This window comes from Viridibacillus sp. FSL H8-0110, from assembly GCF_038003565.1.
Lineage (GTDB): Bacteria > Bacillota > Bacilli > Bacillales_A > Planococcaceae > Viridibacillus > Viridibacillus arenosi.
Map to the genome: position 1 here is coordinate 4,267,686 of NZ_JBBOPJ010000001.1, position 115,343 is coordinate 4,383,028.

The following is a 115,343-nucleotide window of genomic DNA, read 5'->3' on the forward strand; positions in this document are numbered from 1 at the left end:
GTTTTTTTCTTTCATGAAAGAAACGACTCGTCTCAACATATGTTTGGATTGTATGAGAGATGTTCGAAAGACGCTCATCAGGTTTCGCTTCTTACAACCCATGGAATTGACTTTCCGTTTGAACCTTGTTTCCCTCATGTCAACATGACCATCCGGAATTGCCTTGGATAAGATCCTTCCATACCCGTTTGCACAGATGCTTCCACGAAACCCATTATACCCTTTCAGAACTATGATTGCATCAAGGACAAAGGGTATCCCGTATACCGATACATCTAATTCATCAGTGCATAGACCGGGCACAATATGCTTTTGCAGCTCTCGAAAATACATTTCCGTTGCTACCGCATACTCCCCGCGGAGGCAGTTATCTGCACCCGGGATTCGGGTATTAGTTGCGGCTGCCCTGTAATAGAGCATCTACGTCAGCAAAAACATCTGAGATATCTTGCTGTCCGTTGATATTTGTTAACACGTTTTTATCTTGATAAAAATCAAGTAAAGGTTGTGTTTGTTTGATATTCACTTCCAGGCGATTAGAAACCGTTTCTGGATTATCGTCAGCTCTTTGATAAAGTTCTCCTCCGTCTTTATCACAAATGCCTTCCTCTTTAGAAGGATTAAACACTAAGTGATAAGCAGAGCCACATACTTTACAGATACGACGACCTGTTAAACGTTTAATCAACTCTTCTTGTTCTACTTGAATATTTACTACATATTCTATTTTCTTACCAAGATCAGATAAAATATTATCTAACGCATCAGCTTGTTCAATAGTACGTGGAAAACCATCTAGTAGGAAGCCTTGATCACAATCAGGTTGGCTTAAGCGCTCGCGAACGATACCAATCGTTACTTCATCTGGTACAAGTGCACCTTTATCAATAAACGATTTCGCTAAAAGACCTAATTCCGTACCACCTTTAATAGCTGCACGGAACATATCGCCTGTAGAAATATGAGGGATTGCGTACTTCTCAACAATTTTATCTGCTTGAGTGCCTTTACCAGCACCAGGCAAACCCATCAAAACGATATTCATACGGAGAGAGCCCCCTCAAGTTATTGTGAAGGTTCAAGGAACGAAAATCGTCCCTAGAAACCAACATTATTTCATGAAACCTTTGTAGTGGCGTTTCACAAGTTGTGATTCTAATTGTTTCATCGTTTCCAGTGCAACACCGACAACGATTAGTAGACTAGTACCGCCAATTTGTGCCGATGATGGAAGCTTCGCAACATTAATGAAAATGATTGGAAGAATCGCAACAAGCGACAAGAAGATCGCACCTACAAACGTTAAGCGATATAAAACAGTTGTTAGATAATCTTGAGTGCTTTTACCTGGGCGAATACCCGGAATATAGGCACCTTGCTTTTTCAAATTATCTGCAACTTTTTCAGGATTCACTTGAACGAACGCATAGAAATATGCAAACGCAACAATTAACGCTACATAAATGATCATCCCAACTGGTTGAGAATAATCGAACGTTCTTTCAATGAACTGAGTTGCTTTATTATCTCCAAAGAAAGTTGCAATTGTTCTTGGCGTTACGATAAACGCAACAGCAAAGATTACTGGGATAACCCCAGCCGCATTTACTTTCAATGGTAAATGAGATTGTTGTGCACCTCTTTGAGCACCAGCACGTTTTGCATATTGAATAGGAATTTTACGCAACGCTTGTTGAACGTAAATGACACCTACAACAATCGCAAGAGCGGCCAATACAATAAGAGCCATCACGATTATACGGATGAATAATTGCTCTCCCGCATTCTCGAATTGTGAAGCATAAATTTGATTCACAGTGTTTGGCAATGCAGCTACGATACCTGCGAAGATGATAATGGAAATACCATTCCCAACACCTTTTTCAGTAATTTGCTCACCTAACCAAAGTAAAAATGCAGTACCAGCAGTTAACACAATCGCAATTGTTAAGTACGTCATAACACCCTCATCTTTAATCAATGAACCGCCGTACATACGGTTAAAACCGTAAGACATTGCGATTGATTGAATAAATGCAAGGATAATTGCGAAGTAACGTGTAAATTGAGCGATTTTACGTCGACCAACTTCACCTTGTTTTGACCACTCGGTGAACTTTTGGACAACATCCATTTGCAATAGCTGAACTATAATTGAAGCCGTAATGTATGGCATTATACCCATAGCAAAAATCGAGAAGTTTGACAAAGCTCCCCCACCAAATGTATTTAAAAAACCAACTAAACTATATTGATCAGTGGCTTTTAATACATTAGCGTCGACGTTTGGTACCGGTATAAACGTTCCAAGACGGAATACGACCAACATCAAAAGAGTGAAAATGATTTTATTTCTAATATCTCTCACGCGCATAAAGTTAGAGATTGTTTGAAACATTAAATCACCTCGATTTGTCCGCCAGCATTCTCAATTGCTTCTTTAGCAGAACCTGAGAATTTATGAGCTTTAACAGTAAGCTTTTTCTCAAGAGTTCCATTACCTAGAACTTTGATTCCAGCTTTCTCGTTGCTCACAACACCAGTTTCAATTAATAAAGCTGGTGTTACTTCTGTGCCGTCTTCAAAACGATTTAAAGCGTCAAGGTTTACGATAGCGTATTCTTTACGATTAATGTTCGTAAATCCACGTTTAGGTAAACGACGGAACAATGGGTTTTGACCGCCTTCAAATCCTGGACGAACGCCGCCGCCAGAACGAGCTTTTTGACCTTTATGCCCTCTACCAGAAGTTTTACCGTTACCAGAACCGATACCACGACCTACGCGGTTACGTTCTTTACGTGAACCTAAAGCTGGTTCTAACTCATGAAGTTTCATTTGGGTGGCACCTCCTTGTTATTGATTTTTGAATTAAATCTCTGTAACAGTAACTAAATGTGCTACTTTTGTGATCGCACCGCGAACAGCCACATTATCTGGATGTTCAACAGTATGATTTACTTTACGTAAGCCAAGCGCTTCGATTGTTTTACGTTGAGCAGGTTTAGTACCGATTAAACTTTTAGTAAGGGTAATTTGTAGTTTAGTTGACATATTATTTCCCCCCTTAACCTAATAGTTCTTCTACTGATTTACCGCGAAGTTTTGCAACTTCTTCAGCATGTTTAAGTTCAGATAAACCTCTAACAGTAGCGCGAACCATGTTAATTGGCGTATTTGAACCAAGTGATTTTGAAAGAATATCAGTGATACCAGCAAGCTCTAATACAGCACGAACTGGTCCACCAGCGATAACTCCTGTACCAGGAGCAGCAGGTTTAATCATGATGTTACCTGCACCGAAGCGACCCATGATTAAGTGTGGTGTTGTACCACCAACACGTGGAACTTCGATCAAGTTTTTCTTCGCATCTTCTACTGCTTTGCGAATTGCATCAGGTACTTCCTGAGCTTTACCTGTACCGAAACCAACATGGCCATTACGGTCTCCAACCACTACTAGTGCAGTGAAGCGGAAACGACGTCCACCTTTAACAACTTTAGCAACGCGGTTGATCGTAACAACGCGTTCTTCAAGTTCTAGTTTGTTTGCGTCAATGCGACTCATGAAATGTGTACCTCCTTCTTATTAAAATTCTAAACCATTTGCACGTGCAGCTTCAGCTAAAGCTTTAACACGTCCATGATATAAGTAACCACCACGGTCAAATACAACAGCTTTGATGTTTTTTTCCGCAGCGCCTTTAGCGATAGTTTCACCGATTTTTGTAGCAGCTTCTAAGTTACCAGCAGTTCCTTCAAACTCTTTATCCATAGTTGAAGCACTTACTAGTGTTAGGCCTTTAGAATCATCGATAATTTGTGCGTAAATGTGTTTGTTTGAACGGAATACGTTTAAACGTGGACATTCAGCAGTACCAGTAATTTTAGAACGCACGCGCGCATGACGTTTTTTACGAACTTGATTCTTATCTTGTTTCGTAATCACAGAGGTCACTCCTTTCTAATGCTTTAAGCAGCATTATTTACCTGTTTTACCTTCTTTACGACGAACGAATTCGCCTTCATAACGGATCCCTTTACCTTTATAAGGCTCTGGTGGACGCACTTGACGAATGTTAGAAGCAAGTGCTCCAACACGTTCTTTGCTAATCCCTTTAACGATAACTTTAGTGTTTGAAGGAACTTCTACAGTTACTCCCTCTTCAGGTGTGAACTCAACAGGATGTGAGTAACCTACGTTCAATACAAGTTTAGTTCCTTGTAATTGAGCACGGTAACCTACACCAACTAATTCAAGTGCACGTTCAAATCCTTCAGAAACACCAGTAATCATGTTTGCTAAAAGAGCACGAGTTGTACCATGGTTAGTACGGTGGTCTTTTGACTCAGAAGGACGAGATACTGTAATCACGTTACCTTCTTGTTCAATTTTCATATCTTTGTTAAAAGAGCGAACAAGTTCACCTTTTGGTCCTTTAACAGTTACTGTGTTGTCAGCAGCGACAGTTACAGTTACAGTAGCAGGTACCTCGATTGGTTTTTTACCTACGCGAGACATTTATGTTGCACCTCCATTCTTTTGTTGCTAATTACCAAACGTAAGCTAAGATTTCTCCGCCAACTTGTTTAGCGCGAGCTTCTTTATCAGTTAATAAACCGTTTGAAGTTGAAACTAAAGCGATTCCTAGTCCGTTCAACACTTTAGGTACTTCGTTAGTTTTCGCATAAACGCGTAAACCTGGTTTAGAAATACGTTTTAATCCTGTAATAACACGTTCGTTTTCTTGGCCATATTTTAAGAAGATACGGATGATACCTTGTTTGTCATCTTCTACATACTCAACGTCACGTACAAAACCTTCACGCTTAAGAATTTCAGCGATCTCTTTTTTGATATTAGAAGCCGGAACCTCTAATTTCTCGTGACGGACCATGTTAGCATTACGAATGCGTGTAAGCATATCTGCAATCGGATCTGTCATTGTCATTACATTTACCTCCTTCCCAAATTAGGGGATTACCAGCTGGCTTTTTTCACGCCAGGAATTTGTCCCTTATATGCAAGTTCTCGGAAACAAATACGGCAAAGTTTAAATTTGCGGTATACAGAGTGTGGACGCCCACAGCGTTCACAACGAGTGTATTCTTGCACTTTAAACTTTTGCGTGCGTTGTTGTTTAACGATCATTGATTTTTTAGCCACGTTTTCGCCCTCCTTGTTTTATTACTTTTGGAACGGCATACCGAATTGAGTTAGTAACTCGCGAGCTTCTTCATCAGAGTTCGCAGTAGTTACGATAACGATATCCATACCGCGTACTTTAGAAACTTTATCGTAGTCGATTTCTGGGAAGATTAATTGCTCTTTAATACCAAGAGTATAGTTACCGCGACCGTCAAATGCTTTTTTAGAAACACCACGGAAGTCACGTACACGTGGAAGAGAAACAGCGATTAGTTTATCCAAGAAGTCATACATACGCTCACCGCGTAATGTAACTTTCGCACCGATTGGCATTCCTTCACGAAGACGGAAACCTGCGATAGATTTTTTAGCTTTAGTAATAACAGGTTTTTGACCTGTAATTAATGCTAATTCTTCAACAGCTGAGTCAAGAACTTTAGAGTTTTGAACTGCGTCACCAACACCCATGTTAATAACGATTTTGTCAACTTTAGGAACTTGCATAACTGATGTATATTCAAACTTGCTCATAAGAGCAGGTGAAACCTCGTTTACAAATTTTTCTTTTAGGCGGCTCATGTGTTTGTACCTCCCTTCTCTATAACTTATTTATCGATTACTGCACCTGATTTTTTTGCTACACGAACTTTTTTGCCATCTTCGATTTTATAACCTACGCGAGTCGGCTCGCCAGATTTTGGATCGATTAGCATTACGTTCGAAACGTGAATTGCTGCCTCTTGGCTGACAATTCCACCTTGTGGGTTAACTTGGTTAGGTTTCACGTGTTTTTTGACGATGTTTACACCTTCAACTAGTACACGATCATTTTTAGGGAAAGCAGCAAGAATTACACCTGTTTTGCCTTTTTCTTTACCTGAAATAACCTTTACCTTGTCGCCTTTTTTAACATGCATTCTGTCGCACCTCCTTGATTGGCACTTTCATGAAAATTAAAGAACTTCCGGAGCTAAAGATACGATTTTCATGAAGCTGTTGTCACGTAATTCACGTGCTACAGGTCCGAAAATACGAGTTCCGCGTGGTGATTTGTCATCTTTGATGATTACACATGCGTTCTCATCGAATTTGATGTAAGTACCGTCTTTACGACGAACGCCGCTTTTCGTACGAACGATTACAGCTTTAACTACTTCACCCTTCTTGACAACGCCACCTGGTGTTGCTTTCTTGACAGTACATACGATTACATCACCGATGTTCGCAGTTTTACGTCCAGAACCACCAAGTACTTTGATAGTTAATACTTCTTTCGCACCTGAGTTGTCAGCAACTTTTAAACGGGTTTCTTGTTGGATCACTTAGGTTACCTCCCTTCGGACGTTGTTAGTTCCGAAATTTAATTAGATAATAACCGCTTTTTCTACTACTTCAACCAAACGGAAACGTTTAGTAGCTGATAGCGGACGAGTTTCCATAATGCGGACGATATCTCCAACTTTTGCTTCGTTGTTTTCATCATGCGCCTTGAATTTCTTAGAGTATTTTACACGTTTGCCATAAAGCTTATGCTTTTTGTGAGTTTCAATTAAAACTGAGATAGTTTTATCCATTTTATCTGAAACTACGCGGCCAGTGTAAACTTTGCGTTGGTTACGCTCAGTCATGCTGCAAACCTCCTTTATCAGTTATTTGCACTGATTTCTCTTTCACGAATCACAGTTTTCATACGCGCAATTGCTTTGCGTACTTCGCGGATGCGAGCTGTGTTTTCTAATTGACCAGTCGCCAATTGGAAGCGAAGGTTAAAAAGCTCTTCTTTCAGTGATTTTACTTTAGTTTCGATTTCTGCTGTTGTAAGTTCACGGATTTCATTAGCTTTCATTAGATTCACCACCAATTTCTTCACGTTTAACGATCTTACATTTCACAGGAAGCTTATGAGATGCTAAACGAAGTGCTTCACGAGAGATTTCCTCAGAAACGCCTCCGATTTCGAACATAATTTTTCCTGGTTTAACTACTGCTACCCATCCTTCAGGAGCACCTTTACCTGAACCCATACGCACTTCTAGAGGCTTTTTCGTATATGGTTTATGTGGGAAGATTTTAATCCAAACTTTACCGCCACGTTTCATGTAACGAGTCATCGCGATACGTGCAGCTTCGATTTGACGGTTAGTGATCCAGCTAGCTTCAGTTGCTTGTAAACCGAATTCGCCGAATGCAATTTCTTTACCGCCTTTCGCTTCTCCACGCATTTTTCCGCGGTGTACACGACGGTATTTTACGCGTTTTGGCAATAACATATTATTTGCCTCCTTCCTCAGAGTTCTTCTTCACTGGAAGGACTTCACCGCGGTAGATCCATACTTTAACACCTAATTTACCATAAGTAGTGTCAGCTTCTGCATGAGCATAATCAATGTCAGCACGAAGAGTATGAAGCGGAACAGTTCCTTCACTATAATGTTCAGCACGCGCAATATCAGCGCCGCCTAGACGACCAGATACTTGAGTTTTAATCCCTTTAGCGCCTGCACGCATTGTGCGTTGAATAGTTTGTTTTTGTGCACGACGGAATGATACACGGTTTTCTAATTGGCGAGCAATGTTTTCTGCAACCAATTTAGCGTCAAGATCCGCACGTTTGATTTCAACAATATTGATGTGAACGCGTTTACCAGTGATTTTGCCAAGGTTTTTACGAAGTGATTCCACTTCAGTACCGCCCTTACCAATAACCATACCTGGTTTCGCAGTGTGAATTGTAATATTAACACGGTTTGCAGCGCGTTCGATTTCTACTTTAGAAACTGAAGCTTCTTTTAAGCTTGTTTCAATGTATTTACGTACTTTAATGTCTTCATGAAGTAAAGTAGCGTACTCTTTTTCAGCGTACCATCTAGATTCCCAATCACGAATGACACCAACACGTAATCCTATTGGATGTACTTTTTGACCCACGTATTATCCCTCCTTCTTCTCAGATACCACTAGAGTAATGTGGCTTGTACGTTTGTTAATTGCGCTTGCACGTCCTTGTGCGCGTGGACGGAAACGTTTTAACGTTGGACCTTCATCAACGAATACTTCTGAAATAACTAGGTTATTTACATCTAAATCATAGTTATGTTCAGCATTTGCAACTGCAGATTTTAGTACTTTTTCAACTACAGGAGACGCTGCTCTTGGAGTGTGACGTAAAATTGCAACCGCTTCGCCAATTTGCTTGCCTCGGATTAAATCAACCACTAAGCGGACTTTACGAGGAGCAATGCGAACTGTGCGAGCAATAGCTTTAGCTTCTTGCATCAGGATTTACCTCCCCTCATATTAGCGTACTGATGTTTTCTTATCATCTGCACCATGACCTTTATATGTGCGTGTTGGTGCGAACTCACCTAGTTTATGACCTACCATATCTTCAGTCACGTATACAGGAACATGTTTACGTCCATCATATACAGCGATAGTTAGTCCGATAAAGTTCGGGAAGATAGTAGAACGGCGAGACCAAGTCTTGATAACTTGTTTTTTCTCAGAAGCCTCTTGTGCTTCCACTTTTTTCATTAAGTGGTCATCTACAAAAGGTCCTTTTTTCAAGCTGCGACCCATATTGGAGCCTCCCTCCGTGATCCCACTACGGTTCTTTCAACGAACCGCAGTCTAATCACTTTATTTTTTACGACGACGAATGATAAGTTTGTCGGATTTGTTTTTCTTGTTACGAGTTTTATAACCAAGAGCTGGTTTACCCCATGGTGTCATTGGTGATTTACGTCCGATTGGAGAACGTCCTTCACCACCACCGTGTGGGTGATCGTTCGGGTTCATTACAGATCCACGTACAGTTGGGCGTTTGCCTAACCAACGAGTACGACCTGCTTTACCGATGTTGATTAATTCGTGTTGTTCGTTACCAACTTGACCGATTGTAGCACGGCAAGTAGCAAGAATCATGCGAACTTCGCCAGATTGAAGACGAACTATTACGTATTTACCCTCTTTACCAAGGATTTGAGCTGATGTACCAGCAGAACGTACTAATTGTCCACCTTTACCAGGTTTCATTTCGATGTTATGGATTGTAGTACCCATTGGAATATTTTCAAGTGGTAACGCGTTACCTACTTTAATATCAACATCTGCACCTGAAATAATTGTCATTCCTACAACTAGACCTTTAGGTGCTAGGATGTAGCGTTTTTCACCATCTGCATAATTAATTAATGCGATGTTTGCAGAACGGTTTGGATCATATTCGATAGTAGCAACGCGTCCTGGAATGCCATCTTTCAAACGTTTGAAATCGATGACACGATATTGGCGTTTATGGCCACCACCATTATGACGAACAGTGATTTTACCTTGGTTATTACGACCAGCTTTGCGTTTAGTCGGCTCTAACAATGATTTCTCAGGCTTGTTAGTTGTGATTTCAGCAAAGTCAGATGACGTCATGTTACGACGACCATTTGAGGTAGGCTTATACTTTTTAATCGCCATTTGAGTTCCCTCCTTCTTTATTGTTCAATTATGAACGAAAATTACATTTCGAATAATTCGATTTCGTTGCCAGCAACTAATTTAACGATTGCTTTACGGCGTTTGTTTGTATAACCACCGAATTTACCTACGCGTTTGTATTTACCTTTGTAGTTCATGATGTTTACTTTCTCAACTTTAACACCAAAGATAGATTCAACAGCGTCTTTAACTTCAGTTTTGTTGGCACGAGTGTCAACTTCAAATGTATATTTGTTTTCTGCCATTAGTTCTGAAGAACGCTCAGTAATGACAGGACGTTTTAAAATATCACGTGCTTCCATTAACCAAGCACCTCCTCAACTTTTTCTACAGCAGCTTTAGTGAAAACTACTTTTTCGTGACCTAAAAGATCAAGAACGTTAATACCAGCAGCTGGTACAACAGTAACGCCTTGGATGTTACGAGCAGATAATGCTACGTTTTCATCTAAATTAGCAGTTACGAATAATGCTTTAGATTCGATTGAAAGATCTTTAAGAACTTTTACGAAATCTTTAGTTTTTGGTGCGTCTAGTTTAAGAGCATCTAATACTAAGAAATTAGTTTCTAATACTTTAGCAGATAGAGCTGATTTAAGAGCTAAACGACGTACTTTTTTCGGTAGTTTGTAGCTATAGCTACGAGGTACTGGACCGAATACTACACCACCACCACGCCATTGTGGAGAGCGAATAGAACCTTGACGAGCACGGCCTGTTCCTTTTTGCTTCCATGGTTTACGACCACCACCAGCAACTTCAGAACGGTTTTTTACTTTATGGTTACCTTGACGTAATGAAGCGCGTTGAGCGATTACTGCGTCGAATAACACGTTTTGGTTTGGTTCAATTCCGAAGATTGCATCGTTTAATTCGATTTCACCAACAGAAGAACCCGTTTGACTAAGCAAAGATACTTTTGTCATTCCTGTTTCCTCCTTTCTTCGGTAAGTTAGTTAGCTTTAATAGCAGCTTTTACTGTTACTAATGCTTTACGAGAACCAGGAACATTACCTTTAATAAGTAGTAAGTTGCGTTCAACGTCAACTTTTACGATTTCTAAGTTTTGGATTGTAACAACTCCGCCACCCATTTGACCAGGTAATTTCTTTTGTTTGAATACGCGGTTCGGAGCAACTGGACCCATTGAACCAGGACGACGGTGGTAACGAGAACCGTGGGACATAGGACCACGAGATTGTCCGTGGCGTTTAATAACACCTTGGAAACCTTTACCCTTAGTAACACCTGTTACATCTACTACATCGCCTTCTGCGAAAATTTCAACTTTGACTTCTTGACCAACCTCGTACTCAGCTAAGTTTACATCGCGGATTTCGCGGATGAAGCGCTTAGGAGCAGTGCTTGCTTTAGCTACGTGTCCTTTTTCAGGTTTGTTAGAAAGCTTTTCACGCTTATCTTCGAAACCGATTTGGATCGCTTCGTAACCATCTGTATCAACTGATTTCTTTTGAAGAACTACGTTTGGAGTAGCTTCAACTACAGTTACAGGAATTAAATCACCGTTCTCAGCAAAAACTTGCGTCATACCGATTTTTCTACCTAAGATTCCTTTGGTCATTTGTCACACCTCCTGTGATTATTGTTTTTCTATTTTCATTTTTACCATTAAAGTTTGATTTCAATATCAACGCCAGATGGTAAATCAAGTTTCATTAACGCGTCAACAGTTTGTGGTGTTGGGTTAACGATATCGATCAGACGTTTATGAGTACGCATCTCGAATTGCTCACGAGAATCTTTGTACTTATGCACGGCACGCAGAATTGTGTACACCGATTTTTCAGTTGGAAGTGGAATCGGACCTGATACACTTGCACCTGAACGTTTAGCAGTTTCCACAATTTTCTCAGCAGATTGATCAAGAATTCTATGATCATATGCTTTCAAACGGATACGGATCTTTTGTTTTGCCATTATTTTCCCTCCTTTTCGCCTATTTCCTAGACATTCTCCACGGAAATTTCTCCGTCACACGCGCCATGGCAATGCGGCCGGGTGTGTCGGCAACCTCCCGCTTCATCGCAGTCGAAGACCAACATTTGATATTATACACATAAAAAAAAGAATAAGCAAGTCTTTTTGCTAAACTCTTTTCAATGTCACGTTTATTCTATGTTATCCTCATCTTTTGCTCTTCAGCAGATTCCAAGTATATAAAAAATACAGCTATATTGCAAATTATATGTAATAAAAAAGGATGCAATTCAATTCGAATTGCATCCTTACTATTATAAGAAAAATACACAAGCAATCCAGCCAAAGATGATGAGTGGAATATTTACGAAGATAAATGTTGGTACACATGTATCCCAAATATGATTGTGCTGACCGTCAACATTTAGACCCGCAGTTGGTCCGAGTGTCGTATCTGATGCAGGCGATCCAGCATCTCCTAAAGCACCTGCTGTTCCAATCAAACACATAATCGCTAATGGACTTAATCCTAGTTCAACAGATAACGGTACAAATAACGTCGCTATAATTGGAATTGTTGCAAAAGATGAACCTATCCCCATCGTCACGATTAAACCAATAATTAGCATTACCAATACCGCTAAGCTAGTATTACCTTCTAAAATACTTAATGAACTGTTAATAAGGCTATCTATATCTCCTGTTGCATTTATAACAGATGCAAAGCCGTTTGCTGCAATCATAACAAATCCGATAAATGACATCATGCGCATTCCATCTGTTAAAACTTCATCCGCTTCTCTCCATTTTAAAGCTCCAGTAACGTACATAATGGTAATACCTGCAAATGCACCAACAATCATAGAATCAGTTGTAATCTGTGTATAGAGAGCTGCAATTAATGCAATGATAGTTGAAATAATCACTCTTTTGCTAACCTTTAGTTCTAAAGGAGATGTTTCAACACCCGCTTCTTCGTAGCGTCGAGGTTTACGATAGAAGAATAATGCAACAACTAAACCAATAAGCATACCTAACACCGGAATAGCCATTGCAATAGGAACATCACTTACGGATACTTCCATGCCAGCCTTCGTTACTTGAGTCGCTATAATCTCTTGGAAAATAGAACCGAATCCTGAAGGTACAAAACTATATGTGCCCACTAAACCAACTGCAATAATTGTTGAGATAATTCGGCGATCTACTTCAAGCATATTTAGGATTTTCAAAATTGGCGGAATTAATAACGGAATAAATGCTATATGAATCGGAATTAAGTTTTGAGAGAATACGGCCATTGCAAAAATTAAAAAGAAGATTAAAGCCTTCACTAATCCTTGTTTATTGCTTGCACCGTTTTTATTTAAAAGTTTCAGAATCGAAGCAATCATTAACTCTGGAATTCCTGTTTTTGAAATGGCGATTGCAAAACCACCTAATAATCCGTAACTCAAAGCTATTGTTGCCCCTGCACCTAACCCTTCTGTAAATGTTTCTACAGTTTTAGAAATTCCCATACCACTTGTTAGGCCACCTGCAAACGCACCTAATACAAGTGAAAGAACAACATTTATACGTAATAAGCTTAATATCAACATGACAGCTATCGCTATAATTACTGCATTCATAATTCACACTTCACTTTCATACTCTAGTTCTCTAGTTCGATAAAGTAATTATAAGTAGATTAATTATTAATGTCAATAAAAAAATCCCACATAAAGTAATACTCTACATGGGATTTTTTCTGTAATTATAAACTTTCATTTACAACTTTGCGGTAATACGTAACAGACAACAATGCAAATACCGAATAAAGTAACGCGTAAATACTCATTGTCAGAATTAATGGTGTTGTTAACTCTGTACCAAATAGCATCCAGCCTGATTTAACCGCAAAATAACTGTGTAGTAACCCAATTAGAAGTGGTACACCGAAGTTAAAAGCTTGCTTCATATAAATTCCCTTCATAATCTCTGACTTCGTAAAGCCGATTTTACGAAGAACTGTATAAGACTCTCTTTCATCTTCTGCATCGGACATTTGCTTGAAGTATAAAACACTGCCCGTTGCCAGTAAGAATGCGAGACCGAGGAATGCTGTAATGAAAATGACATTACCCCATAATTCTAATGCATCAGTTTTATTACCTTCCTGAGTCCATGCAAAAAATTGTTTTTCTTTCCCCTTTGTATCCTTTGTAGTGAATTTCCCACCATTGGTTGTCTTTATATATATTCCTTGAACCTTCTCCAAATCTTTTTCTTCAAATGAGTAACCTTCTTGCTCATACCAAATGGAGTTCTTCTGAATTTCGGAATCTGTTGATAACTTATCGAAATATTGGTCTGTTACAACAATAGCTGCACTACCATATGAAAGTTGACTTGTAATAATACCCGCCTTTTCAAGTCCGATCATTTTTAGTTTTGATTTGCCTTCTGTTGTATGCACAGTCATAGACTTACCAACTTCTAGAGGCATTAATTCTGCAAGCATACCGCTATATCCTACTAGATAAGCTTCACCCTCTTTTAAACTAGCTTTAGGGTAGACTTTCTTCATATCGCTTAACTTTGTCACTATGGAATCAAGTCGTATATTTTCTTTAATATCACTAGATATAGGTTTCTTCATCAAGCTTGAAATATCAATATCTACATTCAACAAGGAAAACTCATATTTTTTATAGATTATATTTTCATTGCTTAGGTGTTCTTCAAACATTTTATTTTGTTCATTTAAAGTTATGACATCAAATGGAACATATTGCTTAGCACTTGCACCTGCTGAGTAATACGCAATATAAGACAAGGACATAATAGCTAAAGCAACAGCAGTCATTACTGTAATAAGCGTTAAAGACTTCGCATTCCCTTTCATACGATGCATAATAGGCGTTAATGCCAATACGTCAGTTAATGATAAGTGCCCTTTCTTTCCTTTACGAATAATATTCATAATTAAAGATACTGAAAAACGGAAAACGAAGAAAGTCCCTGTAATAGTGGAAGCCAATATTATAATCATCTTTATTACTAACTGATTAATAGTGGCGGAATCAAAATCAAATAAATGTGCTGATTTATAATATCCAAAGGTAATTAATACTAAGCCTACTAGACCTAATAACATTTGAAACAATCCAAAACGTTTCACACGCGTATCACCCTTTTTACTTGCAGAAAACAAATCAAGTAAAGTTGAACGACGAATCACGAAAATAGTTTGAATGGTTATTACTATTAATAAAATTAAGAAAACAACAAGTGTTTGAAAAAGTGCCTGTGAAGAAAATGCAATTTCCACAAGTGCCTCTTTAGTAATTAGCTTTAATAGAATCATTGCAAATACCCGTGATGTTAAAAAACCAATACTTACGCCTATAGCCGTTGCACCAGACCATAACAGCATATTTTCAATTGATAATAGACGGACAACTACTCCCTTAGACATACCAATCAATTGATATAAACCAATTTCCTTACTTCTACGTTTCATAAATAAATGATTTGCGTAAATTACAAAAAACGTCACAATGAAAACTAACATAACCGAGGCAGCTTTAAACCCTGCTGTACCTGTTGGACTTTCCTTTGTCATTTCTAAAATACTTGGGTTAAATTGCAAAGTCACAAATGAAAAGTACAATGTCACACTAAAGATCAGCGCAAAAAAGTATAAATAATAGTGTGTAATATTCTTTTTCATACTTCTGAGTACAAGTTGACTAATCGTCATAACCGTCACCGCCTAAGACACCTTGCGTATTCATAATTTCTTGGAAGAACATTTTACGATTTTTTTCACCTTTATATAGCTCTGTATAGAGTTGGCCGTCTTTCAAGAACAATACTCGACTACAAAAACTTGCTGCCACTGGATCATGGGTAACCATCATAATTGTCACCCTTTGCTTTTCATTAATAGTAGCTAAGTTTTCTAGAAGAGCTGTAGCTGATTTTGAATCTAGTGCACCTGTTGGCTCATCCCCAAAAACGATGGACGGATTAGAAATGAGGGCACGTGCCGCAGATGTCCTTTGTTTTTGCCCACCCGATATTTCATTCGGATATTTATTAGCCAATTCACGTATATCTAATAAATCTGTTAATGTATTGAAGCGACTCTCAGCTTCAGATTTCGATACTTTACTAATAGATAGAGGTAGTAATATATTCTCTTTCACAGTTAATGTATCTAATAAGTTATAGTCTTGAAAGATAAAACCTAATTGTTCCCTGCGAAACTTCGATAGTTCTTTCTCTTTCATCTTCCTTAAATCATTACCGTCAATTTCTATGACACCTTCCGTCGCATTATCGATCGAACATAGAACATTTAACAAAGTCGTCTTTCCAGAACCTGATGGACCCATGATACCAACAAATTCTCCTTCATTAACCTCTATATCAATACCCTTCAAGACTTCTTGAGCAGTTAATTTACGTCCATATACTTTTTTAACTTTACGTGCTTTTAAAATAGCCATTACATTTCCTCCCTCTCGCTTATATGACCATTCTATAGAATTTTAAAAAAAGAATCGTTTGATTAACATGACAAACAAAAAGAGTAGGTGACATTTTCGTCATCTACTCATGATTTTAACGAACTCATTTTTCAAAGGAAAACGTAAGGAAAAGACTGTCCCGACGTTCTCTTCAGATTGTACAAATATTTGGATACCTAATTTTGATGCTGCATTTTTGGCCAAATATAACCCCATTCCAGTTGATGCAGTCTGATGTCGACCAATTTCACCGGTGAAAGACTTATTAAAAATGCGTGGCAAGTCAGCTTGGCTAATCCCTATACCTGAGTCTTTAATATATAGATATACATGACCGTCTAAATCCTTTGATGCGTATATCTGTATATCTGAATTATCATTACTATATTTCACTGCATTAGAAAGTAATTGACGTATAATAAAGGATGTCCATTTTTGATCAGTCAGTACTTCAGCATCAAGATTTTGAATATCAAAGCCAATACCTTTCTCAATACACCAAGTTTGCAAATTCTTAATCTCTCTCAGTATTGTTTGCCTAATCGATATTATCTCTATCCTGTTGTCATTCTCAATTGAAGAAAGTCTAATATGATGTAATTCTTGATCGAGTAGCAAATGAATTCTTAACCATTCAATTTCAAGACGTTTCTTTAAATTATTTTCTTCTAATGAGTCAATCAAAAGCTTCATCGCAGTTAAAGGTGTCTTCACTTCATGAATCCAGCCTAATGCTCTATCCTTATCTTCTGAAAACTCAACATGTACATTGTTTATTTGTTCTTGTCTTATTACTTCTACATTTTCAATCACATCGAAAAATACTGTTTCAAAACTCGATAATTTTTCTGAACGAGCAGGAAGAACACTTTCTATATCTAAATCATTTCCCAGGAAATGTTTCAGTCTACGAATTGATTTGGTCTCTTTTAAATATCGCCACATTAAAAACACTATAAATAAGACTGTATTAGTTAAATTAAGATAAACTGCTGATACACTAGATAATCCCACATCTAAAAAAAGCACTAAATTTAACCACAGCTGAATGACTATAAAAAAAAGAATCCACGACCTTCTTTCCTTAAGAAATATTAAAAACACTACAAATCAGACCTCCTTGGTAATAGCCATATAGCCCAGTCCTTTTTTTGTAAGAATAACATCTTCCAATCCAATTTCTTCAAGCTTTAAGCGCAAACGATTCACATTAACTGATAACGTATTGTCATTAACAAACCGTTCATCATCCCATAGCTTTCTCATTAATTCATCACGAGATACAATTTGATTTAAATGTTCAATTAAAATTCTTAAAATAAACAATTCATTTTTAGTTAATTCAACTAAACGTTCTTGTTGAAAAATGGTACCTCTTGAATAATCAATGGTAGCTCCATTCCATATTATCGTATGTAGTCTTTCTTGTTTATAATCGTACGTCCTCCTTACAAGGGCTTGTACTTTAGCTAACAGTACATCCATATTAAATGGTTTTTGTATAAAATCATCTGCGCCCATTTGCATAGCCATAACTTGGTCCATAGGATGGTCTCGTGAAGATAAAAAGATAATCGGCACTTTTGAAATATGGCGAATTTCACGACACCAGTGGAAACCATCAAATGCAGGCAACTGAATATCAATAACAACTAGTTGCGGAGTTGTATCATGAAAGCTTTCCATCACTTTTTGGAAATCCCCCGGTTTTGTAACTTCCATAGACCACTGACTGAATCTTTCTCGAATTATATCAAAAATAGCCTGATCATCTTCAATAATAAAAACTTTTATCATACATTCACCCTCTCCTACTATATTGTACAAGAAATAGCTCAAATAAAAAAAGTTTTCTCCAATAAAAGGGAAAACTTTAATAAATTTATAAACAAAAAAACCATCTCGTCGTCACGAGATGGTTTTAAAAAAAGTAATAGAAATTACTTAGTGATTGAAGCTACAACGCCAGCGCCTACAGTACGTCCACCCTCACGGATAGAGAACTTAGTACCTTCTTCAAGAGCGATAGGAGAGATTAAAGAAACAGTCATTTCGATGTTATCTCCAGGCATAACCATTTCTACGCCTTCAGGAAGATTACAAACACCAGTTACGTCAGTTGTACGGAAGTAGAACTGAGGACGGTAGTTTGAGAAGAATGGAGTATGACGTCCACCCTCTTCTTTAGAAAGAACATAAACTTCAGCTTTGAAGTCTGTGTGTGGAGTGATTGAACCTGGTTTAGCAAGTACTTGTCCACGTTGGATATCTTCACGAGCTACACCACGAAGAAGAGCACCAATGTTGTCTCCAGCTTCAGCGTAGTCTAATAATTTACGGAACATTTCAACACCTGTTACAGTTGTTTGTTTAGCTTCTTCAGCAATACCAACGATGTCTACTACGTCGCCGACTTTAACTTGACCACGTTCAACACGGCCAGTTGCAACTGTACCACGACCAGTGATAGAGAATACATCCTCTACTGGCATCATGAATGGTTTGTCAGTTTGACGTTCTGGAGTTGGGATATAAGAATCAACAGCATCCATTAATTCAACGATTTTTTCTTCCCATTCTGCTTCGCCTTCAAGAGCTTTAAGAGCAGAACCTTTAATTACAGGAAGATCATCGCCTGGGAAATCATATTCAGATAATAGGTCACGAACTTCCATTTCTACTAATTCAAGTAGTTCTTCGTCGTCAACCATATCACATTTGTTCATGAATACTACTAGGTATGGAACACCTACTTGACGAGATAAAAGGATGTGTTCACGAGTTTGTGGCATTGGACCATCAGCAGCAGATACTACTAAGATACCGCCATCCATTTGAGCAGCACCAGTGATCATGTTTTTAACATAATCGGCGTGTCCTGGGCAGTCTACGTGAGCGTAGTGACGAGTATCAGTTTCGTATTCTACGTGAGAAGTATTGATTGTGATACCACGTTCTTTTTCTTCTGGAGCGTTGTCGATATCAGCGTATGACTTAGCTTCTCCACCCATTTTTTTAGAAAGAACTGTAGCGATTGCAGCAGTTAAAGTTGTTTTACCATGGTCAACGTGTCCGATTGTACCAATGTTAGCATGCGTTTTAGAACGGTCAAATTTTTCTTTAGCCATTAGAAAATGCCTCCTCAATAATGTTTATAATTTTAGTTTTATAGTCATATATTTCAGAGAATAGGGCCCTATCCTCTTCCATATATAGCATACAAGTTATTTATACTTTAATTAGAGTGAAAATTCAACTTAGAAATTATTCACCTTTATTTTTTTTGATGATTTCGGCAGCAATTGATTTTGGCACTTCTTCATAATGATCAAATGTCATAGAGAATACACCGCGACCTTGTGTACCAGAACGTAAAGTTGTAGCATATCCGAACATTTCAGATAGTGGAACCATTGCACGAACTACTTGAGAGTTACCGCGAGCATCCATACCCTCAACGCGTCCGCGACGAGCAGTAATGTTACCCATGATATCACCAAGATATTCTTCTGGAATTACAACTTCAACTTTCATCATTGGTTCTAAGATAACAGCGTTACATTGTTTCGCAGCTTCTTTAAGAGCCATAGATGCAGCAATTTTGAACGCCATCTCATTCGAGTCAACGTCATGGTAAGAACCGAATACTAATTTCGCTTTAATGTCGATTAGTGGGTATCCAGCAACTACACCGCGGTCAAGAGAGTCACGAAGACCCTGTTCTACTGCAGGAATGTATTCACGAGGTACTACACCACCAACGATAGCGTTTTCGAATTCAAAGCCTTTACCTTCTTCATTTGGAGAGAACTCAATCGTAACATCTCCGTATTGTCCACGACCACCAGATTGGCGAGTGAATTTACCTTGAACTTTTGCAGAGCCACGGAATGTTTCACGGTAAGATACCATTGGAGCACCTACGTTAGCTTCTACTTTGAATTCACGGCGCATACGGTCAACTAAGATATCAAGGTGAAGCTCACCCATACCAGAGATGATTGTTTGACCAGTTTCAGTGTCAGTGTGAGCACGGAAAGTTGGATCTTCTTCTTGTAGTTTTTGTAAAGCTTGACCCATTTTATCTTGGTCTGCTTTAGATTTTGGTTCTACAGAAAGTGAGATTACTGGCTCAGGGAATTCCATTGATTCAAGAATAACTAGGTTTTTCTCGTCACATAGAGTATCACCAGTAGTAGTATCTTTAAGACCTACTGCTGCTGCGATGTCCCCAGCATACACTTTAGAGATTTCTTCACGAGAGTTAGCGTGCATTTGTAGGATACGACCTACGCGTTCACGTTTACCTTTAGAAGAGTTTTGTACGTATGAACCTGAATCTAATGTTCCAGAGTACACACGGAAGAAAGTTAATTTACCTACGAATGGGTCAGTCATAACTTTGAATGCAAGAGCTGAGAATGGCTCTTCATCAGAAGGATGACGTTCTAATTCCACGTCACCATCAATATCTGTACCTTTGATTGCTGGTACATCTAATGGAGATGGTAAGTAATCGATAACTGCATTTAACATAGGGCGTACGCCTTTGTGTTTGAATGCTGTACCACAGATTACTGGGTAAAATTCTACTGCGATCGTAGCACGACGGATAGCCGCTTTAAGTTCAGCAACAGTAATTTCTTCGCCTTCTAAATATTTTTCCATGATTTCTTCATCAACACTTGCAACAGCATCGATTAATTTCTCACGGTATTCTTCAGCTAGTTCGCGGTGTTCTTCAGGAATTTCTCCTTCAGTTACTGCTGTACCTTTTTCGTCGCCGTAGAAAGTAGCTTTCATTTCAACTAAGTCGATGATAGCAGAGAACTGATCTTCAGCGCCGATTGGTAATTGAACAGGGTGAGCGTTTGCTTGTAAACGCTCATGAAGAGTTCCTACAGAATATAAGAAATCCGCTCCTGTTTTATCCATTTTGTTAATGAATACAATACGTGGAACACCATATGTTGTAGCTTGACGCCAAACAGTTTCAGTTTGAGGCTCAACACCAGATTGAGCATCAAGTACTGTTACAGCACCGTCAAGTACGCGTAATGAACGTTCTACTTCTACAGTGAAGTCTACGTGTCCAGGAGTATCGATGATATTTACACGGTGGCCTTCCCATTGGGCTGTTGTTGCTGCAGAAGTGATTGTAATACCACGTTCTTGCTCTTGCTCCATCCAGTCCATTTGAGAAGCACCTTCATGAGTTTCACCGATTTTGTGAATCTTACCAGTGTAATAAAGGATACGCTCAGTTGTTGTTGTTTTACCAGCATCAATGTGAGCCATGATCCCAATATTACGAGTATTCTCAAGTGAGAATTCGCGTTTCATAGGAAATTTCTCCTTCCATATTGGGGTTAAGCCGATTTTATATTACCAACGGTAGTGAGCAAATGCTTTATTTGCTTCTGCCATTTTGTGCATATCTTCACGTTTTTTAACTGACGCACCAGTGTTGTTAGAAGCATCTAAAATTTCGTTAGCTAGACGTTCTTCCATAGTTTTTTCGCCACGAAGACGAGAGTAGTTTACTAGGTAACGAAGACCAAGAGTTGTACGACGTTCTGGACGTACTTCTACTGGTACTTGATAGTTAGTACCACCTACACGGCGAGCACGAACTTCAAGAACTGGCATTACGTTGTTTAATGCAGCTTCAAATACTTCAATTGGATTGTTACCAGAACGTTCTTTAACTAATTCGAACGCACCGTATAAAATCTTTTGAGAAGTACCTCTTTTACCATCTACCATCATTTTATTAATTAAACGAGTTACTAGTTTTGAATTATAAATTGGATCTGGTAACACGTCACGTTTGGAAACAGGACCTTTACGAGGCATGTGTTTTCCTCCTTTCGATTAGAGCTTGAATTTTATTTATTTTTTTTCTTTTGGTCTTTTAGCACCATATAGAGAACGAGATTGCATACGGCCAGATACTGCAGCAGTATCAAGCGCACCACGAACGATGTGATAACGTACACCTGGTAAATCTTTTACACGACCTCCACGAATAAGTACAACACTGTGTTCTTGTAAGTTGTGGCCTTCACCAGGAATATAAGCGTTAACCTCAATTTGGTTTGTTAAACGTACACGAGCGTATTTACGTAACGCTGAGTTAGGTTTTTTAGGTGTCATTGTACCAACACGTGTACAAACACCGCGTTTTTGTGGTGAGTTAACATCAGTTAGAGCTTTTTGGAAGCTGTTATAACTTTTGTTTAACGCAGGTGAGTTTGATTTCTTACTTTTGGATTGGCGAGGCTTACGTACTAATTGGTTAATTGTAGGCATCGGTTTTTCCTCCCTTCATATCTTCAGTTTAAATCCACACATCCAGGTGGTTCATTTTTAGGTAAAAAACAAAGTCTTTGTGTATCATACACAAAAACCATCATTCAGTAATTGCAACAACTGCAGCACCTACTTGAATTCCGCAGGCTCTACCAAGTTCTTTTTTCGAGTCTACAAATACAATGGGAATACCATTTTTTTGTGCTAATTGCACCGCATGCGTGGTAATTCGATCATCTGCATTTAGAGCAACGAAAATTTCAGTAACATGACCAGTATATATTGCTTTTACTGCTTGCTTAGTACCGATGATTGTTTTTTTAGCCTTTTTGACTTTTTCATAAGACATTTGCATATCCTCCGAAATGATAGACAATCAACTATCAACCTAAAATATATTATCATTCAAAGTATTTATTGTCAATTAAAATCATAAAAATTCCGAGAAGAAGCGAAAAACGCTTCTTCCCGGATCATTTTATTAATCAGCAAACGCTGGTTCAGCATCTTCAATTTCGCTGTCCTCAATTTTGATTTGGCGATAACGTTGCATACCTGTACCAGCAGGAACAAGTTTACCTAGGATTACATTTTCTTTCAGTCCTAGAAGTTCATCACGCTTACCTTTAATAGCTGCATCCGTTAACACACGAGTTGTTTCTTGGAATGATGCTGCAGATAAGAATGATTCAGTTTCAAGAGAAGCTTTAGTGATACCAAGGATAAGAGGACGACATGTTGCTGGAAGTTTCCCATTTAACAACGCCTCTGCATTGGCTTCAGAGAATTGGTGAATATCAAGTAACGAGCCTGGAAGAACATCTGTTTCACCAGCTTCAATTACACGCACTTTACGAAGCATTTGGCGAACCATTACTTCGATATGTTTGTCTCCAATTTCTACACCTTGCATACGATATACTTTTTGAACTTCTTTCAATAAGTATTCTTGAACTGTTGCTACATCAGTTACTTTAATCAATTCTTTTGGATCGATAGAACCTTCAGTAAGCGTTTGTCCGTGGTGAACTTGATCGTTAACTTGTACTATAATACGACCATTGTACGGAGCCAAATATTTACGAGTTTCTACTGTACCTTGAATTGTAATTTCTTTTTGACCTTCACGAATTTCGTCAATGTCAACTACAGTACCTGCGATTTCCGTAATAACCGCTTGACCTTTAGGGTTACGCGCTTCGAAAATCTCTTGGATACGTGGAAGACCTTGTGTAATATCGCTACTTGCTACCCCACCTGTATGGAAAGTACGCATTGTTAACTGTGTACCTGGCTCACCGATAGATTGAGCTGCGATAATACCAACTGCTTCGCCGACTTCAACTTTATCACCAGTCGCTAAGTTCATGCCGTAACATTTTTTACATACACCATGTTTAGTGTTACATGTAAATGCTGAGCGGATTGTTACTTCTTCAATTCCTGCTTCAATTACTTTACGAGCTAGTTCTGGTGTTACTAATGCATTTCTTTCAACCATAACTTCATTTGTTTCTGGATGACGAATTGTTTTCTTAACATAACGGCCAAGAATACGTTCTTCAAGAGCTTCGATTACTTCTGTACCCTCTTTTAATGAACCTATTGTTAAACCACGGTCAGTACCACAGTCATCTTCGCGTACAATAACATCTTGTGCTACGTCAACTAGACGACGAGTAAGGTAACCTGAATCGGCCGTTTTAAGTGCTGTATCGGTAAGACCTTTACGAGCACCATGTGTAGAGATGAAGTATTCCAATACTGTTAAACCTTCACGGAATGAAGACTTGATTGGAAGTTCGATAATACGACCAGCTGGATTGGCCATCAGACCACGCATACCAGCAAGTTGAGTAAAGTTAGATGCATTACCACGGGCACCAGAGTCACTCATCATGAAGATAGGGTTAAAGCTATCTAATGACTTCATAAGTTTCTCTTGGATTACGTCTTTCGCTGCACTCCAATAAGAGATTACACGATCGTAACGTTCTTCTTCTGTAATTAAACCACGACGGAACTGTTTCAATACTTTATCAACTTTTTCTTGAGCTTCTTCAAGAATCTCTTGTTTGTCTGGTAATACTAGGATATCTGAGATCCCGATTGTAATACCAGCTCTAGTTGCATATTTGAATCCAAGATCTTTAAGACGGTCAAGCATTTTAGAAGTTTCAGTAATGTGGAAGTTAGCAAATACTTCAGCAATAACTTTACCTAAATAGCTCTTCGTAAATGGTTTAACTGGATCAACTTCTGATAAATATTTTTTAACATCAGTATTTGTAGGAACAAAATATTTAGCTGGTGTTTCAACTTGCAAGTTAGTAATCGTTGGTTCATTAATGTACGGGAATGATTCCGGTAAAATTTCATTAAATATTACCTTACCAACTGAAGTTAATAACAACTTGCTATTTTGTTCTTCCGTAAATGTTTGATTATTCAATGATGAAGCTTTAATAGCGATACGTGTATGCAAGTGGACTTCATGGTTTTCATAAGCAACCATTAATTCTTCAGGACCATAGAATACAGCGCCTTCGCCTCGAGCCCCTTTACGTTCAAGAGTTAGATAGTAGTTACCTAGTACCATATCTTGAGATGGTGTAACAACTGGCTTACCATCTTTAGGGTTCAAGATATTTTGAGCTGCAAGCATTAATAAACGTGCTTCCGCTTGTGCTTCTGCTGATAGAGGAACATGGACCGCCATTTGGTCACCATCAAAGTCAGCGTTATATGCTGTACATACTAATGGGTGCAGACGGATTGCTTTCCCTTCAACTAAAGTCGGTTCGAAAGCTTGAATACCAAGTCTGTGAAGAGTCGGTGCACGGTTAAGTAATACTGGGTGTTCACGGATGATGTCTTCTAAAACATCCCATACTTCGTAGTGCATACGTTCAATTTTACGTTTTGCCGATTTAATATTGTGCGCAAGACCGCGCTCAACAAGTTCTTTCATAACGAAAGGTTTAAACAATTCGATTGCCATTTCTTTCGGTAAACCGCATTGATACATTTTCAAGCTAGGTCCTACAACGATTACAGAACGACCTGAATAGTCAACACGTTTACCAAGTAAGTTTTGACGGAAACGACCTTGTTTACCTTTTAACATATGAGAAAGAGATTTTAATGGACGGTTACCTGGACCAGTTACTGGACGGCCACGACGACCATTATCGATTAAAGCATCTACCGCTTCTTGAAGCATACGTTTTTCGTTTTGAACGATAATACCAGGTGCTCCAAGATCAAGAAGACGTTTTAAACGGTTGTTACGGTTAATAACTCGACGATATAAGTCATTCAAGTCACTTGTTGCAAAACGGCCACCATCTAATTGCACCATTGGACGAAGCTCTGGTGGAATAACAGGTAGTACGTCTAAAATCATCCAATCTGGACGGTTACCAGAATGACGGAATGACTCAACAACTTCTAAACGTTTAATTGCACGAGTACGGCGTTGACCTTGTGCAGTTTTAAGTTCTTCTTTTAAAGATTCTGTTTCTTTATCAAGATCGATTTCTTGTAAAAGACGTTTAATTGCTTCAGCGCCCATTGCAGCTTGGAATGTATTGCCGTATTTTTCACGATACGCGCGATATTCTTTTTCTGAAAGCAATTGTTTTTTCTCAAGTGCAGTATCGCCAGGCTCTACTACAACATAAGAAGCGAAGTAGATTACTTCTTCTAATGCACGTGGAGACATATCTAAAATAAGCCCCATACGGCTTGGAATTCCTTTGAAATACCAAATGTGTGAGACTGGAGCAGCTAATTCAATATGACCCATGCGCTCACGACGTACTTTTGCACGTGTTACTTCAACTCCACAACGATCACAAACTACACCTTTATAGCGTACACGTTTGTACTTACCGCAGTGACATTCCCAGTCCTTTGTAGGTCCGAAAATTCGTTCACAGAACAAACCATCTTTTTCTGGTTTGAGTGTACGATAGTTAATAGTTTCTGGTTTTTTTACTTCTCCATAAGACCATGAGCGGATTTTATCAGGTGAAGCTAAACCAATTTTCATATACTCAAAATTATTAACGTCTATCAAGGAGCCTACCTCCCTTTAGTATGAAGTCTTTTCGACTTTATTCTTAGCTCGACGATTGATTTAATGATAATTGGAAAGCTGGACAAGCCCTAATGGACCTGCCCGCCATTCAATTATTTGTTATTTACAATTATTCAACAGATCCTACTGGTGCTTCTTCATCAGCGCTCGGTAAGATATTAAGCGCGTCTGCTGGTTGAAGGTCTTCATCTTCATCCATGTCACGAAGCTCAATTTCTTCGTCGTCAATTGTTAGCATTTTCACATCTAAACCTAAACTTTGAAGTTCTTTAATTAATACTTTAAATGATTCAGGTACGCCTGGTTCTGGAACACTTTCACCTTTAACAATTGCTTCGTATGTTTTCACACGACCTACAACGTCATCGGATTTAACTGTCAAGATTTCTTGAAGAGTATAAGCAGCGCCATAAGCCTCAAGAGCCCAAACTTCCATCTCACCGAAACGTTGTCCACCGAATTGAGCTTTACCACCCAATGGTTGTTGCGTTACTAATGAGTATGGTCCTGTTGAACGTGCGTGAAGTTTATCATCAACCATGTGAGCAAGTTTGATCATGTACATGACACCAACAGAAACTCGGTTATCAAAAGGTTCACCTGAACGTCCATCATAAAGAATTGTTTTACCATCGCGGTTCATACCCGCTTCTTCCATTGTTTCCCAAACATCTTCTTCATTGGCACCATCAAATACTGGTGTTGCCATGTGAACGCCTAAGTAGCGAGCTGCCATACCTAAATGTAGCTCTAATACTTGACCGATGTTCATACGTGATGGTACACCAAGTGGGTTTAACATGATATCAATTGGTGTGCCGTCTGGAAGGAATGGCATATCTTCTTCTGGAAGAATACGAGAAATTACACCCTTGTTACCGTGACGTCCGGCCATTTTATCCCCTACGCGAATTTTACGTTTTTGAACGATATATGCGCGTACAAGTTGGTTAACGCCTGGAGGTAATTCGTCGCCATCTTCACGATTGAAGACTTTAACATCAAGAACAATACCGCCTGCACCATGAGGAACACGTAGTGATGTATCACGTACTTCACGTGCTTTTTCACCGAAGATTGCATGTAATAAGCGTTCTTCAGCTGTCAATTCAGTTACACCTTTAGGAGTTACTTTACCTACAAGGATATCTCCGTCATGAACTTCAGCACCAATACGGATAATTCCACGTTCGTCAAGATTGCGTAATGCTTCTTCACCAACATTCGGAATATCACGAGTGATTTCTTCAGGTCCTAATTTAGTATCACGAGCTTCTGATTCATATTCTTCAATATGAACAGATGTATATACGTCATCTTTAACAAGACGTTCACTCATGATTACAGCATCTTCATAGTTATAACCGTTCCAAGTCATGAAGCCAACTACTACGTTACGGCCAAGTGCTAGCTCGCCACATTCCATTGAAGGACCATCAGCAAGAATATCACGTGGATTTACGCGGTCGCCAACTTTAACAATTGGACGTTGGTTATAACTTGTACCTTGGTTAGAACGAATGAATTTCTGTAATTTATATTTAGTTAAGTCGCCTTTTACTTCTTTACCGTCGATTTCTTCAATACGACGGATGTGAATAGAGCGAGCTTCAACATGTTCAACAATACCTGGGTATTTTGCAACTACTGCAGCACCAGAATCACGTGCATCTACGTGTTCCATACCAGTACCAACGAATGGCGCTTCTGGATTTAATAATGGAACAGCTTGACGTTGCATGTTCGCTCCCATTAGAGCACGGTTAGAGTCATCGTTTTCTAAGAAAGGAATACATGCTGTCGCAGCAGAAACAACTTGTTTTGGTGATACGTCCATGTAGTCAACGTTTTCACGTTTGAATATAGTGTTATCCCCACGGAAACGACCTACAACTTCTTCTTTAGCAAATGAACCATCTGGATTTAAGATTGAATTCGCTTGTGCTACTACGTAGTTGTCTTCTTCGTCTGCAGTTAAATAATCGATATGGCCAGTAACTCGGCTTGTTTCAGGATCAACGCGACGGTAAGGTGTTTCGATGAAGCCAAATTTATTCACTTTCGCGAAACTTGAAAGTGAGTTTATTAAACCAATGTTCGGACCCTCAGGAGTCTCAATTGGACACATACGACCATAGTGCGAGTAGTGAACGTCACGTACTTCGAAACCAGCACGTTCACGAGTTAAACCACCAGGTCCTAAAGCTGATAGACGACGTTTGTGCGTTAATTCAGCTAACGGGTTTGTTTGGTCCATGAATTGAGATAATTGGGAACTACCAAAGAATTCCTTGATAGAAGCAATTACTGGACGAATATTGATTAATTGTTGTGGAACAATAGATTGTGTATCGTTAATCGACATACGTTCACGTACAACACGTTCCATACGAGATAAACCGATACGGAATTGATTTTGTAATAATTCACCTACAGAACGTAAGCGACGATTACCTAAATGATCTATATCATCTGTGTTACCAACACCATATAGTAAGTTGAAGAAGTAAGATACAGATGCAATTACGTCAGCAGGAGTGATATGTTTCACTTCTTCTTCTACGTACGCATTACTGATTACTTTAATTTCTTTTTGCGCTTCGTCATTAGGTGCATAGATTTTAATTTCTTGAATTAAAACGTCGCCCTCTAAAACGCCTGCAACTTTAGACATCGTTTGGAAACCAATGCCCTTTTCTAAATGTGGAATTAAGCGATCTAGTACACGACGATCGATTAAAGTTCCAGCTTCAACTAAAATTTCCCCTGTTTCAGGATCAACTAGTGTTTCTGCCACTGTTTGATTGAATAAGCGATTTTTAATATCAAGCTTTTTGTTCATTTTATAACGACCAACATTAGCTAAATCATAGCGTTTTGGGTCAAAGAAACGTGAGTACAAGAGATTTTTAGCGCTTTCTACTGTAGGTGGTTCACCTGGGCGTAGACGTTCATAAATTTCTAACAACGCTTTCTCAGTACTTTCAGTGTTATCTTTTTCTAATGTATTACGTAAATATTCATTATCACCGATAAGCTCGATGATTTCTTGGTCTGAAGCAAAACCTAATGCACGTAAAAGTACTGTTACAGGTAATTTACGTGTACGGTCGATACGAACATAGACAACATCTTTTGCGTCTGTTTCGTACTCTAACCATGCTCCACGGTTAGGAATAACTGTTGCGCCGAAGCCTTTTTTACCGTTTTTATCTGTTTTATCGTGATAGTATACACTTGGTGATCTAACTAATTGTGAAACGATAACGCGTTCTGCGCCGTTGATAACGAAAGTGCCAGTTTCAGTCATTAGTGGGAAATCACCCATAAATACTTCCTGTTCTTTCACTTCGTCTGTTTCTTTGTTGTGCAAACGTACTTTTACACGTAATGGTGCAGCGTAAGTAACATCGCGTTCTTTACATTCATCGACATCATATTTCGGTTCTCCGAGACTGTAGTCGACGAATTCAAGTGAAAGATTCCCTGTAAAGTCTTCAATCGGTGAAATATCGCGGAACATTTCACGTAAACCTTCTTCAAGAAACCACTCGTTAGATGCGGTTTGAATCTCAATTAGATTCGGAAGTTCCAGCACCTCATTAATACGCGCAAAGCTTCTACGCTGGCGGTGTTGTCCGTACTGAACTAGTTGACCTGTCAACTCATTCACCCCTCAATAAAGCGATAATAGGTCTTTGCGAAATCATACAAATGGTGTATGATATCGAAAGACAAAAAGAAAACGAGTTCGTTAAAGAGCTCATTTTCGATTAACCAAACATAACTTTGAAAAGTCTAACCATATTGATATAGTTTTTATACAAAAGGACAGACGTATTCAAATTAATATTTTTGCATTTTATTATAATATCACAGCTAATTTGTCAAGTCAATCTATAAACTTTAACAGATTATTTTTTCGCCTTGATAATCCAATAGCCTTTTTTCTTCTCTACCACTGTTACTTCAGTAAATTTTTCTTCCAAGTGCGCTATTGTCGATGGTGCACCTTGCTTCTTCTGAATAACTATCCACAACTCACCGTTATCCACAAGTTTTTCAAAAGCTTGATCATAAAAACGGAAAATTGTATCTTTTCCCGCGCGAATCGGAGGATTTGTCATTACGACAGCGACTTGTTCTTCTTGAACAGCGGAAAGTCCATCGCTCTCAAAAACCTGCACATTTTGTACCCCGTTTACCTCAGCGTTTTTCTCCGCTAATGAAACCGCACGTTCGTTAACATCCATCATATGAATGACCCGTTCAGGATAACTTTTTGCAATAGACAAGCCGATCGGACCGTAGCCACAGCCCACATCCAAAATACACCCTTCAACATTAGGCATTTCAAAACTATCAATTAACACACGGGAGCCAAAATCTACTTCGCTTTTACTAAAAACCCCTGCATCTGTTTCAAATATAAAAGAAAATCCCCTAAGAGTGAATTTCCATTTACTCGGATTACTTCCGACTTGAGGTTTTTTCGAATAATAATGTTCTGACAAGAAAATGCCCTCCATCACGTAAAATGAAGAAAAAGCTCGTCATAATTGACGAGCTTTTTTCAAATAGAAAGTAGAAATTATTTAACTTCTACGCTAGCGCCAACTTCTTCAAGTTTAGCTTTGATTTCTTCAGCGTCAGCTGCAGAAACGCCTTCTTTAATAGCTTTAGGAGCGTTATCTACTACTTCTTTAGCTTCTTTTAAGCCAAGACCAGTGATTTCACGTACCACTTTGATTACTTTAATTTTTGATTCGCCTGCAGAAGCAAGAACTACATCAAATTCAGTTTTTTCTTCTACTGCACCAGCAGCAGCACCAGCAGCAGCTACAGGAGCAGCAGCAGTAACACCGAATTCGTCTTCGATTGCTTTTACTAAATCGTTTAATTCAAGAACTGTCATAGCTTTGATAGCTTCTAAGATTTGTTCATTGTTCATTATAATTTCCTCCTATACGGAATATTAGTTTTGTTTGGCATATTATGCCGAGAAGATTAAGCTACGCTTAAAATTAAGCGCCTTGCTCTTCTTTTTGTTCTGCAACAGCTTTTGTTGCAAGAGCGAAATTGCGTACTGGTGCTTGAAGCACAGATAATAGCATAGAAAGTAGACCTTCGCGTGATGGAAGTTCTGCCAATGCTTTAACATCTTCAGCAGATGCAAATGTACCTTCGATAAGACCAGCTTTGATTTCAAGTTGTTCGTTAGCTTTTGCAAAGTCGTTAATGATTTTAGCAGGAGCAATTACATCTTCAGTTGAGAATGCGATTGCGTTTGGACCTGTAAGGAATTCATTAAGTTCTTCTTGTTCAACTTCTACAGTAGCACGGCGTACTAAAGTATTTTTGTATACTTTAAATTCAACACCAGCTTCGCGTAATTGTTTACGTAGTTCTGTTACTTGAGCAACAGAAAGGCCACGATAGTCAACAACCACTACGGATGCAGCGCTTTTGAACTTGTCAGCAATTTCTTGAACGACAGCTTGTTTAGCTTCAACTGCTTTGTTCATCTTGACACCTCCTATAAGAATGGGTCATTTATACCAACAAAAGAAAAGCCTCCTGTCTATGTAGACAAAGAGGCGGAAAGTCATCATCTTAAATAAGAGTCTGAGTTCCTTTGTCCTCGGTAGGATAATTAAGCAATTACTTGCCCCTACGGTCTACGGTACAAATGGATGATTCACAACGTTGTACATCATACCAAAATATGATGTCATTTGTCAATCAAAAATTATTTCGCAGCAACTGAAGTAGAAGCATCAACTTTGATTGATGGTCCCATTGTAGTTGTTACGTGTACTGATTTCATGTAAGTACCTTTAGCTGCAGCAGGTTTAGCTTTAATAATTACATCAACAAGAGTTGATAAGTTTTCAGCTAATTTATCAGCTTCGAATGAAGCTTTACCGATTGGAGCGTGAACGATACCAGCTTTGTCAGCACGGTATTCAACTTTACCAGCTTTGATTTCAGCGATTGCTTTAGCAACGTCGAAAGTAACTGTTCCAGTTTTAGGGTTTGGCATTAAGCCTTTTGGTCCTAATACGCGACCTAATTTACCAACTTCACCCATCATATCAGGAGTTGCAACGATTACATCGAAGTCAAACCATCCTTGTTGGATTTTAGCGATATATTCAGCATCACCAGCAAAGTCTGCACCAGCTGCTTCAGCTTCTTTAAGTTTTTCGCCTTTAGCGAAAACTAATACGCGTTGAGTTTTACCAGTTCCGTTTGGAAGTACTACTGCTCCACGGATTTGTTGGTCATTTTTACGTGTATCGATATTTAAGTTAAATGCTACTTCAACAGTTGCGTCAAAGTTAACAGTGCTTGTTTTTTTAGCCAATTCAACTGCTTCTTGTACAGAATACACTTGAGTACGGTCTACTAATTTAACTGCATCTTGCAGTTTTTTACCTTTTTTAGCCATTATAAATTTCCTCCTTGATTGTGGTTGTAGCGGAATAAACCTCCCACGAATAAAGGCTGCGAGTTTCAAATATCACTATTAGAAACATTCGCAACCCTCAAAAACAATACTTCTATCAAGTAATGGGATTAGTCTTCGATAACAATACCCATGCTACGTGCAGTACCTTCAACCATTAACATAGCTGCTTCAACTGTTGCAGCGTTAAGGTCTGGCATTTTAGTTTCAGCAATTTCGCGAACTTTATCGCGTTTCACTGTAGCTACTTTTTTACGGTTAGGTTCACCTGATCCTGATTGGATACCAGCTGCTACTTTAAGTAAAACTGCTGCCGGCGGAGTTTTTGTAATGAAAGTGAATGAACGATCTTCAAATACAGAAATCTCTACTGGAATGATTAAACCTGCTTGGTCCGCAGTACGAGCGTTGAATTCTTTACAGAACCCCATGATGTTAACACCTGCTTGACCTAATGCAGGACCTACCGGTGGCGCTGGGTTTGCTTTACCAGCTGGGATTTGAAGTTTTACAACTTTAATAACTTTTTTAGCCACGAGACACACCTCCTTAAGTCCGTGATGTGGTAATTGGGTTGCCCCTCCCACTCAATATCTGTCTGTCGGCTTATTCCGATAACATTAAAAATAAAAATGCCAGTCCATAATAAATTGACAGTCTGACCTTAGAAATAATATCACTTTTAACATTCTAAGGCAAGTATAATTGTCAATTATACTTTTAACACTTGATCGTAGTCTAATTCCATTTTAGTTTCACGACCGAACATATCAATAGTTACTTTGACTTTTCCTTTATCAGCAACAATCTCTTCGACCTTACCTTGGAAATGTGCAAACGGTCCTTCTAACACTTCAACTAAATCGCCAATAGAGAAATCGATTTCAAGTGATTTTTCTTGCATACCCATTTGTTTAAGGATGAATTCAACTTCTTCAGGTAATAATGGTGTAGGTTTTACTCCACCGCCTGATGAACCAATAAACCCAGTAACACCTGGTGTATTACGAACTACGTACCATGCATCGTCTGTCATGATTAATTCCACTAGTACATAACCAGGGAATGTCTTACGCATATATTCTTTTTTGCGGCCATCTTTAACTTCCGTCTCTTGTTGTTCAGGAATGATAACTCGGAAAATTTTATCTTGCATACCCATTGTTTCAACACGTTTTTCTAGGTTTGCTTTAACTTTATTTTCATAACCAGAGTAAGTATGAACTACATACCAATTTTTTTCCATAATAGATAGGACTACTCGTCCTTCCCTCCTTCGCTAAAGGCAAATGAAAAAACCCGTTACAGATCATTCACGGGCCATTTCAAAAATATTAACATTAATTCAATCATAAATCCAAATACATGCGGAATAATTTAGAAATACCTAAGTCTACTAACATGAAAAATGCAGCCATGAAAAGTAAAGTTGAAATAACAACAATTGTGTATTTCGTAAGTTCTTTACGCTTAGGCCAGCTTGTTTTTTGCATTTCCGACATAACACCGCGGAAAAAGTTACTAATCTTACCCATCTAACTAACCCCCGAATAAAATCATATATACAAAGCGAATCGTATTATCTAGTTTGTTTATGTAATGTATGTTCATTACAGTGAGAACAATATTTTTTCAGTTCCATCCTTGCAGTTGCACTGTCTTTAGATGCAGGAAGTGAATAGTTTCTTGAACCACACTTTTCACAGCTAAGCACGACTTTTTTTGCCATTTTATCACCTTTTCGGCATTTGTCCTTATAAAGACTAACACCTATCACAAATACTGTCAACTTGCCTACAGCTAGCATTCTTGCAATCATTCAATATCTAAATGCCGTTCTAATTTCCGTTTTACGCGTTGTAGGGCATTGTCAATCGACTTCACATGCCTGTTCAATTCAGCAGAAATTTCGTGATAAGATTGTCCATCTAAATAGAGTGCCAACACCTGACGTTCGAGATCACTTAATATTTCGCCAATTTTTTCTTCCATGTAGCTAAATTCTTCACGATGAATGATAAGCTCCTCTGGATCGTCGACAACTGAACCCGTTAACACGTCCATTAATGTGCGCTGGGATTCTTCATCAAAAATTGGTTTGTCCAATGAGATGTATGAATTAAGTGGAATATGCTTTTGTCTAGTTGCAGTTTTTATTGCAGTGATGATTTGACGTGTAATACAAAGTTCCGCAAATGCTTTGAAAGAAGATAACTTATCTCCTCTAAAATCGCGAATAGCCTTATAAAGTCCAATCATACCTTCTTGCACAATATCCTCTTTATCAGCACCAATGAGAAAATACGACTTCACTTTCATACGAACGAATGATTTATACTTCGTAATGAGGAAGTCTAACGCTTCACTATCACCACTATGGACCATTCCCACTAGCTCTTCGTCGGTATATTGCTCATATTGTTGTTGCTGCTTCAAGTGTAAATGATCGCTAATAATCAATAGTATCACTCCAATTGCGCTAGCATTGTTAAAAACAGTATAACGGAATTGGAAAATATGAGTCAATCATTCATTTTATTTCCTCTTCGCCATAACTCAAACTTTGCAGCAATATCATCTCTTAATTGTATCTTAGAGCTGGGCTTTTGCACTTGAATATCTCTTACGGTTTGCGTGATTTTAGATTGCGTAGATTGCATTTCAATTTCTAATTCTCTAGCAGATTTTCTTAATGCCCCATGCCCGAAAATGACATTTTGTTCTGTCATATCAGATGTCGCTACATAAATACGAACCCTTTTACTAATTAAAGAAGCAGTGAGCTTTTCAATTCTTTCATCCGCAGTTTCTTTAGCCCTTGTATAAATAACTTCTACGTCATGCTGCACGTTTTTTGTTTCAATTCCCGGCACGAGATACGCGTCAAAGATAACAATGACGCGCCAGCCAGAATACGCCTTATACTCTGCCATCATTTCTACCAGTCGGTCTCTCGCATCTATTAGCCTTTGCTCTTTTAATTTTCTGAGTTCTTCCCAAGCACCAATAATGTTATAACCATCAACCAACAGTATATTCATGGCATTCACCTTAAACTTCTTGGCGTTTACGCAATACTTCGTACATCAATAAAGCAGCCGCTACAGATGCATTTAGCGATGTTACATGACCAACCATTGGTAAATTATACAGGAAATCACATTTTTCCGTTAGTAAACGACTCATACCTTTTCCTTCACTGCCGATAATGACAGCTAGTGGCAAAGTCGCATCCATTTTACGATAGTCGGCTGAGCCTTTTGCGTCTGTTCCCGCGATCCAGACACCGCGTTTTTTCAACTCATCTACTGTTTGCGAAAGGTTATTGACACGTACAGTTGGAATATGTTCTATCGCACCTGTAGATGCTTTCGCTACAACAGCAGTCAAACCTACTGCTCGACGTCTTGGAATGATAATGCCATGTGCTCCCACAGCATCCGCAGTTCTCATAATAGAACCTAAATTATGTGGGTCTTCTAATTCGTCAAGAATAAGGAAAAATGGATCTTCACCACGGCTTTCTGCCAATTTAAATAAGTCATCTAATTCAGCATATTTATAAGCAGCAACAGATGCCACTATCCCTTGGTGATTAGCATCTGTTAACTGATCTAATTTTTTCTTCGGTACGAATTGCACGATAATTCCTTGTTCTTTAGCTAATGCAAGAAGTTCTGTCAAGCTACCGTGCTGAACACCTTCTGCAATCCAAATTTTATTCATCTCTCTTGCTGCACGAAGTGCCTCTAATACCGGGTTCTTCCCGGCAATCATCTCATTTGACTGTTCTTCCGTCATTCTTTGATACTCCTTTTGATTCTTCAATGATATCAATTGTATATTGAATTATTTCATTTACCCGATCCATTTGACCTGTTAAATATAAGCTGCCAATTACAGCTTCATACGCAGAACTATAACGATATGTTTGGACATCGGTATTCTTTGGTACCGAACCAGATTTTGCATTTCGACCGCGTTTTAGGACTGCCATTTCTTCTTCTGAAAAAAACTCTTCATCCATCATTCGATGAATGACACTTGACTGAGCCTTTGCAGATACATAATGCGTTGCCTCTTTATGAAGAATATTCGGTTTGACGCGTCCAGAGCGTAATAGATGCTCACGTACCGCGATTTCCAGTACAGCATCTCCCATATACGCCAGCGCCAATGCATTTAACTGTTTTACATCTTGGTTACGAAGCTCACCCACTGCCATTAACCTCGTTTCCATCTAATGCCTTGGCGTGTATCCTCTAAAATAATATTCATCTCTTTTAGTTGATCACGAATTTCGTCAGCACGTTTAAAGTTACGATCCTTACGCGCTTGTATACGTTCTTCAATAAGCGCATCGATCTCTTCATCAAGTAGTTCTTCTGCTACGTCTAATTCAATTCCGAGCACATCAGCTAACGTACGTAAAGTATCAGCAAATTTCGTCAATACTTCTTCATTCGTATTTTGTTCAAGTAAATATTTATTGGCAGTTGCTGATAACTCAAATAGCGCCGCAATTGCATTCGCAGTGTTAAAGTCATCATCCATAGCAATTTCAAACTGTTCTTTTACTTCAGCAATATTTGCTAACCACTCGTCTTTTTCTTCTCCTAAATTAGCTGTTGCAGTTAGTCGATGTTGCAAGTTGTTGTAAGAAGTACGGATACGCTCTAATCCTGCAGCTGCAGCTTCTACTAAATCTTGCGCAAAGTTAATTGGGTTGCGATAGTGTACTGATAGTATAAAGAACCTTAAAACTTGAGGGTCAATTTGCTTGCGAATATCATTTACAAGAATGAAGTTGCCAAGGGACTTAGACATTTTTTCGTTGTCAATATTAATATAGCCATTATGCATCCAGTAACGCGCAAATTGCTTACCTGTATATGCCTCAGATTGAGCTATTTCGTTTTCATGGTGTGGGAATGTTAAATCTTGCCCACCTGCGTGGATGTCAATAGTATCACCAAAATGCTCATGTACCATTACAGAACATTCAATATGCCAGCCAGGTCTACCTTGGCCCCATGGACTTTCCCAGAAGATTTCACCTGGTTTAGCGGCTTTCCAAAGAGCAAAGTCCAAAGCATCTTCTTTTTTGTCACCAGTTTCGATGCGGGCACCAACTTTCAAATCATCTACAGACTGATGAGAAAGTTTTCCATAGCCTTCAAATTTACGCGGACGATAATAAACATCCCCTTGAGATTCGTAAGCATAACCTTTTTCAATTAAAACAGCGATAAATTCAATAATTTGATCCATATGCTCCGTAACACGTGGATGTGAATCTGCTTTTTGGCAACCTAATGCTGTAATATCCTCAAAATAAGCTTGAATAAAGCGATTTGTTAAATCTGATACATCTTCACCAAGTTCATTTGCCGCTTTAATAATTTTATCGTCTACATCAGTGAAATTTGATACATACGTAACTTCAAAACCTTTATAAGTTAAGTAACGGCGCACTGTATCATATACAATTACAGGACGAGAATTCCCGATATGAATGTAGTTATAAACAGTAGGACCACATACATACATTTTCACTTTTCCTTCTTCAAGTGGTACGAAATCCTCTTTTTGTCGAGTTAATGAGTTAAAAATTTGAACACCCATTGTAATTTACATCTCCTTTTTGCTTAGTCCAATCTGTTGTTGGAGTTCTTCTATTTTCCGTTCTAACGTAGAACAACGATCTTCTACTGGATCTGGAATATTTTGATGATCTAGTTTTTGTTTCTTCTCTACTTTGATACCGTCTTGAATGACAATTTTCCCTGGAATGCCAACTACTGTAGCATTGGGTGGTACAGCTTTTAACACAACAGAACCTGCACCAATTTTGCTATTTGCACCAATCGTTATTGAACCAAGCACCTTTGCACCCGTTGCAACAAGTACATTATCTTCTAGTGTTGGGTGACGTTTCCCTTTCTCTTTTCCTGTACCACCAAGTGTAACCCCTTGATATAAGGTAACGTCATTGCCAATCTCACATGTCTCTCCAATAACAACACCCATTCCATGGTCAATAAAGAAACGGCGACCGATTTTGGCACCTGGATGAATTTCAATCCCAGTGAAAAATCTACTTACCTGAGAGATAAAACGTGCCATAAAGTAAAATTTCCTCTTGTAAAAAGCATGTGCGATGCGGTGTCCCCAAACCGCATGCAAACCAGAATAAGTTAGCACAACTTCCAAGGTGCTTCGTGCAGCAGGATCATTTTCAAAAATCGTCGCAACATCTTCCCTTATAGTTTTGAACATATATTCAAAGCTCCCCTCTTTTTTCAAAATAAAAACGCCTCTGCCCTATAGGACAGAGACGCTGGATATGCGCGGTTCCACTCTGGTTGGAAGCATCTAAAGAAATACTTCCCGCTTAAAGTCTATAACGGTGACTTACCGACTAAGCCTACTTAAAGTTCAGCTTAGTGCTCAGAGGTGCATTTCTGTATTACATTGGCTCAGACCACTTTCAGCCGGTGATGGTCCTCTCTAAAGAGCTTGCTCTACATACTTCTCCTCTTCAACGCTTTTTTATCGATAGTAGCTCCATTTTACAATGAAGCTGGAAAAAAGCAAACTAAATTACTTGATAAATTGTTCGACACGTTTAATGACAGTTTCTTTACCTAGTAATGCTATTGAGTTTGGAAGTTCTGGACCATGCATTTCACCTGTTGTAGCCACACGGATTGGCATGAATAGGTTTTTACCTTTGTGACCAGTTTCCTTTTGCACTGCTTTAATCGCTGCTTTAATAGCCGTTGGTTCGAATTCTTCTAAAGCCTCTAATTGTACTTTGAATGAAGCCATTACTTCTGGAACTTGTTCACCGGCTAATATTTCTCTTTCTTCTTCATTGTATGCAAGTTCCTCCGTAAAGAACAATTGAGATAACTCAACAATTTCAGCACCGAAGCTCATTTGTTCATGATAGAGGCCGATCAAATCAGATGCCCAAGCATGTTGTTCTTCAGTTAACTCAGCTGGTAATAGACCTGCTTTTTGTAAATGAGGTAATGCCAGTTCTACTACTTTTTCTTGAGATAATTTTTTAATATATTGGTTGTTCATCCACGTTAATTTTTGTTTATCAAACATAGATGGAGATTTTGAAAGACGTTTTTCATCAAATAGGCGGATGAAGTCTTCTTTAGAGAAGATTTCTTCTTCGCCTTCTGGTGACCAGCCTAATAAACCGAAGAAATTAAACATCGCTTCTGGTAAATAACCAAGATCGCGATATTGCGAAACAAATTGGATAATAGATTCATCACGTTTTGATAATTTTTTGTGATTTTCATTAACAATTAAAGTCATATGACCGTAACTTGGAGCTTCCCAACCAAACGCATTAAAAATCATTAATTGTTTCGGTGTATTTGATAAATGCTCTTCACCGCGGAATACATGAGTCATTTCCATGAAGTGATCATCTAATACAACTGCATAGTTATATGTTGGAATTCCATTTGCTTTGACTAGTACCCAATCACCAACATCTTTAGATTCGAACGATACCTCACCTCGAACTAAATCATCGAATTTGTATGTAACTCCCTCAGGAACGCGCATACGGATTGTGAACGCTTCACCAGCAGCTTCTTTTGCTGCAACTTCTTCAGCAGATAAATGACGGCATTTCCCATTGTACATTGGAGCAGCTACACCATTTGACTTTTGTACTTCACGATCAGCTTCTAATTCTTCTGATGTACAGAAGCATTTATAAGCCATACCTTTTTCAATTAATTGATGAGCATGGTCACGATAGATGTCTAAACGCTCCATTTGGCGATACGGCGCATAAGGTCCACCGATATCAACTGATTCATCATACTCCAAACCTAACCATTTTAAGTTATCTAATTGAGAAGCTTCGCCACCCTCGATATTACGCTCGATATCTGTATCTTCAATACGAACGATAAAATCTCCGTTATGGTGTCTTGCGTATAAGTAGTTAAATAAAGCTGTACGTGCGCCACCAATGTGTAAATGTCCTGTTGGGCTTGGTGCATAACGAACACGAACTTTTTTAGTCATGATATAATCCTCCTAGTTTTCCTGCAAAAATTCACTTCGTTCATTTTACCACTGCAAGTTTAAAATTTAAAGGAAGTCATTTTTTATTAGTAAAATGGTTGCCATTGAAGCAATTCCTTCTTCGCGACCTGTGAATCCTAATTTTTCAGTAGTTGTTGCTTTGACATTTACTTGATCCGGTTCTGCATTTAAGAGTTCCGCAATTCGATTACGCATAGGTTCAATATATGGTGCCATTTTAGGTCGTTGTGCCATGATTGTGCAATCTACATTACCAAGTACATATCCTTTACTTTCAACGATTTCCCAAATATATTCTAATAACTTTGCTGAGTCAGCATCTTTAAATGCAGGATCTGTGTCTGGGAAATGACGACCGATATCCCCTTCTCCGATTGCCCCCAAAGCAGCGTCCGTTATTGTGTGTAATAAAACATCAGCATCCGAATGACCTACTAAACCTTTTTCATGAGGAATTGTAATACCTCCGATAATTAATGGTCGACCTTCTTCAAATGCGTGTACATCAAACCCTTGTCCTACTCGAAACATAGTTATCCTCCTATACGTTGGCTTAAAATCGCCTCTCCAAATATTAAATCTTCTTTTGTTGTTATTTTAACGTTATCGTAGCTACTTTCAACGATATGTACAACCTGACCTAAACGTTCGACTAACATAGCCTCATCGGTTCCTAAAAATTGATCCTTCTCAGCCGCATTTTCTGCTTCTTGTAAAATTGTAAACTGAAATGCTTGAGGTGTTTGAATCATCCATAAGTTAGAACGATCTACCGTCTCAACTATGACACCATTTTCAACTTTTTTCATCGTATCCTTTGTACGCACACCAGCAATTACCGCACCCTTCTCTTCTGCAGCCTCTACTAGCTTGTGAATAACCGGAATTGTGATAAACGGTCTAGCAGCATCATGAACGAGTACAATTTCACCATCTTCTACTTTTTTAACACAAGAATACACGCTATCTTGGCGTTCTGCTCCGCCATCCGGTAATGCTTTAACTTTTTTAATATTATATTTCACAAGGAGCGATTGGATATATTCTCGTTCTTCAGGTTTTACCGCTAACCAAATTCCCTTACATGCAGAGTCTTGTTCAAAGACCTCCAGTGTGTGGATTAATATTGGCTTTTCACGTAGTTCTAAGAACAATTTGTTATGTCCCGCACCCATACGCTTACCGCTACCGGCTGCAGGCAAAATAACGTCATATTGCTTCAAAATTTTCACGTCCTACTCATGGAAAAGGACAAGGCAAATTGCCCTGTCTCTTTTTGTTTTCTATTATGCTACTTTACCGCCACTTTTTGGTTTTGCAAAAATCATACGACCAGCAGAAGTTTGTAAAACACTTGTCACTACGACTACAATTGCTTGCCCAATATAGGATTTCCCTTCCTCAACGACAATCATTGTACCATCATCTAAATAAGCCACACCCTGATTGTGTTCCTTACCATCCTTGATAACAACTACATGCATTTCTTCACCTGGAATAACTACAGGTTTTACAGCATTGGCTAAGTCATTAATATTCAGAACAGCCACATTATGGAGGTCACATACTTTATTTAAATTAAAGTCGTTAGTTAAAATCTGACCACTCATTTTTTTAGCTAAACGAACTAATTTTAAATCCACTTCTTGAATATCATCAAAATCAACTTCTGTAATCAAAATATCCGTTGCCCGTTCATCCTGTAAAGTTCTTAAAATATCAAGACCTCGACGACCGCGGGTACGTTTAAGTGTATCTGAAGAATCTGCAATATGTTGTAATTCTGTTAACACAAACTGCGGAACGACTAATGTACCTTCTATAAAACCAGTTCTCGAAATATCAGCAATACGCCCATCAATAATAACACTCGTATCTAGTAGTTTATAAGCAGTTGCTGGTGTTTCTGAAGCAACTTCATCAGAACTTTTCTTTTTAGCTAAATTATTTGCTCTTGCTGCGGAAAACACATGAAGTAATTCATCACGTTTTTTAAAACCTACCTGAAACCCTAAATACCCAAGAACAATAGATAACAATATCGGTAAAACTGTCGTAATGACCGGAAGTTGTATACTATCAATCGAAAACCCAACAAAATACGCCACAATTAATCCTACAATCAAACCTAATGTGCCAAATAACAAATCACCAACTGGAGCTTTCAATAACTTGTCTTCCATCCAACGAATAAAACGGACACATGAATCGGAAAATAAAAATGAAAATCCAAATAAAATGAATGCGCCAATTGTAACTGACACATATGGATTATTTAGCCATGGGTTTGAGGATAAATGAATGAATTCGTATAATGGCGGTAAAAATAATAAACCCAACGTACCTCCGATAAATAAGAAAGCAACTTGAATAACTATTTTCAACAAAATGAACACCTCCTTTATAGTTTTAATTATACATAGTTTCCCTTTTATTTGCTCGGCAAACCCCTTGGACAATTCAAATCATTTTAATTGCTTGTTTTTTCTACTTTTCATTTTCAATCATCTAGAAAAAACAACTTTTTACACAAAAAACTTAATTTATAAATTAAACAAAATATGCTCTTTACAACAGAAATCCCTCTTGTTAATGACCATCCTTTAGTCAAATGTGACATCGTTATGTCACATTTCTTGAAATCGGTTACAATCTTCATATTCGAGAAAATTCACAACGCAAAACAGGAGGATTGTTATGAATCAAACAAAAAATATTAAAATAACAACTGCAGACCCATCAGGCATCGGACTTTTTGGACTAGCCATCGTTACACTTGTAGCCTCATCTCAAAAATTAGGGTGGACTGAAGGTGTGGGTCTAGTCATTCCCTGGGCAATATTCTTAGGCGGTATCGCACAATTTTATGCCTCTATACTAGATTCTAAACATAATAATACATTCGGTACTACTGCTTTCGGAGCTTATGGACTTTTTTGGATGGCAGTGGCTACTTCTTGGTTTGTTCAATCTGGAACTTTTGGATTAACGTTACAAGAAAGTGCTGATGTACATCAATTAGGGTTCGTATACATAGGGTACCTTGTTTTTACAATATTCATGACCATTGGTGCATTAGAAACAAATAAAGTACTATTTTTCATTTTCTTCTTAATCAATTTTTTATTTGTTGGCTTATCACTAAGTTCTCTTGGCATCATGGAACACGGCATGCACCTTCTAGCAGCTTATTCTGAGTTTGGCATTGCAATCCTATCTTTATACGGTGCTGGTGCAAATGTTTTGAACAAACATTTTGGTTTCGAATTTTTACCTTTAGGTAAACCTTTCGGAATTATTACTAAACCAGTAGAAAAAGAAAAAACCGCTCACTTACAAACAAATAACCAAACATTTTAGAAAAAGCGACAACCTTTTGGTTGTCGCTTTCATTTCACTACATCATAAATCGCGGAAGCAAAGTTTCAGCGCCTCGTTTACCGTCTCTACCCCAACTACTTCAATACCCGCTGGATAATCCCAACCCCCTATGTTAGAAGCAGGAACAATAGCTCGTTTAAAGCCTAGCTTTGCAGCTTCTTGAACACGCTGCTCCACACGTGATACACGACGCACTTCACCTGTTAAACCTACTTCACCAATAATACAATCTCCTGCACTCACAGCACGGTCCTGATAGCTTGAAACAATACTTGTTAAGACTGCTAAATCGATTGCCGGTTCATCTAATTTTACGCCACCTGCTACTTTAATATATGCATCTTGAGCTTGTAACAACATACCCATACGTTTTTCAAGTACTGCCATCAACAAGGATACACGATTCTGATCAATGCCTGTAGCCATACGTTTCGGATAGTTGAAGCTTGAAGGTGTCACTAAAGCTTGGATCTCAACCAGTATTGGGCGTGTCCCTTCCATAGAGGCAACGACACTAGAACCCGCAGCCCCTTGCGAACGTTCTTGCAAGAACAATTCAGAAGGATTTAATACTTCTTTTAAACCACCCTGTAGCATTTCAAAGATGGCAATTTCATTCGTTGATCCAAAACGGTTTTTTTGGCTACGTAATATTCTATACGTATGATGACGCTCTCCTTCAAAATAAAGAACCGTATCTACCATATGTTCTAAAATACGTGGACCTGCTATTTGCCCTTCTTTCGTTACATGTCCAACAAGAAAAATAGCAATATTTTTTGTCTTAGCAATTCGCATTAACTCAGCAGTACATTCACGCACTTGTGATACACTACCTGGTGCAGAAGTTACTTCTGGATGATGTACGGTTTGAATGGAGTCAACAATGACAAACTTTGGTTGAACTTCCTCTATTGTTTGATTTAAAAACTCCAAATTCGTTTCAGAGTAAATATATAACTCAGCTGACTTCACACCTAGTCGCTCTGCACGTAATTTTGTTTGGCGAATAGATTCCTCACCTGAAATATAGAGTACCCTATGACCTTTATTAGAAAGCAACGCCGAAACTTGCAAAAGTAGTGTGGATTTACCGATTCCAGGGTCGCCACCAATTAACACTAAAGAACCTGGCACTACTCCTCCACCAAGTACACGATTTAACTCATTTAGTTCCGTTTCAACTCTAGGTGCATCTTCTGTCTCAATCGAAATAATTGGCATAGCCTTTTGAGAAGTACTTGATGAGTGCTGGAACGCTCCTCTAGGTCCTTTAGAAATGACTTCTACTTCTTCCACCATCTTATTCCATTCACCGCACCCAGGACATCTTCCCATCCATTTTGGTGATTCATAGCCACAAGAATTACATAAAAATTTCGTTTTCTTTTTAACCATATTTCCTCCCACTAATACTTCTATTGTTCTCTCTATTATAAAACAAGGCACTCCAAACATGTTGTTCGGAATGCCCTGCTTTTTCAGACCTTTGATGAACTAAGTAGCTAACTACACAATTTCATCGTTAGAATGAATTATTTTGTTACAAACTCTTTAATATTTACAACAAACTCATCGTTTTCAACATCGAAAATGACACGCTGACCTGTTAGCACTGTTCCTTTTAAAATCTCTTCAGATAAACGGTCTTCCACATGTTTTTGTATTGCTCGACGTAAAGGACGAGCACCATACTGTGGATCATAGCCTTCTTTAGCGATTTTATCTAAAGCTGCGTCAGTTAACTCTAGTTCGATATTTTGTTCTTGCAAACGTTTTGTCAATTGTTTTGCCATTAGTGCAACGATTTTCGTTAATTCTTCTTTTTGCAATGCATGGAAGACAATCATCTCATCAATACGATTTAAGAACTCAGGGCGGAATGCTTTTTTCAATTCTGACATTGTAACACTCTTATTATCTTTGTGTATGTCTTTTGCATTAGCTGAGCTAAAACCGAGTGATTTTCTATATTGAAGTTCTGAAGCACCTACGTTTGATGTCATGATAACAACTGTATTTCTAAAGTCTACTACGCGTCCCTTAGAATCTGTTAAACGACCATCTTCTAATACTTGTAATAGAATATTGAAAACATCTGGATGTGCCTTTTCAATTTCATCAAGTAAAATAACTGAATATGGTTTACGACGGACTTTTTCTGTCAACTGACCGCCCTCTTCAAATCCTACATATCCTGGAGGTGAGCCAACAAGTCTCGAAGTCGAATGTTTTTCCATGTACTCAGACATATCAACTCGGATCATAGAATCTTCATCACCAAACATTACTTCTGCTAATGCACGAGCAAGTTCTGTTTTACCAACACCAGTTGGTCCAAGGAAAATAAATGAACCGATTGGACGCTTCGGATCTTTTAACCCTGCACGTGCACGGCGGATTGCTCTAGAGATGGCTTCAACTGCCTCAGTTTGACCAACAAGGCGTTTGTGCAACTCTTCTTCAAGGTTTAGCAATTTAGCAGATTCCTCTTGTGCTAACTTCGATACCGGTATCCCCGTCCACACAGAAACTACTTCGGCCACGTCATTAACAGTTACTTTGGATTCTTCTTTACCTTGCTTTTCTTTCCACGTTTTCTTTGTAGATTCTAATTCTTCTTTTAATTTTTGTTCAGTATCGCGAAGCGAAGCCGCTTTTTCAAATTCCTGACTTTGAACAGATGCGTTTTTCTCTGATCGAATCGCTTCTAGTCTTTGCTCAAGTTCTTTTAAGTTTGGAGGAGTTGTATAAGAACGCAACCTTACTTTTGATCCCGCTTCATCAATTAAATCAATAGCCTTATCTGGTAAGAAACGATCCGAAATATAACGATCGGACATTTTCGCAGCCGCATCAATGGCTTCATCCGTAATTTTCACACGATGATGCGCTTCGTAGCGATCACGTAAACCTTTAATAATTAGTATGGCTTCTTCAACAGTTGGTTCATCGACTTGAATTGGTTGGAAACGGCGCTCCAATGCTGCATCCTTTTCAATGTATTTACGATATTCATCCAATGTTGTAGCACCGATACATTGTAATTCCCCACGCGCTAGAGATGGCTTCAAGATATTCGATGCATCAATAGCACCTTCTGCTCCACCTGCGCCAATTAATGTGTGTAGTTCATCAATAAAGAGAATAACATTACCTGCTTGGCGAATTTCATCCATCACTTTTTTCAAGCGATCTTCAAATTCACCACGGTATTTTGTACCCGCCACGACTGTTCCCATATCAAGTGTCATAACACGTTTATCTCGTAAAATTTCAGGTACTTCATTGTTTACGATTTGTTGAGCTAAGCCTTCTGCAATTGCCGTTTTACCGACACCTGGTTCCCCGATTAAAACTGGGTTGTTTTTAGTACGGCGTGATAGCACCTCAATAACTCGTGTAATTTCCTTACTACGGCCAATCACTGGATCTAAGCTGCCATCTCTTGCAACTTGAGTCAAATCACGTGCCAAGCTATCTAAAGTTGGTGTACTTGCAGCTTGTGTAGCACTATTTGCATTTTGTGCATGATCATGACTACCTAACAGCTGTAACACTTGTTGGCGCGCTTTATTTAAACTAACTCCTGCGTTGTTTAAAACACGAGCTGCTACGCCTTCTCCTTCACGAATAAGGGCTAATAATAAGTGCTCTGTACCAATATAAGAGTGACCTAGTTTACGTGATTCATCGACAGATAGTTCGATTACTTTCTTTGCACGAGGTGTGTAATGCACGATTGGACCAACGTCTTTTGTACCTACACCAACTAGCTCCTCAATACCTTCTTCTATCATTTCAGAGCTAATATCAATTGCTTCAAGCGCTTTAGCTGCTATACCGCCACCTTCACGAATTAAGCCAAGTAAAATGTGCTCTGTACCGATTGATTCATGTTTCATACGAATAGCTTCTTCTTGTGCCAATTGAAGCACCTTTTGTGCGCGTTGAGTAAATCGATTAAACATCATAAGAATCCTCTCCCTCTTCGTCAGATTGACCTTTTTTTAATTCTCTATTGCATTGCAATCGTTCTCGCAACAAACTTGCTCGGTACACATCTCGTTCGTTTGGTTGAAGTGTAGTACCTGCATGTTGTTGTAAAAAGCCAGGCTGCATATAAAGCATACATTCGTTCAAAACAGCAATAGGTATATTCTGGATTATACCCAAATATATACCCAATCGAACGTTAGATAAACAATTTGCTGCTTCTTCGCTCGTTAAAATTCTGGCATATAGTAAAGTTCCCAATGAACGATTGAGACGATCCGCTAAAGCGATTGATGCATGTTCTATTAATGCAGTACGTGCTTCTGTCTCTTTTTGAATAATTTGTTCAGTTACACTTTGTAAGTCTAATAAAATATCCTTTTCTGATTTACCAAGTGTGATCTGATTGGAGATTTGATAATAATTGCCTACCGATTCCGTCCCCTCACCATACATTCCTCTCACAACCATACCAAGTCGTGGCATCGTACTTATGAGAGAACCAATTTGGTTTGTCATAGTTAATGCAGGTAGATGCATCATAATAGACGCCCTCAAACCCGTTCCTGTATTTGTAGGGCAACTTGTTAAATAACCAAATGTATCATCAAAAGCATACGGTAAATGATGCTCTAATAGACGATCAATTTGATCTGCGCTTTTATAAGCTTTTTCTAGTTGTAGACCTGGCTGTAAACATTGTATACGAATATGATCCTCTTCATTAATCATTACGCTAATCGATTCATCTTTTGACAGCAAAACCGATCCAACTCTCTCTTTATCTGCAAGCTGAGGACTGATTAAATGTTTTTCTACTAATACTTTACGCTGTAATGCAGGCATGTCATGCAATGAAAAATAAGAAAACTGAAAATGTTGTTCTTCCTCATCATCTGCATCAATCAATACATTCGAAACAGCTTTATCAATTTGCATTGCCTCTTCATCAGAAAAAGCTCTTGGAAAACGGAAATCTGTTAAGTTACGAGCTAACCTGATGCGAGTACTCATGACGATATCACCATATTGTCCTTCTTCTTGCATCCAATTGGTCGTTGGATTGTGTAAAAAGTGCTCAATGTTCATCTTGAGACTCACCCCCTACTTGTAACTTTTTTTCAAGAGTACGGACATTATCCCGCATTGCCGCTGCATCTTCAAACCGCTCTTCCTCTATGGCCACTTTCATGTCCAACCGAATTGCCTCGATTTGTCTTTTTAATTGGTATAGCTCATTAATAGATCCTGGCACTTTTCCAATGTGTTCCACTGCTCCATTATGCAAACGTTTTAATACCTGAGGTAACTGCTCTTTAAAAGTTTCATAACAACCAGGGCAATTAAATTTTCCCTCGTTCAAAAATTGATGGTATGTCATGCCGCATTCAGGACAATTCTCCTGTTCCTGCATTTTCTGCTCATTTACATTTGGTGCTGCAACTGACCAACTCGGTGTACCAAACCAATTTGAAAAAAGTTTATGCATTGAAATTGGATCGGCATTAAAATCGAGGTTCAAATGGAAAGAATCAAGTTGTTTATTGCACACTTCACAGAAATGCCTTGTCGTTTTTTTGCCATTCTTCATTTGTGTCACCGTGATAGTGGCCGGTCTTTGTTTACAGTTTTCACAAATCATACCCTCGCACCTCTTTTACAATTGCTTGTCATATTTTATAGTCAGTAGCATTGCTTGTAGGATACGCGCGCGAAGCTCATCACGTACCGGTAAATTTATTCGTAACACAGAACGATCAAGAGCTGCTAACATCATTTTAGCTTCTCTTTTCGTAATTACACCTTCGTCAATTAAACGGAAAATTAAATCATTCGTCATAGTTTGTGAAGCACCTTCGTTCACTTGCTCAATCACTTGGTCAATTAAATCCGCCTTTGAACTAGCTTTAACACGTAAAATTCTTATATATCCTCCACCGCCACGTTTACTTTCAACTAAATAGCCACGCTCGGCGGTAAATCGAGTATTTATCACATAATTAATTTGGGAGGGTACGCATTGAAATTTATCAGCAATTTCACTCCGTTTAATCTCAATATGTCCCTCTCCACCTAATTCGATAACCTCTTTCAAATAACCTTCTATTATGTCAGAGATATTACGCATTTCAAATTCCACCTCGCTTGCATCACTGACTTTGACTATCTTTGACTATATTTGATTACATTATACACAGCCTAATAAAAAACACGCAATTGAAATGCTCATTGAAATGTGTAAGGTACCTGTTTAGCCTCGAGAAGCACCCATACCTTCAAATCGAAAATGTCTTTTCAGTTTTCGTTCAAGAAAGTGGCAGTTACCTCGGAGCCATGTCGAGGCTGGTGAGCAGAAGAAGTACTAAAAACACTCATTTTAAGGAAGATCGTAAATCTTAGTCGTCCCATCGTAACAGTTGCTCGAAAAACATCCTACTTTCTCAAGATACCCGTTTCACTTATCTAATATTCGGTCAAAACAAAAACCGCGACAGCAATTGCCATCGCGGTTTTTCAAATCAATACCATTTCCCAACAATCGGGTAATTCCACTCTGTATCATTAAGAGCCTTTACAATACCTATTACTGGAATGACAACGCCCATAATCAAAAAGACTACTAAGAACGGAAGTCCAATTAATAAAAAACTAAATATCCCTGATACAATGACTAATACCCACATAACAAATTGGAACAATAGCGCTTGAATGGACAAACGCTTAATCTGTTTATCTTCAATAAAAATATAGAATAGGATTGGCACTAAACACGGCGCAAAAAATGCACTTGCGTGAAGAATCACTTTTAACCCTTTAGATTCCACTTAGAGCAACTCACTTTCATAAATTAATATGTTTCTTATTCTATTTATACGATTAAAAAATCCATTAGTTTCATATCCTCATAAAAAAAAGGAACATTCTTTATTTCGATTCGTCCTCTGAAGTAACAAAAGTAAGAGAGGAGTTTTTCCTTTGAAAAAAGCATTATTATTCATCGGTAGCATCGCATTATGCTTAATCATTTTCATTGTAATGCCTTATTGTTTATTGAAAAATTCATTTTCAAATGATTGCGAATCTAAAACTTCCTCATGCTCTAAAACCATTGAGCATAAAATAAAAATCATCAATTCAATAAGTGAGTCAGATGTTCTGTATCAAGATCAGAATACTATCGAAGACTCAACCGATAAAAGTCATCGAGATCAATTTTTATCAAGCCTTTTCCTAAGTGATAAATAAATACCATAAAATATATAAGAGGGCAGCTATGCATAAGCGCCCTCTTTTTTATTTCTATTTATCTTATGTTTCATTCAGCATCTTCCCGTGACAATACGATACCGTTTATGAGAGGATAGTTATACACTAGTTGAAATGAGGACGATCTATGATTCGGACCCTTGGCATTACTAATAATCAAGAACTAAAAATTAATTTTCCGCTAGAAGAATTACGAAATAATCCTTTTGAATGGTATTGGGTTGATTTTGATGAACCTACTGTGGAAGAAGAACTACTGCTAGACACATTCTTTCACTTTCACCCACTAGCTATTGAAGACTGTTTAATGCGATTACAACGACCAAAACTCGATTATTATGACGACTACCAATTTTTGGTTGCGCATAAGTTAAACGAAGAAACCTTTGAAGCCGAAGAGGTCAATATGTTCGTTTCCGAAAAATTTATTGTGACTTTTCATAAATCGCCAGTTCCTGAATTTGATATCGTCCGTTCACGTATACATGATCAACCACAGTATTGGGAAAGTGGCGCTATTTTCGTCGCTTATCAAGCAATAGATAAAATCGTAGATAGCTATTTCCCAATGGTCTACAACATTGAAGATCATTTAAATACAATTGAGGACGAGCTAAATTATCAAAGCAACACAAAATCTATGCGCTATGTATTTGATTTACGTAGTGATTTACTTCATATTCGACGTACCATTTTACCTATGCGCGACCTTTTATATCGTATTTTAAACTCCGAACGCTTTACATTGATCAAATCCGAACGTGCTTACTTTGTCGATATTCATGACCATTTGATAAAGCTAACAGAAATGGTTGAATCAAACCGTGAGCTTACTGCTGATATGCGAGATAGTCATATGTCTATGAATGCCAGTCGCATGAACGGCATTATGATGATCTTGACCATTATCTCATCTATTTTCATTCCACTAACCTTTATAGCTGGTGTATACGGTATGAACTTTGAAAATATGCCCGAATTACATTGGCATTACAGCTACTTTATCGTTCTAGCTATTATGCTTATTATTGCCATATCTATGTTAGTTTGGTTTAAATACAAAGGTTGGTTCGACTTATTCAAACCATAAAAAAACGCAGGCTCTCCACAATTTAAGGAGAGTCTGCGTTTTACTTTAGTTCATCGTCTTTAGCATCTTTTAAACCAAATAATACAAAAGAAATGGCACCCGAAAATAATGCTGCACCTAAGGCAATCATTATACGTGAGTTCAAAGGAACGTCTGTATAATCCTTATTCAATAACATCAACGCCGATACCACTACAACTGCCATTATTGGTAAAGCAAATTTCATCCCTCGCTTACGATCCATTGACCAATACATCCTTTTCATCAAGACATTTCTTTTATTGTAGCATGGACAACCTACAAGAACACGGTGAAATAATATGTGACATCGTTTGTTCACTTCTCTGTGTCAGTTTTAAAGGTGCTTTTTTATAAGTAGATCCATCAAATACTCGGCGCATTACTTTATACCTCTAATATTAACTTCAAAATTCCTTATTTATTAATTAAATATTACTAAATTCTCAATAAAAAGAAATCTATATTATGTCTATAGATACGTTAAAAATGGTAGAATAGAATCATCATAAACTAAACTTCGCTTATAGTAGAATGGAGAAATTGACGTGTCAATTTGGACAATGAGAAGAACAAGAAAAGAAAAAGAACCCTATTTTCAAACAGAGAACTATATGAATCGAGTTACTTTAAACGTAACTAGACATCATGATATACAAAAACAATTTCAATTATTAGATCTAACTAAGCAAGATTTAGCTATTTTAAAACAACTACAACCATTGACTCAGGAACTCATCAACGAAATGGTTGAGAAATTTTATGAAGCTATTAGCCAATCTGATACTTTAGTGGGTATTATTCAAAAGCATTCTAAAATCAACAAATTAAAAGTAACATTAACACGTCACCTATCTGAAATGTTTGAATGTAATATTAATGATGATTACATTGAACAACGCAAGATTATCGCACAAGTACACGTTCGCATAGGCCTACAATCGAAGTGGTATATTAATTCATTCCAATCTTTAACTACCTCTTTCATTCATTTTGTTAATAGTCTAGATCTAAGTGCAAAGGAGTCGACTTTAGCAATTAGTGCATTTTCAAAGTTAATAAATCTCGAACAACAGCTAGTTATTGAGGCTTATGAAAATGAACAAGATCGTATTAGGGATAATTCAGATGAAAAGCAACAAAAAGTTGTCATCTCAGTTCAAAGTACGGCACAAGAGCTTAGTGCTATTAGCCAAGAAACAACTGCTTCTCTACAATCTTTAGCTAGCCAATCAGATGACATTGCTCAATCAACTCAACAAGGCTTAATGTTCGTAACTTCTACTCAAGAAAAATCTGATAGTGGCAGAGAGCTATTAGACGCACAAACAAAATTGATGAACAAAATGTCTTCAAGCGTCACTTTATTAGATGAGACTATGAATAGACTACGTATTTCTTCTAATGAAATCACACAAATTGTTCGTCTAGTAACAGACATTGCAGATCAAACTAATTTGCTTGCATTAAATGCGTCGATTGAAGCAGCTCGCGCGGGCGAACATGGTAAAGGCTTCGCTGTCGTAGCTGATGAAGTACGTAAATTAGCTGAGGAAACGAAGAGTGCTGTTCGAAATGTATCACTTCTTATTAAAGACACTGAAAATAACATTGAGAATATGTCCAGTTCAGTTAAGGATGTCGATGTTCAAATCTCTAAAGGTGTTGAAATGCAAAGTACCCTTTCTCAATCATTTAACATAATTGCAGAGGCGGTTGCAGGTATAAAAGAAAAAAATGAAAATACTACTAAAGACATTACTAGTATTTCTCATTTACTTGAAGATTTGAGCCAAGGAGCTGCTCAAGTATCTGCATCATCTGACCATCTAATTGAAATTACAAGCCAATTAAATTAATAAAAACAGGCTGTTCGCTATGAGTTTCATAGTGAACAGCCTGTTTTATACTATTGATAAAATCTCTTTATTCCATAAAAACCACCAAATATAAAGAGAACTCCAACTAATATGATTGCTATAATGCACATCATTTCTGACATCATTTATCCGCCCTAACTACACTCTATTACGCTGTAATATCTCGTTTAGTGAAAACAATATAACTAATCACCATGAAAATAATTACATAAACAGATAACACGGCTAACGCTAATGCCATTGTTGTACCTTCAACTATCACATAACCATTTACAAATTGTGTTAAATCCGTATATGTGAAGAATAAATATTTTACTATTTCATATTTGCTTAAGAAAACAACAATAGTACTTCCCATAAACCATAGGAACATTGAAATCCCAATTGCTAATGCATTTGAACGGAAAACAGATCCAATCATAAATGCAAATGTTGCAGTTACGAATATATTAACTGATGAAATTAAATATAAATACAATGAGCGTAGCCAAATTGACTGTTCTACCACTTCACTGCCATTCCATTTCAAGTAACTTTCACCACTTGTATCAAATAACATAAAACCAATTATGGTGGAAGTAATCCACGTGACTGCTGCCATTACTATTCCAAATAATAATACTGTCGCGAACTTAGAAGTGAGTATTTTCCAACGTTTTACTGGTCTCGTTAATAGCATTTTAATTGTGCCTTCTGAAAATTCAATTGCCACAATTCCGGCTGCAATAACGACAACAAACATTGTAACTAGCGACAACATACCACTAGAGTTTAACACAAAACTTTCCGTACTCATGTCACTTTCAGGTGCAATATCATTTTTCAAGCGATACTCTGAAATACTTTTTTGCTCGATTAGATCTTCTTTTTCATCTTTAGATAGACCATCTTCTTTTAGCATTTTGTCATTTTCAGCAACAATAGCCTTTTCCTGTTCTTTCCAACTCAACTTTGGTGCATCTTTTCCTTCAGCATTTTCTATTGTCACTGTTCCACCTGTTGAATCCTCCGTAGAGCCATACTTAGAGGATATCCACTTATTTAACCCAGCCATACCAATTACTATTACTATGAGCATGATTAACATAATCCAAGTGGCTTTTTTACGCCATAACTTCATCCACTCATTTTGAATTAGTTTCAGCAATTTGGCCACCTCCTGTCATTTCTAAGAATTGATCTTCTAACGTTTTATGATAAGGATTTATTGCATAAATATTAATGTCACTTGCAACAAGCGACTGCACTATTGCTGGAATTTGTGTTTTCTCTGCCTGTACAAGCCATCCCTTTTCATGCTGTTCAAAAGCAATACCCGCATCAGCAAAGACTGTCGTAATATTAGCATTTTGTTCTGTTTCAATATAATAGTGTGACTGCTCATCATCTTTCATTTCACGCATATCAATTAACTTACCATTTTGGATAACTGCAATTCTGTCACACATTAATTCTATTTCAGAGAGTAAGTGGCTTGATACGAAAACAGCGACGCCTTCCTCCTCCGCAATTTTACGTAAGTAGTTACGGAATTCTCGAATACCTGCTGGATCCAAGCCATTCGTAGGTTCATCTAATATTAAAAACTTCGGTTTATTTAGCAAAGCCTGTGCTAAACCTAAACGTTGACGCATCCCTAACGAGTACGTCGATACCTTTTCACGAATACGATTTTCTAAACCTACTTGGCGAATAACTTCGTTAATTCTCTCTTTTGTTACGTTTTTATTCATACGAGCGAAATGTTCCAAGTTTTTATAGCCCGATAAGTATTTATACATCTCAGGGTTTTCTACGATTACACCTACTTTGCTAATCGCTTCCTCAAAATGATTTTGGACCGACTGCCCATCGATGAAAACCTCACCGCTCGTCGGCTTCATAAGCCCTACCATCATACGGATTGTTGTCGTTTTCCCAGCACCATTTGGTCCTAAAAAGCCCGTAATTTGACCGGGATACAAAGCTAAATTTAAATCATGGATAATCTTCTTACCTTTAATTGTTTTTGATAAATTCTTGAGTTCAACAATTGGTTTATTGTCCAACTTTGTCACCTTCCTTCAATAAATTTTTCAACCATGTAATCGTATCTTGGTTGTATATTTCACGGATGTTTTCAATTTCTTCCTGACCTACAATCCTTCCTTTTTGAAGAACGATAATACTATCCAACAAAGGCTCAACTTCCCTAATTTCATGAGTCGAAAGAAAAATTGTTTGTGTTTCTGAATCTGTAAATTGAATTAGCCCTTTAATCAAATTCTCTCGTACAAGTGGGTCAAAACCCGAGAATGGTTCATCCATTAAATAATAAGATGCATCTCGCCCTAGTGTAGCTGCCATCTTCACACGCCCACGACTACCCTTTGACATATTCTTTAATTTTACATCTAATGAAATATTCAAAAATTGCGCCACAATACAAGCTTTGTCATAATGGAAGTCTACAAATTGCGTGTCGTAATATCGAAAAAGTTCTTCTCCCGTAAAGTATGGATAAAATAAATCCAAGTCAGGTAAGTAAGCGATGTGCTCAGCACTTCCTCGATTTGACCTTCTACCATCTAGCTGTACTCTTCCACTCGTAGGATGTAATAAACCAGCAATGATTTTTAGCAGTGTAGATTTACCACTACCATTTTCTCCAGCTAACCCAATAATTTTTCCTTTTGGAATGGTAAAAGAAACATCGGATAATACAGTTTTTTTGCCATATTTTTTTGAGACTTTATCAACTGTAATTATACTTACTCACCTCGTTCCTTTGATTGCAGTACCTCTATCATTTCTCTTTGAGTAAAGCCTAATGACTCCATGTTATGAATAAAGCTTTCAACTAATCCTAGCTTCATCTCTTCGCGTAATTCAGCTAGTCGCTCACGGTTTTCCGTCACGAATGTACCTTGACCACGCTTCGTTTCCGTAATATCCATTTGCTCCAACTCCTTGTATACACGCTGCATTGTATTCGCATTAACCCCGGCTTCAACAGCATACTCCCTAACTGATGGAAGGCGATCTCCCGATTTTAAGCTTCCACGAATAATATCACCGCATATACGATCTACAAGCTGTTGATAAATTGGTTTATCCTTCAAAAAATCTACACTCATCGTTGTTCAACTCCTCGGTCGAACCACTTTAACGCTATAACGTAGAAGAGAATTGTTACGATGGCATAAAATAGAATAGAACCTAAATAAAGATTCTGAATTTCTAGTGTGCCTGGGATATCAGTAATCTTTGGTACCACTTTCTCAACTACAGTCGATTTGATTTCAAACGTATAAAGCCACTTTTCCATCCATGCTAGCTCTAACATTTTTGACCAAAGTAAAGTGGCTACAATTCCAACGACCACGGTAATAAACCCAGTAAATTTCCCTGTGTAATGTCTCATTTTCATATGGAAAATCCATAACAATAACACGACAACAAACATAAACAACGAGTTTGAAACGAGTAGAAGTAGAAGATGGATCCCAAGTAAAATTAACTCTCCTAATTCAGCTATATGGCTAGCTACTAGCAAAGTAATACCCAATACACCCAACACGGTAAACACAACAATTTCAAAAAGGATACTAAAAGCAATTTTAGAGCTTATAATTTGCCCCGTCGTAGCAGGTGTATGTAACCAGACGTCTATTCTTTTAGCATCTTGATTTAAACTGATACAGAATTGGATCAATACGATAAAACTCTGTAAGAGCACCCATAAACCTGTCAACACAAGTGCGATTCCTACATACATCCCATCCCAGTCGAACATCTTCATAAGTCCTACCGGTATCAGAAAAATTGTTACCACAGTGGCCAATATAACTCCCCATATCCAAGAACGATATAATAACCATTCTCTTTGAAAAAGGCCTTTCCATTTTTCCATAAGTATCCCTCACATGTTCCAGTGTACTAGTAACATAGTACACCTAAAAAAAGGGAAAAAGCAAGTAATATTGTATTTTAATTACTAAACACCTGGTCAAAATGTTATTCATTTAAACGTTTCATCCCATGCTATTACTAAGTTTACTTCACCCTAAAATAGCATCTATTTTTTTCTGAATTTGCGTTTCTTTCTCCTCTGTCATTTCAAAACGCTTCCAAAGTTCATCACAAGTAGCAATCACTTGATTCAATGTTTGTTCTACGTGCCTTTGTGATGATTTAATACGCGAATGCAAAGACCATTCAGAGAAGATATCATCGAACACATAGTCTGCAAATGTTATAAATGAACCTCTATCGACTTGTAAATTTCCAGCTTGGATTTCCTTCACATCTAATAATTCTGTTTGAAAATTTTGAAGTGCGACCTGCGCTTTATGTATAGCATTTTCGGTATCATCTAATTCACCATGTTTTAAAGCAGTCGCAATAAAACCACCTCCTAAAAACGTATCCCATGTAGAATAGCCTTCAGCATTATCTAATCGTTTTAAAGCAAACTGCAGTGATCTCTTTGCTACGTCCCCAGCTTTCATTGCTTCTTTAATTTCCCGGCGTAAAGTCGTTAGTAGCGTTCTTTCTTCATACAAGTCTCCCAATAGACGACACTCTGGTAAATTATTTTTGAAAATAAAATCTTCCTTTTCCTTAATAATTGCAGACCATCTGTCTTCAATATTTTGCCATCTAGGGTTATAAAGTTCTGTTTGTATCTCTGCTAAATCAGCTTGTAAAGTCTCTTTCATCTTCTCAGCCTCACGCCACTTCGCTTCGGCTGATGCCATTTCCGACAATTCCTTTAATCGAATTTCATCCTGCTTGCCTGTCCAAGTTCTAAACATATTTAAAAACGAAAATCGATCTAGTTTATCGACATCCTTTGTTTCTTTCTGTAACTTTCTATAATATCTTTCTGAACGTCTTCCTATCTCTTCAAGTTGTTCTTGAAGCGCAATTTGACGACGCAAAACTTTATCTCTTTTATCCATTTCAAGCTTTAATTCTGCTTGTCGACCGTCTATTTGTTGCAACATTTATTCAACTCCCCATAATTGCCTTTTATTAACATACGAAAAAGTAATGAAATGGTTTCAGTTATTTTGATAAACTAATAGAATAATCGTGAGAGGGTGATCTTTTTGGTTACTTTATATATAACAAGACATGGACAAACAGAGTGGAATGTAGCAAAGAGGATGCAAGGTTGGTCTGACTCCCCTTTAACAGAAAAAGGACATCAAGATGCGGAGAAATTAGCTCAAAAATTAAAGAATACTCCTTTCTCAGCCGCCTATATTAGTCCAAGCGGGCGCACTGTACAAACAGCAGAAATTCTTTTAAAGGAACGCGAAGTGACAACCATTTTAGACGATGATTTAAGAGAGATTAATGCGGGAGAATGGCAAGGAATGACTTTAAGTAATATTGAATCCTCATTTCCCACCCAGTATGTGGCATATTATGAGCAGCCCGATCAGTTCAAACCCACATCCGGGGAAAGTTTCCACGATGTTGAAAAGCGGGTTCTTTCAGTTTTAAATCGTATAATTGAAGCAGACCTAGAAGGAAACGTCTTAATCGTTACACATAGCGTTGTAAAAAAATTACTTATAAACTATTTTAAAGGGAATTCATTAAACTCTCTTTGGGATCCCCCTTTTATACACGGTACGAGCTTAACCGTTGTAGAAATAGATAGTGATGGACAAGCCACTTTTAAAATGATTGGTGACACTTCACATTTCGAATAAAAAAAACCGTCCTTCTATACATGACATGATTTCATGCATGAAGGACGGCTTTTTATCAGTGTGGCATTAATCGTTTTGCTTTACGATGCTCGCGGCGTGCAGGTCCCGAATCGAATAGTCGTTTTTCCGCTTCTGTTTCAGGGAACACACCTGGCACAGGAGTAGGTTTGCCATTTTCATCAACTGCAACCATTGTTACAAAAGATTCCGTAGTTAATTTTTGTTCTCCTGTTAATAAATCTCGGGAAATTACACGTACATAAACTTCCATAGAAGATCGACCAGTAGAAGTCACTATACTTTCTAGTTCTAAAACATCACCTACATGGGCTGGTGATACGAAATCAACTGAATCAATAGAAGCTGTAACAACAGCACTTTTTGCATGTTTCATTGATGTAATTGCAGCAATTTCGTCAATATAAGCTAAAACTTTTCCTCCAAAAATAGAATTCATATGATTTGTATCCGGAGGCAGGACTAATTTCGATTGTATAGTACGGGACTCTTTCATTGGAATTGCTTCTGTCATTTTCTAAACACGCTCCTAGATCATTTTGTTTTCTCACGCTAATGTTATTTTAAAGTTAATGCGTTTGTTTTTCTACAATTCAGATTAAAATAATATCTAAAATCATTAATGACCGTTTACTAACTTAAAATTCCCTAAGGAAAACCTTCTTAGTAAACTAATGCTGCTAACAATTATAGATTTCATTTTATAGCTTCTCCAGATTGAGTCATTCGTATTCTACAAGGAATCATTAAGTTATTTTAAAGACCATTGTTTACTGTAATAAATTTCAATTCTGTCATACCTTCAACTGCAAATTTAACTCCTTCACGACCATAACCACTCATTTTCACGCCACCATATGGCATATTATCTGTACGGAATGTGGGAATATCATTAATAATTACAGATCCTGCTTCTATTTCATCGACTGCACGCATAGCATCGTCTAGCTTATTTGTGAAAATACCTGCATTCAAACCAAGGTCAGATGCGTTTAATAACTCAATAGCTTTGTCGAATGTTTCATATGGAACAATCGACACAATAGGTGCAAATACTTCTTGACAAACTACTTTCATATCTGTTTCGACATTCGTTATGACGGTCGGTGTCAACGTACGTTCAGTGAATGTTCCGCCAGTTGCAACAATTGCCCCTTGAGCTTTTGCTTCTTCAATCCACTCTGTAATTCTTGTTACTTCTTTCGGATTAATCATTGCGCTGACATCCGTCAATTTATCAAACGGATCACCTACTTTTAACTTTTCTGTTTCTGCCACGAACGCTTTTGTAAATTCATCGTAAATCGATTCATGAACAAAAATGCGTTGTAATGAAATACAAACTTGTCCTGCAAAACCGAATGCCCCATTCACACAGCGTCCTACAATTTTTTCAATATGTGCACTTGGCTCTATAATTAACCCTGCATTTGAACCAAGTTCAAGTGTGATTTTACGTAAGCCAACCTGTTCTTTGATTTTCAACCCGACAGCTCCACTTCCAGTAAACGTTACTTTTTTCACCGCTGAATTTGTAACCAGCTCCTCACTAAGCTCACTGCCGCTACCCGTGACAATTTGAAGCACACCATCTGGCAAACCCGCTTCTTTAAAAATTTCTGCCATCACAATACTGCTTAACGGCGTTTGCGTTGCTGGCTTTAGGACAACCGTATTTCCTACAGCAAGAGCTGGTCCTAATTTGTGTGCTACCAAATTAAATGGAAAGTTAAATGGTGTAATAGCAGAAACCACACCAAGGGGTACGCGCTTCGTCCAACCGATTCGATTCATTACCCCTGGTGCTGCATCCATCGGTACTGTTACACCATGTAATTGTTTTGCTTCCTCTGCTGCAAATTGATACGTAGCAATAGTACGATCCAACTCACCTAAGCTAGCTGTAATTGGTTTTCCTGCCTCTAACGTCAAAATTTCTGCTAATTCCTCACGACGTCTACGCATAATTTCAACCACACGATATAAAATTTCTGCTCGTTCATATGCCGTTGTTTTTTTATAAGATTGAAAAGCATTATGCGCTCCTTCAATAGCTTGTTTCACATCTGCTGGTGTTGCCTTTGCTACTTTAGCAATCACTTCACCACTATAAGGAGATTGTAGTTCATAGCTTTCTAATACCTCTTGCCATTTACCATCTATCCAAAGTTTCGTTTCTTCCATTTTAAGTCCTCCTATATGTAGATCACTACTCCTTCCATATTATCACTATTTTTTTGAACCAATGCAGGTGGGCGTTTAATTACCACCATTGCTATTTGCTGCAGTAGATGCACTGACAATTACAGCAGTTGAAATCATTGCAGCCTGCTGGGCCTGTAAAATAGATTCTATGGATGTGAGTACTGTCATTGTCGTTCCAGTTTGTGTTTCAATTAATTGTTTTGTTTCAAGCTGAACCGCAATAGGTAAAATCATCTCTTTATAACCCCATTTAAAGAGATTCATCTGTTCAAGGTCATAATAGACATCAACAATTTGCTGCAAGAGTTCATCTTTTGCACAGATAGCCCCCAACAAACCGATTACCATATAATGCGTTCTCTTTACTTTAATACCCGCTTTTTTAAAATAATCACGTACATACAATACATTTTCTACAAGTTGCCGGTTATAACTAGCATTTGTAATGGTCATAATTTGCGAAGTCCATTGTAGTTCATCACTACTATAAAAATGATTACCCTTTAAATCTTTAAAATAATCATTCATTGTTGTAGCGCGCTCTTGTATATCCCCTTCTTGTTTACTTAGCAGCACAGCAAATGGAATATCTTCATGTGATGTAAGAAACGGATGATGCTTCCGAATTGCATCATAAAGCTCTTTTCCCCTCACCCCTTGTTCATCTTCTGATATAACATCACCATTGATAAAAAGCGCTGCTAAATAAGAATACATGGACCGCTTAAATCCTACTTGCTTCAGGATTTCTTCACGTGCTATTAATTGCCCAACTGCTGTACCTGGCATCTCATCTGTGCTATCTAAGAAAGCAACCATACTATGATGAATATGGGATCTTAGAGGTGATAATAATTTTGTCTGTGCTTTAATTTCATCTGATATCTCTATAAATCGTTTTGCATCAAAAGTACGCCCAGTTATAACATAATAGCTAGCTATAGAGATTAAAAAGCGTTTATCTACACCCCAGCTCACTGCATTTTTCAATTTTCCATATGTATCTTGTATATCCCGCTTCACTTGCACCATTTCCATATTATCCATCTCCTTTTTTAAATTATACGTATTAGTTAATGGCTGGTTTCATTTTGTTATAATGTAAATAATTTACGAATGAGGTGAGTAGCATGACAGAATTTGATATCATACAAGAAACGAAAATCTTTCAATCAAAAGACACATTAAAAGTACAACTCCAAGAACTTGGCATAGGTGCGGGTGATTCTATAATTGTTCACTCTTCCCTTAGCAAAATGGGATGGATTGCAGGTGCTGAACAGGCCGTAATTGAGGCTTTAATGGCGATCATAACTGATAAAGGTACAATCGTTATGCCTTCCCAATCTGCTACCAATTCTGAACCATCATATTGGGCCCTACCACCTGCACCAGAGCCTTGGCATCAAGCAATTCGTGATTCAATCCCAGCTTATGATCCGCATTTATCTTCCTTGCGTGGTATGGGGAAAATAGCAGAATGCTTTCTAAGACACCCCTCAACGGTTCGTAGCATGCATCCATCACATTCCTTTATGGCATGGGGATTAAATGCAAAAGAATGGATGAGTTCGCATCCAATTGAAAGCTCATTTGGACTTGAATCACCTCTTGGTAAAATGCTTCAACACGATATGAAGGTATTATTAATTGGTGTTGATTATGATTCTTGTACAGCACTTCATTTATCAGAGTACCTTGCAAATGTACAAAATACATCTCCTCAAGGGGCAGCTATGTTAATCGAGGGTAAGCGCCAATGGGTTACCTTTAATATGCTAAATGTAGATTCAGACCGCTTCCTTGAGATTGGTAACTCATTTGAAAAGGCGCATTCTGAACATGTACATTATGGGACGTTAGGGCAAGCCATCACTAAAGTTATTGCAATGAAACCACTTATCGAATACGGTACAATCTGGCTAAATGATCATACAAAAAACTCTTGAAGAATAAGGAACACAAAAGGGTCTCTAGCTACTTAATGCTAGAGACCCTTTTCTTTTATAAAAGCTTTTTCACTTCTATATATTCTTCGTCAGTAAACGCACGCGAACGTGTTAAAAAACGTTTACCTTCAACACCTTCAAGGGAAAACATGCCTCCACGCCCATTCACAACATCAATAATAAGCTGAGTATGCTTCCAATAATCATATTGGCTTTCGTGCATATAGAAAGGAACTTCTCCTATTGAACCAAGAAGTACATCGACATCCCCTAGGATTAAATCCCCTTCTGCATAGCACATCGGTGAAGAACCATCACAACATCCACCTGATTGGTGGAACATGATAGGTCCATGTTTACTTTTAAGCAAGTCGATTAACGCTAACGCCTCATCTGTTGCAATAACACGTACTACCATGCTCTGAACACACCTTTCTTAGAAGAACCCTTGTGCGCCTTCAGCGTAACTTACTAGTAAGTTTTTAGTTTGTTGGTAATGATCTAGCATCATTTTGTGATTTTCGCGGCCAATACCAGATAACTTATAACCACCAAATGCAGCATGTGCTGGGTATTGGTGATATGTGTTTGTCCAAACACGACCTGCTTGGATTTCACGACCCATGCGGTAAGCTGTATTCATATCACGGGACCAAACACCTGCACCTAATCCGTATAGAGTATCATTTGCAAGTTCAAGCGCCTCTGCTTTGTCTTTGAAAGTTGTCACTGAAAGCACAGGTCCAAAAATTTCTTCTTGGAAAATGCGCATTTTGTTATTTCCTTTGAAGACAGTTGGTTTCACGTAATAACCAGTTGCAAGTTCACCATCAAGTTCGTTTTGTCCGCCACCGACTAAGCACTCTGCACCTTCTTGTTTACCAATATCAATGTATGAAAGGATTTTCTCAAGTTGTTCTTGAGAAGCTTGAGCACCCATCATGACATCGGTATCAAGAGGATTACCAATCTTAATCTCAGCAACGCGTTTTAATGCTTTTTCTATGAATCTATCATAAATAGATTCTTGGATTAAAGCACGTGAAGGACATGTACATACTTCACCTTGGTTTAGGGCAAACATAACAAAACCTTCAACCGCTTTATCTAAAAATGCATCATCTTGATCCATTACATCTTCAAAGAAGATATTTGGTGATTTACCACCAAGCTCAAGAGTTACAGGAATTAAATTTTGAGTTGCATATTGCATGATTAAACGACCAGTCGTTGTTTCACCAGTAAAAGCAATTTTACCAATTCTTGTACTTGTAGCAAGTGGTTTACCTGCTTCTAGACCAAATCCATTAACAACGTTTAATACGCCTGCTGGTAATAGATCTTGGATTAACTCTAATAATACAAGGATTGATGTTGGTGTTTGCTCAGCTGGTTTTAAAACGATACAGTTTCCTGCCGCTAATGCTGGAGCCATTTTCCAAACACCCATTAGTATAGGGAAATTCCAAGGGATAATTTGTCCAACAACACCGATTGGCTCATGGAAATGATATGCTACAGTATCATTATCAATTTGACTAATTGAACCTTCTTGAGCTCGGATAGCACCAGCGAAATATCTGAAGTGATCAATCGCCAATGGTAAATCAGCATTTAACGTTTCACGTACTGCCTTACCATTATCCCAACTCTCAGCTACAGCTAAAAGTTCGAGGTTTTCTTCTATGCGATCAGCGATTTTATTTAAGATACGCGCACGTTCAGTAACAGAAGTAGTCCCCCAACTATCTTTTGCTGCATGTGCTGCGTCTAATGCAAGTTCAATATCTTCAGCAGTTGAGCGTGCTACTTTTGTAAACACTTGCCCTGTTACTGGTGATACGTTTTCAAAATATTGACCATTAACTGGTGCTACCCATTCGCCTCCAATAAAGTTTTCATATTGCCCTTTAAAGTTGACTAAAGCACCTTCAGTATTAGGATTAGCATAAATCATTATTTATCTCCCCTTTTGCAATAATTTAAAACCGCCCACATAGAATACGCTTACATTTACATTTATTAAATATATAATCTATTATTCAAGTGGTTGTCTACAATTACTATATTCCCTTATTTTAGAATAAATTACAACTTAAAGAGCTCAATTTTTCTGAAAAGAATTTATGCTATCATGTATAATTATATTACTCAAAAAAAGGTGGAAGATTATGCGTATAAATAAGTATTTAAGCGAAGCAGGAATAGTTTCAAGACGCGGAGCTGACAAATGGATAGCAGATGGTAAAGTAACGATTAATGGTGAACCAGCAACTTTAGGAAGCCAAGTAGAAGACGGAGATAAAGTGTGTGTAGACGGTAAACCAGTCGGAAAACAAAATCAATTTGTCTACATTAAATTAAACAAACCAGTTGGTATAACAAGTACAACAGAAAAACATATTAAAGGTAATATCGTAGACTTCGTTAACCACCCACTACGAATTTTCCATATAGGTCGCTTAGATAAAGATTCAGAAGGACTTATATTATTAACAAATGATGGCGATATTGTAAATGAGATATTACGTTCTGAAAACAAACATGAAAAAGAATATATTGTTAAAGTGGATCAACCTATCACTACTCACTTCTTAAAAAGAATGGCTGAAGGCGTAGATATTTTAGATACTACTACGTTACCTTGTAAAGTTGAAAAATTATCTAGTAACACTTTTAAAATCATTTTAACGCAAGGTTTAAACCGCCAAATCCGTAGAATGTGTTCATCTTTAGGCTATGCCGTAACAAGCTTACAGCGCATCCGTATTATGAATATTGAACTCGATGGCCTACGTGTCGGTGAATGGCGTGACCTAACTGATAAAGAAAGCTCAAAGTTATTTAGTTTACTGAATTATAAACCTAAAAATTAATTTAATGGAAATGATAGATATGTGGGAGGGCTAGACAATGATTTCAATCAAGAGTACAGAAAATTTGACTGGTGCCTGCATTAGTGGCGACTTTTGGGACTTCGAAGAGCTTGTCCATGCACTGCACCACATCACGACTCTTGATGATCTACAATCCTCCTATGAAGGCGTTTGCATTAGGATTTTAGGTGTCTGCTACGATATAAGGCTTGCTGCTCAAGGTAAGCATAATATCGATTTCGTTAAAAATGGTATGCAAAAAGACATTATAAAGTCACAGAATGTCATTGTTCCTGAACAAAATGTATATCTATCCGTTGAAGTATTGTGGCCAGAATTACTTTTCACAACAATCGTTCTAAATGAATTATTCCGATTACAGCAAGAACATAACAATTGTCATGAGTGGAATCTACATATGGCTACAGTTCGGAAATTCCAAGCCAATGTAATCGACTGTCTGAAGGATTCAATGAACCCCAGTGATTTCAAGCTTTTCATTAATATGCTTCAAGTCCATCAAACATCTATAGCAGAATATGCTGTTCAATATATAGATCTCTTAAACCTGAAGTTCATTGAGATGACGCCAGAAGAAAGGCAATCAAATTTATTAACGTTTGCTTATAAAATTGCATTTGAAGACACTGAATACCTCGCATTAAAAAAACAATTACTAGAAACATCCAGGATTACCAAAATCCCCATTCATAAAATGAAGCTACCCTTAAAATACCCTAAAGAAATTAAATGGTAATTTAACGTATGGAAGGCGCAAATTGCACAGACAGAAATGTACTATTGTAATGATTCATTTTCCAGTCCCCAACAATCAAAGCGCTGGGCACTTAGCTTGTTTAGGAAGTACGTAAGGCTACTAAATTCAATAGTAGCCTTATTCATTAGCTTATTTTATTCAACGCTTTTGAGATGGAATAGAAATAATCATCAAGTGCTTTCAACTCCTCATCACACAAATCATCCATTCTATAGGATAAATATAATTTTTTTAGATTTTTTAACACTCTTAAAAAATCTAGTGCTAAAACTTTTGGAGTTGTTTTAGCTAAAGTATTTTCACCCTTTAAGGGATGAACAGTAATATTTACATCATGATTGTTGATTTTAAAAGCTAACTTATTATCACAAGTCTTCCCGAAATCAGAATAGCTGGATTGCTTCTGTTGTAATAATAAATTTAGGATTCCTTCGCACATACTTTCTATTAACATAAAATGGTGCATTGTTTCGAATTCACACTTACCATTATCACCATAAGCAAACGTGAGAATAGCATTAAATTCAAATAGATTCGACCAGTGCACTTCTCCATCATGGATATCTATAAATGAGTCGTCATTATCCAATATGGTTATCTTAATCATTAGTATTCACTCCAGACTTAATAGCTATTTATCACATTATGGTTTATAGATTTTGCTAACGTATAGACCTGCAATAAGACCCTATAAATTTTATATTTTTACATTACATAAAAACACCTTCGATTAGTTGTACGTATTGTTTACATACTGGTTCCGAAGGTGTTTCTATTTTTTTATAAATTAAAGTTGAGACATATTTTTTACAACCCACCTAGATATGCGGCTTTAACTTGCTCAGTTTCCTTCAGTTCTTTTGCTGTTCCGGATAACACTACTCGCCCAGTCTCAATAACATAAGCTCGGTCAGCAACAGATAATGCCATATGTGCATTTTGTTCCACAAGTAGTATTGTAGTGCCTTCTTTATTTATTTCCTTTACAATACTAAAAATCGTTTTTACCATAAGAGGCGCAAGCCCCATAGATGGCTCATCAAGCAATAATAACTTTGGTTTTGCCATAATTGCACGACCCATTGCGAGCATTTGTTGCTCACCGCCAGATAAAGTACCTGACTGTTGTTTACGACGTTCTAGCAAACGAGGGAATAGCTCAAAAACCCGTTGTAAATCCTTTGCTATGCCTCCTTTATCTTTACGTAAATAGGCACCTAACTCCAGGTTTTCCTCAACTGTCATATTTGCAAATACACGACGTCCCTCAGGAACATGTGAAATACCTGATTTAACAATAGACTGTGCTTGCTTCCCTGCAATAGAAGAACCTAAATACTCAATTGTTCCCTGCTTAGGTTTTAACAATCCTGATAATGTTTTTAATAGCGTACTTTTACCCGCGCCATTTGCACCGATTAATGTTACGATTTCACCTTCATTTACCTCCAAGGAGACGCCTTTTAATGCTTGAATATTGCCATAATATACATTGATGTCATTTACTTTAAGCATATTATTCTGTAACCTCCTCACCAAGGTAAGCTTCAATAACCTTTGGATTGTTGCGAATTTCTTCGGGAATACCATCCGCGATTAATTGACCATGATCCAATACATAAATTCGTTCGCAAATGCCCATTACCAATCCCATATCATGCTCAATTAATAAGATAGTTAAATCGAATCTCTTTCGAATTAATGCAATTAACTCCATCAAGTCTTTTGTTTCTTGTGGATTCATACCTGCTGCAGGTTCATCAAGAAGCAGTAGTTTTGGACCTGCAGCTAGTGCACGTGCAATTTCAAGTCGACGCTGCATTCCATACGGTAAGTTTTTTGCTAATTCGTCTTTGTATTTATCTAGACCAAATATTTTCAAGAATTCAATCGATATCTCTTCCATTTTGGCTTCTCCAGAAAAAAAGCTAGGCAAACGAAATACTGAACTGAATATGGAGTGCTTTGCTAACGAATGATTTGCTACTTTAACATTATCTAATACAGATAATTCTTTAAATAGACGGATGTTTTGGAATGTACGACTGACACCACTTTTTGTTACTTGGTGCGGTGACATATTATTTGTTCGCTTGCCATCAAATAAAATTTCACCTTCAGTAGGTTTATAAACACCCGTTAGCATATTGAAGCTCGTGGTTTTACCGGCACCATTAGGACCAATTAAACCGATTAATTCGCCTTGAAATAGCTCTAGATTCAAACCTTGCACGGCCTTTAATCCACCGAATTGAATGCCGACATTTTCTACTTTTAGAAGAAGGTTATTGGTCATCTATATTACCTCCTTTAGAACGCTTCCCGAATCTAAAATAGTCTGTTATTTCTTTTGTCCCCATCAAACCTGATGGACGATAAAGCATTACGATAATTAATACTAAACTATAAATAATCATACGCGTTTCTGGGAATTCCGTTAGATACATTGAGACAACTGTCAAAAGTATCGCTGCAATAATTGCACCTGACATACTCCCTAAACCACCTAATACAACGTAAATCAAAATATCAAAAGATTTTAAAAAGCCGAATTGCGAAGGTTGAATGATATAGAAGTTATGTGAGAACAAACCACCTGCAAGGCCCGCAAAGAATGAACCTAACGCAAAGGCAACAACTTTATAATAGGTTGTGTTAATCCCCATAGCATCTGCTGCAATCTCATCTTCACGAACAGCTATACAAGCTCGGCCATGCCTAGATTTTGTAAAGTTCGCAATAATAATGACTGTAATAAAAACACCAAAGAATGCATAAGTCCATGTAGTCATTTGTGTAATCTGCATACCTGCTGCGCCACCAACATAATCCGTGTTTAAGAAAATAATTCGGATAATTTCGGCAAAACCGAGAGTCGCAATTGCTAAATAATCACCTTTTAAGCGTAAAGATGGAATACCTACAATTAATCCTGCAAGTGCCGCTACAACTGCACCAATAAATAGTGCAACTGGGAATGGTAGCCCTAAATTCATCGTACAAATCGCTGAAATGTAAGCACCTACCGCTAAGAATCCTGCATGACCAATCGAGAATTGTCCCGTAATCCCAATGACAAGATGTAAACTTACAGCCAAAGTGATATTGATGGCAATCGTAATTAATAAATTTGAGTAATACATATCCAGTTGTTCGCTAGTAATCATGAATTGAACAATCGCGTAAACGACAAGAGCAATAATTGTATATAGCCAAAATACTTTAGACTTTTTCATAAGTACCACTCACCTACACTTTCTCACGGGTGTTTTTACCAAAGATACCCGACGGTCTAAAGATTAGAATTAAAATTAAGATTACAAATGCCGCAGCATCCCGCCATAAAGAGAAACCAAGAGCACTAACAATTGACTCTACAACTCCTAGTACCATACCACCGGCCATTGCACCAGGGATAATACCAATTCCACCAAGCACTGCAGCTACGAAAGCTTTAACTCCTGGAATAACCCCCATTAATGGGTCAATTTTTGTATAATATACACCGAAAATTACACCTGCGGCTCCAGCTAATGCTGAGCCAATAGCAAAGGTAGCAGAAATTGTATTATCCACATTGATACCCATTAATCGGGCTGCCTCTACATCATGTGATACTGCACGCATCGCCTTGCCAATTTTCGTTTTATGTACAATAAATTGTAGTATGATCATTAAACTTAATGAGACTGACAAAATCATAATTGACTGAGCACTAATTTGAGCTCCCAAAAAATTGAATGTACTTTTTGATAAGACATCTGGATACGCTTCTGGTTGAGCTCCGCGGAAATAAATTACACTGTATTCGATTAACAATGACACACCGATTGCTGTGATTAATGCCGCTATTCTCGTAGCATTACGAAGTCTTTTATATGCAATCCGCTCAATGAGTACTCCAAAAATCGCACACACTACCATCGCTAAAAGCAACGCCGGGAAAAAACCTAAACCCCATCCTGATATTGCATAAAACCCGATAAATGCACCGATCATGAATACATCACCGTGCGCAAAGTTAATTAGCTTGATAATACCGTAAACCATCGTATAACCTAATGCGATTAATGCATAAATACTACCGAGTGAAATACCATTTACTAGTTGTTGCACCCATTCCATTAAAATCTCACTCCTTTTAAACCCGCATCGGGCAATTTAAAACGCGAAAAGGGAGGTCTGTGCCTCCCCTTTCGGTTAGAAAATCATTAAGGATTAACTTTAGAGTTGAACACTTGTTTACCGTCTTTAAATTCAAGAACTGTTGCTGTTTTCACTGGATGATGATTTTCATCAACTGAGAATGTACCCGTTACTAATGGCAAATCTTTTGTTGCCGCTAACTCTTTTTGAACTGCTTCACCATCTGTTGATCCTGCACGTTCAATTGCATCTTTTAACCAATAAACTGTGTCATAACCAAGAGCGTTAAATGCATCTGGTGCTTTATCTTTATTTGCATCTTTAAATGCTGATACGAACTTTTGAATCTTTTCATCTGGATCTTCAGAAGAATAATGGTTTGTAAAGAATGTGTTGTTTAATGCATCTTTACCAGCTAATTCAACCATTTTTGGTGAATCCCAACCGTCTCCACCCATAAGAGGTACATCAATACCTGCTTCACGAGCTTGTTTCACAATTAAGCCAACCTCTTCATAGTAACCAGGGATATAAATGAATTCTGGTTTCTTTGATTTTAAACGCGTTAATATAGATTTGAAATCTGTATCTTTAGCTATATACGCTTCTTCAGCTACTACTTTACCGCCATTAGCTTCAACTGTTTCTTTAAATGATTTAGCTAAGCCCTTTGCATAATCACTAGAGCTATCAGCATAAATTGCTACGTTCTTAAGCTTTAAATCTTTTGTTGCATAATTTGCCGCAATTTGCCCTTGGAAGGGATCAATGAAACAAGTACGGAATGCATAATCATTGACAGAGCCATCCTCGTTTACTGTAACAGTTGTAGATGTAGCAGATGGTCCAATGATTGGCATTTTGTTTTTCTCTGCAATTTGTACAGCCGCTACTGTATTACCTGATGTTGCGGAACCAATTTGTGCTACTACCTTTTCTTGAGTTGCTAATTTAATCGCTGCTGATGTTGCTTCAGCTGCATCTGATTTGTTATCAATTTTAACGGTCTTAATTTGTTTACCATCAATACCGCCTGCTTTATTAATCTCATCAATTGCTAATTCAGCCCCTGCTGCAACACCTGAACCGTAAGATGCTACGCCACCTGATAGCTCTAAGTTCATACCAATTTTAATAACGTCACTGTCTTTACCACCTCCGCTACCTCCACTAGTTGCACCATCTTTTTCACCACAACCTGCTAAAACACCTATGATTAATGAAGAAGCTAGGAATACTGAAGCAAATCTTTTAAGTTTGTTTTTTGATATCATATGAATCCCCCTTTAAGTATAATACTATATTTTTAGATATTTCTGATAATTATAAACAATTAGGTTACTATAAGCAATACAGTAAAATAATTTTTAATGGATTATCAGTTTTTTACAGGTTTCAAAGTACATTCAATATATTAAAACATTCTTACAATTCCGTCTATATTATTTTTCAGTTTATTTAAAATATTCTTATATATTATGTTGATATTATTATTTTATACTATTTATATACTATTATCCTTTTCAAATAGTATATTTATGTCATTTTATACTCATAAAGAAACCTCGAGAAATATAATATCCCTCGAGGTTTCTTTATTAAAATTAGTTATTTTCTTTTTTCGATAATTTCCCTGGCCAAAATGCGAAGCGACCAGAAACAGTTGTTAATGCTGGTACTAATAATGGACGAACAATAAAAGTATCTAACAAAATACCAATTGCAGTCACAACACCAAATTGTACAAGTACCTGAATTGGCAATGTTGCCAATACAGCAAATGTTCCAGCTAAAATTAGCCCTGCGGATGTAATGACACTACTTGTATGAACAACACCGTCAGCCACTGCATCCTTATGGCTTTGAGTCCGTCGTTTCTTCCATATCTCTGACACCATGAAAATATTATAATCTTCACCTAATGCTACTAAAAATACGAACGAATACAGTGGGATGGATCCCTGTATTGCATCTGCTCCAAAACCATAATGCAACACTAGCCATCCTGCACCCAATGCACCTAAAAATGAAAGAACAACAGTACCTAATAGATAAACAGTTGCTGTAATTGAGCGCAAATACACTAATAATAGTAATGCTATGATAGCAATCATTGTTGGCATAATAACTGATTCATCTCGGGCAATCGTCGTTTTTGTATCATATTGAGTGGCAGTTTCTCCACCAATCCAAAAACTATTTGTGGCATTCTCTATATCAGCTTCTTTTAATAACGAATTAACTTCCTTCTTCAAATCAGGAATATGCTCTAATGATTCAGCGGAATATGGATTATCAGAAAGTGTTAACTCATACAACTGAATATCTTTATTATTACTGCCTTGACGTACATCATTTACGCCGTCTATATAATCTAATTTAGCAAGATTTTTTTGTAAATTTACATCTTTACCTTTTGTATCAACAATTATCTTCACAGGAGCGAGTTCTCCAGGAGAAAAGTTGTCTGAAATAAGCTTAAATCCTTCTCTTGATTCCATCTCTTCGGGGAATGAAGAAAGAATATCGAAAGTAAATTGTACTCGTGGCACGAAAGCTGCTAAGCCTCCAAGTAAAATTACAGTTGCCGTAATAACAAGCCAGGGCCTATGTGTTACTAAATGACCCACTTTGCGGCTAAATTTATGCTGTAGCTTCGGTTCTTTATAAGGTTTATTTTTTTTCTTAGCTCTAGCTTTTTCCATATCCACTGTACGTGGCACAAACGGATAAAATGCTATACGTCCAAATAAGACTAGCAATGCGGGTAATAAGGTTAGCGCTGCAATTCCCATAACTAATATTGCAAAACTAAATGGTACTGCGAATCTTTGGAAAGAACCATAATGTGCGAGTCCAAGCGTTCCTAGACCAATAACAACTGTCAAAGCACTCATAGCAATGGCGCCACCTGAATCTCTAATAGCAAGTTTCATCGCTTTGTACTTATCTTCTTCATCTAGTAATATTTCACGATATTTTGATATTAAAAATAAACAATAATCGGTTCCTGCCCCGAAGAGTAGAACAGTCATAATTGATACTGCCTGGGCATCCTTACTAATCCATCCTTGCTCAGCAAAAAAACCTAATGAAGGACTAATAATCCCGTAAGCAAATCCAACGATAATAAGTGGAATGATTGCTAGTAGCGGTGATCTGTATAACAAAATAAGTAGAACTAAAACAAGTAATACTGTGGCAATCATTAGTTTAATATCTGCTGAAGAGAACAAACTAACTGCATCTATTTGAATTCCAACTGGTCCTGATAGACGTAGCTGTAATTCATCGCTACTTAATTTTGCAGTGAACGGGTCTTTCCCTAATTCTTCTTTTACAAGTTTTTTAAATTCATCTGTGCTTTTTTCAAGGTCATCTGTAATAGCATCTTTATCAAAGAAAATAGGCGTTACAATTGTTGTACCATTTTCAGATGCACTTGCAGCTAAAGCTTGAGGTGGTAAATTCCCTAATGGTGGTAATACTGTTTGTTGCTCTAATGGGTTATCAGCTAATTTCTTATATACATTTTGAATAGCTGTATAATCATCTTTCGATAATTTCCCACCTCTATGCCATACAACTAATAATGGATTACCCGAGTCATCGGAAAACTCCTGATCGATTAACTTAGCAGCTTGTTGAGACATTGCATCAGCTGGGACATTTTCAGCTGAATCATTATCAATGCTGTTTACTTGTGGCCACATGAATGATAAAACTGTTACGAGCAATACCCACGTTATAAGTGCAATCCAACGTGACTTCTTTCCTCCAACTAATTCACCCCATGCTTCTAATGGATGTTTTTTCACGCTTTACCACCTTCCTAATACATTTGTTTTTATTATATATACTGGTTAGTTAATTTTTCAAGTGGTTTCACTTAATATGATATAATATATATAAAATAACCAAGTAGGAGGAGTTCAAGTGAGGCAGAAATCACGTAGCCTTGGGAGACCTCGTCAAAATCAAACGACAAAACCAACAAAAATGATTATTTTAGATACAGCAACAAAATTATTTATTCAACACGGCTATAAGATTGTTTCCATGGATGATGTCGCCAAAGAATGTAATATTACAAAAGCGACTGTTTATTATTATTACTCTACGAAAGCAGAGTTATTTACAGATGCTATGGTGCATATGATGCAGCGAATCGCTTTAAGAATTTCGCAAATTTTAGCAACAGATGCGCCTTTAAAAGCAAGATTATATCAGCTTGTTAAAATTCAGCTATCAGCAACAATTGATGTGGATATGGGAAGCTTTATGCGAGACGCCAAAACGCATTTATCTGATCAACAGCTACAAATGATGAAAGAATCTGAAGAGCAAATGTATGAAGCAGTGGAAAATGTATTAATAGAAGCTATGAACAAAGGTGAAATTCCAAAGTTCGACCCTAAATTCGCCACACATTCATTCATGTCTTTATTAAACGTAGGTAATTATCGAGATGCACAATCCCAATCCATATTCTCTTCCATTGATGAAGCGACAAAACAAATTGTTGATTTTTATCTTAGAGGTTTAGGTGTTCAATAAAAACGCCTAAATCTTTTTGTTTTTGAACAATATTAAATAAAGACTTGCTAATACTATACCAAATAAAAGGTGACCCACTATCCACACAACTAATGCCTCAACCGAGGTAATGGCTGGTGTTCTATTAGAAAGTACCGTCATTGGGAAATACACTAAGGCGATGAATATTGATACTAAAATCACTACAATTAATTGATGTCTTTTTATATATTTTTTAATGTAAATTATGTATACCATAACAATCGATAACCCAATGGATATAAGTAGATGCAATAGAAATTCCACAGTTTCCGGATAGTGATAATTTCCAAAGATGGGCATAAAATCAACATTTAACAACAATGTGTACACTCGTATATTGTAAGTGACTTCAACATATTTAAAGAGGTATCCTAGGAAAAGACCTGCGATAGTACCTGCAATAATACTTTTTATAACGAAATCCTTTTTTCTCACTACCATCACCCTTCCCTAAATATTTACTGGACTATAAATGGAGGTATTACTATGAAAAAAATAATCGTTTGGTTCAGAAAAGATTTAAGAATCCACGATCATGGTGCACTTTTTGAAGCTGCTCAACAAGGATATATAATACCTGTTTTTATTTGGCCTTCTGAGCAAGAATTCGAATATACTGATAGTATTGCTGCAAAATGGTCACTTCATCAATCATTAATATCCCTGAAACAAGATTTAGCAACAAAAGGAATACCTCTTATTATACGTAAAGGAAATATCCAAAAAGAGTTATTGCAGCTTATAAAAGAAACATCTGCTGATGCGGTTTTTTATAATAGATGTTACGAACCTTTCATGGTGCAATCCTTATTTGAGATTGAAATACAACTTTCTAAGTCTAAAATTGAAGTACAATCATTTCCAGGTAATCTTCTCAATCAGCAATGCACCATTTTAAATAAAAGCCATGAACCATATAAAGTATTCACTTCTTACTGGAAGAGAACTATGCAAGAACATGTACCCACTCCTTATGCCATTCCAAAGATGACTTCTACTTTAGAAACATTACCTGAATCATTAGAAATACATGAATTACAATTATTATCACCTAACAGCATAGAACCTAGGCTAGATCTACATTGGAAAATTGGGGAACAAGCAGCGATTAGTCATTGGACAGAGTTTCTAGAATATGGACTTAATGAATATGAACGCTATAAAGATTTCCCTAGCACACAGGCTACATCACTGTTATCCCCTTATTTAGTTTGGGGGAATATTAGTGTGAAATCGATTTGGCATTCTATTCAATCTCACGAAATACAAGATCCATCTACTGAAATGTTTTTAAGACAACTGGTTTGGCGTGATTTTGCATATGACCAGCTAATCCACTTCCCTACTATGCCAATAAAGCCATTGAGAGAAGCATTTAACACTTTTTCATGGGAAGGTACATCAAGTGATTTCAACAAATGGAAGCTAGGACAAACTGGTTATCCACTAGTGGATGCTGGTATGAGAGAATTGCAAGCTACAGGCTATATGCATAATCGAGTACGAATGGTAGTTGCTTCATTCTTGGTTAAACATTTACTAGTTCCCTGGACAGAGGGATCTAAATGGTTCGCGCAAAAGCTAATCGATTTTGATGTCGCCAATAATGCTATGGGCTGGCAATGGACAACTGGCTGTGGCATTGACTCAGCTCCCTATTTCCGTATCTTTAACCCAGTCGCGCAAGGCCAACGTTTTGATCCAAATGGCGATTACATTCGTCAATGGATACCCGAATTGAAGCATTTGTCCAAAAAATTCATTCATAAACCGTGGGAAGCCTCACAAGAAATACTAGCATTAGCACAAGTAGAATTAGGTAATGACTATCCTTACCCTATTGTTGAACATGATTTCGCAAGAAAACGTGCGTTACAAGCTTATAATCTCATAAAAAAAGCTTAGTTCCCATGAGAGAACTAAGCTTTTTATTATAACTCTTCTTTTGCTACATTTTTCAACAATTTATTTTGGATGGCCAAATATTGATCGACCTCTTCCTCACTTAATACGCTGAAAAGTTCCAATGCTAAATCATGTCCCTTTGACTGGGCATCAATTAACACCTTACTTCCCATTTCTGTAATAGCTAATAAAACATGACGACGGTCATTAGCATTATATTGACGTTCTGCAAAGCCATTTTTTACTAACTTTGTTGCAATATTCGTCATAGCACCTGGCGTATAGCCGAGCTTATCTGCTAAAACAGTCTGCTTTTGTGGTCCGTTTATCTTTAACTCACTCAGAGCTAATATAGGTGATATGCCTATATTATGTGGAAACATTTGTGAAAATCGAATGATATTAGCATTGTTTACTAATTCAACTGCATGTATAAGTTTAAAAATATTCGTGTCTCTCAATTTGTCCTCCCCTGATTGCAGAAAAACTTATCTAAGCATTATTGATCCACCGTCAGCCATAATTGTTTGACCAGTAATATATTGAGAATCCTCAGAAGCTAAGAATACTGCTACGCGACCGATATCATTTTCAACATCACCAAAACGTCCCAAAGGAATTTTGTTTTTAACTGCTTCATAATATTCTGGTTGTGCTTTTGCCCAAGCTTCTACACCTTGTGAATTTGCAAGCGGTCCAATTATGTTAACGTTGATACCGAAACGGCCCCATTCGTTAGCAGCTACACGTGTAATACCACGAATTGCTTCTTTAGCTGCCGCATATACACCTTGCGTTTCATGTCCAGCTAAACCAGCACCTGAAGCAAAGTTAATAACATTTCCTTTTGTTTCCTTCAAGTATGGAAGTGCGGCTTGCATTAAATAGAATGTTGCGTAGAAACCTGTACCAAATGATAGATCAAGATCTGCTTGAGTTGTTTCCTCAATTGATACTTGTTTTGATGCATGAGCATTGTTTACTAAGACATCAATTTTACCATATTTATCAGCGACTGTCTTCACGATATTGCCTAAATTATCACGATCCATAAGGTTAGCTTGGATAAATGTTGATTTTGGAGAAATTTCTTGTAATTCTTTTGCCATTGCTTCTCCAGCTTCTTCATTTAAATCAACGATTGCAACGATTGCGCCTTCTTTAACCATTGCTTTTGCCATACCGCCACCGATACCGCCAGCTCCACCGGTGATAATTACCACTTTTTCATCTAACTTCCCCATTAATCACAACTCCTTTTATTCATGATTATATTTTAACATTAAAACATTTATTAGTGAAATGTAAAATCCCCCTTTAAAAAGCCTATTGATTCATAAAAGTTATACTACATAAGTCTTTACAGCAACTTTTTATGGATATCATTTACATATAATTAAACACTAATATTCGCTCATTTATATTACGAATGGAAACTTCTTTAAGAAATATCTCATTCTCTAATTCAAAATTAGTTTCATATTGTAAAAACTGCACATAATCTATTGATGGATAATATAAAATAAGACTAATTTGACGAGGCTCCAATTCAACAGAGCGTAATATATTGTTTACTACTTTACGGAATATTTGAACTGAGAATGGATTGAAAAAGAAAAACACATTATCTTTTGGCTGAATTAAATAATCTTGTGCTAACACACATTCAAAATCAATAGCACTATTTTTCACACTGTGTTTCTTCATATATTGAACTTTATTCGTTAAAGCATTTTCATAAAAAGTAGAATTCATTTCAACCCCAACAACATTTGTATGAAAGCGGTGATGCACATAAAAAGGTACACGTCCTTTACCACACCCCATATCCACCACACAATCCGTACTTTCAAGACTATATTTCTCAAAAAGTTGGTCTAGTGCGGCGTATGGCGTAGGCTCATAGCGGTGGTAATGCGTCAATGTTGGATAGCCATACTGATTGCCTCCAGTCTCAATATGTAAAAGCTGATCAAATTGTATTTCATTCATATTTTGTTCACCCAATCTTTAATATTAAATATTTTATAATTAAAACTTTTGATTATCTAATAATTTTCAATTATAATGGTCTCACAATTTAATAATAATTTAACGGAAGGGAATTTGTGAATTATACGACTTGTTTAGCAAAATGAGCTTCCATCATTACTAGTAGTGGTGCCGTAATTGATGAAAACCACTCGTTTTTATGCTGAAGAAACCGTTTGTTCAAGAAGTGAACTCTAGGGACTAGCAACGGAGGCTAGATTCTTTTAATCATTTTCTAACTCACTCTTCTTAATCCGTTTTTATTAAATGTAAATGGGCAGTGAACTTTGGCTTTCAAAATCTGAAGGAGAAGTTTTACTCATTTAAATGTTTTAACGACAAAATACCTTTCTTTTAAGCTAGCTGCTCGACACAGCTAGCTTCTTTTTTATTCTTTGAGTTATATTTTATTAACTTCAACAAAAATCTGACTCCTTTATTAATAATAGGAATCAGACATACACATAAGAAATTCAACTAACATCAGTTGATTTAGTTAACAGCACTAACTTTTTTAAATAACAAAAGGTTGCCATAGATTGATGTGCTATACAATCAATTGGCAACCTTTTGTCTCTTTTAAAGTAGAAGTTGGGTGGGTTCACTCTGCCAGCACCGGCAATCAGTTACCGGGCAGTGATTATTCATTTGTTAGTTTTATCGTCTGCGTTTAAATAGGAAGACGAAAATCGTGGCTATAATTAGGCATCCAATAGCTATAGAACTTATTATAATCGTGTCTCTTGAATAACCCTTTATTTGCTGATTTTCTTTATCGGGTACACCTAGAATCTGCATACCATTTGGAGGTTGTCCTCTTTCAGGCATATTGTTTGGATCAAAACCTTCGCCACCAGGTAGATTTTGTATACCCTCTTCTTTGGTTTCTGCGTTAGTTTTTGCGGTAGTACCTTTATCAGTATTTGTATTTTGTTGATTTACTTTATCACCTGTAGAGGTGGATGAATCTACAACCAATTCACCTGATAGTTGTTTCAAAATTGATTGTGAACGTTGTTTTGCGAATTCAGGTAAGCTATTATCACCTGTTACTGCCGCTTTAAATTCTTCTGTTGTATAAAATTTCGTTGGATCTTTTTCAACATAAGGAGTGATTAATTTTGCAATTTTAGCAGTTTCTATTGCAATTTTATCCTCTGTTAAATATTTTGTAGCTATATCATTTAAATATTCTTCATATTTTTTACGATATTTATCATTCGATAGTAGGGCGTTTAATAATGGACGCTCTTCTAAAGACGTCCCAGAAACCGGTGTTGTTACACTGAAATTGATACTTGAATCTGAAATCAACTGACCATTTCCTGCGCCCATACCTACACGTTTTTCGATAGCGTCTTTATCCTTAGTGGCATCTTTTGTTCCATCAGCCTCTTCTTTGTTTAATTCAGATCCTATTGTATCGTCTGTTAATACTTCTTGATCTGCATTATTTATAGGATCCTGATTTTGCACTTCTCCGTTATTTTCCTGTGGTGGCTGCATTTGTCCCCCATCACTAGGTGGTTGACCTTGCGTACCTTCTGGAGGTGTAGGCATACCATTCATATCCATTTGTTCATCACTATTTGAGCCTGCTTGAGCTTTACTCTCAGTAGTTGATTTTATTTCAGAATTGCTATCACCTTTAGTAGCTAAAGAATCTTTTTCTGTATTTTCGTTAGTGTTTTCTTGGGTTCTATCACGGCCGCCACCGCCTCCCCCTGCACCAAAACCTCCAAAGCTCATATTGTAATCCCAAGGAATAATGGAGAACTTGCCTTTTTCTTCATATAAATAATAGTTATGCTTCATGTTACCTTGATAACTATCTAGGTTTACTAGTGCTGTATTTGTTGCAAAATAGCGCAACATATTGTCCACATCAACTGTGTCTTCAATACTAGCACCTTTATTGTTAATGGCACTTAAGAAATTAATCATCGCTTCATCATCAGAATCATCTGTACTTGTTTTTTCATTCAAACCAGTGTAATCATCGATATCATCACTAATCCATTTCAAATCACTGCCTGTACCATCTGGTTTGTATAATGACCCAGTATTGGTTAAGAAATTTTTGGCTAGGAAAGTTTCGTCCACTTGTTCAACGCCTAGGAAAAGCCCTCTATCTTCACCATTCACCGTTACATACATATATGAGTATGAGGGTGTTGGCAAGCCCATTTCTTCCATTAGCTGATAAGAAAGATATTCTCTCATCAGAGTTGCATCACTATAATTGTTGTTTAAATTCAGCTTCTTCAAACCATATAAACTTTGCTCGTCATTGTAATAATCGAAGTCGATTTTCAAGCTGTATCGATCTGAATCTTCATCACTTGCCACCTCGCGCAACGACAAATTACCTTTTGTACGTACACCGACGTGCTCAAGTATTTTTCCATTTACAGTAACATTTGCTTCTTTAATTTCCTCATCAAGCGGATTATCTAACATGTCTTGCCAATCCTTATCAGAAATTTCAAGATCGACTGTGGTTACTTTATCTTTGTTAAATACCTTATTTGTATAACTTGTTTCTGTATTTTTGGAATCCAAAGATAGATTGGGCAAGATTCCTACAGCGCATATGAACACAATCACGAGTACAGCGAGAATGCCGTATACTACTCTATTTTTGATCATGCTGTAACCCCTTTACGATGATTTGTGGTTCTTGTATTAAGCAGTGAAGTTACCATCGTAGCTAAGCATTACTGCTGATTTCACACCTTGAATAGCTGTTAAATCATTCATGAATTTTGAATCATTTTCTTTTACTCGAATTTCGTAAGTTACTTCTAACTCTTCACCAGGCATCACTGATTTTGATTTTAAAGCGTGTTTTTTTGATTGAGATGAAATAACTTTTTCCATAGCATTTTCAACTGTTGAATCTGCATATTTTATGATTAATAAATATGGATTTTCAATTGTGATTCTATTGACGAATAGTACTAGCACTAAACCAATTAATATTGAACCTACGATTACTAATGGAATAAATCCGGCACCACATAAAATACCTGATACGATAGACCAGAATAAAAAGACTAAATCCATTGGGTCTTTGATAGGTGTTCTAAAACGAACAATTGATAAAGCACCGACCATACCAAGGGACAATAGGACATTTGAAGAAATACCCATAATAATAAGTGCTGTGGCCATTGTCATAATCAATAAAGAAATATTGAAAGTGTGTGAATAAATTACACCTGAAAATGTCTTTTTATATACTGCATAGATAAAAAGGCCAATGATAAATGAGACAAAGAGTCCGATTAATGCATCTGTTAGCGAGAAAGCTGACGTTTTCTCTATAAAGCTTGATTTGAAAATATCTGTGAAATTTGTTGTATCCATTATTAATTCCTCCAAAAAGTATTAACCGTACATACGGCTTAATTGATATTTTGAATATGCATCAGGTCTACGATCCATCATTTGCAACATCATTTTGATAACATCCGGTAAATATTCATCGTATTTCACTTCTAAAATTACTTGTGTTGGATCAAATACAGATGCCATAGGTAAATCTGGATTAAAAATATCTGTATTACGAAAACTTGTTTTAATTTGGCCATCAAATGTCACGCGTACATTCCCAAATGGGTAAACATACGCTTCGCGAACATAATCAACAACTGTCATCGGCTTCAATTGATATAAAGACATTTGAATAAATAGTTCACGAATAAGTTGGCGTTCATCCTCCTCCATCCAGTCAATCTGTCCAATACGCATTGATTCATATTCATCACATGAAATACGGCATTTTTCTTTAAAAGTTAAATTGTTTCGCTTACTTTTCTTTTCAAGATTAATGAATGATGAATTATGGCCGTAAATACGAACGCGATATTTATCACGTTTGAAATAACCTTCTTTTTTCTCATTCAAAATTTTGTTTTCAAAGTTATCGAAATACACGCTACGAATTAAATACTTCCCATCACCACCAGCATGTGCATCAAGTTTCATCACATGTTGTAGTTTATTACGTAAAATGGTGTAATCCATTTGTGAGATGGCATGTTTGAGTTCTTTTCGACCTTTAACAGTAAACTCATCTTGATATCTCATATTTTTTTGCTCCCTTTATCACTTATTTTCCATCAGCTAATGCATTCTCGATTTCATAATCTTCATATAAAGAAGACAACCATGTTGAATAGTTGGCATTTATTTTTTCGTTCATTAAAGCTGTTTTTACATCATCCTTTGAGTTTTCAAATGTAGCTTCCTTTGCTGCTTTTTTACCTGTAACTTTAATAATGTGGTAGCCATAATCTGTTTTAATAGGATCGCTTATTTCATCCACTTTCATGGAAAAAGCAGCTTTTTCAAAACTTTCGTCCATTACACCTTTTCCAAAATAGTCTAGGTTACCCCCATTTGAAGCACTTGCTGTATCAGTTGAATACTCACTAGCTAGCTCTGCAAAGTCTTCACCTTTTTTAATTTTCTTCTCTACCTCTTTTGCTGTTTCTTTGTCTTCAACTAATATATGACTGGCTTGTACTTGCTCTTCTTGAGAAAAAGTATCTTTATTTTCTTTAAAATATGTTTTTAGCTCTTTTTCGGTAATATCTATTGTTGGTTCTATTAATTTTGTAGTTGTTAAATACGTCTTAATATTGTCCTTTGCATCTTGTAATTTCATAGCGTTAGATTCTAGCGCTGCTTCAAATGCCTCTTTACCACCATAAGAATTTTGCAAGTCATCTAGCTCCGCCTGAATCTCTTTATCTGAAACGGTAATTTTTTTCTTGACGGCTTCTAGCTCAATGACTTTATTTGTGATCAGTGTACTAAGCACGTCAGTCCCATATTGAGAAACAAGTTCTTTATTTAACTCTGATTGGGTTATTTTTTCCCCGTTAATTTTAGCGACGTAATTATCTGCTTTTGGTACTGTTAAATAGTAGGTAATTAACGCCATTAGTAAAATTAATGGGATTCCTATAACTAGAATGAGGCGCTTACCCCTCCCCTTCTTATCTTCTGATATTTCTTTTGTCATTTATATCATCCTTCCTTATGTTCTGTTCTTTACAAAACCTACTTTACAGAATCAATGTGTCAGCTAAATGTCGGGATTTGTATTTATGAAAGAAAAAAATCCAATTCGAATTTATGATCGAATTGGATTTCTTGGTCATTATCATTTATTTGATTTTGGAATTATTAATTTGAATGTTGTACCTTTCTCAGAGCTTTCTACAAGATGTAGATCGCCAAGGATGGACTGCGCCATCATTTTACTAAGCGGTAGCCCTAGACCTAAGCCACGCACTTCGTATTTCTTATTTTCACCTCGATAGAAGCGTTCGAAAACTAAATCTTGCTCTTCCTTTGGAATACCTTGTCCATAATCAGATACAGTAATAACAACCGATTCCTTCTCATCATGCAAAACGACGTTAATATTGCCTTGCCCCTTCATAGCTTGTTCAGCATTTGTAAATAAATTGGTGAAAATCTGTTGAAAACGAATAGCATCAATATTCACCGTTACTAACTCTTTTAATGTAGTCAGTGTTAACTGGATATCGTCAGTGTCCTGCATTAGCCTCCATCGATTAACTACGTCTTTTACCATTTGGTTAATTTCAAGTTCTTCAAATTTTACAGGAATGGCGTTTACAGCAAATGAGTTGAATGCCAATAGATCACCAACCATTGTTTTTAATTTTGATGTTTCATTTATCGCCATTTTAACAAATTCGCGAGCATCATCACCTGAAACAACTCCATCTTGAATGGCTTGTAACAGACCACTAATAGAAGTTACAGGTGTTTTTAATTCATGTGTCACACCTGCTAATAATTCTGTTCGCATTGACTCAAGTTGTTCCAAGCGCATTGCCATCTCTTTAAACGAACGAACAAGTTCATACACTTCTTCTTCCTTTAAATTTTCAGGAAGTTTGATATTATAGTCTCCCTGCTGTACTTGTTTTGCTGCGGCGGCAACCTCTTTAATTGGTGTAGCTAATCTTCTTGATAAAAAATAAATTGCACCTAAACCTAGCAATGCTAAACTGCCTATCATAATAGCTAGCTGACCATACTCTTGATTTAAATGTGTAAGGCTCTCCTTCGATTCTACAATGACTACCCAACCGACTTGTTCATCGTCAATTTCAATTTTCTTCTTTACCGCATAAAAAACTTTTGATGTACCATTATAAGTAAGTTTCTGTACCTCATCACTAGACGATAAAATATCGGCTTGAATACTTTGCTCTCGCGGTCCTTTAGGACGATTACTTGAAATGATTTTGCCTTCAGTATCTACTATATAAATGACGGGCTTAATATCCATATTCATAAAACGATCACGCTCTCTAAATAGTCCAGGATTTTCACCATTTGGAATTCCTGCATCAACATTATCTGAAATGCGATGAGTCGTTTCCTCTGCCATGAACTCAATCATATCCAATCGATACACTAGTGTTGTATGACGTAACCAGATTGCTGATATAAACGCAATAATTGTTAGCCCTATACATAGAGTTAGCAAATAGCGCGTAGTCCAATATCGCGTTAAGGATACCCTTTTCTTTTTACGACTTTTTAACACTTAACTGATACCCCAATCCACGAAGTGTCTTTATTTCCCCGTCTTCGGCAGGCCAGTTTTGTAGTGATTTACGTAATCTCTTTATTGCTAAATCGACTGCACGGTCGCTACCATCATATTCCCATCCCCACACTTGCTCAATTAATTGATCTCGTGTAAATGTTTTGTTTGGATGCTCTGCTAGAAACATTAATACTGATAAATCTCTTGGTGTTAAATCTATTTCTTGATTATTCACATGTACATCATGTGATTGTAAGTTAATTTCTAAGCTACCAAATTTCCTCTTAGGGGCTTTATCGCCTTGTGTTCTTCTTAAAACGGCTTTCACGCGTGCAACAACCTCTTCAGCAATAAATGGCTTTGTAATGTAATCATCTGCACCTTCATTTAGGCCTTCAAGGCGATAATTGACTTCACCTAAGGCTGTTAACATGATAACTGGACAAGTATTTATTTGACGTATTTCCTTTAAGATCTCCCACCCACTTTTTCCTGGGAGCATAATATCTAATAACACGAGATTAGGATTAAATTCATGGAATTTCTTAATTGCATCAGAACCATTATAGGCCTGCTCTGTTTGAAAATTCACCTTTTGCAAATAGGCCTTGAGCACTTGGCTAATCGCAAATTCATCTTCTACAATGAGTACTTTATCCATACAATTCCCTCCAACTCGCTTATATTTTCGTTTTCCAAACATTATATCATTTCAATACGTCAACTAGATGTCATAAACAAATAACACATAACTGAAAAGCGGTAAAAAATTAAAAAAACTCCACTAACATAGCCGTTAGTGGAGCTCATAATTTTTTATTAAAGAAATGTCCTAGAAGTGAATGAAAATAATTCTTCCACTAAGCTATTTATTGTACTGAATCTTCTGGTTTGTCAAAGTAGGTTGCCGCTTTTTCGTAATCGAAGCGACCTTCCCATTTAGACATAACAATTGTAGCTAGAGAGTTACCAACTACATTTACCACTGTACGAGCCATATCAAGAATACGGTCAATACCAGCAATAAATGCTAAACCTTCTGGTGGAATACCAACAGTACCAAGAGTCGCTAATAATACAACAAAAGATACACCTGGTACGCCTGCAATACCTTTAGAAGTAACCATCAATACAAGTACTAATGTAATTTGATCCATAATAGTTAAAGGAACATTATACATTTGAGCAATGAAAATTGCCGCAATCGCTTGGTATAGCGTAGAACCATCTAAGTTAAATGAATATCCCGTAGGTATTACAAAAGATACGACATCCTTTGGACTACCGAATTTCTCCATTTTTTGCATTACTTTTGGTAATACGGTTTCAGAGCTTGAAGTAGAGTATGCTAAAATCAACTCATCTTTTAATACTCTAAGCAAACGGAAAATATTGATACCAACGAGCTTAGCAATTGAACCTAATATCACGATTATAAAGAATATCATGGATGCATAAACTAAAATCGCCAATTTACCTAAAGGAATTAATGACTCTAAACCAAATTTTGAAACGGTTATCCCGATTAATGCGAATACACCAAAAGGAGCAAATTTCATAACTGTGTTCGTTACCCAGAACATAGCGTCTGCTGTTCCTTGGAAGAAAGCAAGAACTGGTTTCCCTCTCTCACCAATAGAAGCTACACCAAGCCCAAATAATACAGAGAAGAAGATTATTGCTAACATGTTCGTATTAGCCATAGCATCAATGATATTCGTTGGAACAATATTAATAATTGTATCAGCGAAACCATGACTTTGTACTTCTTCAGTTGTATGAAGATATTGAGAAATATCACCTTTAGTGATAGCACTCATATCCACACCAACACCAGGTTGGAATATATTCGCAACCAATAAACCGACAACAATTGCAATTGTTGTTACAACTTCAAAGTAAATAAGCGTTTTCGCACCTAATTTACCAAGCTGTTTCATGTCACCTGTTCCAGCAACACCTAAAATTAATGTAGAAACAATAATCGGCACAACGATCATTTTGATCATATTCAAGAATATTGTACCAATTGGTTGTAAATAAGTTTCAACCTTTGGATTGCCGTAGAAAATCGCACCTACTGTAATACCTAAAACAAGTCCGATCAATATTTGAACAGCTAAACTTATCTTAAATTTTTTCTTCATCAATAAGTCACCCCTTTGTTCTGTTTTACTTTTTACAGAAAAAGCCTTATTCACATTTTAATAACGACTTATCAAATCCGACAGAATCCGACATTTATTTGATTAAAAAATTTTGAAATAAGAAATTATATTGTTTTTCCACTATCTATTTTGCCTATTTAGGTGGATGTTGATACTTCTCTAAAGACTCTACATATAACACTTGTAAGAATTTCTTCACATTCACTTTTATCTTCCTAGTCACTTTAGAATCCTCTTGAATCGAACGCATACATGTTCGAATTTCTGAGAACTCAAAGTAGCGCGGAGCATAATATTCAAACTCAGGGTTTGTATAATCTACAACACCTAAAGTTGCTAAGTTGTTCATTGCGGCCAATATCGTTCTACGTATGCGTTGCTCTATGGCCTTACTTTCTTTCATTATCTCAACACCGTTAGTCTTTGTTTCAGATGCAAGTTCCTCATATAAATCCTTTAAAGCGGGCAATTGCATTGAAGATTCACTACGATTGATCAACAATTCCATTATGCATAGAATATCATCACTTCCTACTTCTCCTACAATACCCATATCATTTAAAATGGATAACACAACATCTCTTATAGTTCGATGTGTCTCTTCTTTTGTGGTCTCTTCAAAATTTATTAAAGATTCACGAATCGTGAGCAGTGATCGTTTTAATAAAAAACGCTCAGCAGTTTTCTTTAAGACATTTTGCACTTCCACTCGATTGATGGGTTTATGGATAAAGAACTCCACATCTTTTTCGTATGCTTGTCCTACCATTTCCTTATTAACGACTTGTGAAATCATCACAAAATGGCCTTTAAATCCTTGTTTTCTCAATTGTTCTATTGTTTCAATACCATCTAAGTTTGGCATTAATAAATCGATTAATACAAGATCAGGATGGCTTGATAAAATAAGTGGCAATGCACTTTCTCCACTATCAGCCTCCCCAATTACTACCCCCAAATCACCTTCAATAATTATTTGCTTCAGCATTCGGCGGCTAGCTGCATCATCATCTACTATAAAATAACGCAGGATTATTCAACTCTCTTTCGAATATTCTTCGTTGGTATTTCGATTCTAAAAATCAAGCCACTCTCAAGATTTCTAACAGAAATATCCCCTTCAAGCATTTGTACAATTTCGCGTACGTGAGATAAGCCAATCCCAGTTGCTGCAACACCTTGCTTATTGTATTTCGTTGTAAAGCCAGGCTCAAAAATAATATCTAAATCCTCTTTAGATATACCCTTGCCAGAATCACTTACTTTAAAGCATGTCTTCTTTTCTATATCAGTCACCTCAATTGAAATTTCACCATCATCATCAATGGCCTCAACAGCATTTGCTACAAGATTATTGAGCATAGCTAGTAACGGAATTTGTTGATTCGTTTCAAAATCGGTGGATACTTTCACATGAAAAACAATTTGTTTACCTAATAGCTCACTATATTTCTTATTAGCCGTTGTAACGAAATCAAATAAATTCGATAAAAAATAAACATCATTTGTTTTTTGAAGCGTGATGTTTGATAAACCCGAGAATATACGCTGAGCATCTTTCTTAACTTCATGAATTTCCTGGGCAATATGCAAAGCCTTCACACTCAGCTCTCTTTGCTCAATATCCTTTAATTTACGATATAGATCATAGCTAGAAGCTGTAATTTTCTCTATATGATTCATTGATTTTTGCAAATACAACGTCTCTACATATAAACCTGAGTCTACCGTTAGCTCTTCCTCTAATCGTTTATGTTGCTCTGAAATAACGACTGAACTATATAAACCTACGACAAAAAAGCTTCTCAATAAAGCAACTGCACTTAATAGCCCCAAATCATATAAATCAATACTCGTTTCAGCTATTAAGAAAGAGCGAATGATATGTTCTACACTATTCCCTATAATTTCAAGTAATGTCGCATATATACCTAAGCGTAATGGTTTATCTTGATATTTTTCAACGCCAAATATTCGAAAACCACTAGAAAAAATAAAGTAATAAATAAAGGCAGGAGCATTTTGCTTTAGGCTTTCCGTAATATCAAACAAATTAAACGCTACATCATTCATAATTCGGAATAAAACTACCGTTAACCCCGTAACAATCCCAGCTCTTATAATTGCATAAGGCGGTCGAATTAATATAAGTAAAAGGAACATAATGCTCCCAAGACCAAATCGAAAATTTTCCCCATAGAAAGGTGCCACTTTTATCTCACTGCTAATAGCTGTCAAAATAGCGATGAGAATTATCCATATCAGCTCGGACTTTCTCCATTTAGCACTTAAATTGATCATTAGAACTCTCCTAAAATAAATTACCCAATAAAAATGAATTTGCTTAAAAATCTCTATTTTATGAAAACGCAATCACTACGCCATTTTACCATTGTTCTATTTACAAGGAAAAACATTTACTTAATGCTCTTCTTTTATTAAGAAAATGATCTTTAAGTTACACAAATAATGTGATCAATATGAGGACTTAAGTTGTTTTCTACTATAATGGTTGAATTCTTAACATTTTTCACCAAAGATATTAAAGGCAACTCCAAATTAATTAGGGGAATGAATTGAAAAAGTTAAAGAACTATATTACTTCGTTCTAATTATTCAATTAAGCGTAAGATGACTGTTTATACAGTTAGATTGGTCTTTTATGGTTGAGGTAATACCTTCATATATAAGTATTGTTACTTCAATTTAAATTAATTTTTTGATTAGTTTGCTTTTAATAAATAATAAAAACCCGATTAAGCAGTCAGTTGATGCACTTGCTTTATCGGGCTTCATTATTTTAACTCTAGATAAACGGTTAGCTAGTAGTACTAATCATTACATTACCAAAACACTTTAACATTCCATCATTTTTGAAATTAACTTCCGATTACGTTTTTTAAACAACTCGTTGTGAGAGGAAACCATTCCAAATCCATTTGCCTCAGGTTCAATATATTTTTTAGCCTTATTTACTGCATTTGCTGCATCTTGGAATGCTCCAGCAATTAAATTCACTTTCCCTTCATATTTTACAATATCACCTGCGGCATATAGACCTGGTACTGATGATTCGCCCGAAGAGTTGCTTTCAATATAAAAGTTTTCCGCAATATCAATTTCAACTTCACTATTTTGAAGTAAAGACGCATCTTGTTCAAAACCATGATTAATAATGACTTCATCAATTTCTACATACTCTACTTCATTACTTTGATGATTTGTTAATTCGACTTTCTCAATTATTTCTCGATTTTCACTAGCGATAAATTTTGTAATAGATGTGTTAAAAAAAGATGTAACCGAGCTTTCTAATAAGTGATTCACTTGGGATTCATGCCCATTTAGTTGATCTTTTCGATACGTTAAATACACCTTTTTCGCTATTGGCTCTAATTCATTTGCCCAGTCAATTGCTGAATTACCGCCGCCAGAAATGATGACCGTTTTATCTTTGAAGCGTTGAATAGATTTTACAGTGTAGTTCAAGTTCGATACTTCAAATTTATCTGCACCTTCAAGTTGAATTTTCGTTGGATTCAAGATACCACTTCCAACGGCAACTATTATGGTTTTGGAGTAATGCTTATTTCCTGAAGCTGTCGTTAACTCAAAAAGGTTTCCATCATTTTTTACAATGGATTCTACTTTTTCATTTAACACAACAGTTGGATTAAACGTTAATCCTTGTTCGACTAATTGCTCAATCAATTGCTCTCCTGGTAGCGGCTTATGTCCCCCTACATCCCATATCATTTTTTCTGGATAAACGTGCAATTTACCACCTAAATAAGGTTGATATTCAATGATTTTCGTTTTCATTTCACGTAATCCACTATAAAAAGTTGAATATAATCCTGCTGGTCCTCCACCAATTATCGTCACATCGTACAACTCTTGTAGTTCCATATATTAACACTCCTAATTTGTATTAAATAATTTATGTATCTATCTATTTTCTTCAATTGAAAAAATTAATTGACTTTCAGTATCATTGACCTTATATTTAAGCATGTGCAATGATACTGAAATTCATTCTCAATTGTAAGCTATTAATTTTATTTTGTAAACGGAGGTTAGTCATATTATGGTTCGCCTATATACAGATGACTTAAGCATTGGTTATGGTGACCGTTTAATTGTCAAAGAATTGAGTATATCAATTCCCGATAAGAAAATTACAACGATCATCGGCGCAAATGGTTGTGGTAAATCAACGCTTTTGAAAACAATGACTCGTATTATTTCTCAGCAATCAGGTGCAGTCTTGCTAGATGGGGAAAACATTGCCAAGCAAAATACGAAGGACTTAGCGAGCAAAATGGCTATTCTCCCTCAAACACCAGAGAGTGTTAGTGGGTTGACAGTAGGGGAGCTTGTATCCTATGGACGCTTTCCTTATCAAAAGGGACTTGGCCGGTTAACAAAAGAGGATTATGACGTCATTGAATGGGCTCTCGATGTAACAGGAACTACTGAATTCAAATACCGCTCTGTTGATGCATTATCAGGCGGTCAGAGACAACGTGTTTGGATTGCCATGGCGCTTGCACAAGAGACAGAGATTATTTTCCTTGATGAGCCAACAACTTATCTAGATTTAGCTCATCAATTAGAAGTTCTCAATCTTTTACAAAAGTTAAACGAAGAACAAGAACGTACTATTATCATGGTATTACATGATTTAAATCAAGCAGCGCGTTTTGCTGATTATATTATTGCTTTAAAAGATGGGGAAATTGTGAAGGCAGGAAATTGCGAAGATGTTATTACAGCTGATGTACTTGAGAAAGTATTCGCAATTGATGCTCATATCGGAATAGACCCTAGAACAAACAAACCAATGTGTGTCACATATGATTTACTAAAAGGAGCAGAAAAATGAAAAAGTTATTTATACCATTCGTATTATTATTCGTTTTAATCATTGCCGCTTGTGGCAATAAAACTGAGGATAAAGCTGAGGATACTTCAGCAGATAAAAACAATGAGCCAACGACGATTACATATGAATCTGAAGATGGTCCAGTAGAAGTGCCAGCCAACCCACAAAAAGTTATAGTATTAGGTTCTTTTGCAGGTAACGTAATGGCACTTGATGTACCACTTGTAGGTGTTGACGCTTGGGCAAAAATGAATCCTCGTTTTGATTCAACTTTAAAAGACGTTGAAGAAGTAACAGATGAAGATATAGAGAAAATTATAGAGCTTGAACCAGACTTAATCATTGGTCTTTCAACTGCTAAAAACATTGATAAACTAAAAGAAATTGCTCCAACAGTAACATTTACTTACGGAAAAGTAGATTACCTTACACAACATTTAGAAATTGGTAAATTATTAAATAAAGAAAAAGAAGCAAAAGTATGGGTTGACGATTTTAAAGAACGTGCTGCTACAGCAGGCGATGAAATCCGTGCGAAAATCGGGGAAGATACAACAGTTTCTGTCATCGAAAACTTCAATAAAGACCTATATGTATACGGCGATCACTGGGGTCGTGGAACAGAAATTTTATATCAAGAAATGAAATTAAAAATGCCTAAAAAAGTAGAAGAGTCAGTCTTAAAAGACGGCTATTATGCTCTATCTCAAGAAGTTTTACCTGATTATGCTGGTGATTATGTTATCTTAAGTAAATTCTCGGATAGTGATAATTCATTCCAAAAAACAGAAACATTTAAAAACATTCCTGCTGTTAAAAATGGTCATGTATATGAAGCAAATGCTAATGAATTCTATTTCAATGATCCGTTAACTCTAGAATATCAATTAGAATTCTTCAAAGACCATTTCTTAGGAAAATAAGCATCACTAATTTTAAAATAGGAATGATGATTAACTATGACAAAAGAAAAACAACAATCCATACCGTTTGTTATTAAATTCATAGTAGGAATTATCGTTCTGATCTGTATATTTACAGTAGCTATGGTATTCGGTGCTGCAAATACTTCTGTAAGAGAAGTATGGCTAGCTATTACTTCAGATTCAGCGAGTGATACCATTACGATGATTCGAGAAATCCGTTTACCGAGAGAGGTCGGCGCCATTTTTGTTGGTGCCGCCCTTTCTGTTGCGGGTGCTATTATGCAAGGCATGACACGAAATCCATTAGCAGATCCAGGATTACTTGGACTAACTGCTGGTGCAAATGCTGCTCTAGCCATCACCTTTGCTCTTCTACCATCCACAAGCTATTTTGGTATTATGATTGCTTGTTTCATAGGTGCCGCAATTGGCGCTGTTTTAGTATTTGGAATTGGTATGTTAAAAAGAGGTGGATTTTCTCCACTACGAATGGTGTTAGCCGGAACTGCAGTTTCTGCATTCCTTTATGCAATAGCTGACGGGGTAGCCTTATACTTTAAAATTTCAAAAAACGTTTCTATGTGGACAGCTGGGGGCCTTGTCGGCACTGCATGGAGTCAGTTACAACTAATTATACCTATTATTATTGTAGGTCTAATTGTAGCTCTCCTTCTTTCAAGACAGCTCACTTTACTAAGTTTAAGTGAAGAAGTAGCAGTTGGCTTAGGGCAAAATACAATGCGTGTAAAGATCATTTTATTTTTCATCATTATTATTTTAGTTGGAACATCAGTGGCACTTGTAGGAAATATGGCTTTCATTGGTTTAATGGTACCTCACATCGTGCGTGCCATTGTCGGTACAGATTACCGTCTTGTTATTCCCATGTCAACTATCGTAGGAGCTTCCTTTATGCTATTAGCTGATACAGTTGGGCGTACAATTAACGCACCTTATGAAACGCCTATTGCTGCTATTATTGCTGTTTTAGGACTACCGTTCTTTTTAATCATTGTTCGTAGAGGGGGCAAAGTATTCTCATGATTGCACCTCATTTGATTAGAAGACAACGATTAATCATATTTATACTATGCGCATTAATTATAGCTACATTTATTATCGGTTTAGGTATGGGAGCATCTTCAGTTTCATTCGACCGTATCATTCCAACTATTCTTGGTAACGGTACTTTCAAAGAAGAATTTGTTCTCTTTTCAATACGCCTACCTCGAATTCTTATTACTGTTTTAGCGGGTATGGCACTCGCATTATCTGGCTCCATTTTGCAAAGCATTACACGTAATGATTTAGCCGATCCAGGAATTATCGGGATTAATGCTGGCGCTGGAGTTGGCGTAGCTATTTTCTTTTTATTTTTCCCTGTTGATGTTGGAACATTTATATATGTCTTACCGGCAGTTGCCTTTTTAGGTGCTTTGCTAACGGCTATATTGATATATGCATTTTCTTATAGTAAGAAAGAAGGTCTACAACCGGTACGCTTAGTTTTGGTCGGTATTGGGTTTTCAATGGCGCTCTCAGGCGTGATGATTGTTCTAATCTCATCAGCTGAACGTACAAAAGTGGATTTTATAGCTAAATGGTTAGCAGGTAATATCTGGGGAAATGATTGGGCATTTGTATGGGCAATTTTGCCTTGGCTTGTTATATTAATTCCTTATACTCTATTCAAGGCAAATAAACTGAACTTATTAAACTTGAGTGAACCTGTAGCTATTGGAGTAGGTGTCTCACTTGAGAAAGAAAGAATTGTTTTACTGTTAACTGCTGTAGCATTAGCTGCTTCTGCGGTTTCGGTCACCGGCGGAATTGCCTTCATTGGTCTTTTGTCACCTCATATTGCGAAAGCACTAGTAGGACCGAGAAATCAATTATTTATACCTGTGGCTATTTTAACAGGTGGTTGGCTATTACTACTTGCCGATACTATAGGGCGTAATATTATAAGCTTCAGTAGCATTCCAGCGGGTATTATCGTATCTCTAATTGGTGCACCGTACTTCATTTACCTATTGTTTAAAAAATAAACTAAAACCTCTCATTTATGAGAGGTTTTTTTCATTATTATATTAATACTTGTTCTTGCATCATTTTCAGCGGTTATATATTCAACACCACAATCATTTGCATTTTTATATAGTAAATCGACCACTTCTTTATTTTTGCCTGCAAATAATATAACTATTTTAGGGTATTAAAGCAAAATGAATATTAGGATCAACGCAAAAATAATTTGGAATAGACCAATACCACCTGCATATGCAGATAATTTCCATCCATGCTGTGTTAAATCTTTTATATTAACACTCATACCAATACCTGCAAGTGCCGTGATTTCCAAATAATTTCCAAAAACTTTGATTGGATGTGTAATTGCTGCTGGAAATAAAACAATACTATTGATTACACACAATAATAAAAACCCTGCTACATACCAAGGAACAATTGAACGTATGTTGAATTTTCCTTTAGTGGCTTCTTGAGCTTCTTGAGCCTCTTGATTTGCCATCTTTATACGTGTTAGAACAAACACGACTAATGCTAAGAAAATGATTCTGCTGATTTTAAAAATTTCTGCCTGATCTTTCACTGCCTCACCAACTATGCTCCCACTAGCAACTACTTGCCCTACGGATTGCAATGTCCCACCTATTAAAGCTGAAGACGGTAGAATATTATTATGAAAAACAGTACTTGTAATGACAGGCAAAAGAATCATCAAAACCGTACCTAGTAAATTAACAATTGTTATTGATACAGCCATATCTGATGTTTTTGCATTAATTGCTGGTGCTGTTGATGCAATAGCTGAAGAACCACAAACTGCATTACCACTCGCCATCAATAAGCGAAAGTCCTCACCAAAACTTAATTTTTTTCCCAACCAAATAACAAAAGCAATTGTCCCAGCCATTTGAATAAGAATAAAAGAGATACCCGTTAGCCCAATATTAAATAAAGAGTTAAATGTCAGCGTTGCACCCAATAAAATAATTGAATAGTATAGCAGATTACTTTCTGAAAACTTTATTCCTGGTCTTAACATCGAGTTCGACCCAAATTTTAAATTGCCAATCATAATACCTATTAAAATAGCAAATAACCCACTGCCTAAACTTGGAAAGAAACGTCCAAATACCATTCCAATAAAAGCGATCATAATACAAATTATCAATCCAGGTAGAACATTTATTATTTTCTTCATTTTGTAACCCCATTTATTTTTGTTTGTACCTAAACTTTACTGGAGAATTAATAATCAGTAAAATACAGATAAGTAATTATGACTATTAGTATTTCTAATAAGGGGGAATTTAATGTATTACGATGCTTTAAAGACATTCGTTGCTTTAGCGGATATAAAAAACTTCACGAAGACAGCTGAATACCTCCATATTTCTCAACCTAGCGTTAGTTTACACATAAAAAATTTAGAAACTGAATTTAATACACAGTTGTTTTTACGCTCACCTAAATCTCTAAAAATTACCCCCTCTGGTGAAATTCTCTATGATCGCGCTAAACAAATGTTAGCTATTTACGATCAGACCAAATCGGATATTCTAACACTTCAAAATGAAATTAAAGGAAAACTGCTAATTGGCGCAAGCTTTACCATTGGCGAATACGTACTACCTTCATTACTCGTTACTTTACAGCAAAAATATCCTGAACTTCATCTGGAGGTAATGATCGGAAATACGGATGAGGTTGTTGAAGCTGTTCAATTGCTGAAGATAGATATCGGCTTAATCGAAGGGCAAACAACCAATAAAGAGTTAATTATAGAACCCTTCATGGAAGACGAGTTATTGTTAGTCGCATCTCCTTCACATGTGCTTGCCCAAAAAGAAATCATAACGATTCAAGACTTACATAATCACACATGGCTAACTCGCGAAGAAGGCTCAGGTACACGTAATTACTTACTTCATGTACTAGAATCTAACAGTATCAATATTAAATCGCTAATCTCCATTAGCAGTAATCAAGGATTAAAAGAATTTATGACACAAGGAATTGACGGACTTACACTACTATCAAAGAGTGTCATTGAACATGAATTAAAAAGAGGGACACTCGCTGCTATCCGTTTAGAAGACCATATATTTAAGCGGAGTTTTTCCTATGTATATTCACCTATTATGGGAAGTAAAAAGAATACCTCTATGTTCATAAAAGAAATCAACAATAAGTGGCATATATAAAAAGCCGTTTCTTACATCAAACGAATGACGTAAAAACGGCTTTCTTATTCAATACCCCTATTGTTTAAACGTGCGTTTTAAAAATGACTTTGTACGTTCATTTTGCGGATGGTTAAAGATTTGCTCTGGTGAACCTTCTTCCACTATGACCCCTTTATCCATGAAAACAACACGATCTGAAACTTCTCTTGCAAATTCCATTTCATGTGTCACGATTAACATCGTAAGACCTGTACCTGCTAATTCCTTCATAACCTTTAGAACTTCTCCAACCATTTCTGGGTCGAGTGCAGATGTTGGTTCATCAAAAAGTAATACATCTGGTTCCATAGACAGCGCTCTAGCAATAGCTACACGTTGCTTTTGACCACCTGATAATTGGTGTGGCTTCGCATTGACATAACGATCTAAACCAACAACCTTCAAGTACTTCATAGCAACATTCTCAGCATCACTTTTAGAGCGTTTTAAAACCTTTGTTTGACCTACAATACAATTTGTTAATACATTAAGGTTATTAAACAAATTGAATGATTGGAATACCATACCTAGTTTTGTACGATAATTATTTATATTATGGTTGTTATCTAGAATATTGTCACCTTGATAAACAATCTGTCCTCCACTTGGTCTTTCTAATAAGTTAATACAACGTAGAAGCGTAGATTTCCCTGATCCTGAAGAGCCGATGACACAGACAACTTCCCCTTTGTTTACAGAGAAATCAATGTCTTTAAGAACTTCATGAGTGCCAAAGGATTTGCTTAGATGTTGTATCTCGATTACATTTTTCATAAGTCTATCTCCTTTGTCCGCATCATGCTTTTTTGCCTTCCATTTGTTCTAGATCATCAATCATTTGATAGTTTTGTGGACCATCTAATCGTTTTTCAAAGTAGTGTAGAATTTTCGTCACTACGAATGTCATGATTAAGTATAAAATACATGCTACAAAGAATGACTCGAAATATCTGAAATTATTCCCCGAAACAGATTTTGTTTGGAAGTATAGTTCTGTAACCCCAATTACATTCAATACTGATGTATCTTTAATATTCATAACAAATTGGTTACCTGTTGCAGGTAAAATATTCCTTAAAACTTGTGGTAATACTACATGAATCATAGTTTGCCAATGATTCATACCAATCGCTTGAGCTGCTTCAAATTGGCCCTTATCTACTGAGATAATACCGCCACGTACAATTTCAGCCATATACGCTCCTGTATTAATAGCAACGATAAAAATTGCTGCAAACGTGCGGTCCATATCTACACCAAATGCTTGGGCAGCACCATAGAAAACTACCATTGCCTGAACAATCATTGGTGTACCTCGGAAAAATCCTACGTATATCCCAAGAATTATATTTATTAGTTTTAATACAATTCTTTTTAATCCTCTTTCAGGTTTAGGAATCGTATTAATAATACCGATAAGTAATCCAATGATTGCACCGAAAACAGTACCAAGTGTTGCAATTAATAACGTCATCCATGCCCCGCGAAGGAACATTTCCCAGTTTTCTGTTGCTATACTTATAATCCAATCAATACTCATACTGTTCCTCCTTCAAAAGCAGTAATACCGACTGCTTCATATGCAGCCGGTATCCGTCATACATTATTTTGCAGCTGGTTGGTTTGCAATCGCTTTATCCATAATTTCTGTACGCTCTTCTTCAGAGATACCTTTTAAAACTTCATTAATTTTATCTTTTAATTCGCTATCTTTTTCAATACCTACAGCAATTGCTGTATCTTCTTCAGACGCTTTAAAGCCATCTGTGAATTCAACCATTACAAATTTATCATTTGCAGCTGAAGAACTAATACCTTCTGGACGTTCAGATACATAACCATCAATCACACCTGATTCAAGTGCTACACGCATTGCAGGGAAGTTATCCATTGCAGCTTGTTTTTTAACACCAGTAATTTGATCTATTACATCATAGTGTGTTGTATTTAATTGACCTGTAATTTTGGCACCACTAAAATCCTGGATTGATTTAGCTTTCTCGTATTTACTGCCCTTTTTAACAACCATTACATAATTAGATGTATAGTAGTTATCAGTGAAATCAATTGTCTTTTTACGCTTTTCAGTTGGAGACATACCCGCCATAATTGCATCAATTTTACCTGAAGTTAATGAAGGTACTAGACCGTCCCATTCTGTTTTGACGATTACTAGTTCTTTTCCTAAAGATTCTGCAACTCTTTTTGCAATCTCAACATCATAACCGCCAGCATATTCTGCGTTACCAGAGATTTTCACGCCGCCGTTTGAATCATCCTTTTGTGTCCAGTTAAACGGAGGGTATCCCGCTTCCATACCAATTGTGAATGTTTCTTTTTTTGTTTCCCCTTCAGTAGATGCACCTGATCCCGAACCTGCATCTTTAGTTCCACAACCAGCTAATAGTAAAATAGCAAGTAGTGTCATAGCAGAAAAAATTGCCCATGTTTTTTTCATATTATATTCTCCCCCTCTAAATAATATCCTTAATTTTCTTCAAAATACTAAAAAAGGCTATTGTACGTATAAAAAACGCGCCCTGAGATGAACTCAGGTCGCATTGTACAATAGCCTAAATCCTCTACTTATCCCTAAATGAGATAGCTCAACTCAACGAACTAGGACGTTCATTGAGACAGTCCTGCAGTTATTAACTACAGACCCAGCAAGTAACATCGAGTGTATTACAAACTTCGGCGACATCTCCTTCTCAATAGTTTCATAGTTTCTCAAGCTCCACTAAAGACTAATAGATATCGCGCCTCTACCTCACCCATTAACAAGTGAGGTTGTATTCAATTATCATTGTACACAGTCTACAGTAACGAACTTTCAGTGTCAACACACATTTTATAAAATACTCAGAATACTATCTTTTTTCTTACAACTAGTTTTTAGCCTCTAACAATATCTGACCCAGCGTACGTAACTTCACCTGTCGTAGCATTAATCTTATCAATTACACCATTTTCAGAAGGTGCATTAATAGAGTAATTTAAGCTGTATATTGTCATTTCATCATCTTCATCTATCTCTTCAAAACGTGAAAGTTTCATCTGCAAACTCTGTTTATATATAGTATCCGCTTCTTCTAATGTAATCATTGGTGTAGTATTCACACCTCGAATAGCCTCCATATTTAATGCGCTATACAAACATGAACGAATAATTCCTGTATGTATACCTACCTCAATTAGAACGGAGTATTTGTCTAATTTGTATCCCTGGAAAAATGGGATAAAAGTAAACATAGTTGTTGGTTCATCTTCATGTTCGTCTTCATGCTCGTCTTCATCATATTCATCCACATTGAAGAGATCATCATCCGAATCATCGTCAAATTCTTCTGTATCATCATTCAATACAGATTGTTCTTCAAGCATGTATTTATGGTGTATGTCACCCGCAATAATCTCTAAAAATTGCATTGCATTGTCTTTTAATTGCTCAAAAGGTAACTCAATCTTTGCTTCTGTATCCCATTCCACATTAGATTCATAGTTAGCGCCTGCATCATCAAAATGTAGTACTTCGATTACAGCTTCTGCATCTTCACCTTTTTCATCTAACTCTTCCGTAACATACCAATATAAATTACCCTCTTCTTCACGTAATACATATTGATCAGTTGCACCCAATAATTTTGGTAATGCCTTCGTCACTTGGACAGGTGTAACAGCAAATTGTTCAAGCTGTGATTCACTGAACAACTGACTTGCTTTTTGAACTTCCCCATCAACAGTAACACCTATATAATCTCGAATTGGTTGATAAACCAATTCAAATTCTCCTTGCTCTTCATTTTCTTCGATTCCTAATTCCACTAATGTCTCTTTACATAAAATTTCTCTAGCTTCATCTTCTGTTACTTCCACTTTTGGATATGTAAGTTGATAATATTCTTGGAATATTGTAGCCGCTGTAATAGTGCCATATGAATTAATCTCTATAACTGCACCAGAATTAGGTAAAGGGAGTTTTAATTTTTTATCGATAGCTTCATAAACTACTAAATATTCTCCTTCGCCAATTTCAGAGAAATTACTAAATTGTATTACTTCACGGCCGAAATCCTTCACAAAGGACTCTGTAATATGTAAAATTTCATCCATCTCAAGTTCTTCTAGATTTTCTAACTCAACATCGTTGTTTTCTACTAATTTATCAAAATCGATGTTGATGTTTGTCAACTCTTTATCGTCAGTCACTTCAATATAACCGTAATTGACATCATTTCTTGCATCCAGGACTTCAATACTATCTTCCATTGTTTCATCTTCATTGATTACAATCGGAGGCAGTCCAATTAAATACTTCTTCAATTTCATTTCTATCTCTATCATACGATGCTCCCTTTCAAGAAATGTATTATTGTTACTATAATATTAACTTCTTAAACAGTGAATTACTATCAAATAGGACATAATAAAAAAAATAATCTACAAATAACGTCATATTTCTAATTTAACAGAAAAAATCCAAAAAAAAAGAAAAAAGACCTGCCTTACGCAAGCCTTTTTCCCTGTCATTATCCAATTAAAACTAAATTAGCCCTTAAATATATTCTGTATGATACAACTCTACAATAAGCAGATATTCCTACACAAGTTATATTAAATTTATTGTTTTAGTCTTTTTTTACGTCATTGATACTCAAATATATATCTAAAAAATGCTCTTAGTATTTTGGATCATCTAACGCTTGATAATCTTGTTGATATTTACCGCCATCAGCAACTTCTGCATGATATAAAGCTTTCAGGGCATAATTTTTTTCAAGATCCAAAGACTTTTTCAACTCTTTAAATTTTGTATGCAATTCTTTGTTTTCATTTATTAATTGTTGCATTTGTGATTTAATGTATTTCAAAGATTTTCATCTCCTTTCAGATGGTTAATCTATTTAATCAGTATACCACTAATCGTAATGCTTTTTAATGTCCATAATTTGCTTAAATTAAAGCAATAATAGTAATTCAAAGAACAGAAATAATTATAATATGAAGTGGACCGATTTTTTTAAAGTAACTACCAGCGATGAAACGAAACCAATACAACATACGATATTGCTAAAAGATTTTTAATTAAAATGAATATAAACAGCGATTTACAACTACTCTCTAAAACTTCAAGGTATATTTCAACAAGATCTCCTAATGCTACTCTTAATAAACTTCATTTTTTGAAATTAAAGACTTCTCTCCCTTAAGAATCTCTTACATCAAACTCTGTATTTTAAACTTCCCTATAAGATTTTTTATGATTATTACTTGAATATCTACAGAATAAGATGAAAACGCTTATTATCTTTTGACATAAGACCAAAAATGATGTAAATTACTAAAAGACGAACGTTTTATTTATAAGGATAATAATTATTCGGTTTTAGGAGTGTGTTTTATGGAAAATGTATTTGATTACGAAGATATTCAATTGGTTCCTGCAAAATGTATAGTAAATAGTAGATCTGAATGTGACACATCTGTTACTTTAGGTGAACATACATTTAAATTGCCTGTCGTACCTGCAAATATGCAAACAATTATTGACGAAAAAGTAGCCATTCAATTAGCTGAAGATGGATATTTCTATATAATGCATCGTTTTGAACCAGGAAAACGTGCAGATTTCACTAAAGATATGCAAGCTCGCGGATTAATCGCTTCAATTAGCGTTGGAGTAAAAGAAGAAGAGTATGCCTTCATCGAACAATTGGCAGCAGATAAGATTGTTCCTGATTTCATCACAATCGATATTGCACACGGTCATTCAAATGCTGTAATCAATATGATTCAACATATTAAAAAACATTTACCTACTAGCTTTGTAATCGCTGGTAACGTTGGTACACCAGAAGCTGTAAGAGAATTAGAAAACGCTGGCGCTGATGCTACTAAAGTGGGTATTGGACCAGGTAAAGTATGTATAACAAAAATTAAAACTGGCTTTGGTACAGGTGGCTGGCAATTAGCTGCTCTACGCTGGTGTGCAAAAGCTGCTACTAAACCGATTATTGCAGACGGAGGTATCCGTACTAATGGCGATATCGCTAAATCTGTACGCTTCGGTGCTTCAATGGTCATGATTGGTTCATTATTTGCTGGACACGAAGAATCTCCAGGTAAGACTATTGAAAAAGACGGTAAACTTCTTAAAGAATATTTTGGTTCAGCTTCAGAATTCCAAAAAGGTGAGAAGAAAAACGTTGAAGGTAAAAAACTGTATGTTGAACATAAAGGCTCTCTAAAAGATACCCTTACTGAAATGCAACAAGACCTTCAATCATCTATCTCTTATGCTGGCGGCAAAAAACTTGACGCTATCCGTACAGTAGATTACGTTGTCGTTAAAAACTCTATCTTTAATGGTGATAAAACGTACTAAGAACTTGTAAAACATTAAAAACCGCCAAAAAATTTCTTGGCGGTTTTTTTCAATTATCTATATTTGATTACTTTCTACAATTTCAACAAATTTTGTTGAAGCTGGCGATAGAGGAACACTTTTTAAAAAGCATACGCCTATACTCCTTTTTGGGATTTCTTCCATTAAAGGCACTTCATATAAAATTCCTTTATTTAAATAATCTTTGGAAAATTCCTTTGTTACACAAGCTATCCCCAAATTTATTTTTGCAAACTCTAATAATAAATCATGTGAACCCAGTTCAAATTCTGGTGAAATCTTAACACCCTTTGTCATAAGATAATCATCTACATATTTCCTCGAGACAGATTGTTGCTCAAGTAATATTAGTGGCAAATCTACTATTGAAGCAAAGCTAAGTGGCTCCGTAATTGTCTTCATGTATTGTTCTCCACAAACGAATATATCTTGAACATCAATACAAGGTTTAAGCTCTAATGTTGGATCATCAATAGGGAAATTACAGAAGGCAATATCAACTTCTCCCGATTTCAATACTGCACAAAGCTCCATTGTTGTACCATTCATTATTTTAAATTTAATATTTGGGTGCTGATTATGAAAAGCTTCTAAAAAAGGAAGTAAAAAATACTTTGAAATTGTATCGCCCACACCTATTTTCAATTCACCTGTAGTTAAATCTTTAAATTCTAAAAGCTTTTCTTCTCCGACATGAAGTAAGTTAATTGCTGAATTTGCATATTCGAATAATAAGCTACCTTCATACGTTAAAGAAACCCCTTTAGGTGTTCTATTAAATAGGCGGATATCTAGTTCATTTTCTAATTGTTTAATCGCCTGACTAACAGCTGGTTGTGTCATATACAGATCATTTGCGGCTTTTGAAAAACTTGAGCTTTTCCCCACTTTACAAAACACTTTATATAAATCTAATTTACTTACCATATAACCTCACCTTATACCTATCATTTGATATATTAATTTTACTTATACCATTATTGTGAGGTATATTACAAGTTGTGAGTTTTAAAAAATAATAGTAAACAATATAGCAATGAGGAGCGATTATTTTGGAAAGAGTAGTTGGAACAGTTGTACGAGGTCTTCGTGGCCCAATCATCAATCAAGGCGATAGCATTGAAGATATCGTTGTAGAAAGTGTATTAAAAGCATCAGAAGTTGAAGGCTTTAATATTCAAGATAAAGATATCGTAACAGTAACAGAATCAATCGTTGCCCGTGCTCAAGGTAACTATGCTACAATCGATCACATCGCAAAAGATGTTAGTGCGAAATTCGGAGATGACACTGTAGGCGTTATTTTCCCTATCTTAAGCCGTAACCGCTTTGCTATCTGTCTTCGTGGTATTGCAAAAGGCGTTAAAAAAGTTGTTTTAATGCTTAGCTACCCTTCAGATGAAGTAGGTAATCACTTAGTTGACCTTGATACACTTGATGAAAAAGGCGTTAACCCATGGACAGACGTTTTAACTGAAAAACAATTCCGCGAATTATTCGGACATAACAAACACACTTTCACTGGCGTTGATTATATCGATTACTACAAATCACTAGTCGAAGAATACGGTGTTGAATGTGAAGTTATCTTCTCGAACAATCCAAAAACAATTTTAGAATATACTAAGAGTGTATTAACTTGCGATATCCATACAAGATTTAGAACAAAAAGAATTTTAGAAGCTAACGGTGGAGAAAAAATCTACAGCCTAGATAACATCCTAGCTGAATCAATTGATGGTAGTGGTTTCAACGAAAGTTACGGTCTACTAGGATCAAATAAATCAACAGAAAATAGCGTGAAGCTTTTCCCACGTAATTGCCAACCTGTTGTAGATAAAATTCAACAAATGCTGAAAGAAAAAACAGGCAAAAATGTTGAAGTTATGATTTATGGTGATGGCGCATTCAAAGATCCAGTAGGTAAAATTTGGGAGCTTGCTGATCCAGTTGTATCACCTGCTTACACAGCTGGTCTTAATGGCACACCTAATGAAATCAAATTAAAATATCTTGCTGATAATAACTTTGCTGATTTAAGAGGCGAAGAACTTCAAAAAGCTATCTCTGAATACATTGATAATAAAGGAACTGACCTTGTAGGCGCTATGGAAGCACAAGGTACTACACCTCGCCAACTAACTGACCTAATCGGTTCTTTATCTGATTTAACATCAGGCAGTGGTGACAAAGGTACTCCAATGATCTTTATCCAAGGTTACTTTGATAACTATACTAAATAAGATTTAAAGATGATGGGTGAGGCTGTAAGAACTTTAATCAGCACTCTTATCAAAAAAGAGAGAATAGGCAATTGTCTATTCTCTCTTTTTATTTTATCAATCTATTTTCCATAACCTTTCGTAATTCCTTTACAACTAGTTTTTTCATGCTGAAGTAGCCATTCCTTTCTCCACACGCCCCCTGCATAACCTGTTAATTTTCCGTTTGAACCAATAATTCGATGACAAGGTATAACAATACTTAATTTACTTTTTCCATTTGCATTTCCTACTGCTCTAATGGCCTTCTCATTTCCAATTGAAACGGCAATATCTTTATACGCCACTGTTTTTCCGTATGGAATACTTGTTAAGGCGTTCCACACAATTTTTTGAAAGTCTGTCCCTTCATATTTAATAGGAAAAGTAAATTCACGACGCTCCCCTTTAAAATATTCATCAAGTTGAGTATAGCAATTTTCTAAAATAATTGGCGTTTCGTCTTGCTTATTATTTACGGCTCTGTCCTGTTCAGAAAACATAATAGAGCTAATTGCTTCATCTGTACCTGTTATTTCTATCACTCCAATTGGAGATTCATAATCTAATTTATATAACTTACTCATATAAAGACCTCCATAGATAAAAGGTTGCGTATGCTTGCAGCCCTGCCCAATTTGCTGATAGCTCTTTGATTTCATCTATTGTTGGCTTACGCCCTAGGCCTAAATGGATTTTCAGCGCGTTGTGGAGACCGACATCCGTTATTGGAAAGGCAGATGGATGATGTAAGCATTTCATCATCACATAGTCAGCCGACCAAGCCCCTATTCCTCTAATCTTCATTAACGACTTTTGAATTTGTTGATAGTCCTGATACCCAAGTATCAATTCCTTTGTTAATATACCCTTTGTCATTATCTTAGCTACATCAATTACATACTCGGCCTTTCTAACAGAAAATTGCAGTTCCCTTAAATCATCCACAGTTATAGTTGCAATCTTTTCATAGGTCGGGAATAGCCAAAAGGTATCACCCATAAAGGTAAGACTTTCACCAAAGGTCTCAACAAAGCGTTTTTTTATTATGTAAGCAAAAGTTAAATTTATTTGCTGTCCAATAATTGCCCAGGATAGTGCTTCAAATAAATCTGGAATACACATAATCCTTAAACCATAATATTTCTGAACAAAACTCTGTAACACCTTGTCCTGCTTTGCTGCATCATAAAACACACGAAGATCTGTCTCCAAATCAAACCATTCCCATATATAAGATGCCACTTCCTCACGGATTCCTTTCGAGGGCGGAGTAATAGGAAATTCGACAAGAATTATATTTTGAATGCATCCAATTTTACATAAAACTAATTCTTGATTTATTTTTATTAGTTTATATAAATATCCATCTCTTATTTGATGCAATACTTCTTGCTTAGACCTATTTAAGAACAATAAACACTCTTCGAAATTGAATTCTTCAGGTGGATAAATTTCTATATATGATTGGTGATTAATCCAATTCATTTCCACAACTCCTTACCCTTCAAGGCTTCGATATTCACTAGGGGAACAATTCGTTAAACGACGAAATGACTTATAAAAATTGGATGAGCTTTGAAATCCAACTTCATAGCAAATCTCAAGATTCGTGTGACTTGTACTTTTAAGAAGATGCGTTGCCTTATCGATTCGTATTTTTTCTAAATAAGTACGCGGAGTTTCTGAAGTTTCCTGTTTAAATAGACGGTCAAGATGATACGGGCTTATACCGACATGATCAGCAATATCCTGCAATGATATCTTTTGTTTATAGTGATTGACCAAAAAGGTAGTTACAATTCTTACAAGTCCGGTGTGTGGTGAATGCTCAACTTCTGGCTGACATCTCTTACAAGCACGGAATCCGGATTTTTCAACCTCATTGATGTCATAGTAGAACTCTACATTTATTTTTTTAGGCTTCCTTGATTTACAAGAAGGACGGCAATAGATTTTTGTTGTTTTTACTGCGGTAAAAAAAAGCCCATCGTATGTTCGATCACATGCAATAATCTTTTCCCACATTTCTTCAAAAGAAAAATTTAAATTTTTCACCTTTTATTTCACCGCCCTTTCGGATTAATCTTCATATAAAAGTGAAGTATCCTTTAACTCCAGCATTTGTGTCGCATTTTTTTCTAAAAAGGCAATTACTTTATCCGATAAAGCATTTCCAAAACTAAAACGTCTCACGCCTATATCCTTCAGCTTATTACAATTTGTTAAACCAGGTAAAGATAATATATTTAGTGGGGCGTCAATATGAATAACTATTTCTTTAATTTCATCTTCTTTAGTTAAACCTGGGACAAATATTCCGCTAGCCCCACTTTCTACGTACGCTTGTGTTCGATTAATCGTTTCCAAAAGTGGATTTCCCATTTGTAAATAAGTATCCGTTCTAGCATTGATATAAAAGTCTTTAAAACCATTTTGATTTAGAGCTGTTCTGATTTTCGTTAAAAGATTACAGTGATCCTTTAACTCTCTCAATCCTTGTTGGCTTTTTAGAGAATCCTCAATATTAATTCCTGCGACACCAATATCGGCTGTTCTTAGCACATGATTAACAATTATATCAATATCTTCACTATATCCTGCTTCAATATCCGCCGAAACAGGTATCTTTACATTATCTGTAATTGTCTTAATAATTTCTAAATGCCTATCAAAATTAATTAATTCACCATCTGCATATCCAAGTGAGTTGGCAATTCCCCAGCTCGTCGTACCAATTGCTTTGAACCCTACTTTCTCAAGAATTAAAGCAGATAGAAGATCCCAAGCATTTCCCAAAAATAACGGTTCCTCCAACAAATGAAGTTCATTGAACTCTTGAATGGTGGTCATTTCATTTCCTCCTAAAGTGTATTGAATCTCATTTTAACAAGGTATCCACATTCAATTCGTCCTCAATCTTGCTATTATGGTCTAGCAATCAAAAAGGAGAAATCATTGATAATTTCTCCTTTTACCTTAAAAATCAAGTTATATTCATATAATCTCTTTTATTCTGCAATAAGTATCTATTTCAAAGACTACCTATTTTTTTAAGTTAATGATTAAAATAACGATTTATGTCCTAACCAAGATTCTATATCAACGCTACCTTGAACGGCTAATAATCGGTATAAATATCGATAAGGCACTCTATATTTTGTTAAGTCGGGAATTTCCATTACCCTTTCATAACCCTCCTTAAAGTCTTCGACTGATTTTTCATCTAGCACATATTCTAATGCGATAAAATCTAACTCTCTAGGAGCAATAACATATGCTTCCGTATCGACAAGACCAGTGATTTCTCTACCGTCCGATAAAAACTGTGTTGGATCCATATCTACTAGTACAAATGTAGAATATTCAGGGACAGGTAATCCATTGATCAAATTATTTATTTCAGGGAGCATGTTTTTTATTCTTTCTTCTTTAAAGTGAAATCGGGATACTAAATCAAATAAAGCATCTTTCATATGTTGATTAAATTCTTCTAAACTTACTTGATAGCTCCTTGATGGATTACCTACAAAATTTTCTTTATATTGATGAATTTTAGCCAAACCTTCTCCAAAACTTTGCAAAACTGAAGATGGCTGACCAATAAATGACTCGACTATTTGTCCTTTTAGTTTTTCTACAACAACGAATTCTTTTGTTAGGATCCTCCCCTTATCTATTACTTTTGGTATTGATATTGAAGTAAGGTTGCTCAATGTATTATTAACATGTTCTAATTCATAAACTTGCCTTGGGTCAATTCCAAATAACCTTTTACATCCCCACCAAAATTCATTATTAGGATCATCTTTCATTTTAGAAGATCGTACAACCACTTCTTGATTATCTGTTTTAACCAACCATACATCACTAGCGTGGTCTTCATAACCAGGGCTTAATTCCAGCATATCTTTAATTGGCTCTTTAAATAAAAATTGTAAATCCATAAAATCTTCCTACTTTCAAAATACATACTTTACTAATGTATTTTTCTATAACGGCTCTACGTTCTCCTTTATAATTTTTTTCTGAAAAATTATAAGACAAATAAAAATCTTATTTTATAAATATTTCCCTAAAACATGAAATATTACTTGAAAAGTACCTTTACACCATACAAAAGACTTATATTAATGTGCAATTTGTGCGATTTAAAATATTGAAAAAATTAGGGGGCATCATTTACAAAAATAGGTAATAAAGTGTGCGCTTGTAAGATATTATAGAGGATACAAAATTTAAAGGGTAAAACGTAATTATTATTCTATTCTGAGTGAATATAAGGGGGTTCTATCATGTCTAACTTAAATAATCTAAAAGAATTTGAAGAACTTCACGCCGAATTTCAGGGGAAAGTATTAAACTTGAAGTTACTTCTTCAGCAAAATGAAAATGAGCACATTGAAAACAAATAATAATAATAAATATCCTTCACAAACTAATGTTATAAAGAAGGGTATTAGTTATGGAACTTGCCTATCTATGATTATTTCTTATACTACGTATCACTCCATAGGGTGGGCTGTTATACATGGTTGTTTTAGCTGGTTTTACGTTATCTATTACTTAATCAAATATACTCCTGGTTTATTTTAGAAAGTAGAAAAGACCTCTAGCAAGCTCTAGAAGTCTTTTTTTACTTTGAACCATAGATTATTTAATTTCTGCCTCATGGCTATTTTTGAACCACTTCACCTAGCTCTAAAGGCAACGTCACAAAAAATGTAGTCTGTTCACCAAGTTGGCTTTGTACTGAGATTCTGCCATTATGCATGTCTATAATTTTATGCACAATAGAAAGCCCTAAGCCACTGCCCCCGTTTGATACTGCTCTAGATCTATCTGCTTTAAAGAAACGTTCAAATATATGTTTTTGGTCTTCTTCTGTCATTCCTATCCCAGTATCAGTAATAGAAATAGTGACCGTATCATTTTGTTTGAATAAACGAATATAAATCGTTCCTCCATTTGGAGTGAATTTTATACTATTACTAATTAAATTCATCCATACTTGATTCATCAAATCTTCGTCAGCAAAGACTGTGACATTTTCCAAATCGATTTCCATTTCAATATTTTTAGAAATCCATCTAGGCTCACAAAATAAAACGACATTACGTAATTGTTTATCTAATCGAAATTGTTTTGGTTCAAATGGATGATGTTGTGATTCTAATGAAGTTAATTTTAATAAATTATCACTGATTTTCGATAATCGATGGCTTTCCATCTCAATAATTTCTAAATAGTGCTTCCTTTTTTCATCAGTCAAATTAATATTTTTCAAAGCTTTTGCAAAACCATTAATCGATGTTAACGGAGATTGAATTTCATGAGAAACATTGGATATAAACTCTTGACGCATTTTCTCCATTTCTCCTAATTCAATTGCCATATGGTTGATACCGCTAATAAGTTGTCCAAAATGATCTTCGTCATCATCTGATTTTAAGTCTAATTTGACGCTAAAATCCCCTTTCGCAATTCGTCCTAAGGCATCAACAATGGTATCCCAATAATTACGTTGTCTTTTTAATCCAAATAAAAAGAGAATAGTAACAGTACATCCAAAAAGTATAAAAACACCTATTACAGTATTAAATTGTTGCCAAAATCCTTGAGGGTACTTGCCTAGCCAATCATATATATAAGAGGTCACGTGAAAAGAGATAAACGCAAAGAGAGTGTTAATTAAAAGGAAAAGAATAATCACACACAGTAATTTTAATATAATTATCCATTTCTTCATAAGCCTAGTTCCAATCGATAACCGAGCCCCCGGATTGTCCGTATTATGAATTCACTTTTATCTTCTGGGAATCGCTCTCGAAGTCTTTTAATATGAACATCTACCGTACGATCATCACCTTCATAGTCATATCCCCAAATTTCTTCTATCAATTGTTCTCGTGAGAATGTCTTCCCAGGATAACTTGCTAATGTAAATAATAATTCAAATTCCTTTAATCGAAGAGTAATATTTTCTCCTCCATACATTAGCTCATACGTTTCTCGATTCATCCAAACATTTCCCACTTCCACTGTTTGAGATAAAGAAATATGGTAACGCTTTAGGATAGATTTAACTCGAACGATTAACTCTGCTGGCTCAAATGGTTTTACAAGATAATCATCCGTACCCAGATTAAATCCTTTTACTTTTTGAGCGGTTTCCCCTTTTGCAGTCAGCATAAGAATAGGCAAATCGTTATTTAGCCTTCGTATTTCTCGGCATAATTCCCATCCATCCATATTTGGCATCATTATATCCATAATGACCATATCAACTTTTTCCGATTCTAACTTGGACAGTGCATCAACACCGTCCACAGCTTCAAGTATACTTAGTCCTTCATTTTGTAAAAACACACTTACTAATTCTCTAATATGTTCATCATCATCCACAACTAACAGTCTTGTCATGACAACAAATCCCTTCATACTTACTCTTGAATACGTAATTGTTGTTTAGCAAATTCCTTGTACATCTCATGTGATTGGAATAACGCATTATGCGTCCCGCTCCCCGTAATATGGCCCTTCTCAATAAAAATAATATTGTCGGCATCGACAACGGTAGAAAGACGGTGGGCAATAACGAGTGTCGTTCTGCCTTTCATCAAATTGTCTAATGCTTTTTGAACATAAATTTCCGATTTACTATCAAGGCTAGAAGTCGCCTCATCAAGCATTAAAATTTGGGGGTCACGTAATAGTGCTCTAGCAATTGCAATCCGTTGTCGCTGTCCACCTGAAAGTTTGATTCCTCGTTCTCCTACTTCAGTATCAAACTTATCTGGAAGTGCTTGAATAAATTGATCGGCATACGCCATTTTTACGACTTTTTCAAGTTCTGAATCTGTAACCTCTTTTTCTATTCCATAACAAATGTTATCGCGTATTGTTCCGGATATAAGTGCACTTTCCTGAGCAACATACCCAATTTTACGTCTCCAAGAAT

Annotated in this window: 124 protein-coding genes, 1 riboswitch and 2 other annotated features (1 of these 127 only partly in view); of the genes, 17 read left to right on the forward strand and 107 right to left on the reverse strand. The window is 36.6% G+C overall.

What is annotated here, in order from left to right:
• Positions 1-391: 391 nt before the first annotated feature.
• The 53 genes from MHH98_RS21095 to MHH98_RS21355 all read right to left on the reverse strand — a co-directional run bounded on the left by MHH98_RS21095 (position 392) and on the right by MHH98_RS21355 (position 43,449).
• A complete protein-coding gene (locus tag MHH98_RS21095; protein ID WP_038179106.1) occupies positions 392-1,045 on the reverse strand; it encodes an adenylate kinase in 654 nt (217 codons plus the stop codon).
• Between the two features lie 66 nt (positions 1,046-1,111).
• Entirely contained in the window at positions 1,112-2,398 is a 1,287-nt protein-coding gene (secY, locus tag MHH98_RS21100) for a preprotein translocase subunit SecY (protein WP_038179104.1), read from the reverse strand.
• The gene (gene rplO, locus MHH98_RS21105) at positions 2,398-2,838 is read right to left on the reverse strand and encodes a 50S ribosomal protein L15 (RefSeq protein ID WP_038179103.1); all 441 of its coding nucleotides are present in this window, start codon (positions 2,836-2,838) and stop codon (positions 2,398-2,400) included. Before rplO ends, secY begins: the two co-directional genes overlap by 1 nt.
• A gap of 33 nt (positions 2,839-2,871) precedes the next feature.
• Positions 2,872-3,054, reverse strand: coding sequence for a 50S ribosomal protein L30 (gene rpmD / locus MHH98_RS21110; protein WP_038179101.1), 183 nt, complete (start codon positions 3,052-3,054; stop codon positions 2,872-2,874).
• 13 nt (positions 3,055-3,067) lie between these two features.
• On the reverse strand, positions 3,068-3,568 hold the full coding sequence (gene rpsE / locus MHH98_RS21115) for a 30S ribosomal protein S5 (protein ID WP_038179099.1): 501 nt from the start codon (positions 3,566-3,568) through the stop codon (positions 3,068-3,070).
• A gap of 21 nt (positions 3,569-3,589) precedes the next feature.
• The gene (gene rplR / locus MHH98_RS21120; protein ID WP_038179097.1) at positions 3,590-3,949 is read right to left on the reverse strand and encodes a 50S ribosomal protein L18; all 360 of its coding nucleotides are present in this window, start codon (positions 3,947-3,949) and stop codon (positions 3,590-3,592) included.
• 33 nt (positions 3,950-3,982) lie between these two features.
• Positions 3,983-4,522 (reverse strand): 50S ribosomal protein L6, encoded by a 540-nt coding sequence (gene rplF, locus MHH98_RS21125; RefSeq protein ID WP_038179095.1) that lies wholly within the window; start codon positions 4,520-4,522, stop codon positions 3,983-3,985.
• 31 nt (positions 4,523-4,553) lie between these two features.
• Positions 4,554-4,952: a 30S ribosomal protein S8 gene (gene rpsH, locus MHH98_RS21130; protein ID WP_038179093.1), complete on the reverse strand. Its 399-nt coding sequence runs from the start codon at positions 4,950-4,952 to the stop codon at positions 4,554-4,556.
• A gap of 29 nt (positions 4,953-4,981) precedes the next feature.
• The gene (gene rpsN / locus MHH98_RS21135; protein WP_008406949.1) at positions 4,982-5,167 is read right to left on the reverse strand and encodes a 30S ribosomal protein S14; all 186 of its coding nucleotides are present in this window, start codon (positions 5,165-5,167) and stop codon (positions 4,982-4,984) included.
• Between the two features lie 21 nt (positions 5,168-5,188).
• Positions 5,189-5,728: a 50S ribosomal protein L5 gene (gene rplE / locus MHH98_RS21140; RefSeq protein ID WP_038179089.1), complete on the reverse strand. Its 540-nt coding sequence runs from the start codon at positions 5,726-5,728 to the stop codon at positions 5,189-5,191.
• Between the two features lie 26 nt (positions 5,729-5,754).
• A complete protein-coding gene (gene rplX, locus MHH98_RS21145) occupies positions 5,755-6,066 on the reverse strand; it encodes a 50S ribosomal protein L24 (RefSeq protein WP_038179088.1) in 312 nt (103 codons plus the stop codon).
• 36 nt (positions 6,067-6,102) lie between these two features.
• Positions 6,103-6,471, reverse strand: coding sequence for a 50S ribosomal protein L14 (rplN, locus tag MHH98_RS21150; RefSeq protein ID WP_038179086.1), 369 nt, complete (start codon positions 6,469-6,471; stop codon positions 6,103-6,105).
• 42 nt (positions 6,472-6,513) lie between these two features.
• Positions 6,514-6,777: a 30S ribosomal protein S17 gene (rpsQ, locus tag MHH98_RS21155; RefSeq protein ID WP_038179084.1), complete on the reverse strand. Its 264-nt coding sequence runs from the start codon at positions 6,775-6,777 to the stop codon at positions 6,514-6,516.
• A 17-nt stretch (positions 6,778-6,794) separates the two neighbouring features.
• A complete protein-coding gene (gene rpmC / locus MHH98_RS21160) occupies positions 6,795-6,995 on the reverse strand; it encodes a 50S ribosomal protein L29 (protein ID WP_038179082.1) in 201 nt (66 codons plus the stop codon).
• A complete protein-coding gene (gene rplP, locus MHH98_RS21165) occupies positions 6,985-7,419 on the reverse strand; it encodes a 50S ribosomal protein L16 (RefSeq protein WP_038179080.1) in 435 nt (144 codons plus the stop codon). Before rplP ends, rpmC begins: the two co-directional genes overlap by 11 nt.
• Position 7,420: 1 nt before the next feature.
• Positions 7,421-8,077 (reverse strand): 30S ribosomal protein S3, encoded by a 657-nt coding sequence (gene rpsC, locus MHH98_RS21170; RefSeq protein ID WP_038179079.1) that lies wholly within the window; start codon positions 8,075-8,077, stop codon positions 7,421-7,423.
• A 3-nt stretch (positions 8,078-8,080) separates the two neighbouring features.
• A complete protein-coding gene (rplV, locus tag MHH98_RS21175; protein WP_038179077.1) occupies positions 8,081-8,425 on the reverse strand; it encodes a 50S ribosomal protein L22 in 345 nt (114 codons plus the stop codon).
• Positions 8,426-8,446: 21 nt separating this feature from the next.
• Positions 8,447-8,728, reverse strand: a complete 282-nt coding sequence (rpsS, locus tag MHH98_RS21180) for a 30S ribosomal protein S19 (protein WP_038179075.1) — start codon at positions 8,726-8,728, stop codon at positions 8,447-8,449.
• 60 nt (positions 8,729-8,788) lie between these two features.
• Positions 8,789-9,619 carry a 50S ribosomal protein L2 gene (rplB, locus tag MHH98_RS21185; protein ID WP_038179073.1) on the reverse strand — a complete coding sequence of 277 codons (831 nt, stop codon included), beginning with the start codon at positions 9,617-9,619 and terminating at the stop codon, positions 8,789-8,791.
• Positions 9,620-9,660: 41 nt separating this feature from the next.
• The gene (rplW, locus tag MHH98_RS21190) at positions 9,661-9,942 is read right to left on the reverse strand and encodes a 50S ribosomal protein L23 (protein WP_038179071.1); all 282 of its coding nucleotides are present in this window, start codon (positions 9,940-9,942) and stop codon (positions 9,661-9,663) included.
• The gene (gene rplD / locus MHH98_RS21195; RefSeq protein WP_038179069.1) at positions 9,942-10,565 is read right to left on the reverse strand and encodes a 50S ribosomal protein L4; all 624 of its coding nucleotides are present in this window, start codon (positions 10,563-10,565) and stop codon (positions 9,942-9,944) included. The genes rplW and rplD overlap by 1 nt, the downstream gene beginning before the upstream one ends.
• 26 nt (positions 10,566-10,591) lie before the next feature.
• On the reverse strand, positions 10,592-11,221 hold the full coding sequence (rplC, locus tag MHH98_RS21200) for a 50S ribosomal protein L3 (protein ID WP_038179068.1): 630 nt from the start codon (positions 11,219-11,221) through the stop codon (positions 10,592-10,594).
• A 47-nt stretch (positions 11,222-11,268) separates the two neighbouring features.
• Positions 11,269-11,577, reverse strand: a complete 309-nt coding sequence (gene rpsJ, locus MHH98_RS21205; RefSeq protein ID WP_004233624.1) for a 30S ribosomal protein S10 — start codon at positions 11,575-11,577, stop codon at positions 11,269-11,271.
• 314 nt (positions 11,578-11,891) lie between these two features.
• Positions 11,892-13,208, reverse strand: a complete 1,317-nt coding sequence (locus MHH98_RS21210) for a Na+/H+ antiporter family protein (RefSeq protein WP_038179064.1) — start codon at positions 13,206-13,208, stop codon at positions 11,892-11,894.
• Between the two features lie 125 nt (positions 13,209-13,333).
• Positions 13,334-15,322: an FtsX-like permease family protein gene (locus tag MHH98_RS21215; protein ID WP_038179062.1), complete on the reverse strand. Its 1,989-nt coding sequence runs from the start codon at positions 15,320-15,322 to the stop codon at positions 13,334-13,336.
• Entirely contained in the window at positions 15,312-16,073 is a 762-nt protein-coding gene (locus tag MHH98_RS21220) for an ABC transporter ATP-binding protein (RefSeq protein WP_038179060.1), read from the reverse strand. Before MHH98_RS21220 ends, MHH98_RS21215 begins: the two co-directional genes overlap by 11 nt.
• A gap of 99 nt (positions 16,074-16,172) precedes the next feature.
• Positions 16,173-17,198, reverse strand: coding sequence for a sensor histidine kinase (locus MHH98_RS21225; protein WP_038179058.1), 1,026 nt, complete (start codon positions 17,196-17,198; stop codon positions 16,173-16,175).
• A 6-nt stretch (positions 17,199-17,204) separates the two neighbouring features.
• Complete coding sequence (locus MHH98_RS21230; protein ID WP_038179189.1) at positions 17,205-17,888, reverse strand: response regulator transcription factor; 684 nt, start codon at positions 17,886-17,888, stop codon at positions 17,205-17,207.
• Between the two features lie 146 nt (positions 17,889-18,034).
• A complete protein-coding gene (gene tuf, locus MHH98_RS21235) occupies positions 18,035-19,222 on the reverse strand; it encodes an elongation factor Tu (RefSeq protein ID WP_038179057.1) in 1,188 nt (395 codons plus the stop codon).
• Positions 19,223-19,358: 136 nt separating this feature from the next.
• Positions 19,359-21,437 (reverse strand): elongation factor G, encoded by a 2,079-nt coding sequence (gene fusA, locus MHH98_RS21240; RefSeq protein ID WP_038179055.1) that lies wholly within the window; start codon positions 21,435-21,437, stop codon positions 19,359-19,361.
• A 42-nt stretch (positions 21,438-21,479) separates the two neighbouring features.
• Positions 21,480-21,950, reverse strand: a complete 471-nt coding sequence (gene rpsG / locus MHH98_RS21245; RefSeq protein ID WP_038179053.1) for a 30S ribosomal protein S7 — start codon at positions 21,948-21,950, stop codon at positions 21,480-21,482.
• Positions 21,951-21,986: 36 nt separating this feature from the next.
• Positions 21,987-22,406, reverse strand: a complete 420-nt coding sequence (gene rpsL, locus MHH98_RS21250; protein ID WP_038179051.1) for a 30S ribosomal protein S12 — start codon at positions 22,404-22,406, stop codon at positions 21,987-21,989.
• 100 nt (positions 22,407-22,506) lie between these two features.
• The gene (locus MHH98_RS21255) at positions 22,507-22,755 is read right to left on the reverse strand and encodes a ribosomal L7Ae/L30e/S12e/Gadd45 family protein (RefSeq protein ID WP_038179049.1); all 249 of its coding nucleotides are present in this window, start codon (positions 22,753-22,755) and stop codon (positions 22,507-22,509) included.
• Between the two features lie 132 nt (positions 22,756-22,887).
• Positions 22,888-26,487: a DNA-directed RNA polymerase subunit beta' gene (rpoC, locus tag MHH98_RS21260; protein ID WP_038179047.1), complete on the reverse strand. Its 3,600-nt coding sequence runs from the start codon at positions 26,485-26,487 to the stop codon at positions 22,888-22,890.
• Between the two features lie 130 nt (positions 26,488-26,617).
• Positions 26,618-30,181: a DNA-directed RNA polymerase subunit beta gene (gene rpoB / locus MHH98_RS21265; protein ID WP_179078273.1), complete on the reverse strand. Its 3,564-nt coding sequence runs from the start codon at positions 30,179-30,181 to the stop codon at positions 26,618-26,620.
• A gap of 241 nt (positions 30,182-30,422) precedes the next feature.
• Positions 30,423-31,022, reverse strand: a complete 600-nt coding sequence (locus MHH98_RS21270; protein WP_038179042.1) for a class I SAM-dependent methyltransferase — start codon at positions 31,020-31,022, stop codon at positions 30,423-30,425.
• 77 nt (positions 31,023-31,099) lie between these two features.
• On the reverse strand, positions 31,100-31,459 hold the full coding sequence (gene rplL / locus MHH98_RS21275) for a 50S ribosomal protein L7/L12 (protein ID WP_038179034.1): 360 nt from the start codon (positions 31,457-31,459) through the stop codon (positions 31,100-31,102).
• A 73-nt stretch (positions 31,460-31,532) separates the two neighbouring features.
• Positions 31,533-32,033 carry a 50S ribosomal protein L10 gene (gene rplJ / locus MHH98_RS21280; RefSeq protein WP_038179033.1) on the reverse strand — a complete coding sequence of 167 codons (501 nt, stop codon included), beginning with the start codon at positions 32,031-32,033 and terminating at the stop codon, positions 31,533-31,535.
• A 32-nt stretch (positions 32,034-32,065) separates the two neighbouring features.
• Positions 32,066-32,210, reverse strand: a sequence feature (ribosomal protein L10 leader region).
• A gap of 47 nt (positions 32,211-32,257) precedes the next feature.
• Positions 32,258-32,959 carry a 50S ribosomal protein L1 gene (gene rplA, locus MHH98_RS21285; RefSeq protein ID WP_038179031.1) on the reverse strand — a complete coding sequence of 234 codons (702 nt, stop codon included), beginning with the start codon at positions 32,957-32,959 and terminating at the stop codon, positions 32,258-32,260.
• Positions 32,960-33,087: 128 nt separating this feature from the next.
• Positions 33,088-33,513, reverse strand: a complete 426-nt coding sequence (rplK, locus tag MHH98_RS21290) for a 50S ribosomal protein L11 (RefSeq protein ID WP_038179029.1) — start codon at positions 33,511-33,513, stop codon at positions 33,088-33,090.
• A gap of 176 nt (positions 33,514-33,689) precedes the next feature.
• Positions 33,690-34,223, reverse strand: a complete 534-nt coding sequence (gene nusG, locus MHH98_RS21295) for a transcription termination/antitermination protein NusG (protein WP_038179027.1) — start codon at positions 34,221-34,223, stop codon at positions 33,690-33,692.
• Between the two features lie 103 nt (positions 34,224-34,326).
• Entirely contained in the window at positions 34,327-34,512 is a 186-nt protein-coding gene (gene secE / locus MHH98_RS21300; RefSeq protein WP_038179025.1) for a preprotein translocase subunit SecE, read from the reverse strand.
• Between the two features lie 44 nt (positions 34,513-34,556).
• The gene (gene rpmG / locus MHH98_RS21305; protein WP_038179187.1) at positions 34,557-34,706 is read right to left on the reverse strand and encodes a 50S ribosomal protein L33; all 150 of its coding nucleotides are present in this window, start codon (positions 34,704-34,706) and stop codon (positions 34,557-34,559) included.
• 86 nt (positions 34,707-34,792) lie between these two features.
• Entirely contained in the window at positions 34,793-35,437 is a 645-nt protein-coding gene (sigH, locus tag MHH98_RS21310; RefSeq protein WP_179078272.1) for an RNA polymerase sporulation sigma factor SigH, read from the reverse strand.
• 62 nt (positions 35,438-35,499) lie between these two features.
• The gene (locus tag MHH98_RS21315; RefSeq protein ID WP_038179024.1) at positions 35,500-36,018 is read right to left on the reverse strand and encodes an NYN domain-containing protein; all 519 of its coding nucleotides are present in this window, start codon (positions 36,016-36,018) and stop codon (positions 35,500-35,502) included.
• 10 nt (positions 36,019-36,028) lie between these two features.
• Entirely contained in the window at positions 36,029-36,778 is a 750-nt protein-coding gene (rlmB, locus tag MHH98_RS21320) for a 23S rRNA (guanosine(2251)-2'-O)-methyltransferase RlmB (protein ID WP_038179021.1), read from the reverse strand.
• Positions 36,756-37,202 (reverse strand): Mini-ribonuclease 3, encoded by a 447-nt coding sequence (locus MHH98_RS21325; RefSeq protein ID WP_038179019.1) that lies wholly within the window; start codon positions 37,200-37,202, stop codon positions 36,756-36,758. Before MHH98_RS21325 ends, rlmB begins: the two co-directional genes overlap by 23 nt.
• Positions 37,202-38,602 (reverse strand): cysteine--tRNA ligase, encoded by a 1,401-nt coding sequence (gene cysS, locus MHH98_RS21330; RefSeq protein WP_038179017.1) that lies wholly within the window; start codon positions 38,600-38,602, stop codon positions 37,202-37,204. The genes MHH98_RS21325 and cysS overlap by 1 nt, the downstream gene beginning before the upstream one ends.
• A 6-nt stretch (positions 38,603-38,608) precedes the next feature.
• On the reverse strand, positions 38,609-39,256 hold the full coding sequence (gene cysE, locus MHH98_RS21335; RefSeq protein WP_038179016.1) for a serine O-acetyltransferase: 648 nt from the start codon (positions 39,254-39,256) through the stop codon (positions 38,609-38,611).
• Between the two features lie 51 nt (positions 39,257-39,307).
• Positions 39,308-39,531: a binding site (T-box leader), on the reverse strand.
• A 49-nt stretch (positions 39,532-39,580) separates the two neighbouring features.
• Positions 39,581-41,041: a glutamate--tRNA ligase gene (gene gltX, locus MHH98_RS21340; RefSeq protein WP_038179013.1), complete on the reverse strand. Its 1,461-nt coding sequence runs from the start codon at positions 41,039-41,041 to the stop codon at positions 39,581-39,583.
• A 66-nt stretch (positions 41,042-41,107) separates the two neighbouring features.
• Positions 41,108-41,593, reverse strand: a complete 486-nt coding sequence (gene ispF, locus MHH98_RS21345) for a 2-C-methyl-D-erythritol 2,4-cyclodiphosphate synthase (RefSeq protein ID WP_038179011.1) — start codon at positions 41,591-41,593, stop codon at positions 41,108-41,110.
• A 2-nt stretch (positions 41,594-41,595) separates the two neighbouring features.
• Positions 41,596-42,285: a 2-C-methyl-D-erythritol 4-phosphate cytidylyltransferase gene (gene ispD / locus MHH98_RS21350; RefSeq protein WP_038179009.1), complete on the reverse strand. Its 690-nt coding sequence runs from the start codon at positions 42,283-42,285 to the stop codon at positions 41,596-41,598.
• A 63-nt stretch (positions 42,286-42,348) separates the two neighbouring features.
• Positions 42,349-43,449: a PIN/TRAM domain-containing protein gene (locus tag MHH98_RS21355; protein ID WP_038179007.1), complete on the reverse strand. Its 1,101-nt coding sequence runs from the start codon at positions 43,447-43,449 to the stop codon at positions 42,349-42,351.
• A gap of 310 nt (positions 43,450-43,759) precedes the next feature.
• On the opposite strand from MHH98_RS21355, the gene MHH98_RS21360 reads away from it, so the two are divergent.
• Positions 43,760-44,422, forward strand: coding sequence for an acetate uptake transporter (locus MHH98_RS21360; RefSeq protein ID WP_038179005.1), 663 nt, complete (start codon positions 43,760-43,762; stop codon positions 44,420-44,422).
• 42 nt (positions 44,423-44,464) lie between these two features.
• Here the strand turns inward: MHH98_RS21360 and radA are convergent, their stop codons facing one another.
• From radA to MHH98_RS21390, 6 genes are all read right to left on the reverse strand, one after another.
• Positions 44,465-45,841, reverse strand: coding sequence for a DNA repair protein RadA (radA, locus tag MHH98_RS21365; RefSeq protein ID WP_038179003.1), 1,377 nt, complete (start codon positions 45,839-45,841; stop codon positions 44,465-44,467).
• 137 nt (positions 45,842-45,978) lie between these two features.
• Positions 45,979-48,417 (reverse strand): ATP-dependent Clp protease ATP-binding subunit, encoded by a 2,439-nt coding sequence (locus tag MHH98_RS21370; RefSeq protein ID WP_038179001.1) that lies wholly within the window; start codon positions 48,415-48,417, stop codon positions 45,979-45,981.
• The gene (locus MHH98_RS21375; RefSeq protein WP_038178999.1) at positions 48,407-49,528 is read right to left on the reverse strand and encodes a protein arginine kinase; all 1,122 of its coding nucleotides are present in this window, start codon (positions 49,526-49,528) and stop codon (positions 48,407-48,409) included. The genes MHH98_RS21370 and MHH98_RS21375 overlap by 11 nt, the downstream gene beginning before the upstream one ends.
• Complete coding sequence (locus MHH98_RS21380) at positions 49,518-50,081, reverse strand: nucleotide excision repair protein (protein ID WP_038178997.1); 564 nt, start codon at positions 50,079-50,081, stop codon at positions 49,518-49,520. The genes MHH98_RS21375 and MHH98_RS21380 overlap by 11 nt, the downstream gene beginning before the upstream one ends.
• 15 nt (positions 50,082-50,096) lie before the next feature.
• Positions 50,097-50,567: a CtsR family transcriptional regulator gene (locus MHH98_RS21385; RefSeq protein ID WP_038178995.1), complete on the reverse strand. Its 471-nt coding sequence runs from the start codon at positions 50,565-50,567 to the stop codon at positions 50,097-50,099.
• 391 nt (positions 50,568-50,958) lie between these two features.
• Positions 50,959-51,264: a DUF4870 domain-containing protein gene (locus tag MHH98_RS21390; RefSeq protein ID WP_038178993.1), complete on the reverse strand. Its 306-nt coding sequence runs from the start codon at positions 51,262-51,264 to the stop codon at positions 50,959-50,961.
• A 151-nt stretch (positions 51,265-51,415) separates the two neighbouring features.
• Between MHH98_RS21390 and MHH98_RS21395 the strand changes: the two genes are divergently transcribed.
• On the forward strand, positions 51,416-51,685 hold the full coding sequence (locus MHH98_RS21395; protein WP_038178991.1) for a hypothetical protein: 270 nt from the start codon (positions 51,416-51,418) through the stop codon (positions 51,683-51,685).
• A 148-nt stretch (positions 51,686-51,833) separates the two neighbouring features.
• Complete coding sequence (gene corA, locus MHH98_RS21400; RefSeq protein WP_038178989.1) at positions 51,834-52,796, forward strand: magnesium/cobalt transporter CorA; 963 nt, start codon at positions 51,834-51,836, stop codon at positions 52,794-52,796.
• 40 nt (positions 52,797-52,836) lie between these two features.
• On the opposite strand, the gene MHH98_RS21405 is transcribed toward corA, so the two are convergent.
• A complete protein-coding gene (locus MHH98_RS21405; RefSeq protein ID WP_038178987.1) occupies positions 52,837-53,040 on the reverse strand; it encodes a hypothetical protein in 204 nt (67 codons plus the stop codon).
• 322 nt (positions 53,041-53,362) lie between these two features.
• Here MHH98_RS21405 and MHH98_RS21410 point away from each other — a divergent pair, with 322 nt between their 5' ends.
• Positions 53,363-54,673, forward strand: a complete 1,311-nt coding sequence (locus tag MHH98_RS21410) for a globin-coupled sensor protein (RefSeq protein WP_235175665.1) — start codon at positions 53,363-53,365, stop codon at positions 54,671-54,673.
• A 169-nt stretch (positions 54,674-54,842) separates the two neighbouring features.
• Here MHH98_RS21410 and MHH98_RS21415 read toward each other — a convergent pair whose 3' ends face one another.
• The 6 genes from MHH98_RS21415 to MHH98_RS21440 all read right to left on the reverse strand — a co-directional run bounded on the left by MHH98_RS21415 (position 54,843) and on the right by MHH98_RS21440 (position 59,682).
• Positions 54,843-55,841, reverse strand: a complete 999-nt coding sequence (locus tag MHH98_RS21415; protein ID WP_038178985.1) for an ABC transporter permease subunit — start codon at positions 55,839-55,841, stop codon at positions 54,843-54,845.
• The gene (locus tag MHH98_RS21420) at positions 55,819-56,742 is read right to left on the reverse strand and encodes an ABC transporter ATP-binding protein (RefSeq protein ID WP_038178983.1); all 924 of its coding nucleotides are present in this window, start codon (positions 56,740-56,742) and stop codon (positions 55,819-55,821) included. The genes MHH98_RS21415 and MHH98_RS21420 overlap by 23 nt, the downstream gene beginning before the upstream one ends.
• On the reverse strand, positions 56,732-57,442 hold the full coding sequence (locus MHH98_RS21425; RefSeq protein WP_038178982.1) for an ABC transporter ATP-binding protein: 711 nt from the start codon (positions 57,440-57,442) through the stop codon (positions 56,732-56,734). Before MHH98_RS21425 ends, MHH98_RS21420 begins: the two co-directional genes overlap by 11 nt.
• Before the next feature lie 2 nt (positions 57,443-57,444).
• On the reverse strand, positions 57,445-57,810 hold the full coding sequence (locus tag MHH98_RS21430; RefSeq protein WP_038178979.1) for a GntR family transcriptional regulator: 366 nt from the start codon (positions 57,808-57,810) through the stop codon (positions 57,445-57,447).
• Positions 57,807-58,586 carry a hypothetical protein gene (locus tag MHH98_RS21435; protein ID WP_038178977.1) on the reverse strand — a complete coding sequence of 260 codons (780 nt, stop codon included), beginning with the start codon at positions 58,584-58,586 and terminating at the stop codon, positions 57,807-57,809. The genes MHH98_RS21430 and MHH98_RS21435 overlap by 4 nt, the downstream gene beginning before the upstream one ends.
• Positions 58,587-58,734: 148 nt before the next feature.
• Positions 58,735-59,682 (reverse strand): hypothetical protein, encoded by a 948-nt coding sequence (locus tag MHH98_RS21440; RefSeq protein WP_038178975.1) that lies wholly within the window; start codon positions 59,680-59,682, stop codon positions 58,735-58,737.
• A 105-nt stretch (positions 59,683-59,787) separates the two neighbouring features.
• On the opposite strand from MHH98_RS21440, the gene MHH98_RS21445 reads away from it, so the two are divergent.
• Positions 59,788-60,399 (forward strand): histidine phosphatase family protein, encoded by a 612-nt coding sequence (locus MHH98_RS21445; protein ID WP_038178973.1) that lies wholly within the window; start codon positions 59,788-59,790, stop codon positions 60,397-60,399.
• Positions 60,400-60,454: 55 nt separating this feature from the next.
• On the opposite strand, the gene MHH98_RS21450 is transcribed toward MHH98_RS21445, so the two are convergent.
• From MHH98_RS21450 to MHH98_RS21460, 3 genes are all read right to left on the reverse strand, one after another.
• On the reverse strand, positions 60,455-60,931 hold the full coding sequence (locus MHH98_RS21450; RefSeq protein WP_038178972.1) for an acyl-CoA thioesterase: 477 nt from the start codon (positions 60,929-60,931) through the stop codon (positions 60,455-60,457).
• 242 nt (positions 60,932-61,173) lie between these two features.
• Complete coding sequence (locus MHH98_RS21455) at positions 61,174-62,601, reverse strand: aldehyde dehydrogenase family protein (protein WP_038178971.1); 1,428 nt, start codon at positions 62,599-62,601, stop codon at positions 61,174-61,176.
• Positions 62,602-62,676: 75 nt separating this feature from the next.
• Positions 62,677-63,660 (reverse strand): DUF4003 family protein, encoded by a 984-nt coding sequence (locus MHH98_RS21460; RefSeq protein ID WP_038178970.1) that lies wholly within the window; start codon positions 63,658-63,660, stop codon positions 62,677-62,679.
• A 92-nt stretch (positions 63,661-63,752) separates the two neighbouring features.
• Here MHH98_RS21460 and MHH98_RS21465 point away from each other — a divergent pair, with 92 nt between their 5' ends.
• Positions 63,753-64,571: an aminoglycoside N(3)-acetyltransferase gene (locus MHH98_RS21465; RefSeq protein WP_038178969.1), complete on the forward strand. Its 819-nt coding sequence runs from the start codon at positions 63,753-63,755 to the stop codon at positions 64,569-64,571.
• Positions 64,572-64,626: 55 nt separating this feature from the next.
• On the opposite strand, the gene MHH98_RS21470 is transcribed toward MHH98_RS21465, so the two are convergent.
• Together MHH98_RS21470 and adh are read right to left on the reverse strand one after the other, a co-directional pair.
• Positions 64,627-64,989 carry a DUF779 domain-containing protein gene (locus tag MHH98_RS21470; protein ID WP_038178968.1) on the reverse strand — a complete coding sequence of 121 codons (363 nt, stop codon included), beginning with the start codon at positions 64,987-64,989 and terminating at the stop codon, positions 64,627-64,629.
• Between the two features lie 18 nt (positions 64,990-65,007).
• On the reverse strand, positions 65,008-66,528 hold the full coding sequence (adh, locus tag MHH98_RS21475; protein WP_038178967.1) for an aldehyde dehydrogenase: 1,521 nt from the start codon (positions 66,526-66,528) through the stop codon (positions 65,008-65,010).
• A 214-nt stretch (positions 66,529-66,742) separates the two neighbouring features.
• On the opposite strand from adh, the gene rluF reads away from it, so the two are divergent.
• Complete coding sequence (gene rluF / locus MHH98_RS21480) at positions 66,743-67,447, forward strand: 23S rRNA pseudouridine(2604) synthase RluF (protein ID WP_038178966.1); 705 nt, start codon at positions 66,743-66,745, stop codon at positions 67,445-67,447.
• 37 nt (positions 67,448-67,484) lie between these two features.
• Entirely contained in the window at positions 67,485-68,204 is a 720-nt protein-coding gene (locus MHH98_RS21485) for a DUF6904 family protein (RefSeq protein ID WP_038178965.1), read from the forward strand.
• A 145-nt stretch (positions 68,205-68,349) separates the two neighbouring features.
• Here the strand turns inward: MHH98_RS21485 and MHH98_RS21490 are convergent, their stop codons facing one another.
• From MHH98_RS21490 to MHH98_RS21520, 7 genes are all read right to left on the reverse strand, one after another.
• Positions 68,350-68,832, reverse strand: coding sequence for a hypothetical protein (locus MHH98_RS21490; RefSeq protein ID WP_038178964.1), 483 nt, complete (start codon positions 68,830-68,832; stop codon positions 68,350-68,352).
• A gap of 200 nt (positions 68,833-69,032) precedes the next feature.
• Positions 69,033-69,740, reverse strand: coding sequence for an ABC transporter ATP-binding protein (locus tag MHH98_RS21495; protein ID WP_340713492.1), 708 nt, complete (start codon positions 69,738-69,740; stop codon positions 69,033-69,035).
• 1 nt (position 69,741) lies between these two features.
• A complete protein-coding gene (locus MHH98_RS21500) occupies positions 69,742-70,521 on the reverse strand; it encodes an ABC transporter ATP-binding protein (RefSeq protein ID WP_038178960.1) in 780 nt (259 codons plus the stop codon).
• A complete protein-coding gene (locus MHH98_RS21505) occupies positions 70,511-71,461 on the reverse strand; it encodes a branched-chain amino acid ABC transporter permease (protein ID WP_038178958.1) in 951 nt (316 codons plus the stop codon). The genes MHH98_RS21500 and MHH98_RS21505 overlap by 11 nt, the downstream gene beginning before the upstream one ends.
• Positions 71,462-71,474: 13 nt before the next feature.
• Positions 71,475-72,350, reverse strand: coding sequence for a branched-chain amino acid ABC transporter permease (locus MHH98_RS21510; protein WP_038178956.1), 876 nt, complete (start codon positions 72,348-72,350; stop codon positions 71,475-71,477).
• 86 nt (positions 72,351-72,436) lie between these two features.
• Positions 72,437-73,645 (reverse strand): ABC transporter substrate-binding protein, encoded by a 1,209-nt coding sequence (locus MHH98_RS21515; RefSeq protein WP_038178954.1) that lies wholly within the window; start codon positions 73,643-73,645, stop codon positions 72,437-72,439.
• A 330-nt stretch (positions 73,646-73,975) separates the two neighbouring features.
• Positions 73,976-76,189, reverse strand: a complete 2,214-nt coding sequence (locus MHH98_RS21520) for an MMPL family transporter (protein WP_038178952.1) — start codon at positions 76,187-76,189, stop codon at positions 73,976-73,978.
• A 118-nt stretch (positions 76,190-76,307) separates the two neighbouring features.
• Here MHH98_RS21520 and MHH98_RS21525 point away from each other — a divergent pair, with 118 nt between their 5' ends.
• Positions 76,308-76,928 (forward strand): TetR/AcrR family transcriptional regulator, encoded by a 621-nt coding sequence (locus MHH98_RS21525; protein WP_038178950.1) that lies wholly within the window; start codon positions 76,308-76,310, stop codon positions 76,926-76,928.
• A gap of 6 nt (positions 76,929-76,934) precedes the next feature.
• Here the strand turns inward: MHH98_RS21525 and MHH98_RS21530 are convergent, their stop codons facing one another.
• Positions 76,935-77,384, reverse strand: coding sequence for a hypothetical protein (locus tag MHH98_RS21530; RefSeq protein WP_143691306.1), 450 nt, complete (start codon positions 77,382-77,384; stop codon positions 76,935-76,937).
• A 51-nt stretch (positions 77,385-77,435) separates the two neighbouring features.
• Between MHH98_RS21530 and MHH98_RS21535 the strand changes: the two genes are divergently transcribed.
• Complete coding sequence (locus tag MHH98_RS21535) at positions 77,436-78,854, forward strand: cryptochrome/photolyase family protein (RefSeq protein WP_340713494.1); 1,419 nt, start codon at positions 77,436-77,438, stop codon at positions 78,852-78,854.
• A gap of 26 nt (positions 78,855-78,880) precedes the next feature.
• Here the strand turns inward: MHH98_RS21535 and MHH98_RS21540 are convergent, their stop codons facing one another.
• From MHH98_RS21540 to MHH98_RS21600, 13 genes are all read right to left on the reverse strand, one after another.
• The gene (locus MHH98_RS21540) at positions 78,881-79,315 is read right to left on the reverse strand and encodes a MarR family winged helix-turn-helix transcriptional regulator (RefSeq protein WP_038178946.1); all 435 of its coding nucleotides are present in this window, start codon (positions 79,313-79,315) and stop codon (positions 78,881-78,883) included.
• Positions 79,316-79,342: 27 nt separating this feature from the next.
• Positions 79,343-80,098, reverse strand: coding sequence for an SDR family NAD(P)-dependent oxidoreductase (locus MHH98_RS21545; protein ID WP_038178944.1), 756 nt, complete (start codon positions 80,096-80,098; stop codon positions 79,343-79,345).
• A gap of 142 nt (positions 80,099-80,240) precedes the next feature.
• The gene (locus tag MHH98_RS21550) at positions 80,241-80,846 is read right to left on the reverse strand and encodes a class I SAM-dependent methyltransferase (RefSeq protein ID WP_038178942.1); all 606 of its coding nucleotides are present in this window, start codon (positions 80,844-80,846) and stop codon (positions 80,241-80,243) included.
• Between the two features lie 696 nt (positions 80,847-81,542).
• Positions 81,543-83,534, reverse strand: a complete 1,992-nt coding sequence (locus MHH98_RS21555) for a CotH kinase family protein (protein WP_340713496.1) — start codon at positions 83,532-83,534, stop codon at positions 81,543-81,545.
• Between the two features lie 36 nt (positions 83,535-83,570).
• On the reverse strand, positions 83,571-84,254 hold the full coding sequence (locus MHH98_RS21560; protein WP_340713498.1) for a DUF4956 domain-containing protein: 684 nt from the start codon (positions 84,252-84,254) through the stop codon (positions 83,571-83,573).
• Between the two features lie 21 nt (positions 84,255-84,275).
• Positions 84,276-84,977, reverse strand: a complete 702-nt coding sequence (locus MHH98_RS21565; RefSeq protein WP_038178938.1) for a polyphosphate polymerase domain-containing protein — start codon at positions 84,975-84,977, stop codon at positions 84,276-84,278.
• A 22-nt stretch (positions 84,978-84,999) separates the two neighbouring features.
• Positions 85,000-85,917 (reverse strand): peptidylprolyl isomerase, encoded by a 918-nt coding sequence (locus MHH98_RS21570; protein WP_038178936.1) that lies wholly within the window; start codon positions 85,915-85,917, stop codon positions 85,000-85,002.
• A 141-nt stretch (positions 85,918-86,058) separates the two neighbouring features.
• On the reverse strand, positions 86,059-87,483 hold the full coding sequence (locus MHH98_RS21575) for a HAMP domain-containing sensor histidine kinase (RefSeq protein WP_038178934.1): 1,425 nt from the start codon (positions 87,481-87,483) through the stop codon (positions 86,059-86,061).
• Entirely contained in the window at positions 87,467-88,147 is a 681-nt protein-coding gene (locus tag MHH98_RS21580) for a response regulator transcription factor (RefSeq protein ID WP_038178932.1), read from the reverse strand. Before MHH98_RS21580 ends, MHH98_RS21575 begins: the two co-directional genes overlap by 17 nt.
• Before the next feature lie 208 nt (positions 88,148-88,355).
• Positions 88,356-89,633 (reverse strand): cation:dicarboxylate symporter family transporter, encoded by a 1,278-nt coding sequence (locus tag MHH98_RS21585; protein WP_038178930.1) that lies wholly within the window; start codon positions 89,631-89,633, stop codon positions 88,356-88,358.
• 154 nt (positions 89,634-89,787) lie between these two features.
• Positions 89,788-90,684, reverse strand: a complete 897-nt coding sequence (locus tag MHH98_RS21590) for a response regulator (protein WP_038178928.1) — start codon at positions 90,682-90,684, stop codon at positions 89,788-89,790.
• Between the two features lie 2 nt (positions 90,685-90,686).
• Entirely contained in the window at positions 90,687-91,955 is a 1,269-nt protein-coding gene (locus MHH98_RS21595; RefSeq protein WP_076034965.1) for an ATP-binding protein, read from the reverse strand.
• A gap of 555 nt (positions 91,956-92,510) precedes the next feature.
• Positions 92,511-93,563 carry an NAD(P)/FAD-dependent oxidoreductase gene (locus MHH98_RS21600; protein WP_038178925.1) on the reverse strand — a complete coding sequence of 351 codons (1,053 nt, stop codon included), beginning with the start codon at positions 93,561-93,563 and terminating at the stop codon, positions 92,511-92,513.
• Positions 93,564-93,741: 178 nt separating this feature from the next.
• On the opposite strand from MHH98_RS21600, the gene MHH98_RS21605 reads away from it, so the two are divergent.
• From MHH98_RS21605 to MHH98_RS21620, 4 genes are read left to right on the forward strand one after another with little or no spacing between them, the layout of a single operon-like run.
• Positions 93,742-94,539: an ABC transporter ATP-binding protein gene (locus MHH98_RS21605; protein WP_038178923.1), complete on the forward strand. Its 798-nt coding sequence runs from the start codon at positions 93,742-93,744 to the stop codon at positions 94,537-94,539.
• Positions 94,536-95,462: an iron-hydroxamate ABC transporter substrate-binding protein gene (locus MHH98_RS21610; RefSeq protein ID WP_038178921.1), complete on the forward strand. Its 927-nt coding sequence runs from the start codon at positions 94,536-94,538 to the stop codon at positions 95,460-95,462. Before MHH98_RS21605 ends, MHH98_RS21610 begins: the two co-directional genes overlap by 4 nt.
• A 36-nt stretch (positions 95,463-95,498) precedes the next feature.
• Entirely contained in the window at positions 95,499-96,509 is a 1,011-nt protein-coding gene (locus tag MHH98_RS21615; protein WP_340713501.1) for a FecCD family ABC transporter permease, read from the forward strand.
• Positions 96,506-97,513 (forward strand): FecCD family ABC transporter permease, encoded by a 1,008-nt coding sequence (locus MHH98_RS21620; RefSeq protein WP_038178917.1) that lies wholly within the window; start codon positions 96,506-96,508, stop codon positions 97,511-97,513. The genes MHH98_RS21615 and MHH98_RS21620 overlap by 4 nt, the downstream gene beginning before the upstream one ends.
• 167 nt (positions 97,514-97,680) lie before the next feature.
• On the opposite strand, the gene MHH98_RS21625 is transcribed toward MHH98_RS21620, so the two are convergent.
• Entirely contained in the window at positions 97,681-98,691 is a 1,011-nt protein-coding gene (locus tag MHH98_RS21625) for a YeiH family protein (protein WP_038178915.1), read from the reverse strand.
• 112 nt (positions 98,692-98,803) lie between these two features.
• Here MHH98_RS21625 and MHH98_RS21630 point away from each other — a divergent pair, with 112 nt between their 5' ends.
• Positions 98,804-99,694: a LysR family transcriptional regulator gene (locus MHH98_RS21630; RefSeq protein ID WP_038178913.1), complete on the forward strand. Its 891-nt coding sequence runs from the start codon at positions 98,804-98,806 to the stop codon at positions 99,692-99,694.
• 57 nt (positions 99,695-99,751) lie between these two features.
• Here MHH98_RS21630 and MHH98_RS21635 read toward each other — a convergent pair whose 3' ends face one another.
• The 5 genes from MHH98_RS21635 to MHH98_RS21655 all read right to left on the reverse strand — a co-directional run bounded on the left by MHH98_RS21635 (position 99,752) and on the right by MHH98_RS21655 (position 104,586).
• Entirely contained in the window at positions 99,752-100,489 is a 738-nt protein-coding gene (locus tag MHH98_RS21635) for an amino acid ABC transporter ATP-binding protein (RefSeq protein ID WP_038178911.1), read from the reverse strand.
• A 22-nt stretch (positions 100,490-100,511) separates the two neighbouring features.
• Positions 100,512-101,255 carry an amino acid ABC transporter permease gene (locus MHH98_RS21640; RefSeq protein WP_038178910.1) on the reverse strand — a complete coding sequence of 248 codons (744 nt, stop codon included), beginning with the start codon at positions 101,253-101,255 and terminating at the stop codon, positions 100,512-100,514.
• Positions 101,256-101,318: 63 nt separating this feature from the next.
• On the reverse strand, positions 101,319-102,173 hold the full coding sequence (locus MHH98_RS21645) for a transporter substrate-binding domain-containing protein (RefSeq protein WP_038178908.1): 855 nt from the start codon (positions 102,171-102,173) through the stop codon (positions 101,319-101,321).
• Positions 102,174-102,309: 136 nt separating this feature from the next.
• Positions 102,310-102,491: riboswitch (Lysine riboswitch) on the reverse strand.
• Positions 102,492-102,610: 119 nt separating this feature from the next.
• Entirely contained in the window at positions 102,611-104,059 is a 1,449-nt protein-coding gene (locus MHH98_RS21650) for a hypothetical protein (RefSeq protein ID WP_340713503.1), read from the reverse strand.
• 335 nt (positions 104,060-104,394) lie between these two features.
• A complete protein-coding gene (locus tag MHH98_RS21655) occupies positions 104,395-104,586 on the reverse strand; it encodes a hypothetical protein (protein ID WP_038178903.1) in 192 nt (63 codons plus the stop codon).
• A 530-nt stretch (positions 104,587-105,116) separates the two neighbouring features.
• Here MHH98_RS21655 and guaC point away from each other — a divergent pair.
• Entirely contained in the window at positions 105,117-106,100 is a 984-nt protein-coding gene (gene guaC / locus MHH98_RS21660) for a GMP reductase (RefSeq protein ID WP_038178898.1), read from the forward strand.
• A 57-nt stretch (positions 106,101-106,157) separates the two neighbouring features.
• Here the strand turns inward: guaC and MHH98_RS21665 are convergent, their stop codons facing one another.
• Positions 106,158-107,048, reverse strand: a complete 891-nt coding sequence (locus MHH98_RS21665) for a LysR family transcriptional regulator (RefSeq protein WP_038178897.1) — start codon at positions 107,046-107,048, stop codon at positions 106,158-106,160.
• A 125-nt stretch (positions 107,049-107,173) separates the two neighbouring features.
• Between MHH98_RS21665 and MHH98_RS21670 the strand changes: the two genes are divergently transcribed.
• Positions 107,174-108,364 carry a coenzyme F420-0:L-glutamate ligase gene (locus MHH98_RS21670; RefSeq protein WP_038178895.1) on the forward strand — a complete coding sequence of 397 codons (1,191 nt, stop codon included), beginning with the start codon at positions 107,174-107,176 and terminating at the stop codon, positions 108,362-108,364.
• 101 nt (positions 108,365-108,465) lie between these two features.
• On the opposite strand, the gene MHH98_RS21675 is transcribed toward MHH98_RS21670, so the two are convergent.
• The 8 genes from MHH98_RS21675 to MHH98_RS21710 all read right to left on the reverse strand — a co-directional run.
• Positions 108,466-108,969, reverse strand: a complete 504-nt coding sequence (locus MHH98_RS21675) for a methylated-DNA--[protein]-cysteine S-methyltransferase (RefSeq protein ID WP_340713505.1) — start codon at positions 108,967-108,969, stop codon at positions 108,466-108,468.
• The gene (locus tag MHH98_RS21680) at positions 108,962-109,870 is read right to left on the reverse strand and encodes a DNA-3-methyladenine glycosylase 2 (RefSeq protein ID WP_076034967.1); all 909 of its coding nucleotides are present in this window, start codon (positions 109,868-109,870) and stop codon (positions 108,962-108,964) included. Before MHH98_RS21680 ends, MHH98_RS21675 begins: the two co-directional genes overlap by 8 nt.
• Before the next feature lie 12 nt (positions 109,871-109,882).
• Complete coding sequence (locus tag MHH98_RS21685) at positions 109,883-110,410, reverse strand: bifunctional transcriptional activator/DNA repair enzyme AdaA (protein ID WP_038179170.1); 528 nt, start codon at positions 110,408-110,410, stop codon at positions 109,883-109,885.
• A gap of 54 nt (positions 110,411-110,464) precedes the next feature.
• Positions 110,465-111,235, reverse strand: coding sequence for an isocitrate lyase/PEP mutase family protein (locus MHH98_RS21690; RefSeq protein WP_076034968.1), 771 nt, complete (start codon positions 111,233-111,235; stop codon positions 110,465-110,467).
• 212 nt (positions 111,236-111,447) lie between these two features.
• Positions 111,448-112,329 carry a phosphotransferase gene (locus MHH98_RS21695; RefSeq protein ID WP_076034969.1) on the reverse strand — a complete coding sequence of 294 codons (882 nt, stop codon included), beginning with the start codon at positions 112,327-112,329 and terminating at the stop codon, positions 111,448-111,450.
• 728 nt (positions 112,330-113,057) lie between these two features.
• Complete coding sequence (locus tag MHH98_RS21700) at positions 113,058-114,131, reverse strand: sensor histidine kinase (RefSeq protein ID WP_143691530.1); 1,074 nt, start codon at positions 114,129-114,131, stop codon at positions 113,058-113,060.
• Positions 114,128-114,805 carry a response regulator transcription factor gene (locus MHH98_RS21705; protein ID WP_038179166.1) on the reverse strand — a complete coding sequence of 226 codons (678 nt, stop codon included), beginning with the start codon at positions 114,803-114,805 and terminating at the stop codon, positions 114,128-114,130. The genes MHH98_RS21700 and MHH98_RS21705 overlap by 4 nt, the downstream gene beginning before the upstream one ends.
• 20 nt (positions 114,806-114,825) lie before the next feature.
• A protein-coding gene (locus tag MHH98_RS21710; RefSeq protein ID WP_076034970.1) for an ABC transporter ATP-binding protein crosses the window boundary here: on the reverse strand, positions 114,826-115,343 show its 3' end. It continues 1,231 nt past the right edge of the window; only the last 518 of its 1,749 coding nucleotides appear in the window; the start codon falls outside the window, past its right edge; the stop codon is at positions 114,826-114,828.

Coding starts and splice junctions, on each gene's coding strand:
- MHH98_RS21465 (WP_038178969.1), top strand. CDS start 63,753: ATGACAGAATTTGATATCATACAAGAAACGAAAATCTTTCAATCAAAA.
- radA (WP_038179003.1), bottom strand. CDS start 45,841: ATGGTTAAAAAGAAAACGAAATTTTTATGTAATTCTTGTGGCTATGAA.
- MHH98_RS21455 (WP_038178971.1), bottom strand. CDS start 62,601: ATGGAAGAAACGAAACTTTGGATAGATGGTAAATGGCAAGAGGTATTA.
- guaC (WP_038178898.1), top strand. CDS start 105,117: ATGGAAAATGTATTTGATTACGAAGATATTCAATTGGTTCCTGCAAAA.
- rplX (WP_038179088.1), bottom strand. CDS start 6,066: ATGCATGTTAAAAAAGGCGACAAGGTAAAGGTTATTTCAGGTAAAGAA.
- MHH98_RS21605 (WP_038178923.1), top strand. CDS start 93,742: ATGGTTCGCCTATATACAGATGACTTAAGCATTGGTTATGGTGACCGT.
- MHH98_RS21380 (WP_038178997.1), bottom strand. CDS start 50,081: ATGATTTGTGAAAACTGTAAACAAAGACCGGCCACTATCACGGTGACA.
- MHH98_RS21215 (WP_038179062.1), bottom strand. CDS start 15,322: ATGACGATTAGTCAACTTGTACTCAGAAGTATGAAAAAGAATATTACA.
- MHH98_RS21615 (WP_340713501.1), top strand. CDS start 95,499: ATGACAAAAGAAAAACAACAATCCATACCGTTTGTTATTAAATTCATA.
- MHH98_RS21325 (WP_038179019.1), bottom strand. CDS start 37,202: ATGGCAGTGGGTGAGCTTCGTAACCAAGATGTAAAACAGTTAAATGCA.
- MHH98_RS21565 (WP_038178938.1), bottom strand. CDS start 84,977: ATGAGATATCAAGATGAGTTTACTGTTAAAGGTCGAAAAGAACTCAAA.
- MHH98_RS21680 (WP_076034967.1), bottom strand. CDS start 109,870: ATGAATTGGATTAATCACCAATCATATATAGAAATTTATCCACCTGAA.
- rpsE (WP_038179099.1), bottom strand. CDS start 3,568: ATGAGTCGCATTGACGCAAACAAACTAGAACTTGAAGAACGCGTTGTT.
- MHH98_RS21685 (WP_038179170.1), bottom strand. CDS start 110,410: ATGTGGGAAAAGATTATTGCATGTGATCGAACATACGATGGGCTTTTT.
- rplO (WP_038179103.1), bottom strand. CDS start 2,838: ATGAAACTTCATGAGTTAGAACCAGCTTTAGGTTCACGTAAAGAACGT.
- tuf (WP_038179057.1), bottom strand. CDS start 19,222: ATGGCTAAAGAAAAATTTGACCGTTCTAAAACGCATGCTAACATTGGT.
- MHH98_RS21610 (WP_038178921.1), top strand. CDS start 94,536: ATGAAAAAGTTATTTATACCATTCGTATTATTATTCGTTTTAATCATT.
- MHH98_RS21450 (WP_038178972.1), bottom strand. CDS start 60,931: ATGACAGAAGCAATTCCAATGAAAGAGTCCCGTACTATACAATCGAAA.
- rpsG (WP_038179053.1), bottom strand. CDS start 21,950: ATGCCTCGTAAAGGTCCTGTTTCCAAACGTGACGTGTTACCAGATCCA.
- cysS (WP_038179017.1), bottom strand. CDS start 38,602: ATGGGTGTTCAAATTTTTAACTCATTAACTCGACAAAAAGAGGATTTC.
- rlmB (WP_038179021.1), bottom strand. CDS start 36,778: ATGACGGAAGAACAGTCAAATGAGATGATTGCCGGGAAGAACCCGGTA.
- rpmD (WP_038179101.1), bottom strand. CDS start 3,054: ATGTCAACTAAACTACAAATTACCCTTACTAAAAGTTTAATCGGTACT.
- rpsJ (WP_004233624.1), bottom strand. CDS start 11,577: ATGGCAAAACAAAAGATCCGTATCCGTTTGAAAGCATATGATCATAGA.
- rpsL (WP_038179051.1), bottom strand. CDS start 22,406: ATGCCTACAATTAACCAATTAGTACGTAAGCCTCGCCAATCCAAAAGT.
- MHH98_RS21600 (WP_038178925.1), bottom strand. CDS start 93,563: ATGGAACTACAAGAGTTGTACGATGTGACGATAATTGGTGGAGGACCA.
- MHH98_RS21555 (WP_340713496.1), bottom strand. CDS start 83,534: ATGATCAAAAATAGAGTAGTATACGGCATTCTCGCTGTACTCGTGATT.
- MHH98_RS21510 (WP_038178956.1), bottom strand. CDS start 72,350: ATGGAATGGGTGCAACAACTAGTAAATGGTATTTCACTCGGTAGTATT.
- rplP (WP_038179080.1), bottom strand. CDS start 7,419: ATGTTATTGCCAAAACGCGTAAAATACCGTCGTGTACACCGCGGAAAA.
- MHH98_RS21435 (WP_038178977.1), bottom strand. CDS start 58,586: ATGGAAAAATGGAAAGGCCTTTTTCAAAGAGAATGGTTATTATATCGT.
- rplE (WP_038179089.1), bottom strand. CDS start 5,728: ATGAGCCGCCTAAAAGAAAAATTTGTAAACGAGGTTTCACCTGCTCTT.
- MHH98_RS21095 (WP_038179106.1), bottom strand. CDS start 1,045: ATGAATATCGTTTTGATGGGTTTGCCTGGTGCTGGTAAAGGCACTCAA.
- rplF (WP_038179095.1), bottom strand. CDS start 4,522: ATGTCTCGCGTAGGTAAAAAACCAATCGAGGTACCTGCTACTGTAACT.
- MHH98_RS21385 (WP_038178995.1), bottom strand. CDS start 50,567: ATGCGTAATATCTCTGACATAATAGAAGGTTATTTGAAAGAGGTTATC.
- rpmC (WP_038179082.1), bottom strand. CDS start 6,995: ATGAAAGCTAATGAAATCCGTGAACTTACAACAGCAGAAATCGAAACT.
- MHH98_RS21535 (WP_340713494.1), top strand. CDS start 77,436: ATGAAAAAAATAATCGTTTGGTTCAGAAAAGATTTAAGAATCCACGAT.
- adh (WP_038178967.1), bottom strand. CDS start 66,528: ATGATTTATGCTAATCCTAATACTGAAGGTGCTTTAGTCAACTTTAAA.
- nusG (WP_038179027.1), bottom strand. CDS start 34,223: ATGGAAAAAAATTGGTATGTAGTTCATACTTACTCTGGTTATGAAAAT.
- MHH98_RS21625 (WP_038178915.1), bottom strand. CDS start 98,691: ATGAAGAAAATAATAAATGTTCTACCTGGATTGATAATTTGTATTATG.
- MHH98_RS21315 (WP_038179024.1), bottom strand. CDS start 36,018: ATGAATATACTGTTGGTTGATGGTTATAACATTATTGGTGCTTGGGAA.
- rpsS (WP_038179075.1), bottom strand. CDS start 8,728: ATGGGTCGCAGCTTGAAAAAAGGACCTTTTGTAGATGACCACTTAATG.
- MHH98_RS21375 (WP_038178999.1), bottom strand. CDS start 49,528: ATGAACATTGAGCACTTTTTACACAATCCAACGACCAATTGGATGCAA.
- rplW (WP_038179071.1), bottom strand. CDS start 9,942: ATGGAAGCACGTGATATTTTAAAACGTCCTGTCATTACTGAGCGTTCT.
- fusA (WP_038179055.1), bottom strand. CDS start 21,437: ATGAAACGCGAATTCTCACTTGAGAATACTCGTAATATTGGGATCATG.
- MHH98_RS21505 (WP_038178958.1), bottom strand. CDS start 71,461: ATGAAAAAGTCTAAAGTATTTTGGCTATATACAATTATTGCTCTTGTC.
- MHH98_RS21675 (WP_340713505.1), bottom strand. CDS start 108,969: ATGAGTAAGTTATATAAATTAGATTATGAATCTCCAATTGGAGTGATA.
- MHH98_RS21430 (WP_038178979.1), bottom strand. CDS start 57,810: ATGAGTGTAGATTTTTTGAAGGATAAACCAATTTATCAACAGCTTGTA.
- MHH98_RS21595 (WP_076034965.1), bottom strand. CDS start 91,955: ATGATCAATTTAAGTGCTAAATGGAGAAAGTCCGAGCTGATATGGATA.
- MHH98_RS21220 (WP_038179060.1), bottom strand. CDS start 16,073: ATGGCTATTTTAAAAGCACGTAAAGTTAAAAAAGTATATGGACGTAAA.
- ispF (WP_038179011.1), bottom strand. CDS start 41,593: ATGTTTCGAGTAGGACAAGGGTTTGATGTACACGCATTTGAAGAAGGT.
- gltX (WP_038179013.1), bottom strand. CDS start 41,041: ATGACTAAAAAAGTTCGTGTTCGTTATGCACCAAGCCCAACAGGACAT.
- MHH98_RS21515 (WP_038178954.1), bottom strand. CDS start 73,645: ATGATATCAAAAAACAAACTTAAAAGATTTGCTTCAGTATTCCTAGCT.
- MHH98_RS21545 (WP_038178944.1), bottom strand. CDS start 80,098: ATGGGGAAGTTAGATGAAAAAGTGGTAATTATCACCGGTGGAGCTGGC.
- MHH98_RS21650 (WP_340713503.1), bottom strand. CDS start 104,059: ATGATAGAGATAGAAATGAAATTGAAGAAGTATTTAATTGGACTGCCT.
- rluF (WP_038178966.1), top strand. CDS start 66,743: ATGCGTATAAATAAGTATTTAAGCGAAGCAGGAATAGTTTCAAGACGC.
- MHH98_RS21550 (WP_038178942.1), bottom strand. CDS start 80,846: ATGAATGAAATACAATTTGATCAGCTTTTACATATTGAGACTGGAGGC.
- MHH98_RS21635 (WP_038178911.1), bottom strand. CDS start 100,489: ATGAAAAATGTAATCGAGATACAACATCTAAGCAAATCCTTTGGCACT.
- corA (WP_038178989.1), top strand. CDS start 51,834: ATGATTCGGACCCTTGGCATTACTAATAATCAAGAACTAAAAATTAAT.
- MHH98_RS21630 (WP_038178913.1), top strand. CDS start 98,804: ATGTATTACGATGCTTTAAAGACATTCGTTGCTTTAGCGGATATAAAA.
- MHH98_RS21695 (WP_076034969.1), bottom strand. CDS start 112,329: ATGGATTTACAATTTTTATTTAAAGAGCCAATTAAAGATATGCTGGAA.
- rpsH (WP_038179093.1), bottom strand. CDS start 4,952: ATGACAATGACAGATCCGATTGCAGATATGCTTACACGCATTCGTAAT.
- MHH98_RS21370 (WP_038179001.1), bottom strand. CDS start 48,417: ATGATGTTTAATCGATTTACTCAACGCGCACAAAAGGTGCTTCAATTG.
- rpmG (WP_038179187.1), bottom strand. CDS start 34,706: ATGGCAAAAAAAGTCGTGCTTAGCTGTGAAAAGTGTGGTTCAAGAAAC.
- rpsQ (WP_038179084.1), bottom strand. CDS start 6,777: ATGACTGAGCGTAACCAACGCAAAGTTTACACTGGCCGCGTAGTTTCA.
- MHH98_RS21360 (WP_038179005.1), top strand. CDS start 43,760: ATGAATCAAACAAAAAATATTAAAATAACAACTGCAGACCCATCAGGC.
- MHH98_RS21700 (WP_143691530.1), bottom strand. CDS start 114,131: ATGAAGAAATGGATAATTATATTAAAATTACTGTGTGTGATTATTCTT.
- MHH98_RS21440 (WP_038178975.1), bottom strand. CDS start 59,682: ATGTTGCAACAAATAGACGGTCGACAAGCAGAATTAAAGCTTGAAATG.
- MHH98_RS21690 (WP_076034968.1), bottom strand. CDS start 111,235: ATGACCACCATTCAAGAGTTCAATGAACTTCATTTGTTGGAGGAACCG.
- MHH98_RS21470 (WP_038178968.1), bottom strand. CDS start 64,989: ATGGTAGTACGTGTTATTGCAACAGATGAGGCGTTAGCGTTAATCGAC.
- rplB (WP_038179073.1), bottom strand. CDS start 9,619: ATGGCGATTAAAAAGTATAAGCCTACCTCAAATGGTCGTCGTAACATG.
- secY (WP_038179104.1), bottom strand. CDS start 2,398: ATGTTTCAAACAATCTCTAACTTTATGCGCGTGAGAGATATTAGAAAT.
- rplC (WP_038179068.1), bottom strand. CDS start 11,221: ATGACCAAAGGAATCTTAGGTAGAAAAATCGGTATGACGCAAGTTTTT.
- MHH98_RS21570 (WP_038178936.1), bottom strand. CDS start 85,917: ATGACAAAAGAAATATCAGAAGATAAGAAGGGGAGGGGTAAGCGCCTC.
- MHH98_RS21560 (WP_340713498.1), bottom strand. CDS start 84,254: ATGGATACAACAAATTTCACAGATATTTTCAAATCAAGCTTTATAGAG.
- MHH98_RS21485 (WP_038178965.1), top strand. CDS start 67,485: ATGATTTCAATCAAGAGTACAGAAAATTTGACTGGTGCCTGCATTAGT.
- cysE (WP_038179016.1), bottom strand. CDS start 39,256: ATGTTCAAAACTATAAGGGAAGATGTTGCGACGATTTTTGAAAATGAT.
- MHH98_RS21620 (WP_038178917.1), top strand. CDS start 96,506: ATGATTGCACCTCATTTGATTAGAAGACAACGATTAATCATATTTATA.
- MHH98_RS21580 (WP_038178932.1), bottom strand. CDS start 88,147: ATGGATAAAGTACTCATTGTAGAAGATGAATTTGCGATTAGCCAAGTG.
- MHH98_RS21665 (WP_038178897.1), bottom strand. CDS start 107,048: ATGGTAAGTAAATTAGATTTATATAAAGTGTTTTGTAAAGTGGGGAAA.
- rplA (WP_038179031.1), bottom strand. CDS start 32,959: ATGGCTAAAAAAGGTAAAAAACTGCAAGATGCAGTTAAATTAGTAGAC.
- rplL (WP_038179034.1), bottom strand. CDS start 31,459: ATGAACAATGAACAAATCTTAGAAGCTATCAAAGCTATGACAGTTCTT.
- rplD (WP_038179069.1), bottom strand. CDS start 10,565: ATGACAAAAGTATCTTTGCTTAGTCAAACGGGTTCTTCTGTTGGTGAA.
- rplJ (WP_038179033.1), bottom strand. CDS start 32,033: ATGAACAAAGCAGTTGAAGCTAAACAAGCTGTCGTTCAAGAAATTGCT.
- MHH98_RS21705 (WP_038179166.1), bottom strand. CDS start 114,805: ATGACAAGACTGTTAGTTGTGGATGATGATGAACATATTAGAGAATTA.
- MHH98_RS21490 (WP_038178964.1), bottom strand. CDS start 68,832: ATGATTAAGATAACCATATTGGATAATGACGACTCATTTATAGATATC.
- rplV (WP_038179077.1), bottom strand. CDS start 8,425: ATGCAAGAAGCTAAAGCTATTGCTCGCACAGTTCGCATTGCTCCTCGT.
- MHH98_RS21645 (WP_038178908.1), bottom strand. CDS start 102,173: ATGAAAAAAACATGGGCAATTTTTTCTGCTATGACACTACTTGCTATT.
- MHH98_RS21500 (WP_038178960.1), bottom strand. CDS start 70,521: ATGACCAATAACCTTCTTCTAAAAGTAGAAAATGTCGGCATTCAATTC.
- MHH98_RS21640 (WP_038178910.1), bottom strand. CDS start 101,255: ATGAGTATTGATTGGATTATAAGTATAGCAACAGAAAACTGGGAAATG.
- secE (WP_038179025.1), bottom strand. CDS start 34,512: ATGGGTAAGATTAGTAACTTTTTCCGCGGTGTTATGTCGGAAATGCAA.
- MHH98_RS21460 (WP_038178970.1), bottom strand. CDS start 63,660: ATGGAAATGGTGCAAGTGAAGCGGGATATACAAGATACATATGGAAAA.
- MHH98_RS21495 (WP_340713492.1), bottom strand. CDS start 69,740: ATGCTTAAAGTAAATGACATCAATGTATATTATGGCAATATTCAAGCA.
- MHH98_RS21255 (WP_038179049.1), bottom strand. CDS start 22,755: ATGTCTTATGAAAAAGTCAAAAAGGCTAAAAAAACAATCATCGGTACT.
- MHH98_RS21405 (WP_038178987.1), bottom strand. CDS start 53,040: ATGGATCGTAAGCGAGGGATGAAATTTGCTTTACCAATAATGGCAGTT.
- MHH98_RS21210 (WP_038179064.1), bottom strand. CDS start 13,208: ATGAATGCAGTAATTATAGCGATAGCTGTCATGTTGATATTAAGCTTA.
- MHH98_RS21585 (WP_038178930.1), bottom strand. CDS start 89,633: ATGAAGAAAAAATTTAAGATAAGTTTAGCTGTTCAAATATTGATCGGA.